The organism is Gluconobacter sp. Gdi (genome assembly GCF_014132155.1).
GTDB lineage: Bacteria > Pseudomonadota > Alphaproteobacteria > Acetobacterales > Acetobacteraceae > Gluconobacter.
Window position 1 is genome coordinate 56768 of the sequence record NZ_BLJQ01000002.1, and the last position, 115343, is coordinate 172110.

The following is a 115343-nucleotide window of genomic DNA, read 5'->3' on the forward strand; positions in this document are numbered from 1 at the left end:
CCCAATGGGCAGAACCTGCGGCTGAGCCAGCAACGCCCGCGCAACAGTCTCCGCATCCGCGGCTGCACAGCCAATTTCGTAACCATCTTCCCCAGTATAACCCGAGCGCGACAGCGTCACCGGAACACCAGCAAGCTCCGTCTCGATCACGTCCATAAAGCGCATCTCTGCCGCTGCCGGGCAAAGAGGAGCCAGAGCGTCCTGAGCTTCAGGTCCCTGCAGCGCCATCAGCGCGCGATCAAACTGCCGCGTCACAATGCAACGGTCAGAAAGAGCCGCTTCAATCAGCGCCGCATCCTGCTCCTTGCAGGACGCATTCACCACGACGAACAGATCATCACCCATATTGGCGACCATCAGATCATCCAGAATGCCTGCAGCGTCATTCGTCAGAAATCCGTAACGCTGCCGCCCCTTCGCCAGCCCCGCATAGTCAGCCGGAATCAGGCTTTCGAGTGCGAGCGCAGCGTCCCGGACATCACCATTTCTGGCAGCAATCCGGATTTGCCCCATATGGGAGACGTCAAAAAGCCCAGCCTTGCTACGCGTGTGCAGATGCTCGGCCATCAGCCCGGCCGGATACTGAAGCGGCATCTCATAACCCGCGAATGGCACCATTTTAGCGCCAAGTTCCAGATTGAGAGCATGGAGAGGAGTACGCTGGAGAGAGTCGGTCATAGGGTAGGTCCGGCCCGGTCAGAACGTGAAGGTGCAGACGCGCCCGGAGTTTCCGGATAACGCCGCCCCTTCTGTCCTTTCGCCTGAGATCGCTATCCCGTCGGCGGGTACGTCAGGCGCACCTCTCTCCAGAATTTACCGACCAACTCGGTCCTTTGGCCTGAGAGTTTCCGGGGCGGTTGCTCCTTCGGCGCCAGCCATGAAGGCCAGTCTCTCCCGTATTGGTCGGACTCGATCCTGCCAGTTTCCTGATCTCTTCGCAATCGTTACGGTTAGTTCTGCGTTACGATTGCCGCATACCTTTGTAACCAGAACGGGAGAACTTTCATGGCTGGCGAACTGACTGTCATTGCAGAATTGTCCATCCCCCCAGAAAATCGGGAAAAATTCCTTGAAATGTGCGCTTATGACAGCAAGCATTCAAACGCGGACGAGCCCGACTGCCATAGCTTTGACGTGATGACATCCAACGAAGATCCGAATCTCATTGTGCTTGTCGAAACCTATCGCGATCAGGCTGCCTTTGATGTGCACCTCAAAACGCCGCACTTCCAGAAATTCGCAGAGGCTGTAAAAACCCTTGGCGCCAAGGAAAACAACGTCCGCTTCTTTACAAGGACGGCACCCTGATATGCGCTTCTCGCTCAAAAACAGCGTCTATGGCGCCACTCTTCTCCTATTGGCTGCATGCAGCGCGGAGCAACCGCAAAAGCCACATCTCATAGGTCTGGCAAACCCGGCCAGTGTCTCCTGCACAAAGCGGGGAGGAACTCTGGAAATTATCAGTCAGCCGGGAGGACAGATTGGGATGTGTCACCTTCCCTCCGGACAGACCTGTGAAGAATGGAGTCTGTATCGCGACCATCAGTGCAAGCCCCTACCACATACCTCTACGCCCTAAGCGGTTCCTCTCGTTTTCCTGATTTCCAAAGAGATCAGGAAAACCGCTTTACGATACGAACAGTCTTTTCAGATTAAATACATAACATGTTATGTATGTTATCCACATTATCCACCTGAAGGCAGTTCCTCATGCAAAATCAGGCCCCTTGCCTCTCCATAGGCTCGCTAACAAGTAAGACCGGGCGCCTTTTCACGCGCCTGATGGAACAGAAACTCAAACCTGCCGGTATGCGCGCAGGCCAAATCCCGGTCTTCCTGGCACTCGGAAAAGGTGAAGTCCTTACTCAAAAGGTGCTCGCCGAACTCGCAGGGATTGAACAGCCCGGCATGGCAACGCTTCTGGCACGCATGGAACGGGACGGCCTGATCGAACGCGAACCCGATCCGGACGACAAACGCGTCAGTCAGATCCGACTTTCAGCAGTCGGCCTCACTAAAAGCCAGCAGGTTATTCCGATTATGGAAGGGGCCAGCGAAGAAGCCTTCAAAGGCTTCACTCCGCTGGAAAGAGGTATTCTCATTACGCTTCTGGAACGCATGAGCAGCAGCCTCGAAAGCTGTCTTTAAGATCCCTCGCTCCTAAAAGAGCGAAGGATCAGGCCTTACTTCTCCGTCTTAGGAAGATGCTCGGCAATATACGGCGGCAGATTAAAAGAGCCGACGTGAATTTCAGGCGTCCAATAGCGTGTCGTGCCAAGAATCTTGGCTGCGTCTGCACGGCCGCGGATCTGCTCCAGCGTCTGCGTGTTCGGAGCCTGGCCTTTGGAAGCCATACCCAGCGTCATGAAACCGCCGACATAAGTCGGGACAGCGGCAACATAAGCTGAAACATGCGGGAAGAATTTCGCACGACGCAGGCTCGTCTCATACAGTTCATCAGACTGCATGAACGGGACACCACACTGGTTCACGATCAGACCTTCATCCGACAGGATACGTGCGCAGTTGCTGTAGAATTCGTCCGTAAACAGAACTTCACCCACGCCGATCGGATCCGTGCTGTCCACGATGATGACGTCAAAAGAGCCGTCAGCAGCCTTGGCAACATAGTCGATACCGTCACCAACAATCACTTCAGCGCGCGGGTCGTTCCAGGCATCGCCCGCAATGTTCGGCAGGTGCTGCTTGGACAGTTCGATCACAGCACCATCGATTTCCACCATGACGGCTTTTTCAACGGTCTTGTGCTCAAGAACGCGACGCAGAACGCCACCATCACCCGCACCAATGATCAGAACGCGCTTCGCACACGGATGGGCCAGCATCGGAACATGCGTCAGCATTTCCTGATAAACGAACTCATCGCGTTCCGTGATCTGGATAACGCCATCCAGAACCAGCACACGGCCATGGCTGGAGCTTTCAAAGACAACAATGTCCTGGAAATCAGATTTTACGCGCGCGAGCTCGCGCGTTACGAGAAAACGCTGTCCCCAGTCCGGGTACAGGGTCTCGTTGATCCATGTTTCAGCCATGGTCATCGGTTCCTTGTCGGGATTGAATAGCAGAGTAAAGACCAGCCGGCTCGGCTGGCCCCTATCCGAGAGTCAGGCCGCGCTAGCGTTCCTGTCCTGCACGCGTCCACGGCGTACGGCATCGACTTCGATGCGGCCAGCCTGGAACAGGCGCTGCATGACCGGAATCGAAAGATTCGGATCACAGGCGCCACACATGAACACATCTACCGCAGCGTAATTACGCTCTGGCCATGTGTGGATCGAGATGTGACTTTCCGCCAGAACCAGAACACCAGACACACCACCATTCGGCGTGAAGTGATGGAAATGGCTGTGCAGAATCGTTGCACCGGCTGCAATAGCACCCTCGCGCAGCGTCTCATCAATCCGTGCTGGATCATCAAGATTCCGGGCATCCCAGAAATCGATCAGCAGATGATTACCGGCATAGCGTTCGCCATCCCGTTCAATAAAGTAGTCTTTGCGCTCCTCTTCAACAGAGTGAGCAGCGCTGTTCTGGATATCTCTCGGGAGTTCCGATACCATCCCCAGTTGAGCAAGTGCGTTCATCACGTACCCCCAAACCAGTAGACAGCCTGTTGGGCGAAATCGCCCCCTTGGGCCAAGAAGCGCGGTAGTTAGAGCCCCCTTCCTGCGGATGCAAGGGTTTTCTGGCCTGATTCGCGAATATGTCACATTCCCTGAAAAAGCAGGGCCGACATTGCCGACCCATCCCCCGTAGCCGGTCGCCCTAAACAAGAACTATCTTTTGGGAATCAGGGGTAAAACCGCTCTCAGAACATCCAAAAAAGCGGCAGGCCTTTGGGATCACCCTTCACTTCAACGTCTTTTTGCCTCAGCAATGGACGCTGACCCTTGGCTAGAAATTCAGCGTCCTCTACTGCACAGCGCATAAAAAAACACGCACTCCAAGGCTGAAATATCTCAGCCTCGCAATGCGTGCTCTTCATACCCCCTAGCCGATAGCGACTAAGGGGATCTAATCCGTAAAGATCAGTTCTTGGCCTTGTCGACCAGCTTGCCCTTGGCAATCCACGGCATCATCGCACGCAGCTTCTCACCGGTCTTCTCGATCTGGTGAGCGTCATTGCGAGCGCGGATAGCCTTGAAGCCAACGCCACCAGACTGATTCTCAAGGATGAAGTTACGAACGAACGTCCCATCCTGAATGTCCGTCAGAACGCGCTTCATCTCAGCCTTCGTTTCCGGCGTGATGATGCGCGGACCCGTCACGTACTCACCATACTCCGCAGTGTTGGAGATGGAGTAGTTCATGTTGGAAATGCCGCCTTCGTAGATCAGATCCACGATCAGCTTCATTTCGTGCAGGCACTCGAAGTAAGCCATTTCCGGGGCATAGCCACCTTCAACCAGCGTCTCGAAACCAGCGCGGATCAGGTCAACGACACCACCACACAGAACAGCCTGCTCACCGAACAGATCGGTTTCGACTTCTTCCTTGAAGCTCGTCTCGATGATGCCTGCACGGCCGCCACCATTTGCGGAAGCGTAGGACAGAGCGATGTCCAGAGCCTTGCCAGAAGCATTCTGAGCCACAGCAACGAGGGACGGAACGCCACCGCCACGCTGGTATTCGGAACGCACCGTGTGGCCCGGGCCCTTCGGGGCGATCAGGAACACGTCCAGATCCGGACGGGCTTCAATGATGCGGAAGTGGATGGAAAGACCATGTGCGAATGCAAGAGCTGCACCCTGCTTCAGGTTCTTCTCAAGGCTGTCCTTGTACAGGGCGCCCTGGCCTTCATCCGGCGTCAGAACCATGACCACATCGGCCCAGGCAGCAGCCTCGTCCGGGGACATGACCTTGAAACCAGCCTCTTCTGCCTTCTTGACGGCAGAGGACGTCGGACGCAGGCCAATGACAATGTCGGTCAGGCCGCTGTCACGCAGGTTGTTGGCATGAGCGTGACCCTGGCTGCCGTAGCCAATGATCGCGACTTTCTTGCTCTTGATCAGATTCAGATCGGCATCGCGATCGTAATACACCCGCATCAGACATGTTCCTCGTTAACGTGAAAGACAGAAGGGCCACGACCAATGGCCGCAATCCCCGTGCGCGAAACCTCAGCCAGGCCAAGGGGGCGCATCAACTCGATAAAAGCGTCGATCTTGGAGGGAGACCCCGTCAGTTCGAACACAAAACTGGTGGCCGTCGTATCAACCGGGCGCGCCCGGAAGGAATCTGCAATCCGCAGACCTTCCGTACGGTTTTCGCCGCGGGAGACGACTTTCACCAGAGCAAGCTCACGGCCCACATACGGGCCTTCTTCCGTCAGATCACAGACCGCATGAACCGGAATCAGACGCTTCAGCTGCGCCTTGATCTGCTCAATAACCTGCGGGGTGCCCGACGTCAGAACCGTAATGCGTGACAGGCTGCGCTCGGCATCCACCAGCGCAACCGTCAGGCTCTCAATGTTGTAGCCCCGGCCTGAAAACAGACCCACCACGCGGGCCAGTGCGCCACTCTCGTCCTCAATAAGAACCGAGATGACCGAATGTTGGATTGTCTCCGTCATCAGACCAGCATCATCCCTTCTTCGGTCAGACCTGCGGCTGCGGAATCCTGATCCGGGCCAAGCAGCATCTGGTTGTGGGCCGCACCCGATGGAATCATCGGGTAGCAGTTTTCATTTTCCGCCACGCAGATATCCGCGATGACAGGACCGTCATGCTCCAGCATCCGGCGGATGACATCGTCCAGCTCACCCACGCAGGTCGCACGCATCCCGGTTGCCTGGAACGCTTCTGCCAGCTTCACAAAATCTGGCAGCGCCTCGCTGTAAGACTGGGAATAGCGTGACCCATGCAGCAGTTCCTGCCACTGGCGCACCATGCCCATATACTGGTTGTTCAGGATGAAGATCTTCACTGGCAGACGATACTGCGCAATCGTCCCCAGTTCCTGAATGTTCATCAGGGTCGAGGCCTCACCCGCGATATCAATCACCAGCGCATCCGGATGCGCAACCTGCGCGCCCACAGCAGCTGGCAAACCGTAGCCCATCGTTCCCAGACCACCAGACGTTAGCCAGCGGTTCGGCTTGGCAAACTGGAAGTGCTGGGCCGCCCACATCTGATGCTGGCCGACCTCGGTGGACACAAACGTGTCACGCCCCGTTTCCATCGCCATTTCGTACAGGCGACGAACGGCATGCTGCGGACGGATCACCGCAGACGGCGTCATGTCCTGCGTGAAGCCGAAGCCATCCACGCTGCGCCAGGACGCAATCTGGTTCCACCATGTGCTCAGATCAGGTGCCAGCGTATCGTCCCATGCGTCCAGCAGCGCCTGAAGCGTATCGCGAACATCACCTTCCAGACGTACATCCACACGGATGATCTTGTTGATCTGGCTCGGATCAATATCCGCATGAACCTTGAACGAATTCGGCGAAAACGCGTCCACACGGCCCGTCACGCGATCATCAAAACGCGCACCCAGAGCGATCAGCAGATCACAGCCATGCGTGGCCATGTTCGCCTCAACAGACCCGTGCATGCCCAGCATACCGAGGAACTGCGGATCAGGAGACGGAAACGCTCCCAGCCCCATCAGCGTGGACGTCACCGGGAAACCCGTCTTGCGCGCCAGACGACGCAGCAGCTCAGACGCTTCGGGACCGGAGTTGATGATACCACCGCCCGTGTAGAACAGCGGGCGCTTGGCCGTCTTCATGGCCTCGACCGTGCGGGCAATCGCCTCTGCATCCGGCCCACCCTGATGGCGGAAACGCTTCAGCCGGGACATGGCAGGCGCCGTCAGCGGAGCCTGACCAACCGTGATGTCCTTGGGCAGATCAACCAGCACAGGCCCCGGACGACCGGAACGCGCCACCTCGAAAGCTTCACGCACAGTCTGGGCCAGAGCGCCCGGCGTCCGCACCAGATAGTTGTGCTTCGTGGCCGGGCGGGTAATGCCCGTTGTGTCCGCTTCCTGGAACGCATCATTGCCAATCAGCTTCGTCGGCACCTGACCGGTCAGGCAGACCAGCGGGATCGAATCCATCAGCGCATCGACAAGACCGGTCACGGCATTGGTTGCGCCAGGACCGGATGTCACCAGAACAACACCAACCTTGCCCGTCGAACGCGCATAGGCCTCAGCCGCATGAACGGCAGCCTGCTCATGACGGACAAGAATGTGGCGGATACGGTCCTGCTTGAAGAGCGCATCGTAGATTGGAAGGACAGCGCCCCCCGGATAGCCAAAGACTACCTCTACGCCCTGTTCATCGAGAACGCGCAGAAGCACCTCCGCGCCATTCAGCGCCTCGTTGCCTGTTGTTGCGTCTCTTTCAGCAGAAGCCGTCACCGTATCCTCCTAAGGGGTATGAGGCGCGGGATTTAGGACAGTTCTGTAGGATTCGTCAACTCGCTCAGATATAAAATTCTCAATTTTTTCGTGTTCTGTTTTCGATTCTTGCGCAAATGGGGTGTATCTACGAAACGAAACCATCGAATTACCCTCTGATCCCAAGGCATGATGCCGAAACCACGTCGCCTGTCGGCGCGTATATCGGCCTGTCGCCAGAACAGCAGCCTGTCGCGCAGCCTCGATCGTCACGTCACCCTGCAACACCGCAGCAAGCTCAGGAACCCCATGCGCGCGCATGGCTGGCAATACAGAATCCAGCCCCCGTGCAACAAGTTGACGCACTTCATCCAGCGCCCCAGCCTCAAGCATCTGGCCGAAGCGGGCATCAAGAGACGCCCGCAATTCCTCCCGTGGCGGATCAAGAAGAACGGAAACAAATCGGCAGGGAGCCGCTGGCAGACCGGGTTGAACCCGCCACCAGACAAGACCATGCCCCGTCCCACGCCAGACTTCCCATGCTCTGGAGATACGCTGCGTATCATTCGGGCGCAGCGTGGAGGCAGTTTCCGGATCTACCTCCAACAGCTTCTCATGCAGAGCTGCCGGGCCAATGTCCTGCGCCAGCGTTCGGGCTTCCTGTCGCGCGCTCTCCCCCGGGTCAGGCACTTCCACGAGACCATCTGTAAGAGCGCGGAGATACATGCCCGTACCTCCACACAGAATTGGCAGACGACCAGCCCTCCAGGCCGCGTCCATTTCGGTCAGAGCCTGCTCGCGCCACCAGGCCACACTTCCCGGCGTCGCCGCATCCAAAACACCATACAAACGGTGCGGAACAGCCGCCTCATCCGCTGCATCAGGGCGCGCTGTGAGAATATGAAGATCGCGGTAAACCTGCATGGAATCAGCATTAATCACTGTTCCATTGAAGGTCCGCGCAAGATCAAGAGCCAGAGCAGACTTGCCGGAGCACGTCGGGCCAGCCACAATGATTGCTGTCTTTGGGGCGTTCATTCCCCTGTTCCTGCCACACGCGCTGGATCGTTACGAGAGCTTATGTCCCTTCCTTCCGTTCTGACACTCATTGCCGACCGCAAGGCTGGCCCCCTCAAACCAGAAGCCATCGACGTCGCCCGCTCTCTGGTGAAAGGCAAAGCCCCTATCGTTCTGTCTGAAGGGGAAGCCGTCGATATTCCATGCCCTACGCCTGGGCCCGGCGCCGCAAGCGCCGCAACAATCCGCGCAACGCTGGCCCCCTATCAGGTCGACACACTGCTGCTGAAAACTCGTGGCCGTCGTAAAGCTGTTCTCGTCGCAGACATGGACAGCACCATCGTGACGGGAGAAACGCTGGATGAAATGGCCGCAGCTCTTGGTGTAGGCGAGCAGGTTGCGGCCATCACCCGAGCCTCCATGAATGGAGAGATCGACTTTGAAACGTCCATTGAACAACGCGTTGCTCTGCTCGCAGGAAAATCAGCGTCTGTTCTGGAAGACGTCTGGAAGACTGTAACCCTGACGGACGGCGCAAAAGAGCTCGTGCAGACCATGCGCAAGCACAACGCGCGCACGGCTCTGGTGTCAGGTGGCTTCACATGGTTCACACAACGTGTGGCAGAGCTGTGTGGCTTCGACGAAAACCACGGAAATATTCTTGATATCGTTGATGGCAAGATGACCGGAAAGCTCGGCGGCCCGGTTCTGGGGCCAGATGCAAAGCTGACTCACCTAGAAGCCCTGACAACTGAGCGGGGCGTTCAACTTCGTGCTGCGCTCACAACCGGTGACGGTGCGAACGATATTCCAATGCTGGCCAGCGCCGGGCTGGGTCTGGCCTTCCACGCAAAACCGAACGTGAAGAAGGTGATTGGTACGCAGATCAATTTTTCAGGTCTGCGCGCACATCTGTTCGCTCAGGGATACCGCGCCGCCGATTTCGTCACTGACTGACGAAAAGGCCGCGCCTTTATACTCCCGCCTCAATACCCCCAAGTATAAGGCGGGGCACCACCGTAGTAGGCTGGCGCTCCATAATATCCCTGCGGAACGGCATACCCGCCAGCAGGAACACCCCCCTGATACCCGCCAGGGTAGTATCCGCCGGGATAGGAATTGGCAGCGCCTTCGATCGCCATACCGGCTGCAACGCCAAGGGCAGCACCAACACCCCAGCCGCCCCAGCCCCAGCCGCCGCCCCAGCCCGGCGTACCCCAGCCGTAACCGAACCAACCCGGTCCGCCCCAGCCATTCCACCCCCCCCAACCGGGCGTGCCCCAACCGACGAAGCGCGGGCCACCCCATCCACCGCCCCAGCCACCATATCCAGGACGAAAGCCCCAACCGGGGCCTCCACGATAGCCGTAGCCACCTCCCGGGCCACCACCGTAACCGCCACCACCACGAAATCCGCCCATCCCGCCACCTCCACCATGGAAGCCACCACCGCCCGGACCACCCCCACGCTGCGCCATTGCCGAAAACGGTGCAGCGCCGATCAACGCAGCAAGAACCAAGGCTCCAGCAGATTTTTTCGTGATGTTCATGGCTTGTCTCCTTGGAAATAGCCGCTTTCAGCTTTCCATATCGTCAGAACTCTGGTCCCTGAAAAGGGCTCTTTCAGGGCATGAAACAAGTCGTTTCACGTGAAACACTTCTGTCACCGACGCCTGCGGCCACCCCGCGCTCCGATATGGCCACCAAGGCGTTGCAGGGCATCCCGCAACTCGTCATCTTCAATCTCAGGAACATCAACCTGAACGGGCTTGGGCCTTGGCGGCTTCGGCCTCTCAAATGCTGTCATGTCCTGAACAATCTTCAACCGAAGAATGAGATGCTCTCCCCGCAGACCACAGGCTGTATTGATCCGTTCAATGATCTGAGGTGCGAGATGCTGCAGTTCCATGGCGATCGGCCCCGAACATGCCAGCGTCAGAGACCCTGCCGACAGTCGGCGCGGCTCAGTCACACGAGACAGACGTGGACCGATAAAATCTTCCCAGTCCATGGAAAGCCGAACCAGAAGCGGAGACTTCTTCTTGAACGCCGGTTTGGTAATTCCCGGCACCAGAGCGCCGATCTGCCGCGCTCCTCCACGCTTGGGAATCCATGCGGGCTTTTGGTCCATGCCCGCTGCCCGACCACGAAGGTTCTTGTCCGGACCGTGATCCTTCGTCATATCCCTCTCCGTGACTCCTGATGCTTCCGACCTGCTCCGCTGGTACGACACTCACCGCCGCACCCTTCCCTGGCGCAGCCTCCCGGGGCAGCGGCCTAACCCCTATGCCGTATGGCTGAGCGAAATCATGCTTCAGCAGACGACCGTAAAGGCTGTCATAGCCTATTACGAACGCTTTCTCACGCATTACCCGACCGTGCAGGAACTGGCCGCAGCCCCACAGGAAGACGTTCTCTATCTTTGGGCCGGGCTCGGCTACTACGCCCGTGCCCGTAATCTCCACGCCTGCGCCAAACGCGTTGCAGAACTCGGGCAATTCCCGGACACAGTCGAAGACCTCCTGAAGCTTCCAGGCATCGGGGCCTATACCGCACGCGCCATCGCCGCAATTGCCTTCGGCCGCCCCGTCGTACCGGTCGATGGAAATGTCGAGCGCGTGACATCACGCCTTTTCGGCATAGAAAACCCTCTCCCCGCCTCGCGCCCGCTTCTGGCCAAACAGGCAGCGCTCCTCAACCAGTCAGCAGAAGCACAGGATCGTCCATCAGACTTTGCCCAAGCCCTGTTCGATCTTGGGGCCACAATCTGCACACCCCGCAACCCATCTTGTCTGACATGCCCCTGGCGTCCATCCTGCCTTGGCCATACCAAAGGAATAGCGTCCACCCTTCCCCGCAAAGCGCCCAAACAGGCACGTCCCACGCGTTACGGCGTGCACTTTGTCCTTCTGGATACAAGTGGGCAGGTTTTGATGAGAACGCGCCCTGAAAAAGGTCTTCTCGGCGGCATGGACGAATTTCCGGGGACGGAGTGGCGCGAGACCCCCTGGACTGAAGCTGATGCCATGAACCATGCCCCAACACTCGGGCCGTGGGCTCTACGGGGAGAGGTCACTCATGTCTTTACCCATTTCACACTTAAGCTCATGGTTTACGCAAAGACCCTCCCTGCGGGACATAATGCAGGGATCGACCCATCCTTTGGCGCGTTTCGGTCAACAACACGCGCAGCATTGCCAGGCGTTATGAAGAAATGCCTCGCCCTTGCAGTTACTGATATGGAGAAAAAATGAGCCAGACTTTTCCCAAAACCCAGGTGTGGTTCATGGACTGGCACAGCCGCGTTCTGGATCATGACCCGATCAGCGACTATTTTTCTCCGACGCCCTTCCAGCCTGGCGTCTATCCCGGCATATCCGCAAAGATTGCCCCTCCCCTAAATCTTCCTTGCGACATCACTTTTGAAAAGCGCGTTTCAATGCCGCGGCCGTTGCCCGTACTTGAAGCTCTGGACGCGGGAAACGGTCTGATTATTTTTCAGGAGAAAGAACTTAAAACTTTCCTGATAAGTGCCCCTGTTCCCGGCAAAGGCAGAATTGGCACAGACTCTACGAACCCTGGGGAATGGGAACGTTTCCTGCCCATGACGGAAGACACCATGCGTGGCCTGTCCACTCTCTTGGTTTCTCAAGCCGCAAGCCTGATCGACGTGGAAACAGGCAAGGTTCTTTCCACCATCAGGCCCGGCGAAGGCTTCCTTTGGATGCTGGGAGACACGTCTATTCCCCTCACAGCCAACATCCAGAATATTGAACAGATCGGGAGGCTGCCAGCACGGCATGAAGCCGAAATCTCGTTTATTCGAAACGATGATCAGCCTCCTCTCCGGGTTCACGTCAGACGACCTGGCTGACACATCAAGACACGGATTTCACGATTGTCGTGAGGTTTTAGGATTTTGCAGACCTTTCAGGGCTGAACCTGCGTTGCTTTTCCTGAACACCCTTCAGGGAAAGCAGCGACAATGCCTCAGACTCCGTCCTCTGACCTCAAACATCTCCTCCCTTCCGAACTGGATACGGGAACAGTCGAAAAGGGCCAGATCACCTTCGGTAACTGGCGCGGAGACGCCGACGTCCCTGAAGCACAGCCCCCTCATGCACTCCCCCCGTCCGAGCGGGTTGGGTTCGCCGTTATGGGACTGGGACGGCTGACTCTTGGAGAAATTCTTCCATCCTTCCTTCAATGCCGCCTCGCCAAACCTGTAGCGCTTATTTCCGGTCGCAAGGAAAAGGCCAGATCCGCGGGACATGATTATGGCATCAGGGAAGAGTCACTTTTCACCTATGATGAAATCCACAAGCTGGCAGACAGGCCCGATATTCAGGCCGTTTATGTCGTCACCCCCAACGCACTCCACGCTGGCCAGGTCGAAGCCCTCGCAACAGCAGGCAAACATGTCCTGTGCGAGAAGCCCATGGCCAACTCAAGCGAGGACGCCAGACGCATGATTGAAGCCTGCCATGCCGCAGGTGTGAAACTCATGATTGCCTATCGCTGCCATTATGAACCCTTCAACCAGCTTGTCAGAAAACTGGTTCAAAGCGGGGAGCTCGGCCGGCCCAAACTCGTCGAAGCCATCAACACACAGATGCAGGGAGACGCCGATCAGTGGCGCCTCAAACCTGAACTGGCTGGCGGAGGAGCCCTTCCGGATATCGGCCTCTATTGCCTCAACGGCACGCGCGCGGTGCTCGGAGAAGAACCTGAGAGTCTGTTCGCACAAATGGTCAGCCCTCCCGATGATCCACGCTACAGAAACCTGGATGAAACATTCTCTTTCATGCTCCGCTTCCCGTCAGGCGTCATTGCCAACTGCGCGACCAGCTATGGCGCACACGAAAGCAAAGACCTTCGTATCCAACTGGAGAAAGGGTGGATCACTCTGGAAAACGCCTTCGCCTATACAGGCCACCGCCTGCGGATCGGACGACGCCAGGGCGACCATAAAGCCGTCAGCGAATGGCACATCCCGGCCGGAAACCAGTTTGCTCTGGAAATCGACCATTTTTCCGAATGCATTCTCAAGAACCAGACACCCCGGACGCCCGGTGAAGAAGGCCTGCGGGACCAGAAACTGATGGAAGCGCTCTACCATTCCGCCAGAACCGGTCAGATGATCCATCTGCCTAAAAACGCGTTGTAAACTCACTCCCAACCACGCTCACCCCTGGCATGAGATGGAACCCCTCGCCGCTCAGGCAGTTAGGATATCTGCTATGTTCAAACTTTCTTCTGCCCTTTCCGTCCCGACAGCCCTGTGCCTTGCAGCATTTGGCCTTGCTGGCTGTGTCTCTGAACCGATGAGTCCGCCGGAACAGCAACTCGCTTCTGCGGGGTTTGTTAGACACCCAGCCAATTCCCCATCACGCCGGGCCGAGCTTCAGCTCATGCCACAGCATGTCTTTCTGACCCGGACTACACCGGAAGGCCTGCGTTACATCTACGCAGACCGGGACATCTGTGACTGCGCTTATATCGGCACGCAGGAAGCCTTCGAGAAATATGCAGCCCAGCAGCCTCATGGCGTTCCCACACTGGGCAAAACTGCCTCAACGGCTGCAGAACAGACGCCCCTCAAGGCGGCCACTCACTGATCATGGCTCCTGAAGCGCGGAAGACATGATTTTCACCGTCGGACATTACCTTGCGGAACGTCTCACCCAGATTGGCCTGAAGCATCATTTCGCCGTAACGGGAGACTGCAATCTCGTCCTGCTGGATCAGCTTCTCGCGCACGGTGGCATGAAGCAGATTTATAGCTGCAATGAGCTGACTTGCAGCCTCTCAGCGGAGGGCTATGCCCGCGTCAACGGTGCAGCAGCCGCAATCATCACCTTTGGCGCTGACGCCATTTCTGCCCTGAATGGCATTCGCGAAGCCTATGCCGAAAATCTGCCGGTCATTCTGATTTCAGGAACACCCAACACGCGTGACCCGAGGTCAGATCTTGCCCCCCTCCGCCAGATCGGGATGGTCCGCCACATTACCGTAGCCGCAGAAATCATCACTTCGGCTGAAACGGCGCCGGCACAGATCGATCACGTTATTCGAACGGCACTGCATGAGAAAAAACCCGCATATCTGGAAATTGCCTGTCATATCGCAGACCAGCCGTGCGTAAGACCCAGTCCGGTTTCCTCACTCTGCTCCCATCCGGCGCCAGATTTGGAAAGCCTGAATGAAGCTGTAGATGAAAGTCTCTGCTTCCTCGAAAAACGGAATAGAATCGTTATTCTTGTCGGCAGCAAGCTTCCGGCAGCTGAGGCACTTGAAAACACAACAGAACTCGCTGACGGCCTTGGGTGCAGCATTACGGTTGTGAGTGCTGCCAAAAGCCTCTTCCCCGAAGAGCATCCGGCTTTCCAGAGCATTTACTGGGACGAAGTCAGCAATCCAAGGACAGAAAAGATCATTCATGAGGCGGATGGAATCATCACGCTCGCCCCAGTCTGGAATGATTATTCCTCCGTAGGCTGGCAGAACCTTATTCACGGCGAGAACGTTCTGGAGATCAACCCAGATCGTGTCACGGTCAATAATCGCACTTTCAACGGCTTCTGCCTTAAGGACTTCGTAAGGGAAATTGCCCATCGCTCTCAGGGCAGGCCGGCCTCTTCAAAGGAGGACTATCAACCCTGGTTTTTTCCTTTAACGACCCCGATGACCAACGATGAAACAACACGTCAGAGCAACATACGTCGCAGATCTTTTCCAAGAGGAACGCAAGCCGAGGACGAAATGCCGTGGCAGCCCCAACGTCTAATGGCCACCACGTCCTCATAGTCGATCCGTACCGGAAGTCCTCTGGGTATAGCGCGCATCATTATTGCTCTCGCAACGCTCTACGTCATCAAAACCGAAATTCACGCGACGGCTTATATAACCAGAGCTACACGCGGACCCTGCCCAAACCTGCAGAAGCCATCAGAACCGTCCGGCCTACTCTGCATTGTTAATTAGCTGAGACAGGCGCGCTGCTTCCACAAATTCACCCCATCACGGGAAAGCTGATCCGCCTTCCCATCCCGAAATCACCACCAACAGACCGCTACAGATTTAGTCCGAGGGTAGAATCTTTATATCTTCGACCCCGCCGATAAAAACCTGCGTCTGATAATAAATGCTACCAACGGTGCCATCTGCCTTGAGCCGTCCGACAGGGACTTTTTTGGCCAGACCTGAGGCCCGAACCCGACGGTGCATGAAATACTGCTCTGCCGTCTGGGACGTCCCCTGTAGCAAGTCGTTTGCCGTGCTTTCGTGAATGGCGATGATGAGCGTCGTTGGATCCCGATAATTATCGGCAGAATCTAGATAGACCATATTGTCTTGTCGGCCGACGCGCTGGACAGTCATCTCAAATGTGCCAACAACACCCGTCGGGTCTGCCGCTGCCGCCGCAATAGCCGTTTTGGGTGTGTACACATCCGGTGAACACGCAGCCAGACTGACACCCAAGACGCCAAGAGCAATGGTCTTTTGAAAACGCGCTATCACTGTCCAGTCCCCATCATCAAGCACAGCCAAAATAACTGTATCTTTTCGTAACAGATACACAGACTAACCGCTTAAGCGACAAGGCCAAGACCTTATCCCGCGAAATTTCCAAGAATTTTAACGCTGCGAAGCCTTCAGAGAAGACGTGCGAATTTCATGAACAAAAACGTCACACTCATAAAAACGAAGCAGACAAAACCGGCCTCAACAGTTCCCCACGCTCCCTGAGCCAGAAACATTCCCCCGGTATTCATTCCGAAAAAACCCGTCACGAACGTAGCGGGAAGCATCAATGTCGTTCCCACGGAAACGATATAGAGCCGTCGGTTGGTTTCTTCCGCCTGATTAGAGCCCAGTTCGTCCTGCAATGACCGGGCACGATCCTGAAGCGCGATAAGATCGTCCAGAGCAGCGTGAACCTGACGTTCCGCACGATCCCGCAGTTCATCTTCCGCCCAGTCTGGGAGATCCAGATCTTCGTCTTTCAGAACGCGATCAATTGGCGTCACAACACGACGCAGCTCCGTCGCCCGACGCCGCACCTTACCAACAATACCGCCCAGATGACCAAGATCAGAACGATGCTCGATCAGTAGAAGAGCATCTTCCGCACGATCCAGATCATCATCAAGCTGGCCAAGCTGGCGCCTGACTGTTCCCGTGAACTCGCGCAGAGCACGGTCAATGATTCCTGCAGGCGTCGGCGGAATATGGTCGGCTTTCAAAGACCGGTAAGCAGCGCCAAGAACCGGGATCGGATTACGCCGGGTTGTAATCAGGAGATCCGGCCGCATCGCAAAGCGCCATGCACAAATCTCCCTGTCATCTTCCGACAAGGCATCATCAAAAGCTGGCAGTGCGCCCCAGATCAGGTCATCCGCTGCTTCAAGCGCAATCCCATATTCCGTTTCTGCCAGCATCCCGCACACGTCTTCAGGCAGATCTGGCAGATGTGCGACGAACGACCGTGCTGAGCTGTGGACCGTATCAAAGTGAAGCCAGAACCAGCCCTGAGACGTCAGCTCATGGCCGGGCGTCAGAAGATCTTCAACTTCTTCCTGCCCCAGAGGTCGCAGGTCTTGTCCAGGCACAGCATGGACAGCCCATACCAGCCCATTCGCAAACGCAGGCTTCCCCGTCTCCTGATATGCAGGATCGATCACCGTGAAAGGAAAATTGTAGGTGGAGTTCTCTGACACGGCATCCTCCTGTTCTTCAGGGGGTATTCTGGACCTTCGTCGGCACTGAGCAACACGACAGAAGGTGATCTGCCGTTCTCTGACATGGCCGCACAGCAGACGCAATATGCTCTTTATGGCAACTGTTACGCTGGCCGGGAGTTAACAGATTATTCCTGGAAGAGCCAGCTCTTCACCATCAAAGGAAATATCATCATGACTTTTCGCCTCAAAGCTTCCCTGCTTGCCACTGCTGTTCTGATGGCCGCTCCTGCCGTGTCCTCAACAGCATTCGCACAGGCCATCAGCAGCCCAAGTAACGACCAGACGCAAACGGCCAACACCGCAGCGCAGAAGGCCCAGAACTCTACCATCGATCAGCCGTCCAATCATCTGCCAACCAATCCCAACACGATTGAAGAGCAACCGGATCAGCCCGCGCCCAAGGCTCCCCATGCCATGTCGGACACCACCAAGCAGGGCAAGACGGAATACAAGCACCACCTGAAGCGGACACATCAGCCGCACCTGACGGTAAAAACCAAGCCTGACACCACACAGCCGAACTGACACAGGTCAGGTGCGACGGAGCCACACTTTGCGTGGCTCCGCCAAATCTCTATACCTGCTGCCATCAAAGACGGGCAGTAAGGGCCAATCATGACCACGCAGGACTACAAGGTACACGACATCTCCCTGGCAGACTGGGGCCGTAAGGAAATTTCCATCGCTGAAGGCGAAATGCCCGGCCTGATGGCACTTCGCGAAGAGTACAAGGACTCCCAGCCGCTTAAGGGCGCCCGCATCGCTGGCTGCCTGCACATGACCATCCAGACCGCCGTTCTGATTGAGACGCTGACGGCCCTTGGTGCCACGGTCCGCTGGTCGTCCTGCAACATCTTCTCCACGCAGGATCACGCCGCAGCGGCCATCGCCGCCGCTGGTATTCCGGTTTTCGCCTGGAAGGGCCTGACGGAAGAAGAATTCAACTGGTGCATTGAACAGACCATCACGGGTCCGGACGGCTGGACGCCGAACATGATCCTCGATGACGGCGGCGACCTCACGGTCATGATGCACGACAAGTTCCCGGAACTCCTGAAGGACGTTCGCGGTCTTTCTGAAGAAACGACGACGGGCGTGCATCGCCTCTGGCAGATGGCCAAGGCTGGCACGCTGAAGGTTCCGGCCATCAACGTGAACGACAGCGTCACCAAGTCCAAGTTCGACAACCTGTATGGCTGCCGTGAGAGCCTCGTGGACGCGATCCGTCGCGGCACAGACGTCATGATGGCTGGCAAGGTTGCCGTAGTTGCCGGTTATGGCGACGTGGGCAAGGGTTCCGCTGCTTCCCTGCGCAACGCAGGCTGCCGCGTTCTCGTGACCGAAGTCGACCCGATCTGCGCCCTGCAGGCCGCCATGGAAGGCTATGAAGTCGTCACCATGGAAAACGCAGCTCCGCGCGGCGACATTTTCGTCACCTGCACGGGCAATGTGGACATCATTACGATCGACCACATGCGCGAAATGAAGGACCGTGCGATCGTCTGCAACATCGGTCACTTCGATAGCGAAATCCAGGTTGAAGCCCTGCGCAACTATCGCTGGAACAACATCAAGCCGCAGGTTGACGAAGTCGAGCTGGCCGAAGGCCGCCGCATCATCCTGCTCTCCGAAGGCCGTCTCGTGAACCTTGGCAACGCCACAGGTCACCCGTCCTTCGTGATGTCCGCTTCCTTCACCAACCAGACGCTGGCCCAGATCGAACTCTGGACCGCCAAGCCGGGCCAGTACGAGGTGAAGGTTTACACTCTGCCAAAGGCTCTGGACGAAAAGGTTGCTGCCCTGCACCTCGCAAAGGTCGGCGCCGAGCTCTCCAAGATGTCCACGAAGCAGGCTGACTACATTGGCGTTCCGGTTGCCGGTCCGTTCAAGCACGAAGAATATCGTTACTGAGCGGAACAGGTGACACGGGGTAGGCGTTGTCTACCCCGACACTGTTTTTCAAACCGTCAGGAGAATTTCCTATGGGTCTTTTCAGCTCGATCATGTCCAAGATTTTCGGACATGCAGAAGCAGCCACGCCGACAACTTCCGGCACGGCTGATGCACAGGCTTCCGCTGGCGCTCCGGCTGCCGCAGCCCCAGCGACACCTGCAACTCCAGCTGCACCAGTAGATGTGGATGCCGTTCTTTCGGATCTGGCATCCAAGGCTGGCCAGCCGCTGAACTACAAGACCTCGATTGTGGATCTTCTGAAGCTGCTCGGCCTCGACAGTTCCCTGGAATCACGCAAGCAGCTTGCAGGCGAACTGCACTACACGGGCAGCACGGATGACTCAGCAACGATGAACGTCTGGCTCATCAAGCAGGTCTATGCCGAGCTGGCCAAGAACGGTGGTAAGGTTCCTGAAGGCTGGGCTCACTAAGCCTTTCCAACAGGATCAGTTACGAAAAAGCCCGGATGTTCTCATCCGGGCTTTTTTTATTTTTCACTGCGTAGAAAAAAAATGGGCCGCGAAGGGGACAGTGTTAAGGCAGACGTCTCGATATCAGGCGCCCTCCCCTGACGCAGCTCTGCCAGAGACTGGTGGAAAACCCTGATCCTGACATCCCGTGAGCCATCTGCGTGACGCCAGCGTTCGAACGCCAGAACGGTATTCGGGGCCGTAGAATCCGGTTGATCGGGAAAAGACCAGTCCAGCCCGAACAGGGCCATCATGGCAGCCAGATTGGTATCGTGGCCGGCCAGAACAAGCACCTTCGTGGAAGGCGATATCCCGGGGATAGACCGAACCGGGCGATCAGACAAAAACGCACGAATACTTTCCGCCATCACCCCGTTTCTGGCGCGGGCATATTCGGGCAGACGCCTCAGAAGATGATTTTCTGCCTCATGCGCGGGCATAACAGCTTCCAGAACGTGCGGCGCATCTTTGTCAGCCACCTCGAAGTCAGCCAGAGACAAACCTTCTGCATAAGTCAGCAACAGACTTTCTGCGGCCATGCCTGCCGTTACGAAGCCACCCTGAAGATTTGGTGCTCCTTTTTTCCACTCATTCTTCGTTGCACCTAAAAAGCATTGCGGCGACGAATTACTCTCCGAGCATGCTTCCGGCGCCATGAGCGACTGAACGGCTTTCAGAGCGTTATGAGAGGCCGGTTCGGGCAATGTCTTCGTGGCGGCTGCAAATTCTTGCTCCAAAACTCCACGATCAATCTTGCCTGCCTGAGTGCCAAGCGCATTAAAAACCGGATCGACACCTGTCGTCGCCCAATGGGCCTTTATGGCGCATCCTGGGGCTATTTCTTTGGCCCAGACGTCCCCCGTCTGTCGCGTCCGATGATCAGCCGTATCAGCCCAGACAACAGTCTCCTGCTCCAGGATCTGACACGTCTCGGCGCCCTGAAACAGAGCGCTTGCGCTATAGTTTCTCTGAACAGCCTGCACCATCGCTGCCAACGCTGCGGCACCGTGCTGTGTCATTTCTCCAGGCGCTACAGACCATGTCTGCCAGGTATGACCCGTCCGATGCTGCATTTCCTGCGGCGAGAGCGTCGGACTGCGGATCCCGTGTCGGCCGAGAAAAACGACTTTTTCGAGAACGTCTGGCTGCGCCTGAGAGGCACAGCCCCCCAAGGCGAACAGAAGAGCAAGCGAAGACAGTCTCCGCATCATGGCATCGTTGCCGTCATGTTGAAGAACACGCTCCGGCCAGCAATACGCCAGAACAGTGGGGCATCTCCATAAGACTGATTACCCGCAAAGTCGCTGATGGCGCGGTTGTCGAACAGATTGGCAATCTTGATGCTTGGGGTCACATTACTGAAAAATGAGCCAATATGATGAATACGCCAGCCCATGGCGAGATCCGCCGTCACAGTGCTTCCAATTTTGTACTGATTTTTGAAGACCGTATTATCTGCATCATCAGTCGTGCTGTCCAAGCCCCAATGCGTTCCGGCATATTTTCCCATAATCGAGAAATAGGGCCCATGTTCACTCTCATAGAGCAGCCCGAAAGACGCCAAAGCGTTTGGACTTTTAGCAACGCGAACATTGCTGTGCTTATATTTTGCGTCATTGACGCTGTAGTTCCCATAAAGGGAAAAACCGTAACCAATGACATATTGCCCTTCGAGTTCAATTCCTTGGTAAACTGCACCACCGCTATTCACATATGTCGATGTCGTACCGATATTGGGAACCTGAATCTGCGCCGAGGCAATATAATTCGAGAAATTGATGTAATATCCATCCAGAGAAAGCATCCAGTTGCGGCCATGATATACCGATCCCACCTGATAATTCATGGTGGTTTCAGGCTTTACATTTCCAACGGAACTAACCTGAAAAACAGACAGTGGTGGCGCGAGAAAGCCCCGTGCAACCTGAGCATAAGCACTCCAGTTTTTCATAATACGTTGATTAATTGCAATGGATGGTTGCCATGATCCATAGCTTTGCGTGTCTTTCAGTGGGAGCTTTGTCCCCTTATTAAGGCCTGCATCATAATCTCTTTTGAAAATGGAATATTTTACACCCGGCTTAATTGTCGCTCCTGCCCACGGATGAAAATTCAGCTCCAGATAAGGTTGAATTGTCGTGTTCAGGTCTGAAATATCATAGCTATATGCTGAACCATTTTTACCAAGAACCGGAACGGAATTCTGGCTCAGCTCAATGGCATACGTGTAGCGACGATCTTTTTGAACGTCAGCCCAAACTCCCAGAAGAATATCGCCGTAAGACGTATGCCCTTTCAGACGAAGGGTATCGCCATATGTCCGATACGCCGCATCTGCGTATTTTCCAGGAATATCGTTTTTATAGGTCGCCACCTTTTTTCCGGCGGCACTATAAAATGTCACACCGTTTGCTGCGGTATCACCCTGACTTGCGTCTGTGCTTTCAGAATAATCATGCTCAAAGCCACTGGTGTAAATCTGATTTTCTAATGTGAGCCAGGACAGAAGCTTTGTTTCAAGGGAGATATAATCAAAATCAGATGTATAAACGCTTGGCTGATACCCGTAATAACACTGCTTCGATGGGTCATTGCATAACCCGTAGTTCTTTCCATATTTTTTATAATCGTCCAGCGTGGCGCCCTAGGTCGTGTACTGCCATTCCTTGTTATACGTCGTTTCAATCGTAAGCGTTGTTTCTGGCGCCAGATCGATAACATCCTTGAACATCAGGTTGCTGCGACGCTCAGAAGAATTGGTCAGATAACCATTGGTTTCCTCGTGCTGCATATCGATAAAAGCACGGCCCATTCTGGTTTTGCCTGTATCGAACTCAATACCACCTGCGCGAGTATTGAAACTACCGCATGTCCCGTAAAGCGTTGTCCCCATCCGCGCCGCTGGATTTTTGGACGTAAATCCCATGGTTCCGCCGAACGTCGCATTTCCAATCGTTGACGCTGTGCCAGGCCCACGATCAATCTGCGCCTCCCCCAAAAAGTGAGAGATAAACAGTGAGGACGTCGTATGGCCCATATCGGAAGCGTTTCCGAAAGGAATGCCGTCGAATGTCATATTATATTGGCCGTCCTGAAAACCACGCAGACTCATGGTTTCAGCTTTTCCCATTCCCGGCCCATTCGGGTTCTGAGAAAATACGCTTGGCTGGAATTGAATAATATCATCAACGCTTGCGAGCGGAATAATATTATTTGCTAAAAAAACCCGACCGAATTTTTGATGTCGGCTGCGTAATGTCCAGTGAAACCGTTGCGGGAGCGATACATTCAGCATACCCAAGAACTGTGAGCTTTTCGACCTTCGGCTTTTCTTTGGAAGCATTCTTTTCGGTGTCAGCCTGCTTGAGCTCTGCCGCGTTGGTCGTTGAACCAAAAAATATCGCCGCAGCCATAACGCCTGCCTGCAGGACGAATTTTTTTCTGGTACTGATCATTGGAATTGTGCGCTCCCGTGGAATAGAGAACGCTCATTACTGTTACTACCCAGCGCTGAGAACAGTAATTACCAACCTGTAATATAAACTTCATACGAAGTACCAAAATCTGTCATAAACATGATGAAACATTTTGGTGTTGGAATGTATCAGGGTAGCGGTCGCTTGTCCGCGATGGGGTCAATCTTCGGCTCCGTCAATGGGCCGGAATCCACTACAACAACCAGATCTCCCGCGATCGGGGTCGCCTCCCGGTCCTTGGGCAGGAGTGCCGCAAAGCGTGGATCATAGCTGGCCGCCTGTTCGTAAAGCGCATCTATCAGACCATAATGATCCATGAAGCGGTTCATCGTCGCTGGAATTCGGATACACCCTTCAGACGCAGAGTGACCAAGTCTCCACTCGAGAAACTGTGGGTCCGTAGCGTGAATTTCCAGCCGGATCTGCCCGGTTTCATGTTTTGGGAGCCAGCCCTTCATTGCCGTCTGCCAGCCCATATCCCAAACACGAGATCCTTTGGCACCAATCCCGCGGATACCATATTTGTTTTTTGTGCCTTCAGCGCGATAGCCCAAGCGGTCGGCTGAATTTTGGAAAACGCCTGTCGGAGTAATGTAATAGTATTTCCGGCCTGTTGTTCCTGTTGAAACAGGAGTGCCTCCTAGGGAAACCCAAGGTTCGTCTGGTAATGCCAGAACAAAATCAAGATGCTGAATTCGCTCATTCCGATCCACAACCATAATCAGTTGAGGACGTGATACAGGCTGATTGGCCTTTGCAACTTCAGCCTGAGCAAGAGAAACAAAAGCGTCCCGACGGTCCTGCTTATACGTGGTGAATCCCTTCACCGTCTTCGCCATCATTTTTACAAGGCGTGCGGCTTCCTTATGAGCTTCCGTATTGCTGACAATAGGAAGAGGCGGAATCTGAACTGAAGGAACCACCGGCGTCGCATCTGTCACTGGATTATCAGCTGGCAGAGGAACAGATACATCTCCGTTTTCCGTCGGCGTAGCGGGGGTTGGGTCGGCATGTGCGCAGGCCGACAACAAAGGACCGCCACCGCATAATGCGGTTGTCACGACAAAAAGTCTGGCAGAGCGATACAATGTGGAAACAGGCCGCATGGACAGGATTACCCTCGGTTCATAATGGTTCAATGAACGCGGGGGATCGGCAGAACCGTCCAGCGTTCAGCGGGAGACGCCACGCCTTAACGCGCCATCTCCCCAAAAAGTCACAGGTCGAGCAAGAGGCGTCTTGGATCTTCAACAAGCTGCTTCACTCTAACAAGAAAACTGACTGCTTCCCGACCATCGACAATTCGATGATCGTAGGAAAGTGCGACATACATCATCGGCCTGACAACAATCTGACCATCCCGCACAACGGGTCGATCCTGAATGGCATGCATCCCCAGAATACCCGATTGCGGAGTATTCAGAATCGGCGTGGACAGAAGTGAGCCGAAAATGCCTCCGTTCGTTATGGAAAACGTTCCAGAAGAAAGCTCATCAAGCTTGAGAGACCCAACTCTCGCACGCTTTCCATAGTCGGCGATCCGACGCTCCAATTCGGCGAAGCTCATCTGATCGGCTTCATGCAGAACCGGGACAACAAGCCCCCGTTCCGTTCCAACGGCAATGCCCAGATTGACGAAATCGCGATAGACAATTTCATCGCCCTCGATCTGGGCATTAAGTGCCGGATAATCCTTCAACGCTCCAACAACAGCCCGGGCGAAAAATGACATAAAGCCCAACCGGGCACCGTCATGCTTTTTTTCAAACTCTTCACGATATTCTGCCCGCAGCGCTTTTGCCGCTGACATATCAATTTCATTGAACGTCGTGAGAATGGCAGCCGTATTCTGAGCCGCTTTCAGATTCCGTGCGATAGTCTGACGAAGGCGCGACATGGGAACACGACGCTCGCGACCATCATCTGCCCTTGGCGCTGAGGGAATTGGTGCTTTGGCCGGTGCAGCAACGGGTTCCGGCTTCGGAGCAGCAGCAGGCAAAGGTTCGGGGACAGGCGGCGTTGAAACCGGCTCAGGCTTTGCCACTTCAACAGGCGCAACGGGAGCGACAGCCGGCGCTTCAGCCGTTTCGTCCACTTCTCCCAGAAGACCCCCTATTTCCACCTCTGTGCCAACCGCGATGCAATTCTCCAGACGCCCGGCAGACGGGGCCGTCACCTCAACGCTGACCTTATCTGTCTCAAGTTCGAGAATGGTTTCATCGTGCTGAACATAGTCGCCAGACTGCTTCAGCCACCGCGCGACGATTGCGGTCGTCAGGCTTTCCCCTAGCGCCGGTACCCGGATTTCGACCGCCATCGTCACTCCTTACTTGCACAAACATCCCGATCAAGGGATGGATCTCTATAAAATTCCCGTTCCGTCGGACATACGACAGGATCACAAAAACAGGATAGTGCATCTTGCGGCCAAACGGGAGCCAGGAACTATCCCTATGCCGGGACTTTGAAAAGAAGAGCAAAGGACACCGTCATGCCCCTTCCCTCGGATTATCCCGAATTTATTGCATCCGATCATCTTTCTGGAAGAACGCGCGACATTCTCGTCACGCGCCTTGAGGACGACCTGTTACAGGCGCCACGCGTCCTTTCCCCAAAAGCCTTTGCGGTTCTTGAGGCCATCCTGCCGGTTCTGCTTCCTCAGGAAGATATTCTGGGAAACAGTCCCCTTAATCTGGCCGTCCGCATAGATACCGCTCTTGCCGGACCACGCGACGGCTGGCGGTTTGCCGAACTTCCTCCAGACGTCACAGCGTGGGAGCAGGCATTACTGACTCTGGATGATCTTGCCCAAGCTCAGCACAGCATGCCGTTTCCGGCGCTTAATGCTTCAGCGATTGGTCAGACGCTCGACGAACTCGCGGAAGGACGCCACGGCATAAGCGCGGCGAACCGCCTGACTCCTGAGCAGATGCAAAAATGGTCATTCGATCTCCGGGCAGACGCGATTGAATGCTTCCTTGCCGATGCTCGTGTTCAGGATGCACTGGGAATTTCCGCCAACCTCAACGGTGGGGATAATGTGTTCCAAGGGTTCCAGACTGTTGAGGCCAATGAGCGGGAATCCTTTGAACCCTCACCCAAAATTCCTTCAGCCAAACCGTGAGACAAGACCCTTCCATGAAGACCTATGCCGAAACAGAGATTCTGGACGTCATTGTCATTGGGAGTGGCGCAGGTGGCGCTCCTCTTGCCGCTCGTCTGGCCCAGGCCGGAAAGAGTGTCCTGGTCCTTGAAGCTGGCCCGAGCTTTTCACCCTCCCGTTATACATCAGACGAGATCGAGGCGCGCGAAATCTACTGGCTGCATGAACGTCTGTCTGGTGGCCGCAATCCTCAACCTTTCGGTGGAAATAACAGTGGCACTGGCGTGGGCGGCTCCCTGCTACATTACGGCGCTTTTCTACCCCGCCCTCATGCTGGCGATTTTCGGCTTCATACTGAAACCGGCCGCAGTGTGGATTGGCCCTTTTCTTATGAAGAGCTCCTCCCTTACATCGAAGAGGTTGAAGCTTTCATTGGTGTCTCGGGGCCATCCAACTATCCGTGGGATCCTGCCCGGCGTTATGCTTATGCCCCCCCACCAGCCAATCCGGCTGCGATGAAGATGCGGGACGCCTGCGATGCCGTTGGCATTCGTCATGCTGATGGGCCAACGGCTCTCATTACGCGCGATTTCAATCAGCCTCATTTTGGAACTCGTAAAGCGTGTGCAAATTGCGGCGCATGTCATCAGGGCTGCCGCAACGGGGCCAAGTCAGGCGCAGACAATACGTGGCTTCCACTTGCTGTCGCGCATGGTGCTGAAATTCGCTCTGGATGCCACGTCCATACAATCGAGACCAATCAGGCTGGGCGCGTCACCGGTGTCGTCTACACTCGAAACGGTGAAAACGTCCGTCAACGCTGTGAGCGCCTTGTTCTGTCTGCTGGTGCTGTCGAAACGGCAAGACTGCTGCTTCACAACGAACTGGCAAACAGCTCCGGACAGGTCGGTGAAAACTACATGACCCATATCTCGACGCAGATCTGGGGAGAAATTGATGAGGAGGTACGCCCGAACCGGGGTTATCCGTCCCTCACAATCACAGAAGACATGATGCGCCCTAAAGATGCCGATTTTGCGGGGGGCTATCTTATTCAGTCTCTCGGAATGATGCCCATCACCTGGGCCTCCAATATTGCACGTGGGTCAAACCGTCGTGGAGCAGATCTCGTAAGAACATTGGCCGGGTACAACCGCAGTATCGGCATGGGGATTCATGGTGACTGCATGCCCAGCCCTGAAAACCGGGTTGTTCTGTCAGACGAAAAGGATGCCCTGGGTCTGCCAAAGCCACTCATTACCCACAGCTACGGCCCAAACGAACTGGCAATGCACGCTCATGCATCGCGTCTGTTAACGCGCATGTGGCAAGCCATCGGAGCCAAGGATCTACGTCTTCTTGATCGGGCAGCCCATATGATGGGAACGGCACGGATGGGGACGGAGTCTGGTTCAGCCGTCGTTACCCCATACGGCCAGAGTTTTGATATCGACAACCTCTGGATCAGCGATCATTCAACCTTTCCCAGTGCGACGGCCGCCAATCCGGCCCTGACCATTATGGCCCTGTCTTTGCGCACCGCAGATGCCATGTTGAAAAACTGATTTATATCAAAGTGACACCCCGAAGCGCACGAGGCTTGACACCCCTTTATGCGCTCCGGTAATTCGAGCGTGACTTCTTGGTGGCTATCAGCTGCCCGGTCTCCTTTCCTAACCGGATGATGCCCGTTTGCGATGCCCGGCCCTTTATGGGTGTCAGACATCCCGAACCACTGCTTCCGATCCAGTTCTTGCATCAAGCAGGCACATCCTCCCCCATTAAGGTCTGCCCAACGGGCACATAAGGCGCGCCTTTCATGCATCTCGCCGAACTCAAGAAAAAATCTCCGGCCGATCTGCTGGCTTATGCAGAGGAACTGGAGATCGAGAACGTCTCGTCCATGCGCAAGCAGGACATCATGTTTGCCATCCTCAAGACCCTTGCCGAGCGCGATCAGGCGATCTACGGCGAAGGGACGCTGGAAATCCTGCCAGACGGTTTTGGATTCCTGCGCAGCCCGGAAGCAAATTACCTTCCCGGCCCTGACGACATCTACATTTCCCCGACCCAGGTTCGTCGCTTCGGCCTCCGCCCCGGCGATACCGTCGAAGGTCAGATCCGTGCACCGCGTGACGGCGAGCGTTACTTCGCTCTGCTCAAGGTCAACACCATCAACTTCGAAGACCCGGACGTTGTCCGGACGCGTATCAACTTTGACAATCTGACGCCGCTCTACCCTGAGCGCCGCCTGAAGATGGAAGTTGAGCAGTCCGAGCCAGCCGCCAGCGAGTCTTCTCCGCGTAGCAAGGGCAAAAAGGACCAGCGCGACTACACCCCGCGTGTAATCGATCTGGTAACGCCAATCGGCATGGGCCAGCGTGCCCTGATCGTTGCTCCGCCCCGCACGGGTAAGACCGTGATGCTCCAGAGCATCGCTGCGTCCATTTCAGCCAACCATCCTGAAGTCTTCCTGATCGTTCTTCTGATTGATGAGCGTCCGGAAGAAGTGACGGACATGGCGCGCTCGGTGCGTGGTGAAGTCGTGTCCTCCACCTTCGACGAACCGGCAACACGCCACGTTCAGGTGACGGAAATGGTTCTCGAAAAGGCCAAGCGCCTCGTCGAGCACAAGCGCGACGTGGTCATCCTGCTGGACTCCATTACGCGTCTTGCCCGCGCCTACAACACCGTCGTTCCTTCATCGGGTAAGGTGCTGACAGGTGGTGTGGACGCAAACGCCCTACAGCGCCCCAAGCGCTTCTTCGGTGCGGCCCGTAACATTGAAGAAGGTGGCTCACTCACCATCATCGCAACGGCCCTGATCGATACGGGCTCGCGCATGGACGAAGTGATCTTTGAAGAGTTCAAGGGCACCGGTAACGCCGAACTCATCCTGGATCGCAAGCTTGCAGACAAGCGTACCTTCCCGGCCATCGACATCACCAAGTCTGGCACACGTAAGGAAGAGCTTCTTGTTGAGCGCGGTGAGCTTTCCAAGATGTGGGTCCTGCGTCGCATCCTTGCCCCGATGGGCACGATGGATGCCATGGACTTCCTGCTGGACAAGCTCAAGTACAGCAAGTCCAATCAGGACTTCTTCGACGCGATGAACAACTGATCCTGTTGTTTGCATCACAAAAAAAGGGGAGCCATGGCTCCCCTTTTTTATTGGGCTTTCTCACTCACCCTTTTCGAGATTGAGGAGAATTCTCTTGTCTACAACACCATTCAGGCCCGAATAGCCTCCAAGCCCGTTTGTTCCCACAACACGATGACACGGGATCAGAACAGGGATCGGATTCGCGCCCATTGCTCCGCCTATGGACCGGGCTGATCCACCAGCCTGAGCCGCAATCTGGGCGTATGTTCGGGTCTCTCCGTAGGGGATTTCAAGGATTGCCTGCCAGACCTTCTGGCGATACGGCGTGCCATATGGAGAGAATGGCAGACTGGAAAAATCTACCTTTTCGCCATCGAAATACTGTTCGAGCAGATCCCGAACTTTTACGAGGAGCGGAGTCTGCTCCTGATCGCGTCCCCATCCCCAGTCGAGGGCGACAATACGCCCTTCGTCTTCACTGATGGTCAGGGCACCCAAGGGGGAATAACAGGATAGCTGTGGCATACAGTTAGGCTGCCCGATGCCTCGGAAAGCGTCAATCATGCTTCCCTAAAAGAGTCCCGGTAAAAAAAACGTATGCATGCCCTGCATATTCCGGGAGGCCGATATTCTCAAAAAACATATGGAACTATTTTCGTATCCTTTCCTGAAATACTCTGCAATCTGTTGGGAAATAGCCATTCGTGTGTCAAAAACGCGACAGGATGCCCCATATGCAGGTCATTAGTTTTTGAGAACAGTTCTCATCTACTTGTTTTCAGATTTTTGCCAGCATAACGATCACGGAAACGTCAGAAGCCCAGTTTTCTATAAACAATAAGATAAGGAGTAGTAAGTTCTCGTGATGCTGGTTTTCCAGGCAACTTGAAAAACTGATGATTCCTTACCTGTAAGGCATCTATCAGGACTTGAGCGGTCCGGAATGTCAGCAATAAGAACAGTCTTTGCAAAAAGGACAGTCGGATCATGGTCTCTGGTCTACTGACGCCGATCAACGTTACGAAGAAGCGCCTTCTAGGCTGCGCAGCCGCACTGGCATTCTGCGCAGCTTCCCCTCTTGCCCTCGCTGAGGACACCGGTACCGCCATCACCAACGCCGACCAGCATCCAGGAGACTGGATGAGCTATGGCCGGACCTATTCCGAGCAGCGCTACAGCCCGCTGGACCAGATCACAAAGGACAATGCCGGCAACCTGAAGCTTGCATGGCATTATGATCTGGATACCAATCGTGGGCAGGAAGGTACGCCGCTGATCGTCGATGGCGTCATGTATGCCACGACCAACTGGAGCAAAATGAAGGCTCTGGATGCAGCAACAGGCAAACTGCTCTGGTCCTACGATCCAAAAGTTCCCGGCAATATCGCTGACCGCGGCTGCTGCGATACGGTCAACCGTGGTGCGGCTTACTGGAACGGCAAGGTCTATTTTGGCACGTTCGACGGTCGTCTGATCGCTCTGGACGCCAAGACCGGCAAGCTGGTCTGGAGCGTTTACACGGTTCCAAAGGAAGCACAGCTCGGTCACCAGCGCTCTTACACGCTTGATGGCGCCCCGCGTATTGCCAAGGGCAAGGTCATCGTCGGCAACGGTGGTGCAGAGTTCGGCGCCCGTGGCTTCGTGACGGCGTATGACGCTGAAACGGGCAAGCTGAACTGGCGCTTCTTTACCGTTCCGAACCCCGACAACAAGCCGGACGGCGCCGCTTCTGACGATGTGCTGATGTCCAAGGCTTACCCGACATGGGGCAAGGGCGGCGCATGGAAGCAGCAGGGCGGCGGCGGTACCGTCTGGGACTCGCTGATCTATGACCCGGTCACAGATCTTGTCTATCTGGGCGTCGGTAACGGCTCGCCATGGAACTACAAGTTCCGTTCTGAAGGAAAAGGGAACAACCTCTTCCTTGGCAGCATCGTGGCCATCAATCCTGATACCGGCAAATACGTCTGGCATTTCCAGGAAACGCCGATGGACCAGTGGGATTATACCTCGGTTCAGCAGATCATGGCGCTCGACATGCCGATCAATGGCGAAATGCGCCATGTGCTTGTTCATGCGCCAAAGAACGGCTTTTTCTATATCCTCGATGCCAAGACCGGTAAGTTCATTTCCGGCAAGCCTTACACCTACGAGAACTGGGCCAATGGTCTGGACCCTGTAACGGGCCGTCCGAACTATAACCCCGACGCTCTGTGGACGCTGAACGGCAAGCCTTGGTATGGTATTCCGGGCGATCTGGGTGGTCATAACTTCGCTGCCATGGCTTACAGCCCGCAGACGAAGCTGGTTTACATCCCGGCCCAGCAGGTTCCGTTCGTCTATGACCCGCAGAAGGGTGGCTTCAAGGCTCACCACGACAGCTGGAATCTTGGTCTGGACATGAACAAGATCGGCCTGCTGGACGACAACGATCCGCAGCATAAGGCTGACAAAGCCCAGTTCCTGAAAGATCTGAAGGGCTGGATCGTGGCTTGGGATCCGCAGAAGCAGCAGGCAGCGTTCACGGTTGACCACAAGGGTCCGTGGAATGGTGGCCTTCTCGCCACGGCTGGCGGCGTTCTGTTCCAGGGTCTCGCGACCGGTGAATTCCATGCCTACGACGCTACGACAGGCAAGGATCTGTTCAAGTTCCCAGCCCAGAGCGCCATCATTGCTCCTCCGGTGACCTATACGGCTCACGGCAAGCAGTATGTTGCGGTTGAAGTGGGTTGGGGCGGTATCTATCCGTTCTTCCTCGGTGGCGTAGCCCGGACCTCCGGCTGGACCGTCAACCACTCACGCATCATCGCCTTTGCTCTTGATGGCAACGATAAGCTGCCTGCCAAGAACGAGCTTGGATTTGTTCCGGTGAAGCCGCCTGAGAAGTGGGACGAAGCCAAGACCAAGGACGGTTACTTCCAGTTCCAGACCTATTGTGCAGCCTGCCACGGCGACAACAGCGTCTCTGGCGGCGTTCTGCCTGACCTGCGTTGGTCCGGTGCGATCCGCGGGCCTGAGAAGTTCTACAAGCTTGTCGGCAAGGGTGCTCTGACGGCCTACGGTATGGATCGTTTCGACACGTCCATGTCTCCGGCTGAAATCGAAGACATCCGCAACTTCATCGTAAAGCGCGCCAACGAGTCCTACGCAGACGAAGTCAAGGCCCGAGAGAATGAGGCAGGCGTCCCGAACGACGAATTCCTCAACGTCCCTCAGGGTTCGGTTGCGCCTGCAACGCCGGACCATCCGTGACGGGAAACCGTCACGCTGAAAGGAATGACGTGACATGCTCAAGGCATTAACTCGGGACAGACTGGTATCTGAGATGAAACAGGGATGGAAATTCGCGGCCGCAGTCGGCCTTATGGCAGTGTCTTTTGGCGCTGCCCAAGCCCAGGACGCTGATGACGCCCTGATTCAGCGCGGTGCCTACGTGGCCCGCCTGTCTGACTGCGTCGCCTGTCATACCGCACTACACGGCCAGCCTTATGCTGGTGGTCTGGAGATCAAGAGCCCGATTGGCACGATCTACTCCACCAACATTACGCCGGACCCAAAATACGGTATCGGCAGCTACACGCTGGAAGACTTCACGAAGGCGATCCGCAAAGGCATCCGTAAGGACGGCGCAACGGTCTATCCGGCCATGCCGTATCCTGAGTTCGCCCGCCTGTCCGATGACGACATCAAGGCCATGTATGCCTTCTTCATGCATGGCGTGAAGCCGGTCGCCCTTCAGAACAAGCAGCCGGACATCTCCTGGCCGATGAACATGCGCTGGCCGCTGGCCATCTGGCGCGCCATGTTCGTGCCAACCGTTACACCGGGTCTGGACAAGAGCATTTCCGATCCGGAAGTGGCTCGCGGCGAATATCTGGTGAACGGCCCGGGCCATTGCGGCGAGTGTCATACACCTCGTGGCATGGCCATGCAGGTCAAGGGTTACACGGCCAAGGACGGCAATGCTTACCTGTCCGGTGGTGCCCCGATCGACAACTGGATTGCACCAAGCCTGCGCAGCAACAGCGACACAGGTCTGGGCCGCTGGTCTGAAGACGATATTGCTGAATTCCTGAAGAGCGGCCGTATCGACCATTCCGCCGTCTTCGGTGGGATGGCTGACGTGGTGGCCTACAGCACGCAGCATTGGACTGATGACGATCTGCACGCCACAGCCAAGTACCTGAAAAGCATGCCTGCCGTGCCTGAAGGTAAAAACCTTGGTCAGGACGATGGCAAGGCAACAGCCCTGCTGGAAGCTGGCGGCAAGGGTGATGCGGGCGCAGAGGTTTATCTGCATAACTGCGCCATCTGCCATATGAATGACGGTACAGGCGTCAACCGTATGTTCCCGCCTCTGGCTGGCAATCCGGTTGTCATCACCGACAATGCAACGTCAATGGCCAACATTGTGACCTTCGGCGGCATTCTGCCTCCGACGAACACAGCACCATCTGCTGTTGCCATGCCGGGCTTCCGCGATCATCTGTCTGACCAGCAGATCGCTGATGCCGTCAACTTCATGCGCAAGAGCTGGGGCAACCAGGCTCCTGGCACGCTGTCTGCCGCAGACATCCGCAAGCTCCGTACAACAGGTGCTCCGGTTTCCACAGCAGGCTGGAACGTGTCATCCAGAGGCTGGATGGCTTACATGCCACAGCCTTACGGCGAAGGCTGGACCTTCTCCCCGCAGACGCATACGGGTGTGGACGAGGCTCAATAAGCCTCTTCTGACCCTATCGGTCTGACAGAAACGGGCGGTCCGGAAACGGACCGCCCGTTTTCTTTTGTGCAGGCCGATTTCACATGACGACGTCCTGCATTACATAAAGGGGCATGAACCCCTTTTCTTCCTCGGACCCTCAGGTCATTTTTGCTCTGGCCACAGGCGCAGGCCGCGCAGCGATCGCCATCGTGCGCGCCAGCGGACCGGGAAGCGCCTCTATTCTCCAAAGCCTGTGCGGGTCCTTGCCCGAACCTCGGCGTGCCAGCCTCCGGAGCCTTCGCCATCAGGACGAGGTGATGGATCATGCTGTGGTGCTCTGGCTGCCAGGGCCAAAATCGTACACCGGAGAAGATGGGTTCGAATTACACCTGCATGCAGGTCCAGCCGTTATTGCGTGTGTCGCTGACGCCCTGACGGATCTGGGCGCCCGTCCTGCAGAGCCGGGAGAATTCACAAAGCGCGCCGTGCAGAAGGGCCGACTGGATCTCCTGCAAGCAGAAGCCATCGCAGACCTTGTCGATTCCGAGACTGAAAGCCAGCGCAAACAGGCCCTGCAACAAGCCGATGGGGCGCTAAGTCGCCTTTATGATGGATGGGCTCAACGGTTAAGGCTTGTTCTGGCCCATCAGGAAGCTCTGATCGACTTTCCTGATGAAGACCTTCCCCCCGAGGTGGAACACACTCTTCTAGCCGAGATGTCCGCTCTACATGACGAGATGTCCGCTCATCTTCAGGACAACCGTGGAGAACTGATGCGACAGGGGCTGACGGTTGTGATCGCAGGTTCGCCAAACGTTGGAAAATCAAGCCTTCTCAATGCGTTATCCGGATATGACGCAGCTATTGTCACTCACCGCGCAGGAACAACACGGGATGCCATTGCGGTAGACTGGGTTCTGGATGGTGTTCGTCTTCGTCTGATCGACACCGCCGGGCTACGGGAAACTGAAGATGAAATTGAGGCGGAAGGTATTCGCCGGGCACTGTTTCACGTGAAACAGGCAGACGTTATTCTACACCTCATTGGGCCGGATGAAGCAGCCGATGCCTTGGCTTCCGATGAAATTGCAGTCCGAACAAAAATCGACATCGCACCAGCGCCCCCGAACATGCTAGGCATCAGCACCCAGACGGGTGAAGGTCTGTCAGAACTGCGAGCCTTCCTGACCCAACGGGTCTCAGCGATGACGGCCAATGCCGGAGCGCCGCCTTTGACCCGTGCGCGCCACCGTGCAGGCATTCAGGAAGCTGTTACACATCTGGATCTCGCCCGAGGTGCCATGTGGCCCGAGTTGCGCGGAGAAGAATTACGCCTGTCCATGCAGGCTCTGGGACGTCTGACAGGACGTGTTGATGTTGAATCCCTGCTCGATGCAATTTTCGGGCAGTTCTGTATCGGGAAGTAAGTTTTGAGCGATTTCGATGTCATCGTGATCGGCGGCGGCCATGCTGGTTGTGAAGCAGCAGCAGCGTCAGCGCGCTTTGGGGCCAAGACGCTCTTGCTGACGCACAAGCTCGAAACCATCGGGGCTATGTCTTGCAACCCAGCCATCGGCGGCATCGGCAAGGGACATCTCGTGCGTGAGATTGATGCACTGGATGGCCTGATGGGCAAAGCCGCTGATCGCGCTGGCATCCATTTCAAGCTGCTCAATCGCTCCAAGGGACCGGCTGTCCATGGCCCGCGCGCGCAGGCAGATCGCTCCCTTTACAGAACGGCCATTCAAACCCTTCTGGCAGAAACACCTAATCTGACGATCATGGCTGGAGCTGTTGGAGATCTGATTGAAGAGAACGGGCATATTCGTGGTGTGATCTGCGAAGATGGTCGGTCTTTCCGCTGTGGCGCCGTGGTGCTCACGACGGGCACGTTCCTACGCGGTGTCATCCATGTCGGCCACGAACAGCAGCTTGCGGGGCGCATCGGTGAAGCGCCCGCTACCAAGCTGGGAGAACGGTTGGAAGCTCTGAAGCTTCGTATGGGCCGCCTCAAGACTGGCACACCACCACGCATCGCCCGCGACAGCATTGACTGGGAGAGCCTGCCTGAAGATCGGGGTGATGAAGTTCCAGAGCCGTTCAGCCCTTTGACGGGCAGCATCACCAACGCCCAGGTCTCATGCCGGATCAGCCAGACCACGCCGGAAACGCACCGGATCATTAACGAGAACCTGCACCGTTCAGCCATGTATGGTGGTGCGATTGCAGGCCGTGGGCCACGCTATTGCCCGTCTATTGAGGACAAGGTTGTCCGTTTCGCAGAGCGGTCTTCCCATCAGGTTTTTCTTGAGCCCGAAGCGCTCTCTGGAAATCCCGGGGGTGATCTTGTTTACCCGAACGGTATCAGCACCAGCCTTCCCGCTGATGTTCAGGCCCTCATGATCGCTTCGATGCCAGGGCTGGAAAAAGCGCGGATCGTCACAGCCGGATACGCTGTGGAGTATGATTACGTCGACCCGCGAGAACTGATGCCCTCACTTCAGTTGCGCAGCCTGCCTGGCCTCTACCTGGCGGGGCAGATCAACGGTACGACAGGCTATGAGGAAGCGGGCGCTCAGGGCCTTCTTGCTGGCCTGAATGCCGCTCGCGCGACCGCCGGAAACGATCCGCTCATTCTGGATCGGAGCGATGCTTATCTGGGTGTCATGATCGACGACCTGACATTGCACGGCATCAGCGAGCCCTACCGCATGTTCACGTCACGGGCCGAGTATCGCTTAAGCCTCCGGGCTGACAATGCAGACCTAAGACTTACGCCAAAAGGCATGGACGCTGGCTGCATTCTATCTGAACGCGCTGAAGCCTTTACCGACATGAAAACCCAGATTGACGCAGCCATGGCACTGGCAGCATCGACGACCTTCCTGCCCCAAGCCCTCAAGGACGTCGGGTTTGAGGTCTCTCTGGATGGGCGACGACGCAGCGTTCTGGATGTTCTGGCCAGCAACGGCGATCATTCGAAGGTATTGGATCTAGCGCCATGGTTTGGTGCCCTGCCTCTCCGTATCCGCCGCCATGTGGAAACGGAAGCTCGCTACGGCGGCTATCTCCAGCGGCAGGATCGCGAGATCAAGCAGCTTGCATCTGAAAGCGCCATCGCTCTTCCGGACAATCTGGATTACAACGCTATCGGCGGCCTGAGCAGTGAGATGCGTGAGCGTTTTACTCAGGCACGACCAACCAGCTTTGCAGCTGCGCAACGTGTGCGAGGTGTAACCCCCGCTGCGCTGGTTGCCCTGCTGGCCCATGTAAGGACCCTGTCATGACCACCGTTTCACGTGAAACGCAGGAGAGACTGGAACGCTTCGCAGACCTGCTCGTGCAATGGAATGCGAAGATCAATCTGGTCAGCCCAAAAGATCTGGGCCAATTGTGGCCACGCCATATTCAGGACAGCCTGCAACTCGCAGACATGATTCCTGCCGGTGCAACCATTACTGATCTGGGCTCAGGCGGAGGCTTTCCTGGCCTTATTCTGGCAATCGCAACAGATAATCCTGTGACGTTAATTGAGTCCGATCAGCGGAAATGTGCCTTCCTCCGGGAAGCTGGTCGCATCTGCGGAGCCAAAGTCACGGTCATTCCGAAGCGCATTGAAGCAGCAACCCCGCCAGAAGCCGACATCATTACAGCCCGTGCGCTGGCCCCGCTGGTCAAACTGCTCGGATGGGCGCGTCCTTTGCTGAAAGAAAACGGATTTTGTCTGTTTCTCAAAGGCATAAAGGCGCAGGATGAGTTGACCGAGGCAAGCCGTGACTGGCACATGACATCTACCATTCTTCCCAGCCGCACCGACCCCGGCGGAGCCATTATCAAGGTCAGTGATTTCAAGCGTGTCGTCTAATTCCGTATCCCCCACCACTCGCATCATTGCCGTCACCAACCAGAAGGGTGGTGTTGGCAAAACCACGACCACAATCAATCTAGCTGCTGCGCTGGCACGGAAACAGCGCGTCCTGCTCGTTGATCTGGACCCTCAAGGCAATGCCTCGACCGGGTTGGGCATTGAGTATGATCAGCGGAATATTGGCACGTATGCCGCCCTGATGCAGGAAGCAGAGCCACACGCTCTCGCACAGCCGACAGAGTTCGAAAATCTTTCGATTATCACCGCCAATAATGAGCTGGCTGGTGCTGAACTTGAGATGATCGCAGATGAGCGTCGTGAATATCGTCTAAGGGATGCTCTGCGCTCCCTTGAAGGCGACTACGATACCATCCTGATCGATTGCCCGCCCAGCCTTGGCCTTCTCACGCTCAATGCCCTCGTCGCTGCAGACAGCGTTCTCGTGCCGCTACAGTGTGAGTTCTTTGCGCTGGAAGGGATCAGTCAGCTTGTGCGCACCATTGACCGTGTGCGTCGTGCCTTCAATGCAGATCTGCATCTCGAAGGCATTGTGCTGACCATGTACGATCGGCGGAACAACCTTTCAGAACTCGTGGCACAGGATGCACGAGGTTTCTTTGGTGAGCAGGTTCTCGAAACGCTAATCCCGAGAAATATTCGTATTTCCGAAGCCCAGAGTCATGGCAGCCCGGTGCTGAACTATGATGCACGCTCCACAGGCGCAGTCGCCTATGTGGCACTGGCGGACGAACTTCTGAAGCGAACCGAGAACAGGACAAAGGCGTAAGCTGTGATGGCCAAAAAGGATACTTCTCCGCGCCTCGGTCGTGGTCTTGCCGCCCTTCTGGGCGATCAGGCTCCCCAGCTGGCCCGTGCTACGCGCGCCAATGCGCCTGTTCAGCAGCATACGTCCCTGCCTGTTGATGTGCTGGAGCCCAGCCCCTTTCAGCCCCGTCAGGACATGAACCCTGAGCGACTGGAAGAACTGGCCAATTCCATTCGGTCCCGCGGCGTTCTGCAGCCCCTCCTCGTCCGACCAGACCCGGCCAACCCTGAGCGATACCAGATCATCGCTGGCGAGCGGCGGTGGCGCGCCTCTCAGCTTGCCGGACTGCATAGTGTCCCCGTGCATGTGCGCCAGCTGGATGACACGGATGCCATGGCAGCCGCGCTTGTGGAAAACCTTCAGCGCGCCGATTTGAACCCGATCGAAGAAGCTGAAGGCCTTCAGCGGCTCATCACAGATTATACCCTGACGCAGGAAGAACTGGCCGGCGCCGTCGGAAAATCCCGACCTCACATCACCAATACCATGCGCTTGCTGAACCTGCCGCCAGAGATCCGGACCCATGTTCGCCGCGGTGAACTCTCAGCCGGACATGCCCGTGCCCTTCTGAGCCATCCAGACCCGATAGCTGCGGCCAAAACTGTTTTGGAAAAAGGACTGAATGTCCGCCAGACAGAAGCTCTTGTCGCTGAGAAATCAGAGAAGAAAGCCGTTCAGAAAAAGCGCCGGGACGCAGAGATTGTCCAGATTGAAGAAGATCTGGCTCTCCGGCTGGGACTTAAAGTCCACATCGCTTACGACGGAAAAAAGGGCGGCTCGCTAAAGATCGATTACCGATCTCTTGAACAGTTTGAGAGCCTCATGCGTCTTCTCAACCGGGAATAAGAGGCGGTTATCAAAGGGAGCCATCATTTTTTTGGATTTTATTCATTATAATCTGAAAAAACCCCTTGCAAGCATTCCCGCTTCCCCTTTATAAGGCGCCTCACCGGAAACGGAGCGACGGGCACATAGCTCAGTTGGTAGAGCAGCTGACTCTTAATCAGCGGGTCCAAGGTTCGAGCCCTTGTGTGCCCACCAAGCTCCGTTTCCGGTCTTACCCTTGAAAATATGCATCTCAAAGTATTTTATCTGGATTTTCAAATCTGGTTACTCTCGCTTTTAGAAAGCATTCGCTCGAACGTTTTCACAAAAATTAAAATAATAGCCCCTTAGAAGAGCTTTCTTTGGTGATAATGAAATATTCCTATCGTCTTTTTTGACGACAAAAAGACGATAGGAAAACGCTTTAAAGAATTTCTGCTCTGCCTTATTCGCAGTTCTGACATACAAGCTTCTGCAAGAATACCATTACGCATCCTATATTTTGGCTGCACTCGGCGGCTGCCTGATGCAATGGATCATGGATGTGACGCGCTCGCTTAAAGAAAAAGAATACCTGACCAAGACCTCCTCAGAGGCATCCCCGGTTTATCCCCGAAAATCTGGCAGTTCGTTAACAGCCACAACACGCCACAACCCATTGATACGCTCGATAATCGAAATCGACAGATTTTGAATAGTGAAGCGCAGAGCAATATCAGGGTGGATGGCAAGAGCGTGTGAAAGTGCCGCCCGGATCGCGCCACCGTGGCTCACAACAACCATATCCTGACCAGCATTTGCGTTGGCAAGATCTTCCAGGCCATGGGAGACGCGCGCACAAACATCCAGCATGCTTTCTCCGCCCGGCGGAAGCTCACTGGCTGACAAAGACCAGAATGGATTGGGCGGCAGCGTCAGCAGAGAGAGAAACTGATCGTGCGGCGTTCCGTGCCACTCTCCGATAGATTGCTCAATAAATCTTGGATCAACCGTGACGTCAGCGTGGGTAAACGCTCCTGCGCAGCGTATCTGTGCGGCAGTGTCACGTGCCCTTTGAAGCGGTGAGGTATACCAGACAGCATCAGACGGCAGACGTCTGGCCAAAGCAGCGTATCCACCCTGCTGGCTCGCCATCGCATCCATGCAAAGCGGAACGTCCATCGCGCCATACATGGTCTTGCGCGCACTCGCCTCTACAACGGCATGTCTGATCAGCCAGAAGCGGGTAATACCGCGTGGCAGTTCAGGCGTATCAAGAAAGTGTCCATGAGGGACGGCTTGGTCTGTCTGTGTCATGAGAGAGGCGCGTAACGGGGAACAGGGTTGGCGTCCAGAAGAACGTCCCAGTTTTCCAAAATGAGCTCAAGTTTGGCAAGCACCCGTTTCGCGTCTGCACACTCCCGCTGCAAGCGCTGCTTTTCATCCAGACCTTCGTGCGATGGCTCGCCTGAGACCAGACGCGCGCCGCCACACAATCTCAAAGCTCCGGCATGACCAGTCACCAAGGGATGTGGAACCGGAACAGGCTGGCCAAGAACACAGAGAAGTGCTGGCTCGCCCTCCCCTACCCATGGTGAAAGATCTGCATTGAGCCACCGATGCAACTTACGCGCATCTTCCAGTCCGAGAGGCGCATCCGGATTTTTGGGATCTTCCACCAGAAATGACAGAATGGTCGGCACAGCGTCCCACCGACCATCATCAGTAGGTTTCCCGACTGGCAGTAACGTGCAGGTAGGACTGGCCTCTACCAGCTTAACAGCCTCGGTCATGAAATCATTGAGTCTCTGGCGGATCAGGGAATCAGGAAGCGAGAAGAGCGCATCCATTTCAGCGAGAGCCGCATGCCAGCGTAGGGCCAGACCAATATTGTGACCATTATTCAACGCGTGCCTGTCAGCCTGCTCAGGCCACTCGTCCCGATTTCCATAAGACTTCAAGCCTTTGGGGAGCGAAAGCGATGACATCTTCTCCAGGATCACATCTGGCACCAGAAGTGCCCCACAGAACGGTGGTCCAGTAAAGAATTTTGACCCCGTGATCATAACCAGCAGACCATCTTTAACCCATTCTGAAACACGCGATGGGCTAAGGCGTGCCTGGCAGGCATCTACAACAACACTGAGATGCTCTCCCAATTCAGTCTGCAACTCTGCAACCGTTTCCATATCAGGTGCAGCAAGACCCGTTTTTGACTGATCCAAACGATGCAGCAGGACGTGTCGGCCAGCCTTCACTTCTCGTCGGGCCAACTCCCTACATTCCGCATTAATGTCTTCAAGCAGACGCGAGGTTCCATCCTCATTCCGAATGGGAACGCCAAACAGTTGTGTGTCTTCGGGGAATCCCTCAATCAGTTCCCCCTTTCCGACTGTCGTAGAGCATGCGCTATCACCCGCGAAGTGACGCCCACGAGCGGCCAAGGGCACCCCACTCCCTGTCTCATCAGGAGCCAGAAGAATGGAACTGACTGGTCGATCTGTTCCGGCCGCCACAAGAGCAAGCACAGCAAGTTCACAATCCGTGCCGGATGCGGACAGAAGAACGGCATCTTCCGGCAAACCATAATGCCGCCCGATACCTGCACGCGCACTTCTGACAATGCTTTCCTGCACGAGATCCGGGTCCTGCTTTGACAGGAGCGCATTCATCATCATGCAGCGCGCAAATTCAGCCCCCCCAAAACCTCGTTCTGACAAAGAGGATGCCGTGGAAGAACCAAACGTCACGGCCCATGGGCGTGGGCGATGAGAACAAGAATACTTGTTCAGGCCAGTTTCGGGGTCAACGGCCAGGCGAGAATCCCCGCCACTACTCATCAGTGTTTCTGCCGGGGCCATAACGTGCCACAGCCGCACAAGAACGGGTCTGAGGCGCTTTGCGTCATCTTCGGTGAATTCCGGAGGATTTGACAGGTGGTGCTTCAGGCTAGTCCAGAGTGCCAGAAGCGTTGTGCTGTCCGGAACGTCTCCCGCACAAAGAGCCAATTCCCGTGGAAGCGGATTGACCGCATTCGTATCGAGCGCATGAAACAGCGCTGCGACACGGGCAGCAGCAAAGCTCGCAAGACGGACATCTGCCCCATTATGCAGAAGTCGAAAGAGTTCAACAGCCTGGCGAAGAAATGTCGGCGCTAAACCGGGCGTCCGCAAACATGGTTCACCTAGTTTCAGACATGCTCGCCCCGTTACTGAACTTGGTTCAGACAGGAGATTCTCACCCAACTGAAAAGACTGCTCCAGCGAAATATCAAGCTCGGGCATAAGCCCTGCAGCCACGACCCGCAGATCCGGACGTTCCAAAACGTCTACAAGCGATCGGGTCAGTATATCAGCCAGCATACCTCTAATCTCCTGCCTAACAGGAATGTCTGGGTAGCTCATTACGGAACTCGGGGCGAGGCCTTAATGGTTACGGCAATTGGTTTCACTAAATATTACCACAAGCAAAATTTGCGCCTCTTGTACAACACTGTAAGATACTTCTTCGTGACGGGGCTGAAGCTCCTACCGTGATGTTAAGAGGTTGAAATGCGGATATTGTTGACAGGCGGTTGCGGCTTCATAGGTTCGGCCGTGGTGCGTCATATTATCAGGAACACTGAACACAGCGTTCTGAATGTGGACTGCATGACATATGCAGCGTCCGAAGACACCGTAGCCGAAGTCGCTTCTGATCCGCGTTATTCCCACGCACGGGCGAACATCGTAAATGGCGTTGAAATGCAACGCCTTTTTGAGGAATATCGCCCGGATGCCGTCATGCATCTGGCTGCTGAAAGCCATGTAGACCGCTCGATTGATGGTCCTGGCGTTTTCATCCAGACAAATATTGTCGGCACTTACTCTCTCCTGGAAGCTGCCCGGAAATACTGGAGCAATCTTGGAAATGATGAGAAAGCGGCTTTCCGCTTCCATCACATTTCAACGGATGAAGTGTTTGGCCATCTAGAGCCAAATGATCCGCCTTTCACCGAGACGACCCCTTACGATCCACGCAGCCCCTACTCCGCATCAAAAGCCTCTTCCGATCATCTGGTTCGTGCCTGGTATCATACCTACGGTCTGCCAACTTTCGTCACCAATACGACCAACAACTACGGCGTCTGGCACTTCCCGGAAAAGCTCATTCCGCTCGTGACCATCAATGCCATCGAAGGTCGTGAATTGCCGGTGTATGGCAAGGGTGAGAACATTCGCGACTGGCTGTTCGTTGAGGACCATGCTGAAGCTCTCGTTCGCGCTGTCGAAATTGGCAAGCCCGGTGAGACCTATGCCATCGGTGCCCGTCAGCCGCGCACGAACCTCGAAGTCGTCAAGAAGATCTGCGCCGTTCTGGATGAACTCCTGCCAGACCCGGAAGGCCCGCGTGAGCGTCTGATCCGTTATGTGACAGACCGTCCCGGCCATGATTTCCGCTATGAAATCGACCCGTCCCATGCCGAAAAGGAGCTGGACTGGAAAGCCAAGAACGATTTCGAAACTGGCATCCGCAAAACGGTTCAGTGGTATCTCGACAACCGTGACTGGTGGGAAGGAATCCGCTCCAAGCGTTATACGGGACAGCGACTGGGAACACGCGCATGAGCACGATCGAGACGAAGCCCATGAAGGGCATTATCCTGGCTGGCGGTTCGGGCACACGCCTGTATCCCATGACGCTTGCTTCCTCAAAGCAGCTCCTGCCGGTCTACGACAAACCGATGATCTATTATCCCCTTTCCACGCTGATGCTGGCGGGAATCCGGGATATCATGATCATCACGACCCCGCATGACATGCCGCAGTTCCAGCGTCTTCTGGGCGATGGATCACAGTTTGGCGTGAAGTTTGAATACCGGGTTCAGCCGTCCCCAGACGGTCTGGCACAGGCGTTTCTGATTGCCGAAGATTGGATCCAGGGCGCTCCTTGCGCACTCGCTCTCGGCGACAATCTGATCTTCTCCGAACATCTGGGTGTGCTGCTGCGCGCAGCATCGAACCGGCCGGAAGGCGCAACCGTCTTCGCCTATCAGGTCCGTGATCCTGAGCGCTATGGCGTGGTCTCGTTTGATGAAAGCGGCCGAGCTCTAAAAGTCGAAGAAAAACCAGCTCAACCGGAATCCCATTGGGCCGTCACAGGTCTGTATTTCTATGATCATCGCGTTGTGGATTTCGCCAAGAAGGTGAAACCCAGTCCCCGCGGCGAACTGGAAATTACCGATCTCAACCGTATGTATCTTGAAGAAGGTACTCTGCAGGTTGACCGCCTTGGTCGTGGCTGTGCCTGGCTTGATGCTGGTATGCCAGATAGCCTGATGCAGGCTGGAACCTTCGTTCAGACCATTCAGTCCCGTCAGGGCATGCTGGTTGGCTCACCTGCTGAAGTCGCGTTCCGCAACAAGTTCATCAACGCTGACCAGCTTCGTGCCCATGCAAAAAAAATGGGCAAAACAGAACTCGGCCGCCTTCTGCTTGAACTGGCAGACCACGCTTCCTGAACTGGATGTCCAAAACGCTGTCTGAATTTCCCAGACAGCGTTTTTTCTGTCCCCTTTCTGTTTTGTCTCCGCTCCCGGACATCGTTTATAAAAAGGAATTCGTCATGAAGGTTGAACGTCTCGCCATTCCAGACGTCATTCTCGTCACGCCGCCACGTTTTAGTGACAATCGGGGTTTCTTTTCGGAGACCTACAATCTCGATCGTATGACAGAAGCGGGTATCAACCTTCCGTTCGTTCAGGACAATCAAAGCCTGTCCTGCGAAAAAGGCGTTGTTCGTGGACTTCACTGCCAGCTTGCCCCCTATGAGCAGGGAAAGCTGGTTCGTGTAACACGTGGCGCGATCTGGGACGTCGCTGTGGATGCTCGCACAGGCTCACCAACATACGGTCAATGGGTGGCCGCTGAGCTTTCTGCTGAAAACTGGTCTCAGCTCTGGGTGCCGCCGGGCTTTCTGCATGGCTTCGTGACTCTCGAAGAGAACACGGAAGTTCAGTATAAGTGCACATCGCTTTACAGCAAGGTTTCCGAGCGGGCCGTCATCTGGAACTGTCTCGACCTGAACATTGATTGGCCCATTTCCGAAGAAGAAGCCGTCCTTTCCGACAAGGATAAGGTCGCTCCACACTTCTCCGCAGCCAAGGGCTGGTTCTCTTACGAAAAGTGAGTCGCATTATGTCCAGCACAGGTCCTATCCTTGTCACGGGCGGCAATGGCCAGCTTGCGACGTCTCTTGCGAACATCGGGGGTGATCAGATCATCCGTGTTGGGCGCCCGGAGTTCGACTTCGACAAACCGGAAACCATTTCCGCAGCGATTGAAAAATACCGCCCTGAAGCTGTCGTAAATGCAGCTGCCTGGACGGCCGTTGATCTGGCAGAAACGGAAACAGCTGGAGCCGAGCGCGCCAACTGCTCAGGCCCCAAGGCGCTCGCGGAAGCCTGCGCAAAGGCCGGCATTCCGTTCATCCATGTTTCAACGGACTATGTTTTTTCTGGTGACAAGGGATCTCCTTACACGGAAGAGGATCCTACAAGCCCTGAAACAGTCTATGGCAGCACCAAAGCTGACGGCGAACAGGCTGTTCTGGCGGCAAACCCGAAGAGCATCATTCTTCGGACCTCCTGGGTTTACTCCGCTCACGGCAAGAATTTCGTCAAGACCATGATCAATGCCGGCGCTAAAAATCCGGCGCTCAAGGTTGTTGGCGATCAAAGCGGCAACCCCACCAGTTCTGACGATCTGGCTGATGCTATTCTCGCTATTCTGGCCCTCATCAAAAAAGATGGCTGGAAGCCGGAATTTGGTGGCATCTATCACGCCAGCGGCACAGGCGAAACGACATGGCACGGTCTGGCTGTTGCCGCGCTCGAAGAAGCAGAAAAGCATGGTCAGACCATGCCAACAGTCAGTGCAATCCGGACGGAAGACTGGCCGACCCCTGCCAAGCGCCCGCAGGATTCCCGACTGGACTGCTCGAAACTGCATCGTATTTTCGGTGTTCGTCTGCCAGAATGGCGTGAGAGCGTGGCGCGGACAGTCCACCGGCTTTTCGCAGCAACCTGAGAATAAGGGGTCATCCCAGCAACCTTGCAGGATGACCCTAGTTTCCTGACCCGTTTCAACCAAGGATATTATGTCTTCTCCCCACTCCGGCATTCGCCGCTGGAATCCACAGATGATACGGGGAGGAGCAAGCCAGACCGCCGACAGGACAGACCGTGTCGCCATTCTACTGTCCTTGCATAACGGCGAAACCTATCTCAACGCTCAGCTCGACAGCATTCTCGCCCAGACCCACACGGATTGGGTCCTTTACTGGCGTGATGACGGATCAACTGATGCCTCCCGTGTGATCATGCTCTCATTTGAAGAGCATCGCGGTCACGGGCGTTGCATCGAAATTACATCCGTCATGGGCAATATGGGCGTAACGGGGTCTTATCTGCATCTTCTGGATTCCATTCCTCCAACGCCATTCGTAGCGTTCGCGGACCAGGATGACGTCTGGCAGCCCAAAAAGCTGGAATGGGCGCTGGAATGGCTCCAGAGACAGCCGCTCGATGTGCCCGCTTTATATTGTGCCCGTCAGTATCTGACAGATTCTTCGCTCAACGTGTTCAGTAAGTCGGCGTCCCTCAGCAGAACCCCTGACTTTGCATCCGCTCTGACGCAAAACATCGCAACCGGGCACACAGTTGTTATCAACGCAGCGACATATGAGCTTTTATATGAGCGACTACCTCCGCCCTTCATCCTGCATGACTGGTGGGCTTATCTCGTTACGATGGCCTCTGGCGGCAAAGTCTTTTTTGATGAGCGGTGTGTCAGCTATTACCGCCAGCACGCGCGCAACACCGTAGGAGCCAAACGCTCGCTTCTCAGCCGAGGCTTAAGTGCTCTCAGACGCGGACCCGGCGTCTTCATGACGATCTTTGAGTCCAATGTTCAGCATCTGCTCCATGAGCCAGATATCCTGACAGAAGACGCACAGACCCTTCTGTCAGAACTGGCCGGAGCCCGGACGTTAAGAGCCAGAATTAAAATCCTCTGGAGGCGAAGAGAACTTCAGCGCCAGACACGTTGTGAGACCGCTATTTTCCGTCTCTGGTTTCTTCTCGCGGGCCGACAGCCGACTCAAGGCTGAATATGTAGCTCGCGCCGCATGGCGTCCATGAAGGCCCCGTCATGCTCAGGACTGAACGGGCGCGCAGACGCATAATCATAAGCGATACTGGCTGCCTTGATGCGCAGGTCTTCAGGTTCTGAGGCATACCGCGGAACAATATGCGTATGAAGAGACGGTGCCAGATTGCACCATGTTTCGTAATTGATGCGGCTTGAAGCGGTAAGAGCCAGAAGAGCATCACCGACGGCAGCAACATCCAGAAGATATTGAATCCGCTCCTCACCTTTCAGGTCATTTAGGGAAGACACGACAGGATCAGCCAAGAGTTGGCAGTATCCTGCAAGCGGCTGCGTCTCACCGATCACCAGCCAACCAGATTTCATACGCCCAATGACAAACGGGTTGCTGCCACTTCGCGCGGCAACAACCCGTTTTGCAATAACATCCAACATGTATGTTTCCCTTCAAAAAGGGAAAGCTATCATGCAGCGGAGCGTGCGTCCTCTTCATCGTCTTCCGGCACAATGCGCTTGTTATCGCGAGTAGGCCGGAAACGGTTTTCCACCAGAGCGTCTTCAATATCTTCGAGAGAGGCACCTGATGTCTCTGGCACAAAGAAGAAGACAAAAATGACAGAAGCCAGATTGACGAAGGCGTAAAACCACATCGTCCATGTCAGACCAATTCCCTCTGCCATCGTAAGCGCTGTGCTGGTGACAAGCAGATCAGCCCCCCACAGAGTAGCTGCATGTAGCGAGGTTGCCTGACCACGCATGGACAGCGGGAACATTTCAGCGCCCAACAGCCAGCCACAGACCTGAATGCCACCAGAGTTGAACATCATGAACAACAGCAGGAACGCCACGATCAGATAAGACCCCGCGCTGCCTGCGGCCGGGTGAAGCATGAACATGATACCCAGACCAACCAGCGAGAGTGCAGCCCCCGGGCCCATGATCAGCATCAGGCGACGCCGACCGATCCGGTCTACGAAAAGACAGCCCAGAATGGTCATGATGCAATAAACGATCGCGACACCAAGCGAGGCCCAAAGCGCCGACGATGCGCCGAAACCAGCATCATTCAAAAATGTTGGGGCATAGTAGATCATCATCTCCAGGCCACCACACTGGGTGAAAAACGCCACGCCCAGTGCTGCGACCAGAGCCGGACGAACCCATGGCTGAAAAAGACCACACCACCCTCGGTTCTCCTGCTTGATACCCTCTGCATTCTCACGAATGGCTTCGACTTCCTTGCGAACAGCCCTTTTTGTGGTGCGGATACGGCTAAGATGAAGAATGGCATTCTTCATGCCTTCATTCTCAGCAGACCAGCGCGGGCTTTTCGGCATGAAGAACATGGATACGAAGACGAGGGCAGCCGGTATGGCGGCAATCCCCACCATAGGGCGCCAACCCCAGTTTGTGCGCTGGGTAAGACCGATAATGTTAGCAATCAGAATACCGAGACCGATGGCCACATTGAACATCGTCACCAGGCTTCCCCGCCGTTCTTGGGGAGCCAGTTCCGAAATATACATCGGCACAACCTGTGTGGAACCACCAACGGCAAGTCCAAGCACAAACCGTGCGGCAATGAGGCTCCATACATCCGGAGAGAAAGCACATGTTGTCGCGCCAAGGACAAAGACACCACTAACCAGACATGTTGTGGTGCGGCGCCCGAATTTCTCTGACAAAGATCCGGCTATAAAGGCTCCGAATACTGCGCCAAGGAGAATAGCCGAAGCTACACTTTCCTTCATTGTGGAGTTCAGATGAAAATCATCACCAATCAAAGGCAATGTGCCTGAGATGATGCCCGTGTCGTAACCGTAGAGACCACCACAGATTGCAGCAACCATAGCTGCAAGCATCAGGATCAATTTCGCGTTTGGTGAGACCTCAACCTGTGAGAGGTCTATCTGTTCACGAGCAGGTCGAGATGTTTTTGTATCATTTGGCATAATGACATTAACATATCGCAATCTATTCAGTTTTTCTGCATTTTTCTATTTTTTTGAAAATTAAGTGACTTTCCACTTATTCTAGCCATGAAAATCAGAACTCTATATGAATTCCAGGATTGCTCCGGAGGCCCTCGATGCTAACGCCTACACCTGATACCACCCGTGATGTCCCATACATCTCTGGCAGAGCCCTGATCATCATGCATATTGGTCTTGTGGCTTTTATCGTGCTTGTGTCCTCGTGTGCAGGAACACTCAACTAGCCTTGAAACGCGTCCAAACGTTCGCCAATCCGTAAAAAACTCCTGCTCCCAACCCAATCCAGAATGGAATAGGAATATCCGTTATCCAGGACAGCATCAGACCGCCCCAGGACAGGACAAGAGCGAGCAATACCGAAACCAGTAGTCCCATCGCCGGGCATAGCCCTAGCCTCAATGCCGTAGCCGCCGGGCCAATCATGAGACTGAAGGCCAGCAATGCGCCGGAGACCTCAGCACAGGCTGAACAGGCCAAAGCTGCTATAGCCATAAACCCCAGGGACGTCAGACGCACAGGAACACCACGCGCACGCGCTACTTCTGGCGTTAGGCTCGAAAACAGAAGCGGCCGCCCAAGAAAAACCAGCCCTGCCAGACAAAGAGCCGTCACTCCAGCCAGAATAAACAGCGTTAGAGTGTCAATTCCGAGCACATCCCCAAATAGCAGTGTCGTCGCCATGCTGGAGGCTCCGTTGGCCTCATGCAGGAACCAGGTGCCCACGCCAAGGCTGGCAGCAAGCACAAGGCCAATCGTGCTGTCTCTCTGAGGGGGAATTTTACCGCGTCCCTCACCTTCGCTTCCTATGGCAAGGCCTGCCAGAAGGCTGAAAGCAATCATCCCGAAGAGAGGCGAAACGCCAAGCCAGACTGCCCCTGCGGCTCCACTGAAGCCAATATGGGACAGAGCATGGGCGGCAAAAGCCTGTCGCCGCAGGCTCAGAAACCATCCCACAGTTCCTGCGAGAACAGAGACGAGCGTGCATCCCAGAAATGCATGCCGCATGAATTCAAATTCGAACATGCAACTCGCCATTTTCCAGAGCCAGAACGCGCGTTACCTTTCCTTCCAGCGCGGCAGTTTCATGAGATGTCATAAGGATTGAAACGCCAAGGGTCTGGGTGAGTGATACCAGCAGGGAAACAATCTGCTGCTGCGCGTCGTGATCCAGGGCGGCAAGGGGTTCGTCCAGAAGAAGCAGACCCGGTTGACCAGCAAGTGCCTGCGCCAGACAGACACGCTGTCGCTCTCCCCCTGACAGATGTCCCAGAGGCCGTTTTGAGAAAGAAAGTGCTCCAGTCAGGGCAAGAAGCCTCTCGGCCTCCCTTTTTCTTTGACCAAAACGAATAGGCACACCCCAGCGCGCACCATCCATGGCAGCCATCACATGACTGATCGCCGGGATCATGAGAGCCGCATCGCTCAAGCCCTGCGGCATGTATCCAATGCGTTCACAGGTCATTCCGGGTGGGAGGCCATCAATCAGGATCTGTCCTTTTTCGGGCCTTACAAGATCCAGACAGGCCCGCAGAACAGTCGATTTTCCTGCACCATTTCGGCCTGACAGAAGCGTAATGCCTTCAAGAGGTACGGTCAGGGAAACCTGATTTAAAACACGTGTCTGGCCTGCACAGAGGGTAACATTCTCAAGAACAAGGTTATCGGGACTGGCCATCAAGTGCCTGCTGAACGGACTGAAGGATCGACGAGACCCAGTCTTGCCATTGCTGGCTGACAGGGAGCGTCTCTCCTATCATAACCAGCGGCAGACCGCTGCCCCTAGCCCGCTCTATCATACGGTCAATCTGTGGAGACCTGACGGCAGGATTGACGATCAGAAATCTGATCTGTCTGCTATCGATTGCAGTTTCCAGTTGAGCCACATCGCGCGGAGACGGTTCGCTATGATGCATGATCGACAGGGCAAACCCGGGGTCAATGATCCTGAGTCCCATCGTCTGGATCAGATCAGCTCCCACCGGTTCCATGACACCGATGATAGTCCCGTCGTGTTTCTGCCTGATGGCCGCTGTCTGGCCAGACAAAGCATCAACCTGTGTCAGAAAGCTTGTGAGGCGACTGCGAATATCCGTCTGATCCAGGCCTCGCGCTATAAACGCGTCCGCCACGGCTGACGCCACCTTACGCACGGCGCTCAGATCGAGGAACAGATGCGGATTATCCCCTGCGCGCCATCCCGCTTCTTCGGCCGCAATAATTCGTGTTGCTGATGAAGGAGAAAAATGGACTGCCCAGTCATCGTAGGTCGCGCCATTCAGAACGATGACGCTGGCATGAGCCATGTTCCGCGCCATGGACGGCGTTGGCGTCAATTCATGTGGATCGATGCCCGGAGTTGAAATTAATGACTGTGTCTGGACGGCTGGTCCACCAATCTGCGCTGCAATATTACACCAAGCTGCCTCAACGCAGACCACAGGCAGCGGAGCAGCATATGCAAAAGGCGCAGTCAGAAGCGAACCAGCCAGAAACAGGGTTCGGACACAGCGCATGAGTTTCCCCGGACGGATGGAAAGGAAAAACGTTATAAGATAACATTCTTCCTTTGGCTATCCTCTGGACGGCGGCCTTACGTAAAGTTCGGTTGCTGCGGCAAGAACCTTACGCTGATACGCCATATTCAATGGCACGGTCCGCGAATGGTAATCTCCAATGGCGCGCATGAGATTCCCGTGTTCATTATCCAGAGCGGTGCGAAGGATCATCGCAGCGGCAGCAACATTGAAACAAGGCTCAAGGGCCAGTCGCGTTGCAATCTGGGCAGGGCTCTGGTGCAGCATGGATGAAATAGGAAGGATCCACCGCGAATTGATCTGCATGAGACCAATATCCACTGATCCATCCTTATTCTGGCTAACCTTGCCCATCACTCCACCCTCAACCCGCTGGATTGCGGGAAGAACACGGGGAGGAATGCGATAATGCAAAGCCGAAGCAAACATACAGGCTAGGAAACCAGCGGCCATGAAACCCTGTCATCTTTATTAAAGAAGCTCATAGTCTAGCATCCTCTGACCCTACCTGCCATCCTGACATGACAAGCCGAGAGAATAAGAGCAACAGGAATGAATACACAGGACACTTCCGCAACCCTGACCTTGGATGCTCTGTCCATACCCTATCAGCGTCGCATTTATGACTATGATCCATCCGCGGGGAAACTGGGTATTGCCGCCGCCAAAGCCCTTGGTCTTTCCCCGGATCATGTTCTCAAAACCCTGATGGTTCAGATTGATGGTCGCCCTGCCTGTGTTGTCCTGCCCGCTGATAGAGAGCTGGATTTTACACGTGTTGCGGCGGCATTCGGAGGACGAAAGGCTAAAATGCTGTCCCGCCCAGAGGCAGAACAGCGGACAGGGTACAAAATTGGTGGTGTCAGTCCGTTCGGCCAGCGCAGTATTGTACCAACAGCTTTTGATCAAAGTGCAATGGATGGACCGCCCATCGTCATCAATGGCGGAGACCGGGGCCTTCTTCTGGAACTTGGACCTCAGGATGCTCTCATAGCGACGAACGGTCTGATTGCAGACCTCGTTCGCCCACTGCCCTGAATTTGGACACAGACCTGATCCTTCATATTGAAAGGGTAAGGTCTGATCCGGCAATACGCACTTCGTGTGTAGAAACACAAAAATCGCAGAGCATAATTTCAGATTTTTTGGGAGAAACTGGTGGAGCCAATCGGGATCGAACCGACGACCTCCTGAATGCCATTCAGGCGCTCTCCCAACTGAGCTATGGCCCCACGTGTTTCATCTACAGCCCCTTTGGGGTGGAGCCGGATGAGCGCGGTATATAAGGATGTTTTCATCGTGACAAGCCATAAAAACACTTTTTCAGGCTAGAATCACGTTCTCCTGACGCAGCTTCTCAAGAAGCGAAAGCCGTGGAAGCCCAAGGATAGCATCCTGATCGCCCGAAATTTTGGAAAAGAGCTGAATACCCAAGCCTTCCAGCCGATAAGCCCCTACGCAGGACAGTATCCTGTCTCCCTCTTCCTTTAGATAGAGCTCCAGAAATTCATCGGAAAAGGCGCGCATCGTCATTTGAGGAGTAGCGAGTGTCTCCCAGATTTTCTGTGTCCCCCGATACAAAACAACAGCCGTCTGAAGAATATGCGTGCGGTTTCGAAGGCATTTAAGATGCGTCTTTGCCTCATTGAGATCCTCCGGTTTCGCAAAGGCTGTTCCGTCCAGATCGAGGATCTGGTCAGCAGCGATAATCAGACTGGTGTCAGACGATACATCGGCCGCAAGCCTCGCTTTGGCATCCGCGAGAGCCAAAGCCGTGTCTCCCAGAGATTTTCCTTCACTTTCACACTGCTGGCGCAAAGCCTCTTCATCCAGATCTACCGGTCGAACCTGAATGATCAGACCACTCTCTTCCAGAAGTACTCGCCGGGCACTCGAGCCACTTGCGAGGATTATGGAATTATTGAGCAAGGTCATAAGATGCGACTCCAAACTATCGACGGCGAGCACGAGTACCAGTACTGCGTATGACCCGGTGAAAAGATTGTGTCAGTACTGGGGTACATGGGGACAGTACTTGAAGTTTGCGGGAAAGTACCGAGTACCGTGGATTGTTGGGTACGCCCCCAAATTTTGGGGGTTGTACACAGGGGGTCTGTGAGCAAATCGGGATAGAATCCTGCACCCCCTTGTCCACTGCGGGTTTTGCAGTTGTACACAGTGTGAGTAAGACGGGGTACATTTTTAGAGAGCCGGGTACCCCGGTATCCACAGGGATCATCCTATCCTCCAGGATTTCTTTCTTATTTCTTTCATGGTTAGTGAGCGGCATGAATTCGGAAAACGCACCCCTCTCCCCATCCTCGAAACCGCTCCTGAGAGCTCTCAAGGGTGAAGCTGTCTGGCCCCCGCCGGTCTGGCTCATGCGGCAAGCAGGGCGTTACCTTCCCGAATTTCGTGCCATGCGTGACAAGGCCGACTTCCTGACGCGCTGCATGACTCCGGACATGGCTGAAGAACTGACCCTGCAGCCGATCCGCAGGTATGGAATGGACGGAGCAATTCTGTTCTCGGACATTCTCATTCTGCCCTGGGCAATGGGTCAGTCTCTTGAATTCATTGATGGTCGGGGCCCGGTTCTTGGCGCCATCCGTTCTCAGGCAGATCTGGAAAAACTTGATCCCAAGCGTGTACAGGAAGCCACGGCGCCTGTGCGGGAGACACTGTCGCGACTGAGTAAATCGCTCCCAGATGTCACGACATTGCTCGGCTTTGCTGGTAGCCCCTTTACGGTCGCCTGTTACATGGTTGAGGGCGGCGGATCGCGGGATTTCGCCAATACCCGCAAAATGATGCAAACTGATCCAGCGCTGTTTGACCGTCTGATTGAAACTCTGACGATCAGCACGGCAGAGATGCTTTGCGGCCAGATTGAAGCCGGGGCCGAAGCTGTCATGCTCTTCGATTCCTGGGCTGGAATTCTTCCTCCCAATGCGTTCCGTCGGTATGTGATCGAACCCACCCGGCAGATCGTGCGTCATATCCGGGAGAAGCATCCGGGAACGCCGATTATCGGTTTTCCGCGCCTCGGAGGGATCATGATACGCGAATACGCAGAAAAGACCGGGATCAATACGCTGGCGCTCGATACAGTGGCTGATCCGGCGCAGATTGCGGAGCTGGTACCAAACGTGACGCTGCAAGGAAACATGGACCCGATGGTCCTGTTTTCTGGCGGTGAGGCCATGGTGCGTGAGGCTCAGGGTATCCGGGATGCGCTTCGCGGACGTTCTCATGTTTTTAATCTGGGACACGGCGTCATGCAGCACACGCCCCCTGAAAATATCGGTGCTCTGGTTGAAGCGGTGCGCGCAATATGACCACGGCTCTGGATGCAGCAGGCCAGCTGAAACTGGTCATCTTCGACTGTGACGGCGTACTCGTGGACAGTGAGCGTGCGTCCTGTCGGGCCACAGCAGAATTCGCTCGGTCGCTTGGTCTCAAGATTTCAGACGATGAGGCTCATGACAGGTTTTCAGGTAAGGCACTCTCTCAGGTCGTGAAAGAATTAGAGCATGAAACGGGACATGCTCTTCCTAAAAATACGGCACTCAAAATGAGGGAAAATCTTGTACGCCTGATGCAAAAAATGGCAGAACCTGTAGAGGGTGCGCCAGAAATGCTGCAGGGAATACGTGGTTTACAACTGCCGTTTCGTGTTGGTTCGAACTCATCTGTCGTAGAGATGGACGCCAAGTTTGAACGGACGCAGATGACCACGTTTTTCGCGAAAAACCGGGTCCATTCAGCAAATGACATGGATGAGCCGAAGCCGTCTCCTGAGGTTTATCTGTACGCTGCAAAAGCAGAAGGTGTTCTGCCAGAAAGCTGTGTTGTGATTGAGGATAGTGACACGGGTGCTGAAGCCGCCCGGCGTGCTGGTATGAGTTGTGTGCTTCTTCGTTCAGAAGACCTCCCTCTGCCGGCATTTTGGCCAACGCCAGGCTTCGTCAGGATCGGTCATCTCTCCGAACTGGTACCGCTGCTTCGCAAGACACTTCAAAGCCAGAAAGAGAACTGATGGACTTTGTTGTTGATCACCTGAGCTGGTTCCTGTCCCTCCATATCATGGCCTTCACAGCCTGGATGGCGGGGACATTCTATCTGCCACGCCTTTACGTGTACCATACCCAGACAACGCCTGGTACTGCGGAGAGCGAACGTTTCAAAATCATGGAGCGCAAGCTTCTCCGTCAGATCATGACGCCTGCGATGATTGTTACCGTGCTCGTGGGGGGCATGATGTCGTCGGTGCCGGGTCTGGTGGACTGGAACAGCGGCTGGTGGTGGACAAAAGTGATCTGCGTTCTCGGCCTCATGGGGTTTCATGGGGCATGCAGCAAATGGCGTCGTCTGTTCGCAGAAGACCGTAATCCGTATTCCGAGAAATATTACCGGATCGCAAATGAGGTACCGACCATTCTCATGGTGATCATTGTCATCATGATCATGGTTCGGCCCTGAGACACGTCGCCTGTACAGATACGGCCTTAGAGAAGGCCGTATTTGACGCCAGTCATTTCTTCAGAAATTGCCCAGAGGCGTTTTGCAAGCGTATGGTCTGACGCAGCCTCTGGCAGCCCGGCGTCACCCGGGAGACCGGTTCTTTCTCCCTTGCCCAGAGGCCCATAATAACCTCCGTCCTGCGCTTCAGGAGATGCCAGAGCATAGAGAAGCGGCCAAGCCCCCTCCTCCACTGTCTGTCCCATCATATGAAACACAGGGCCGGCGAAGCTTCGGGCAATTTTACGACCCCAGCGACCAATCGGTGTACCATTCCGATCAAGCGAGCCGTTATTGGAGACAATATCGCTTGCTGCCCAGCCGGGATGAGCAGCCCGTGAATGAATGGGCCAAGGAGCTTTCTTGGCCCGACGGTCTAGTTCCAGAGCAAAGAGCAGATTTGAAAGTTTACTCTGCCGGTAACGTGCCATCGGATTGTAGCGGTGCCGGGCATTCAGATCACCAAACGGAATTTCACCCTTCAGGGCAGCAAGAGACGCGACAGTCATGATTGTCGCATTGCCCGCGGCTAATAGAGGGAGCAGCCGTCCGGTCAGAGCAAAGTGACCAAGGTGGTTGGTACCAAACTGAAGTTCAAACCCGTCTTTCGTGGTGAGCCGGGATGCAGGGCCCATGATGCCAGCATTATTGGCAAGAAGCTGAATGGGGCGTCCCTGCTCGCGCAAAGCGGTGGCAAAAGCTGCAATAGATGCCAGTGAGGCAAGATCCAGCACTTCAAAGCGGCCCTGCACACTTGGAACACGTTCATACAGGCGGTTAAGAGCCGCCCTGCCCTTCTCCAGGTTACGCCCACTTAGAATGATGGAAGCGCCACGTGCAGCCAGTCCACAGGCAATTTCGAAACCCAGACCGCCTGTAGAGCCCGTAATGAGCGCAGTCTGACCATCCAGACGGTTCAGATTATCAAGAGACCAGCTGGTCTGGGAAAGACGGGTCATTAGTGTTGTCCTTTTTCGTGGGCTCCGGCGGCTGAACGCTTTTCATCTTCTTCAGCCTGTTTGATGGCTTCTTCAGTCAGTCGTTTCTCGTTCTTTTTGAGAAAGAGAAACGCTCCTCCCAGACAGCAGGCTCCTACGACGGCCAGAGCAATTCCAACCGGCCCGGTGATCTTTTCGATCTGCTTACCGAGTTCATAAGTGATGAAGGCATAGCCCCCAGCCCAGAAGAGACCGCCCAGCGCGTTGAAAAAAAGAAACGAATGCCAGGGCATTCGGTTTGCTCCAGCCAGAAGAGCAACGAACACACGCAGAACAGCGACAAAGCGTCCGAGGAAGACAACAATCCCGCCGTGTTTGCGAAAAAGATAGCGGCCGAGCATCAGGCGCTCATCAGTCAAGCCGACTTTCTTGCCGTGTTTCTTCAGGATGCTGTAGCCAAAATGGTGGCCGAGCAGATACCCGAAATTATCGCCCATGATGGCGCCTGTCACAGCGGCAAGGGCAATCCATCGAATCTCTAGATGGTGCGTACTGCCTGCATAGAGGGACGCAGCGATGATGATGCTTTCCGCTGGCAGTGGCAGGCCCATGCTTTCCAGCATGACTGTCACGCCGATAACGCCGTAGCCATATTCCTGGAGCAGGTGATCGAGAAATTGCGTGAGATGAAACAGTGTCGTGATCCTGTGCGAATATGGCGGAAGGCAAAACCGCCAGCTACGATATTAGGACATCAGACACGGGATGAAAAATGACTGAGCTTTGCCCCCCTCACGTAGCCGGAAACTGGCCCTCCTGGGTTGGCCCTGAACTCGTGGCTGGCCGCACTCTTTCTTTCTCTGAACTCAGAACGGTTGAAGACTGGGTATTCTGGCAGGAGACCCGACCAGAAGAGCAAGGCCGCACGGTGATCGTCGGACGACGTCACGATGGAACACTCGTAGACCTGATACCGCCAGAGAGAACTGTCGGAACCCGTGTTCACGAATATGGTGGAGGAGCGTGGGATGTCCGCCTGAAAAACGGATATCCAGAAGTTGTTTTCAGTGATCGAAAGGTTGGCGGTCTGTGGTTCAGTAACAGAGAGGGCATGTTTCAGGCGTTATCTGGCGATCGTGCACCGGAAATGCGTTATGCTGATCTGACATGGGATACAGCCGGAGACGGTGTTTTCTGTGTTCGTGAAACGCATGACGAAGGTCTGCCAACAGCGGCGCTTGTCCATGTATCACAGTCGGGCCAGGAAACGGTTCTGGTAGACGGGGCTGATTTCTATGCAGCCCCTCGCCCCTCGTTGGATGGTGCCTCTCTGGCTTGGTTCTCCTGGCAGAATCCGGAAATGCCATGGACAGTCACCCGACTGTCTGTGGCACCTATTGATCGACCTGGCCTCAAGCTTGGACGAGCCATAGATCTGAGTGGTCAGACACCCTGCAGCATCATTGAACCGCGTTGGGGAGCAGATGGTTACCTCTATGCGACATCAGATGCTCAGGGCTGCTGGACGCCTGTTAAATTCGTGCATGATCAAACGGGATGGAAAGAGCAGTTTTTCCCAGAGGCTGGAGCTGAGATTGGTCTGCCGCATTGGGTCTTCGGACAAAGAACACTCACACCACTGCCTGACGGTCAGCTTCTCGCATTAGGAATTCGGGAAGGCCTCACTGGCGTTCTGCTCTTTGCAGATGGACATTGGAAAACTGTTCAGATGGGAGCGCCCGTCAACGTTCCAGAACGTCTGTCGAATGGACAGTTTGCCTGGATTGATGCCCCCGAAAACGCTCCACCTGCTTTGGCTATTGGTGACATGGATGGGAATTTCGAGCGTTTTCGCTCAAGTGTTGTGCTGCCTGATACGATTACGTCTGACGACATTGCCAAGCCTTCTCTGTTCTCTTTTCCAACAGCCGATGGATCGAAGGCATACGCGCTCTTCTATGAACCAGCGAGCAGCACGTCGCATCTAAAAGAAGGCGAAAAACCGCCTTTGGTTGTTATGGCTCATGGTGGTCCAACAGGGCGTGCCAATTCAGGCTTTGCTTTCAAAGTGCAATGGTGGACCTCCCGCGGTTTCGCTGTTCTTGATGTCAATTACCGCGGTTCAACAGGGTTTGGTCGCAAATACCGGGAAGCTCTAGACGAACAATGGGGTGTTGCAGATGTCGAGGATTGCCTGGCCGGTGTTCAGTCTCTGATTGAACAAGGTCTGGTTGATCCAACACGCTGCGTTATTCGCGGAAGCAGTGCGGGAGGCCTGACGGTTCTGTCAGCACTGGCACAGTCTGATCTTTTTGCGGCAGGCGCCTCTCTTTATGGCGTTACCGATCTAAGGGCCTTGGCAGCAGAGACGCATAAATTCGAAGCACGCTATCTGGATGGTCTGATTGGGCCTTATCCCGAAAAGGAAGCTGTGTATCTGGAACGTTCTCCTCTCACACATGCAGAGAAAATTTCCGTTCCTGTCCTGTTCCTGCATGGTGGTGCTGACAAGGTAGTGCCTCTCGCACAGGCTGAAGCCATGAGAACAAAACTGGCACAGTCTGATCTCCATGTTTATCCGGACGAAGGTCACGGTTTTAGAGCCCGTGAAGTTGTCGAAGATGCTCTTGAGAGAGAGCTGAGATTTTACCGAACTGTTTTTGCCACATCCGCTGATCCGGCCTTATGAATAAAGAAATCAAAATAGAAGACTTTATAAAAATTCGATTTTATTCCGGAATGGTGTGTCTAAATGTTCTGAATAAGAAATATTCAATTGGAAAGAATGAAATTGCTTTGCCGCGGGCGGCGCAAACATCATGCATGCCCTGCCCTTGCGTTTGATCCCGGCACAGGAGAGACTCAGCTTAACCGGTTGCGCATTTATCTGTTGGATGCGCAACCTGACATCCAAGAAATCATCTCATCGGACCTTCTATGAAACATCGCAAACTTGGACGCACCGGTCTTCAGGTCAGTGAAATCTGCCTGGGCACAATGACTTTCGGTCAGCAGAATACGGAAGCCGAAGGGCATGCGCAGCTCGATATGGCGCTCGATCAGGGGATCAATTTTATTGATACTGCTGAACTTTATTCCATTCCCCCACGTGCTGAGACCTATGGCGCGACTGAGACCATTGTTGGAAGTTGGCTAAAAGCTCGCGGCGGCCGTGACAAACTTGTTATTGCGAGCAAAGTTGTTGGACGCAGTTCTTCACCGTGGTTTCGGCCCGGCGGTGAGGAAGCCCGTTTGACGCCAAAGCAAATTCACTATGCTGTTGAAGGCTCTTTGCGACGTCTGCAGACGGACTATCTTGATATTTATCAGCTTCACTGGCCAGACCGTAAAATCGGATTGTTTGGTGAAGGTGGGACGACGTTTCGGGACGTGGCGGCAGCTAATGAAGTTCCGATTGCTGAAACTCTTGGCGCATTGGGTGATCTGGTCGCACAAGGTAAGATCCGTCATGTCGGTGTTTCCAATGAAACAGCGTGGGGTGTCTCACAATTCCTTGCGGCTTCGCAGAATGGTGGTCTTCCGCGGCTGGCATCCATTCAGAACGCCTACAATCTCATTAACCGGACGTTCGAAATTGGTCTGGCAGAGATGTGCCTGCGGGAAGATGTCGGGCTTCTGGCCTACTCTCCGCTGGCTCAGGGATATCTGACGGGGAAATACCTGAACGGAGCACGCCCTGCTGGCGCGCGCACCACGCTCTTTAATCGTGGTCAGCGTTACGAGAAGCCCGGTGTGGATGCTGCCATTGAGGCCTATCACGCATTGGCCCGTGAGGAAGGACTGGATCCGGTTCAGTTGGCTGTGGCTTTTGTGACGTCGCGTCCGTTCGTGACATCCAATATCATTGGGGCCACCAGCACGGATCAGCTTCAAACAATTCTGGACTCAACCCGTCTACAGATCACGCCTGAACTGGAAGCCAAGATCAACGCCATTCACCAGGTGCATTCAAACCCCGCTCCCTGAATTTCAACGATGCGGGCATGAGATCATGCCTGCATCTGTCAGGGGGCTGTGTGCGGCCCGAGCCGTCCAATGACGCGGAAAGCCGTCAGAACTGCAAACGTGCCAAAAATAACGACACCAAGAGACTGCCCAACGAGAATACCAATAGGGCCATAAGCTGAGCCGAACCACACAAACGGGATGGTTCCCAGTGTGGCGCGTCCCCAGTTGAAGCCGGTTGAATAGAAAGGGTGCCCAAGGTTGTTGAACGCCGTATTGGCGACAAAAAGCAGCCCGACGAACATATAGCTCAGGACCAGCCAGCAACAGAACAGGCGTACGATTTCCGCCCCAATACCCTGAACGTTGAAAAGCTGGAGAATGACATTGTGCCCGGCAGCAAGAACAAACCAGGTGGTTCCAACACAGAGCGCTGTCAGCTTCAGTGCGGCCATCAGGGCTTCACGCACCCGATCAAATTGTTGGGCACCAAGGTTCTGCGCCATGATGGGTCCGACAGAACCTGTCAAAGCAAAAACCAATGAAAACGCAACAGGCACAATGCGGTCGATAGTTGCCTGCCCTGAAACAGCATCCAGCCCAAACTGTGCCATGGCATGAGTTACGAACAGTGCGCCTGTTGGTGTGGCGAGATTGGTTGCAATCGCCGGGACGGCAATGCCGCCAATTTTTCGCATGGCAGGCTCAAAGGCTTCTTTCTTTGGCCATTCCAGCATGGCGTGCCCCCGAAGGTTCAGGAAGCCGCTCGCTGTAATGGCACATCGCGCCAGAATGGTGCTGATGGCTGCACCTTCCAGACCGAGATGCAGCACAAAGATCATCAAGGGGTCCAGCAGAGCTGAAACAAGCGCACCTGTCAGGGTAATGCGCATGGACCGTTTGGCATCACCAACTGCGCGCAACAGAGCTGACAGAGCCATTCCCAGACACACTAATGGAAGAGCTGGCGACACTATGTGCAGGAAGGTCGCAGCGTTTTCCAAAGCTGCTCCCTGAGCTCCAAGCAGCCTGAGAAGTGGCGTGGCAAAAACCGCCGTGAGCGTGCCGAGAACGGCCGCGATGCCAACCATGACAGCAATGAAAGCAGATGCGAGACTTCGGGCCTCCGCATGCTGGCGAGCGCCGATCAGACGACCAATGCAGGCGCCAAGTCCAATGGTCATTCCAATGGATACTGAAATCTGAAGAAAGCTTAGAGACGTCGCAAAAGCGATGGCAGCCGTCAGGGCAGAATCATGCAGGTGGGAGATGTAGAAGTAGTTCAGAAGATCGACAGCAAAAACCGCCATGAGGCCAATGGCCCCGGTTCCCGCCATGGTGATGACATGACGCATGATGCTGCCATGTACGAATCTCGCCGGCTTTATGGGAGAATCGTCAGGAATTCTGGGCTTGGATGGGTCATCTGATGGTACTGGCATGTCGGCATATACTGCCTCGTCCCGTGACAAAGAACCAGTGCCTGAAGTGCTTTGTTGGGAAGGTTTTCTGTCTGCCAGAAAGGAAAGGGAGCGTGGGAAGAAGAAGGAGGTTTTCCGCGAGTGTAAGGGTTTCGTTAACGCATGGTGTGGAACTGTCAGGTCAGATAACACCCGGGCGTGAGGCCCGAAGCCCAGTTTCTGCCGGAGTCCGCCATGTCGATCATCAATTCTCTCAACACGGCTGTCAGTGGCCTCAATTCCCAGTCACATGCTTTCAGCGATCTCTCCAACAATATCGCGAATAGTCAAACGACAGGATATAAAGCTGCAACAACAAGCTTTGCCGATTATGTGACGAGCAATGATCTGGCAAGCGACGGGGAGTCACTGAGCGACAGTGTGGCTGCGACAACCAGGCAGCATACTGACAATCAGGGTATGGTTGTTTCTTCCACAAATACGCTGGCGCTCGCAATTTCAGGCAACGGATTCTTCAACGTTGTCCAACCCACAGGAAGCACGACATCCAGCACAGCGCCGACGTTCAGCAGCCAGCAGTTTTATACGCGAAATGGTGACTTCTCACAAAATAACCAGGGATATCTGGTCAACACCTCGGGTTATTATCTGGAAGGGTATCAGGTGGGTTCAGAGGGCGCTTTGAGTAGCACTCTGTCACCTATAAAAATCTCTGATTCCGTTGCATTTCAGCCGACCAAGAGCACAACTGTTTCTCTGTCTGCTGCGATTGGCAGCACCTCTGGGGCAGAAGGAACCAATACATCTACGGCAACAGCCTATGACAGTAAGGGAAATGCTCAGGAGGTGAGCCTGAACTGGAACCAATCCTCCACGGATCCCTTGGTTTGGACTGTCAGTAATTCAGCAGATTCGAGCAATTCAGCCACAGTGAAGTTTAACAGTGATGGTTCTCTGGCGTCTGTAAATGGAGCGTCCCAGTCTACGGGTTCAGCGGCAACCTTTTCATATACGGGGCTGCCGCAGGATATGACTGTCAACCTGGGAACCATCGGGAGCACGTCCGGTGTGAGCCTGGCAACAGACAGCAGTAATTATAGCACCAATCCCACAATGACGACGGACAGCGTCACAAGCGGTACCTTCACGGGTCTGTCTATGCAAAGCGACGGGTCTGTGATGGCGACATTTGATAATGGGCTTTCCCAGCTTCTTGCAAAAATACCGCTCTCGACGTTCGCAGATCCTAATGGACTCTCTGCCCAGAACGGGCAGGCTTATACAGCAACGGCGTCATCTGGTGCACCGACAGTCAATGCAGTGAATACGAATGGGGCAGGGACGCTCAGCACCAGTTCCACTGAAAGCTCGACGACAGACCTGACCAGCGATCTTACCAAACTTATCGTCGCGCAGCAGGCTTATGGAGCGAATACAAAAATCGTGACCACTGCAAATCAGCTTCTGCAGACCACTTTGGCGATGATTCAGTAAGACCGGGTGAGGGGAACTCTATATCATGGGGCTGACTGATTCACTTTCAATCGCCGTCTCTGGCTTGCAGGCCGTCCAGTATGGAATGTCTACGGCTTCCCAGAACGTGGCCAATGCGTCTACTGCAGGTTACATCAAAGAAGTCGCAAACGTTCAGTCTGTCGTAAATGACGGGACGGGCGGCGGCGTACGACGCGCAGCAACCAGTCTGGCTACAAACGCACATATCCAGACTGCTTTATATTCCCAGAATTCAGATGTTTCCCAATATACGACAACAAGCAACGCGCTCTCTGTCGTCACGGCTCTACAAGGTTCAACCTCTGCAGATTCTGGTAGCAGCGGGACACTTTCTGATCAGTTGGGAAATCTTCAGTCAGCTCTTATTTCTTTGACCAGCTCCGCGTCCAGTTCGACCACCCAGAGCACAGTTATTTCTGCGGCCAATAGTTTTACCCAGTCGTTGAACACTCTTGCAGACACTGTGCAGGAGCAACGTCAGAACGCACAGGATAGTGTTGTCTCGTCAGTTTCGGATATCAATACCAACCTGACGACTATTGGCTCTTTGTCTACCAAGATCATGGCTCTTAAAGGGCAAGGGCTCGATACTGCGGATATTGAAAATCAGCGCTTTACGGCCTTGTCATCGCTCTCCAGTGAATTGGGTGTGAATTGGAAGGTTTCCTCCAATGGAGACATGTCCATTACCACGGAAGACGGTGTCACGCTCCCTACACACAATACGTCTTCGGGTTCAGCAGATGCCATTTCGAGCACGTGGCCTTTGACGACAGCCTCAGCGCAAATTTCAACCAGTATGAGCTACCCGGGTAACTCCGACGCTAATGCGATTCCAGCAATTACGCTGAACGGAAAAGATATTACTGGTCATCTGACGGGTGGAAGCCTCGGAGCTGATATAACGCTGCGAGATATCACGCTCCCAACGATGCAAGCGCAATTTGACTCTCTAGCCTATACCGTAGCCAGCCGCTTCGATGCGCAGGGCATGTCTTTATTTACAACATCAAGTGGCAATATTCCCGATGCGTCCCAGACGTCCATTGTGCCGCGGGGAAGCGCTGGTTTTGCTCAGAATATTCAGGTTTCCCAGTCCTATCAGGACGATCCATCGCTTCTTGTATCTGGTGAGACCGCAAGTAGCAGTGTTGTCCAGAACATTCTGTCTTATGCGTTTGGAACCACTCAATCAGATGGCACAGGACAAGTAGCCGCCCCTACCAATAATTTAGGTGTGACGGGGAAATTGTCTACCGGATATAGTGGAAGTCAAAGTCTTGTGGCTCTTGCGACGTCTTTGACAGCCAACCAGGCCGCGACAGCTAATAACGCAAGTAGCAGTCTTTCTTTTGCACAAACAACGCAGACCAATCTCTCTTCAAGCCTGGCAGGAACATCAACTGTCTCTGTCGATACTGAAATGGCAAATATCGTTACACTACAGAACGCCTATTCAGCCAATGCGAAAGTTATTTCTTCCGTACAGTCCATGTTCACCGCCCTTTTAAACGCTGTTGGAAGCTGATTATGACTGGAATTACGGCATCTTTTGGTTATAGCGGATTATCGAATCAACAGACGCTAAACCTGGCTTCGTTATCCCAGATAAAAGATAATCTTCAGGAACAAGCTTCTACGGGCGTGAAATCCAGCAACTACGCCCAGCTTGGAGACACACGTGCGCAGGCGCTGGCGCTTCAGCCTGCAATCACTCAGGTTTCGTCCTGGAACTCCAACGTGACCATGGCACAAAACAGATTAACGGTCACGCAGAGTGCAGTCAGCCAAATTTCGACGATCGCAGATAATTTGAATGAGACACTTTCAACCCTTGTTGGGAATGTTTCCTCAACGTCCATAAGCTCAGCGTCCGAGCAGGCTAAATCAGATTTATTATCCTTGGGCAACCTGCTGAACATGCAGGAAGGCGGAAGTTATATTTTTGCAGGGTTACAGTCTTCTACTGCCCCCGTAAGCACCATTCTAACTAACTCTAATCTCTCGTCTTCTATACAGGAAGCTGTACAAAGCATGGGAAATGGTGGTGCCTCAGATGTTCTGTCTGAGACGCTTTCTCTGGCGGGACAAACTAGCCAAAATCAACCGTTTTCCGCAGCGCTTTCGACTAATCCGGTCACAGCATCCCAGCAAAACCTGAAAATTACTGTTGGGAGTAATCAAACGGTCTCCGCAGGTATCGTTGCGACACAAGGAAGCACTTCTTCGAAAACATCAACAGGCTCACCAATCCGGGATCTCATACGAAACCTGATGGTGGTTGCTGCTCTTGGTTCTGATGATGCAGGGACCGCAGATCATACACAGCTGGTTCAAGGATTACAGACGACGAATGCCGGTGTCATCGAAGGGCTATCCGATATCAGTGGGGGCCTTGGAATACAGCAGAACAGCTTGACCAGTCAGAGTACGATGCTGGCACAGATGAAAGCCGCTCTGACCACCCAGCTTGGAACCGCAAAAGATGCAGATCTGGCGCAGGTTTCCGTCCAATTGAATGATACCAGCAATCAACTCCAGGCATCATATTCCATTATCGCAAATATGAAGGGTATGACGCTTGCAAGTTATCTCTGAACTCTGTTGAAAAATTGACCCTGACGTCGCATATCTTCGTTACTTTCCTAAGAGGAGATTGGTGACGATGAGTGCAACGCAAGGCCAGCCGGAACAGCATGAATTCAGTGCAGAGGTGGGGCGCCTGCTCGATCTTGTCGTGCACGCGCTTTATTCGGATCGAGAGATTTTTCTGCGTGAACTTGTTGCGAACGCAGCAGATGCGACGGACAAACGTCGGTTTGAAGGGCTGACGAATTCTGCTCTCGCTCTTCCAGAAAATGCGTCAATTCGTATTGCTCCGGAAAAAGACAAGAAAGAGTTGGTCATTTCTGACGATGGCGTGGGAATGACACATGATGAACTGGCTCAAAATCTAGGTACGATTGCCCGTTCAGGCACACGCGCTTTCGGTGAAAAACTAAACGCAGCCAAAGCTGAAGATCGCCCAAGTCTGATTGGTCAGTTTGGTGTTGGGTTCTACGCGGCGTTCATGGTTGCCGACAGGGTGGATGTGACGTCCCGCAAGGCTGGGGCAGACGAGGCCTGGACTTGGTCTTCAGACGGGAAGGGCGCTTTTACCCTGACGCCTTCCACCCGCTCTACGCCTGGCACTGACATTGTTCTGCATATGAAAAGTGATGCGGAAGAGTTTCTGGATAGCTGGCGTCTTCGGTCGATTATCCGCAAATGGGCCGACCATATTTCCTGGCCGATCACCCTGCGTGAGGTTAGTGAAGACGGAACAGTCGAAGAAAAAGCTGCCAACGAAGGAACAGCCTTGTGGCGCAAGCCGAAGGCTGAAATTACGCCTGAGCAATATACGGAATTCTACAGGCACATCGCGCGTGCCTTTGATGAGCCTTATGCAACTATGCACTGGCATGCAGAAGGGACGACAGAGTTCACAGCCCTTCTGTTTCTCCCCAGCGCTCGACCATTTGATTTCATGGAACAGTCTAGGGAAAGCAAGATTCACCTGCATGTTCGCCGCATGTTCATCACGGACGATGCAGATCTGCTTCCCAATTGGATGCGCTTTGTCCAAGGCGTAGTCGATACGGAAGATCTTCCGCTCAATGTCTCTCGTGAAATGCTGCAGGCAACCCCAGTTCTTGCTCGTATTCGCAAGGCTGTCACGAAACGGGTTCTGACAGAGATTAAAACTCGGGCCAAAGATGCAGATGCTGGATTTAACGCATTTTGGGAAAACTTTGGAGCTGTTCTGAAAGAAGGTTTGTGGGAAGATAGCGAACACCGTCAGGAAATTGCTGGTTTCGCACGGTTCCATACCACTCATGATGACAATCTAACGACGCTTGATGATTATATCTCGCGCATGAAGGATGGACAGGACGTTATCTACTTCCTGACGGGCGATAACCTTGAGGCTTTGAAGGCATCCGCACAGTTGGAGGGCTTCCGAGCCCGTGGACTGGAGGTTCTTCTCCTCGCGGATCCGGTAGATGCATTCTGGCCAGGGCGACTGCATTCATACAACGACAAAATTTTGCGGTCAGTCGTGTATTCTCATGGAGATCTTGAGAAGTTCCCTACGGACAGTGAGGAAACAGTCGAGGCAGCCAATGTAGACACCCTTGTTCCTGCGTTGAAGGAGGCTTTGGGTGATGCAGTGAAAGATGTTCGTAGTACGGTTCGTCTTACGGATAGCGCGGTCGTCATGACTTCTGAGGGCGGACCAGATCTGGCCATGCAGAGGTTAATGCGCCGGTCAGGCCAGGCTCTTCCAGAAACACTGCCCATTTTGGAAATTAATCCTCGTCACCCTTTGATCAAAGCTTTGGCTCAGCGTGTCGAGAATAAAGAAAACATTCAGGATCTTGCACGCGTGCTGTTGGATTTGGCTCGTGTTCAGGAAGGTGAACCTTTGCCAGACCCGACAGGTTTTGCCCGGCTGCTTGCAAAGCTGCTTGCTGGTACTTCTGCTACTTAATTGAGTGCTAGTAGCGGTCTGGACAGAAAAAAAGGCGGAAGATTACTCTTCCGCCTTTTCTAGGTAATTGGGTGACGAGTAATACTTTATCCTGTCAGTTTCTTCTGACGAAATTCCCTAGGCGAAAGTCCAAACTTTTGACGGAAGCGCCTTGAGAAATGAGCTGCATTTCTGAAGCCATGTTTGGCAGCGATCTCGGCGATGGTCATGGAAACGTAAGTGGAAGACTGAAGGTCTTTGTAAATCCTTTCCAATCTCTGGCTCAAAATCCACCCCGAAACAGCATCTGGTTCTCCATCAAAGAGTTGGTAAAGTGCTCGGGAAGAAATGCCATAGGCATCTGCAATGCTTTTTGGCGTCAGATCGGGTTCTTGCAAACGGCTTTCGATGTAGGATCGAATGTGTTTCTGGCGATGTCTACGTCGGCCTGCAACGCTGAGTTCCAGATCTAGAGAATCCAGAAGGGTTGTGATCAGAAGATCTGTCAGATGTTTGAACAGACGCGTTTGAGTCTGAGAAGGAGAGGCTTCTAAGGCGCCTTCAAGAATTAATTCACAACACGTGAAGAGAAAACGACCAGGTCCCGAGTGGACCTCAAAATGAACAACAGGCAGGCCGGACAACACGGGCAGGTGATTAAGCAGAACGCTTTGTGTCACAGATATAAGAATGTTGTCCGTAATTAAATTTTCATGCTCAGGACGGAACACCTCAGAACTATAAGATCTTCTGAGGTGTTCGCGATCTATATACAGGTTTCCACCGTTTTCTCGCGAGATTACGAAGAGAGCTTGTCCATTTTTGAAGTATGGAAAAAGGCTCTCGGGCATTTCTTGGAGGGAGCGTTGTTGTCTTTGGACAACCGGTTGCAAGCCAGAGGATGGAATGGCAAGCGTCGCAAGAGGAATGATGCGAGCGGGCAGCTCTGGGGAATGCCCTTTTTGGGTCATGGCAGAAACTCTAAGGAGCCTCCAGAGGAACACAGGAGTAGTCTGCTATAACGAAATTACTCATGTAGTGGAATGAAAATATGGAATTTCGTTTCATGTCGGCAGATAACATCTGAAAGATATTTATAAAGTATTCCTCGGATAGGATAAATTAGAGAGTCGTAAGATGGCCGAAATTTTTTGCGATATAGGCAATATGTTCATGGTGTGTAAAGAATAATATTTGAGTTCTTTTTGCTATGGAGAAAAGAAGTTCAAGTCCTGAAAGAGACCTTTTCTCGTCGAATGTTATAAAGAGATCGTCAGCGATAAAGGGAAGCTGAATGCCACGATCTAGAGACTGTTCTACGGACGCAAGGCGGAGTGCCAGATAAAGTTGATCTCGTGTACCTTCGCTCATGGCATGCACCGAGACGAGGGAGGATTCATCGGCAAGGAGACCAGATAGAGTCAGGTTGTCTGTTCCCGTGTCTTCCAGGGCAATCCCTGCATAGCGATGTTGTGTCAGATGTGAAAACATGGCCCCCGCTCTTTTCAACAAGGGGCCATGAGTCTCCTGACGCTGTTTTTCTACGAGACGACGTAACATCAGGCTTTGAAGGCGAAGAGAGACATATCGTGCTGCGCGATCGTTCAGGTCGGCTTCGACTTCCTGTATTTGCTCAGCCGTTTCATGCGATCCACTTTTATCCTCTAGGGTTTTTAAATTCTGACGGGCATCCCATAATTTTTTTTCAATTTCAGAATGCCTTTGTTTCAGAGAAAGATTCTGCTGTTCCAATTCATCCGACTCTTTTTCAAGGGTTTCGGGATCAGCCTGTTTCGCTTCTGATAGAAGAGTTTCCAGAGAGCGCCCGTTACCTGCAGAGAGAATAATCGCTTTCAGTTCTTCACGTCTTTGAAGAAGGTTGGCACGATGTCTGAGTTCGGTAGCGACACTATACAGGCCTTCTCCGAATGGAATTTCAAGCCGCGATAAAATTGGAGAAAGGGTCTGCTTTAGTGAAGTAAGTCGTGCATTGGTCGCGTCAAGTGTTTCCAGAAGTGTTGCCCGCTGCGCCATAAATTCTTCGCGTTTTCGTTCTGTTTCCTGAGCCTGTTTGAGTGAAGCGCACAATTCATCCAATGAGGTCGTATTATTTTTTTCGAGAACAAAATTGAGTGAATTTTTGAACTCTAGGATATCCGTATTATTTTTAAGCTGTTCGCTTTCTTCATTTTCCAAGCGAATTTGAATGGCTCGAGCTTCCTGTACATCCCCAAGGTCAACTTGGCGGGGACCAGCAGGATAGTGACAGGAGGCACAGGCTGTATCCCACTCGACTTGCCATAGGGCCAACTTATCCCGCAGCGCTTCAAGTTGATTTTCTTCAGCAGCAAGAGATGTTTCTAGTCTTTCCTGGGCCTGTTTTTTATCCCTAGCGGCTCTTAAACGATTTTCATACTCATCCTGGATATTTTGTGCATGTTGAAGACAGAGCGCAAAATTATCATTCTGAGTATCAGATATATAAGGTACTAACTCTTTGAGTGCCGAATGCTTTTGTTGCTGCTTTTGCTGCAGAATTTCGTAAACTCGATTCTGATCCTCTGATTTTGAAAGAGCATCGATTCTGGCATCACACCAACCGAGAAATTCTGCAGGCGCAAGTTCGGGCAAGCCGAGATATTTTAATTTCGCATACCAAGATTGCTGCCGAGATATCTGGTCTGATTTAATAAGAGAAACGGTTCTTTCAGCCTGCTCAATTTCTATTTTTATTGTGGTAATTTGCTGGCTAAGATCGTTTAATCGAGCAGACTTCTCAGCATATGCGTGCCGCCGATCCGCAAGTGTATCTGCATTTTCAAGCAAAACCGAGAAAGCGTTTAGAACGGATGATTCGGGATGCTGCTTAGTTTGCAGGAGGCTTTGAATTGATTCCCAAGCCGCATTACGCATCTGCCGCGCGTTTAAGAGCGATTCAGGAGAAACGGCTTCTCCATTTCTTTCCAAGGCATCGTAATCAAAACTTTTCTTCGAGAAGTCTTTTTGGAGCGTTAAAAGAAGATCACGTTCTTTGAAGTGTCTATCCTCAAGCTCACGCCAGACAAGGCACTCAGCGTCAATGATTGTTTTTTGTAGAATAGGCAGACCGTCAAGCGCTCTCCAGCGCGTAGATGGATCGGCGGGAGTCCAGGGAAGGAGACGATCAAAAGCGGCATTAGTGGCATGAATGGCAGCTTTTAGCGCCTTTTGCAGTTCTTGAAGATCATCATCAATGGCTCCAAGGTTGCGCGCGTGGTTCAGGCTGGCTTTTAAGCGTTGAAGATCGATCGTAGAAACACTCTTGGGTCCGTCGGACAGGGACTTTATGGCATCTTGCTCTTGTCTCAATCTCGAGATGCGAAGTTTTATTTCCTGCTCAAGAGTAATGAAATTTTCCCGCTTCTGAAGCTTTTTGTTTAAAGCCTCCAATGCGGCTGCGCTGGGAAGGCGGCAAGGGGAAGCATGATGACGCGCCCAGAATTGCTCCAACCAGATTTTGTCATTTCGAATTCGACTTGTTTTTAAGTTCGTATCGTTTTCGATCTTATAAATAAGATCGTTTCTGTTTTCTAATGAAATGATTTTCTCGCCATCATTCAGAATGGCGGATTTGTCCGGGAGTGATTTGATATATTCCGAAACCGTTTCTAATCTTAACTTTGTTTCGTTATCAATAGAAGTTTGAGTTTTGATTTCAGAGAGGATGGCTTCGAAGTTGTCGCATTCAGGGCTGGAAAATTCTGGGAGTTTGGATCCGGAGAGTTGCGATTGCAGATCTAACAATTGAAGGTAGGGGATGCTGATGTTTCTGGCGCGGCTATTCTCTCGCTGCCGCATCAAGAGACGCTGTTGTTCCGCGTTGCATTCTGAAAGAGCCTGCTCTTCTTTCGCTTGCGCTTCACGGGCAACAATCAGGTCATGAGGAAGGACGGCATTGCTTCTCAAGGCTTTATTGAGTTCCGAAAGGTCGCGCTTCGTCTTGAGAATTTCTGACTTGCTGCTCCCTTTTCTCCATTGGGTACTCGTTTCTTTATCAAGAGAGGTCATTAGACCCCCCAGACCGCCTATTCCCAGACCTGCTGATAGAATTTGGAGGCCGGCGTCGTCTTTGAGGCGTCTCATTTCTTCCCCGCCCTCACGGAGCCGGGTGTGGTTAAGAGCCCATCCAGCTTCGAAGCTTTTTGCGTCCAGGTCTCCCATCCAGCGCTTTAGAAGGTCATCACTTTGTGGGGTGAAATCGTCTGGCTCATAGAAAGTCTGTGTGCGTGCCCTTCGGCGCACGCCCTCCAGAACTTCTCCTTCATGGCTTACTTTTCCACCCACTCGCAGAAGGGGGGCAGCACTCATCCAGTCTGCGCTGATGTGATGCGGAAACTGGAAAAGAAAATCCCTTATAGCTGCAAGCATTGTGGATTTTCCGGCTTCATTATGCCCATGAATGACATGGAAATCCGCTTCCGATTCAGGGAAGGCAATGCTGCGATTTTGAAAGCCGCCATATCGGAAGAGGTCAAGACGATCAAACCGCATCAGGTGGTACTTCCCATAAGTCGTGCTCGTAAGGCAGATCTGGCCTCTTCCAAGGGCCAGTTGCTATCGTCAGCCATTAATGCGCTTTTCTCTACGCAGCTGGGTAATGCAGAAAAAAACATTTCAAACTCTTCGGGGAGCATGGCCAAAAACTCAGGATCGCTGATTAACTCTGCCAAAGCGGCATCTACATCGTGCAGTGTCTTTGCCGATGGTAGAGACGTCGTCTTGTTCCGGAGTTTTTCCAGCGCAATCTGGTTCTGACCTGTGTCCAGAGAGACAGCTATGCTTCGTAAGTCGTCTTGCCAGCATGTAGATGCACAGAGACTGTCATGAAGGGAGGATGCACCCGTTAACGTGACCCGTGCAATAACAGTACGTCCCTCTGCCTGAGTAAGTGCCTTCTCCATGTACCGTCTTGCAGCATGATTAATGTCCTCCATGTCATGCATGTCGGCTATATCTATGACGATATGGGTCCAGCGTACGACGTCACATGCGAGCGGCGTAACAGACTGAACGATGTTATTTTCGACAGTCACAAGTACCGCACCACACGAGCCTGTTTCGCGGATATGCCGGCCTTGCAGTACGCCTGGGAAAACGATCCAGGGATGGCGACAGACAATTTGTTGGGCATGAACATGCCCCAGAGCCCAATAGTCGTAGTGTTTGGATGTAAGTGTCTCTATGGAGCAAGGAGCATAGGTTTCGTGTTCGCCGTAGCCTGAAAGAGACGTATGCAGGACGCCAATATTGAACCAACCTGGGACAGGTGCAGGATATGCTGGCGTCATGTCTTTCCGAACATGTCTGTCCCGAAAGCTTTGACCATGTAGGGCTACCTGGATGTCTTCCAGCCGCACAGTTTCAGGAGCATCGTAACTGAAGTGATCAATGCCCGGGGGACGGGGAAGTTCACGTGCGATGACAGACTGGGCATCGTGATTGCCTGAGAGAGTGATAACTCGAATTCCAGCATTCACGAGACGGCTGAGCGACTTCATCATGTAGAGGCCGGTGCTGACGTCCTGCCAGCTCCCGTCATACAGATCACCTGCGAGGATCAGGAAATTTACCTTCTCTTCAAGTGCGGTATCGATAAGACGATCAAGAGCCCGTCGCGTTGCATTTCGAATTTCTTCCAGTGGAAGGCCCTCATAGCGGCTTAGTCCTTTAAGGGGGCTATCAAGGTGAATGTCGGCAGCGTGCAGGAAGGAGAAGTTGGGCATGCCAACACTCTAACCTGAGAGCAGAGTCGAACGAAGAGTGTTTCAGAAGGAGGCCTTGACGAGGCGAGACGACCCACCCTATGCCGGATTTATGGATAGTTGGACGGCCTACGGTACTGCCCCTCGTGAAGTGATTGCTGGAGGAGGACAACGACTTTCTCCAAAGCATAAATTTTCCTTGGTAACTACAGTCCGTTGGGAAACACCGTATATTTTGGAATGGCTTACCTATCATTTTTCGATAGGGTTTGATCATGTCTATATATATTGCAATGATGATGATCCGGCCGAACTTTACAATGAAATTCTTCCTTTAACTGTTGGACAAAATCCTAAAGTGACATTCGTTCACTATGGGATTGTCGGTGCCCAGTTTCAGATGTTCTTTCATTATTTACGCCACTACTCGACTGAAACCGAGTGGCATATGTTTTTGGATGTCGATGAATTTCTTTGCCTAAAAGATTGCGATGATATCGGGAAATTTCTTGAAAAATTTCCTCCGCTTGATGCTCTTTACTTTAATTGGTCATTTTTTGGTCATAGTGGGTATAAAACCAGACCTAAAGGTGCTGTGCTAACCAATTATATACGTCGCGAAGATGGAGCAACGCCTTTTACAAAAATTCTTGTACGTTCAGCGATGGTTCCGTACGAGGCTATATTTGAGAACCCGCATGAAGCTATTCATCATAACCTTCTTACTGTAGCGCCAGATCTCAGGACAATTAATGTTCTGGGAGATTCCATGAATGGGTACTATGACAATTTTCCTGAAAAAGCCTGGGCATATCTGAAGGAGAACCAGCGTAACCGCGCCATCGTGGATGTGGCCTTTATCGCTCATTACAATATCAAGTCTGAACAGGATTTTGAGATCCGGGCGAAGCGGAGCGTTGTCGGAAATTTCATTGCTCAAAAAACCTGGCAGAGTATGACGCAGGCAGAACGGGCAGTTTTTTTCTCCATGACGAATGCCGTTCAGGACACCTATCTAGCTGATTACTGGAAGAAATTGTCCGATGCTCGGCTAACCTGCGTTTTCCCAATTTCTACTTGGCCGCTGCTGTCAGAAGGTTGTTCCGCAACACAATCTTCAACGTTTTCGGAAATTTCTTCAGAGGATGACGCGGAAGGTCCTCTCTCGGGACAAATTGGAAATTTTCCAGCTCACCATACTGCTGAAGAGAAGAATCCCTGGTGGCAGGTCGATCTTCAGGAAAAAGCCTGTGTTCATGAAGTAAGGCTGTTTAACCGACTTGATTCCGCATTGGAACGCGCAGCTAATCTGACGATTTCCGTCTCAACTGATGGAGAATCCTGGACTGAAGTGCATCGCAAAGAAGATGGACAGATTTTCGGTGGTGCCGACGGCACACCCTATATCTGGACAACCCCGGAAGGGGTTAAGGCAAGGTTTGTAAGGATTACAGTTCTTGGCGAAAAGACATACCTGCATTTCAGCCAGGTCCAGGTTTATGGGAACGTTGACTGAAGCCCAAAAAATATAGTCTCAATGGTTGAGGAGATATTGTGTAACGATATCTGGAAGGTTCTCTTGCAGCGTTTCAGTCGAGGCTACTTCTTCACTACGGAGGCGCTCTAAAAGAGAAAGATCGCTGCTAAAACCCAGTCGATCTGCCAGGATCATAAGTATATTCAAAGATGCGATTTGATGAGCGCGGTAACTCACGTCTGTAAGAACGTTCTTGAGAAGATTACTTTCCTCGCCGGTGACCAGCAGACTGGAGACAGTGCTGAGAATGGAAGAAACCGTCTCATGGGTCGCGGGTGTGTGCCTGCCATGCCGGCTAAGAATCGCCGTAATGTCGCTGACATGCTGTCGGCGCAGGATGAGATCCTGCTTCATCTGGGCACTGACACTTCCATAGCGCTCACAGAATGGCAGTTCTGAAAGAACGGTTTCGATGGCTTTGGTCTCGATCGCCAGATGGTCCTGCAACCGCTCCAGATAAATATCCAGTGCTGTTGTTTCTGTGGACTTGGTTCTGCCAGCCATTGGTTTCCTCTAGCGTCACGATGACGGGATCTGAGCCTATATCTGTTCATGGCGAGTGAACTGTCAACGTCATGATCAAAATTGGAGAGCGGCATAAAAAAAAGTCCTCATGCCAAAGGCTGGCACGAGGACTGAATAACGCGGCGTCTGGTTCTGAATATCAGAAACCGGCGCTTACACTCGCAATAGCGGCGAATGGAGCTGCAATCGCATATGTTGGAGCAGAACCGCTGATAGTCTTGCCGAAGATACCAGTCTGCTGTTTTGCGTTGGTCTGAATGCCCTTGACGAAGCCCAGGTAGGCCTTGTCCGACAGATTGGAGAAGTTAATGCGAACGTTCGGAGCCTGCAAAAAGCCAAGGTTGCCGAAGCGATAGCCGATGTTCGCGTTCATCAGGACATAGCCCGGAATGGACTGGTCGTTCATGAACGTGGAGTACTGGCGGGACACATACTTCAGGTTGTAACCACCGAACAGATGGCCATCGTCATAATCAAGGTTGAAGCCAACCTGGAACTTCGGTGTTTCCGGAGCGAATTTGCCCTTGGTATGGAGATAATCGATGCCAGAGCCGCTACCAGCCTGAAGGTTGCTGCCCAGGCGGGCATCAACATACTCGAAGGACACATATGGGCGGAAGTAACGGAAGATTGGCCGCGTACCAATTTCAGCATCTACGCCGTTTGTTGTCTGACCGCCTGCATTGACGTTGGTGGAGACAAAGTTCTGGCAGAGGCTATCCAAACACTGGCTGGATGACATCAGACGGTTCGTGAAATCATAATGGAAGTACGTGATGGACCCCATAATGGTTTTGCCAGTGTAACGGTATCCAACTTCTTCTGAAATCGAGATTTCCGGGTTCTGGTTTAGGTTTGCCTGAGTTGCGTAGGCATGGCTTCTGGCACTGTAAACGCCAGCATCATACAGGGCGTAATTGGTTGGCATCCGGAAATTAGTGGCACCAGAAACAAAGATCTGGTTTTCAGGGTTGATCTGGTAACGGATGGCTACTGTTGGTAGCGGTTCCTGATACGTATGGCTGCTATTTCGCCCTGTAGAGGTATCCGGCAGCATATTCGTCCCACTTCTCAGAACGATTGCGTATTTGAAGCCAGCATCAATGGTCAGCTTGTTGTTCAGCAGCGACAGTGTGTCACCAATGAACATCGTATGCACGCGTGTCTGTGTCAGGCTATCGCGGAATTGGTAAGTCTGGCCATTGGACAGGATGGCATTTGCATCGCTCCCCCAGACATTCCAAGGGTTACCATCAGCACCAACGCCCGTATAAGGTGCCTGCTGCGCCTGCTTGGAATATTCGAACCAGTAACCGACCATCAGGCGGTTGTTGCCTGTTGTCAGGGTGAGCTTCGTGACAGCACCTGGGCGATACGTCTTGGTCAGGGACGGGTTGTAAAGCATCCGCCGACCTCCCGCGCCGTTCAGGGAGCCTGTTACAGACTGCTCACCATAATTCAGGGAGTCCAGGTTCGTGTAGCGACCACTTCCGCCGCTGCCATCACCATACCAGAAATAAGGCGTTTCAGTCAGAACAAGATGGTCTGTCAGCTTAAAGGTTGACGGTGCGCTGGCATAAATATTGGTGAACGGGTTCTGATGGAGCTTGTAATAAGAAGCGCCATTGTCAGACGCGGAGGGATCGTAGGAGGAGTTCCAGACAGTATTGGAAATCGATTGACCCGCTGCGTTTCGTCCCGGAGCAACGTAGCGATCCTTAACCCCGCGGCCATAGGCATCCCAAGAGGCCTTGTTCACGTTCGGGGTCAAGTAGTTGTATAGTCGGTTCCCCACGATCGCGAGAGAGACGCGGTTTCCATCGCCCCAGTCGTTCACGATCTTGGTTTCTGCGTGCAGCTTGCGGTTTGTCGCATCGCTGTTGTTCACGCCTTCCGTGGCATAGGAGCCTGAGAAGTATGCGCGGAGATTGGTGTTACCGATTTTGCCCGTATCCAGGCGCAGAAAGCCGCGGGTGTAATCATAGGACCCGTAGCTGACTCCAAGACGACCACCACTCTTCATGGTGGGATCAATCATGTACATATCGACCACACCGCCGGTAGAGCTGATATGTGGGCTGTCGAGGTCAGCGGAGCCCTGGGCTACGCGAACGGTACGAAGGTTTTCGGAGTCTACGATTTCCTGAGAGTAAACCGCGAAGTTACCGATGTCGTTGATCGGAAAACCTTCGAGTGTAAAGCCGATTTGGGACTGATCCAGTCCGCGCATGCTCATGGAACTGCCCGTCAGGCCTGCAGGGTCACCAGACGAAACGTTTGCACCTGGAAGCAGAGAGATCAGCTGCATTGGGTCAGCGCCAGGAACCTGCTTCTCGATGAAGTCGCGAGAGACGGCCGAGACAGATTTGGCGCTATCCTGCTTCTCCATCAAACCACCACCCACGGCACGACGCGTTACGCCATCGAAAGAATGACGGCCGCTGACGGAGACATGCTCTTCATGCACATCGGTAGGAGCCGTACTACCCATCATGGATGGAGCAGCTACTTCCGTTTTCGGATGGGATTTTTGAGACTGATGTTTCGTATCTGAAACAGGCGCTGCAAGTGCTGGCAGTGTGCCAAATGCGATCAGCGCAGAGGTCGAGAGGAGGCGTGTAAGGCGCATCGTCTGTGGGGTCTTTCTCGGCCAGGTGGGGTTGGTATGGCTGAGAAAGACCATGGTTTGAAATGATCTTCAATCAGATGATGTCAGTCACACTATGACATTTAGTGTGTATGGTAATTTCGCAACAATGCAGTCGTTCGGAAGCTATTTATAGAGCGATAGCTGTATGCTTTGTGACAGTTTAGAGAAAAGGAGAATATTTCTCTTTTCCTCTATTCTTGGCCTTACGGCCGTAACGCTTCGTCCTGTTGGTACAGCCTGCGGATTCTGCGTTCCTGAAGTGCCGTGACTTCGATTGCGTGCGGGTTCTGGTTTAAGTGAGGGATGATGTGTCCCTTCATGGCTGGAACAAGCTCCGGAAGCTGCGCAATTTGTTTCATAGGAAACAGGCGATCTACTTCCAGCTTTCCGTCTTTTCCGCAAATGTACCAAGCCTGCGGGCGGAAAACATGATCCACATCATATGGGGATGACTGGCTTTCTACATGTGTGATGGCATCATCCAGCGTATCGAAAGAGCGGTAAAGTGCATTGACAGAAGGGTGAATCCTGACCGTTGAAGTGCCGCCTTTTCTTGCAAAGGCCCACGCGGAAACAAATCGTTCTACCGGGTCGCGCCAGATGGCAAAGCTCGGTAGTTCTCTGGAGAGTTCCGGCGTAACATGACGATAGTACCGGAACGTCTGATGCATCATGGAACAGCCGTAAAGCTGGTTGCAGATGGATGTGCCCCCGTTCTTGGGAACATGAATAAACAGTGCGCCAGCACTTCGAATACATTCCAAGCGTTTCAGGCGCTTTTTGCCCAAGGGCAGGCGAAGATGCAGTTCTGCAGCCCGTTCGTGAATATCATTGAATTGCTGAACGCGGAAAAGTCGGCAGAGAAGGGATTGTGGAACGCCGTCTGGTACAGGCCTGAGTACCGACGATTCAGGAATTTTTTCCTGAACCAAGGTCGAGTATGACGGCATAGTCTGTAGCTCCGGTTTTCAAACTGGGGCCACACTGGTCTACGAACCTGAGGGGGTCAAAGACCACCTCGTGACAAAAGGAAACCTCTTTAACAACTCTGACATGAAGCTCAGGAGTGGGGCTTTGAAGGTGCTTCCAAACCGATGCGTTTTCCGTAATGGCGAGCCAGAAGCGTGCAGGTGAAAAGCTGGATCTGGTGATAGATCATGAGAGGCAGAACAATGATGCCTACCGAGGCAGAGGGAAAGATAACGCTCGCCATCGGAACACCAGAGGCCAGCGATTTTTTTGAGCCACAGAACTGAAGCGCGATGCTGTTTTCCGTGGATTGATTCATGCCCTTGCCCATGAAGTGCGAGGCCACCAGCACCAGCGCCAGCATGAGGCTGTCCAGCAATGCCACCTCAAGCAAATGAAGCGGTGAAACGCGGTGCCAGATGCCTTCGACAACGGCTGAACTGAACGCGGTGTAGACGACCACGACGATGGAGCCACGATCTGTGAACGAAATCAGGAATTTGTGGCGTTTGACAATCGGGCCAATCCATTTCTGAAGGATCTGCCCAAGAAGGAACGGAAGAAGCAGTTCCTTGGCAACGTCCAGAACGCTCTCAAGGGGTGAATGACCTGCACCAACGTGACCAAGGACAATGCCTGTCAGAAGAGGGGTCAATGCAATGCCTGCAATATTCGACACAGTGGCTGCGCAGATGGCCGCAGGAACATTGCCGCGTGCAATCGAAGTCAGGGCAATCGAGGACTGAACGGTTGAAGGCAGGCAGCACAGGAAAAGAATGCCAGCCCACAGATCTTCCCCGAACAGCGCATTCGGGAACAAATTGCGGAAGAGCAGATGCAGCCCAATGCCCAGAAGCGGGAAGAGAGCAAATGTGCAGAGCAGAACCGTTCCCTGAAGGCGCCAGTCGCGCACGCTTTCGATAATGGCGTGGCGCTCAAGTTTGGCTCCCTGGAAGAAGAACATCAGGGTAATGAGAACCGTGACGACCTGCTGCAGGATATGTTGCATTTCCCCGCGGCAGGGCAGGACGGAGGCCAGGATGATCGCGCAGATCAGGGCCATCAGGAAAGGGTCAAAGCGCTTCATGACGCTCTTATGTGCGTATTCGCAACGGACATGCAATGTCCTTCCTCTTTTTGAAGACGGGTACTTTCCTGAAAGGCTTCCGGGTTAAGCATCCTTCTGTATGGTGGAGGTATGACAGATCGAAACGACAGGCCCGAACTCGGGCGCCGCACGGCTCTGGCCAGCATTTTAGCCGCAGGAGCTGCTGTCGGCAGTAGCCGGATTGCCAGAGCCGCCGAGGAAACGCCGATGTCTGCAATGACCCCTCATCACGATGAACCCAGCAATTCCCATCAGGAGCCAGGCAATCATCCGGGGATAGCAAGCCAGCCCGTTGTCAGAACGCAGAGTGACTATCTCTATCGCCCAACGGTTCATTTCTCGCCGCAGACCGGGTTCATGAATGATCCCAACGGACTGATTTTCGATGGCCAGACGTATCATCTCTATTACCAGTACGACCCTTTCGCACCCTATGCGGGTCAGGTTCACTGGGGTCATGCAACCAGTACGGACTTATACACGTGGCAAGATCAACCTGTCGCGATTGATCAGACAGCCGCTGGCGAAGCGTATTCAGGGTGTGTGGTTCTGGACCGGAATAATGCTTCTGGTCTTTTCCCCCCGAAGGCAAGCTCCCCTACGCAAGGGGACACTCCACCTGCTCCCAAGACGGCAACGCAGGCGGCAGTTGAGGCCTTGGCTCCCGGCTTGACCAAGGCCACGTCGGATGTGCCATTTTCGCCGGAAAACATGGATGTTCTTGGTCCGGGGACTAGTGCTCCTTTCGGGCATGTTTTTGATCCACCAACAACCGCTGAACTTCCGCCAGCGGCTCCTTCGGTTCCGCCGTTACCATCCATGCCGGGTGGTCTGGTTGCTCTTTACACGCGCGCTACACCCCAGAAGCAGACGCAGTATCTGGCATGGAGTCCGGATGGCGGTAAGCGCTTTATCGATTACGAGCACAACCCTGTTCTGGATATCGGGCTGAACTCTTTCCGAGATCCGAAAGTGTTCTGGCACGAACCTAGTGGAAAGTGGGTCATGGTCGTCGTGAAGGCGCGGGCTCACAGGGTGGCCTTCTACGGATCAATTGATTTGAAACACTGGATGCATCTCAGTGATTTCGGGCCAGCAGGTCTGTTCGGCGTGGATTATGAATGCCCCAATCTTATTGAATTGCAGGTTGAGGATGAGGGGAAGGCATCCCGGTGGGTTCTGTTCGTTTCAGTCAATCCCGGTGGACCTCAGGGCGGAAGTGTCACGCAGTATTTTGTAGGGGACTTCGACGGTGAGCGCTTTATCCCCGAGAACACGGTCATAGGTCTGACGGACTTCGCCAAAGACAGCTATGCTATGCAGGTTTATGAAAACATGCCGGGCAACGAGGCCGTCTATTTCGCTTGGTTTGGGAACTGGCAGTATTGCGAAGAGGTTCCGAACAGAAGCTGGCGCGGTCTTATGACCCTTCCGCGAACCTTGTCGCTCAGGCGGGACGATATGAACTGGCTACGGTTGGTGCAGCGTCCTCGAGGACTGGAAACGCTGAGAGGCGAGCAGATTCCCTTTCGGGTTGAGCGTATTGCTGCTCAGAGCGGCGTTCAGGTCTCCATCCCCACAGGGCAGGCTATTGAACTCTCTCTGACGGTAACTGTGGATGAGCGTAGAAACCCGCAACCTGATGGCAACAAGGGGCGAGCGGGTCGTTTCCTGATTGTCTTCTCCAACGGTCAGGGAGAGTCTCTGTCTATCGGGTTTGACGCATTTTCAGCTCAGCTCTGGCTGGATCGCGGAGATCTGCATGGCTTTTCGCAGCCATTTTTCACGGAGAGGTTCTCCACGCCACTGACGGCAAACAGCCGACGTTTTTCGTTGAAACTGGTTCTGGATGCGTGTGCGCTCGAACTCTTCATCAATGATGGCTTGTCGGTTGGGACAGCTCTGGTGTTTCCTGCAAGTCCCTTGGATACACTCAGTCTGCAGGCAACAAATGCGGGTGCGACCATCGAAAATCTCAGTCTGTATCCTCTGCGGAAAACCATGGATCGTCCGACCGCCGTATGATCGCAAACAGCCAATGCTTCTGAACCGCGATACACGGCAGGCAGCGAAAGAGTAACAATGCATTTTACCCAGACCTTTGATGCGCACTCCTTTCTGGATACGTTCGGAAGCTATCTGGCTGCTTTTGTATTTGGGACGCTGATCGGGGCGGAACGTCAGTTCCGCCAACGGACCGCCGGGTTACGCACCAATGCGCTGGTCGCGATTGGTGCGTCTGCTTTCGTAGATCTCGCAGAGCGTATTGGCGGAGATGTCTCGGCCATTCGCGTGATTGCCTACGTGGTATCAGGCGTTGGATTTCTTGGCGCCGGCGTCATCATGAAAGATGGCCCCAATGTGCGGGGCCTGAACACTGCGGCAACACTCTGGTGCTCAGCCGCCATCGGTGCGTGCACAGGGTGCGACATGATTGCGGAAGCAGCTCTGCTGACCGTCTTTATTCTTGGTGCCAATACGGTGTTGAGAGTTCTGGTGAAATGGATCGATCGCCGCCTGCCGCCACAGATTGATGCAGTGGATCAGGAATGACGGCTCTGTTCATGAGTCTCGGCGCAGCTAAGACGAGCTAGGCTTTAAGGCTTAGCACAAACATATTTTTTGTTTTCTGGAAAAAATGGTGCCCAAGACCGGGATCGAACCAGTGACACTGCGATTTTCAGTCGCATGCTCTACCAACTGAGCTACTTGGGCACCGGGCTTAAGGTGAGACACCCGCTGCGGAAACGGGGTTTAGCTGATGATTCGCTCGGGATCAACCCTCAGTATGAGGATATTCTTCAGAGTCTTCTTCATTATCCTGCCTGAAGGACGGAACGCGGTAGTTACCGTTGAACCAGCGCCCCAGATCAATGTTTGCACAGTGCTGTGAGCAGAAGGGCCGAAAAGCCGGTTCCGTTGGACGATTGCAGATAGGGCAGGTGGCACTCATGACAGGCTCCAGCTTGCAGGGGATGCGTTTGGATCCATGACCAGCTCCAAGGGAGCGGCCCGGCGGGAAATGAAGTCGCTCATGGCTTCCGGATCGTTCTCCAGAGCCCTGACGAGAGAAATGGATGCTGTCAGAGTGCGACCCTTGCGGTCTTCTCGCAAAATGGTGCGGAGCACTGACAGCGCCCTCCCATGTGGGGAGGACAAAAGCTCATGCAAGGGAGGTCTGCGCCGCGGGCGAGTGATTTCCAGAAGGCCGGAAGGCGTGGCTCCGAGCACTTGCGACTTCAAAGGATCATCCAACAGGGCATTGCGCAGGAAGCTGACGAGGGCAGGTCTCTTGCGGGTTTTAACGCCTGCGGGATCAACCAGCAGCGTCCCTGACAGATTGCGGAGGCGGATCTGGCGCGCCAAGGCCGGAAAGCTTGCAACGTTTCCCTTGAAGTCAGGAGCGCTGGCGCTGTCCAGGTCTATGGCGATCAGGGCGGGGGTGGGAAAGATACTGGCTGTCAGTTGGCCAAGATCTGCAAATTCGGAGCCAAGTTCGTCAAAGTCGCTTTCCAGCGTGTCGTCAAAAGCCTGCTGGCATCGCTGAAACCGGGGGCGCAGTCGGGCCGGAAGGCGAGCGGCAACACCTGGCGCATCAACGTACAGAGGGGTGTCAGGATAGCGGTCTGCCAGCTCTTCCAGCGGTGAAGGACCGCATGCCAGAAGCGTCGGTGCAACAGGCATATCCGGCACAGACTCTGCTTTACGCAGGCGCAGGCCCTTGCCATTCTGTGCGGAGCGGCTGACGCGGACGGAGATCAGTTCTCCTTGAACCAGCGCGTCCCTGCAGGACAGAAAGCCATTGTCTCCGTTGTGGAGTGTGACAAAGGCCCCGCCCAGTGCGGGAGCGACCGTTTGGATGCGCGCAATATGCCAGTCATCAAACCCATCCGGAAGGCCGGGACGCCAAATGGCAGCATCCAGAAGGGTTTCATGGTCCGTAACCGCAATCCGCACATCGCCCGGAGAGCAGGCGGCGCGGATCTCGATCACGCGATCCACCCACCCTGACGACGGTGCTGCCCGCGCAGAAGCTGTGCAGTTTCGAACAACGGGAGACCCACAACAGCAGAGTAACTGCCGCCAATTTGCCGGATATGAGCTGCGGCAGCCCCTTGGATCGCGTAGCCGCCAGCCTTGCCCTGCCAGTCTCCGTTGGCGATCAGTGCGTCGATCTGCCTGTCAGTAAGGCGGTGGAACGTAACGGCCGTTTCCACAAGGCGCTCATTGGCCACACCGTCCGTCCAAGCAGAGGTGGGACGCAGAGCCACTGCGGTCAGCACTTTGTGGTTTCGGCCTGAAAGCAGCCGCAGACACGCGCGTGCAGTCTGTTCATCCTCCGCTTTGGGGAGAATGCGTCGGCCGACCGCAACGACAGTATCCGCACCGATGACCAGAGCTGCATCCTGACGCTGTGCTGCTGCATGGTCAGCTTTTGTTCGGGCCAGACGTTGTACCAGCGCGCGGGGAAGTTCTCCGGGGCGCGGTTCCTCATCCACATCTGTGCTGATGACGGCATCAGGCACGATTCCAATCTGCTTCAGAAGAGCCAGACGTCGGGGGGAGGCAGACGCCAGAACAAGCGCCGGGCGATCTGTCATGCCGTTTTCAGGCACAGGAGACTGGGAAATGGGCATACGCCGCAGTCTCTTACTTGAAGCGGAACGTGATCCGGCCCTTGGACAGGTCGTATGGGGTCATTTCAACGTTCACGCGGTCACCAGCGAGAACGCGGATACGGTTCTTGCGCATCTTGCCGCTCGTATGAGCGAGAATGGTGTGCTCGTTGTCGAGCGTGACACGGAACATGGCGTTGGGCAGCAGTTCCATGACGGTGCCGGTGAACTCGATAAGGTCTTCTTTGGACATGGGAATCCTTGCTTCAGGGACAGGGTAAAGGTCTGCGGATGGCAGTGGCCCCGATCGGAGCCTGAAAATCCAGTTCCGCTATGTGCGGACTGTCCGGCAAAAGGTCAAGCTTAACGCGGTTTTTCTGATGTTTTTGGCTGAAATGATTGTGGGCTTCCCACAGGACATGCGGATTGTCCATGCACCCGGTACGAAAAAGGTAGTGGAGGGATGGCACCTTGGTAAGGTGGATCATGTGAGCCTGTTCATGACCGTTTTCGTCGCAGGGGAGAGATATCGTAGCTTCAGCTACAGAGGTTTCTCTTTTTAAGGTCACAGAGAGCTATGTGCGAAGAGGAACATTTGCCCACCCCAATGAGAGGTGGGCAAAGACTTAGTGTGTGAGCTGGCCCAGACGAAGGGAAAGACTCAGAGCATGGGCATCCAGCCCCTCTGCCTGTGCGAGAGCAACCCCAGCGGGGCCGATCTTTTCAAGCCCGGCTTCATCCGCCTCAATGGTCGTTGTGCGTTTGATGAAGTCGAACACAGAAAGCCCTGAGGCGAAACGGGCCGTGCGGCTTGTGGGCAGAACGTGGTTGGGGCCACCAACGTAATCGCCCACAGCTTCCGGGCAGTAGCGGCCCATAAAGATGGCCCCCGCGTGGCGGATTTTTGCACTGAAGGCACGCGGTTCGTCGAGCAGCACTTCAAGATGTTCAGGAGCAAGCTGGTTCACAATCCGGGCGGCTTCATCCAGATTCCGAACGACAATGACTGCACCATGGTCTTCCCAGCTTTTGGCCGCGATAACGGTACGGGGAAGGGTTTCCAGCTCTGTCTGGACAGCCACCGTTACTGCGTCTGCAAACGCGGCATCCGTGGTGATGAGAATGGCCTGTGCCTGTTCATCATGTTCAGCCTGCGCCAGAAGATCGACTGCTGCCAGACGGGGATCATTATTCCCATCTGCCACAACGACAACTTCCGAAGGCCCGGCGATGCTGTCGATGCCAACATGGCCAAAGACCTGTCGCTTGGCCTCCGCCACGAACGCATTGCCTGGACCGACGATCCGGTCCACCGGAGCAATCAGTTCTGTTCCGTACGCCATGGCGCCCACAGCCTGTGCACCGCCGATCCGATAAATTTCTTCCACGCCACAAAGGCGGGCCGCGGCCAGAACAAGTGGGTTCAGCACACCATCAGGAGACGGAACACACATGGCCACGCGTTGCACCCCAGCGACGCGCGCGGGAAGGGCATTCATCAGCACCGAGGAAGGATAAGCGGCTTTTCCGCCGGGCACATAAAGACCCACGGCATCCAGAGCCGTCCAGCGCATGCCAAGGCGGATTCCTTCGTCGTCCGTGAAATCCAGATCCTTCGGCATCTGTGCAGCATGGAACGCTTCAATGCGCCGGGCAGCGGTTTTGAGAGCATCCATCAGGTCTGAAGGGACAAGATCTGCCTGCGTGGCAATTTCTTCCGCGCTGATGCGTAGTTTTTCAGCAGGCAGAGTCAGGCGGTCAAAGCGGGCCGTATAGTCACAGAGCGCCTCGTCTCCGCGCTGACGAACGTCAGCTAAGATGGCTCGGACCGGCTCCGCAACGCTGCGCTCGTCGCTGCTGCGATCTGCCAGAAGGCTCGCAAGATCCTGTTCAAAACTGGCGCTCAGGGTGTCGAGACGTTTCATTTTGACGCTCCCTCAGTGTTGAGGGCTGCCCGGAATCGCTCGATCAATGCGCCAATCTCTTCAGGGCGCGTCTTGAGCGCAACGCGATTGACGATCAGGCGGCTTGTGACGTGCGCAATGGTTTCGGTTTCCATGAGGCCGTTGGCGCGGAGAGTGGAGCCCGTATCAACCAAATCTACAATCACACTCGCCAAATCAAGCGTAGGCGCAAGCTCCATGGCACCATTCAGGTGTACTATTTCTGCATTCACGGCGCGGGACGCAAAGTGACGGCGTGCAATGGTCGGATACTTCGTGGCGACACGCAGGCGTGACTGAGAGGCTGCCGGATCTTCAGTGACGGATTTGGGGCGTGCTACGGAAATTCGGCAGCCACCAATCCCGAGATCAAGCGGTGCGTAAATGTCCGGATAGTCGAATTCCATCAGGACATCTGCGCCACAGACACCGATATGCGCTCCACCATACGCTACGAAAGTTGCGACGTCGAAAGAACGGACGCGCACAACATCCAGATTTGGATAGGAGGTGCCAAATCGCAGCCGACGGCTGCTTTCCTGAAGGCAGTCCGCATCGGGTTCGATGCCTGTTCGTGTCAGAACGGGGGCTAACGCCTTGAGAATCCGCCCTTTTGGAAGGGCAAGGATCAGCGGAGAACCGCTTCGGTCAGAAGTGTCCGTTCCGGTCTGAGGCGCTGTCATGGGGCGTCTGTCCTTGCTGTCCGCAGCCAATGAAAAGAGAACAGCAGCGCATATCACGAAGCGGCGGTCTTCCAAAATTTCTTGACAGGGAGGGTGCACATCGATGCATCTTGTATGCATGTCTGCAAACATAGAGACATTGCTGTTTCCAACCCCTCTTTCTGCTGCGAGTGGCCTGCCCCTGCGCGCACAGATGCGGGAGCGTATCCTGACAGCGATAGGGTCTGGTCTGCTCTCTCCGGGAGACCAGCTTCCCACGATGCGGGCGTTGTCAGTTCATCTTCGGGTTGATCTCAACACTGTGCAGCGTGCTTACGCGGAACTGGAACGGCTGGGTGCCATCGAGACGTATCGGGCGCGAGGCAGCTTTGTGAGCCAGCATCCTCCATCGGCCGATATTGATCGAAAGAAGGGAGAGCTCATGGATCTCGCTGCGGCAACAATCGCCCGGAGCCATGCCTTGGGGCTCGATCCAGACGCGCTCCTCCGGGTCATGCAGCACCTTCTTGAAGCGTCTTCGCCCACAATCGCGCCAGATACCAGCGCCGGAAAGGCATAGTCATGATTTCGTATCCAACACTTCCATCGTCCATGTCGCGGCGCAGCAATGGCCTTCCTGTCAATTCGGTGTCTATTGCACTGGCTCTCGGGTGTATTCTGGCCGGCGGGGGCTTACAGGCTCTGACCTTTAACCTCGCCTTCTCGATCATCGGCGTGGTGCTGGGCGTTCTCGTCCTTCTGTCTCTGAAGATGTGTAATTCCTGGCAGCGTGCTCTGGTCTTGCGCGCTGGTAAAATTCAGGGTTTGCGGGGACCTGGGCTGTTTCTCATCATCCCTTTTGTAGATCAGGTCACCGAAGTGGTTGATCAGCGGATCAGGACGGTTCCGGTGCATACGCGGCAAACCCTGACGCGTGATACGACGCCGGTGGATGTGGATGCTGTTGTTTTCTGGATGGTTCATGATCCACTCCGCGCCATCACGGAGCTGGATGACTACGAGGGGTCCGTGTCCATGGTGGCACTGACGACCCTGCGTGAGGTGGTCAGCAGCTCTGATCTTGCCGTGTTACTGGAGGATCGTCGCAGAATTGATGACCAGCTTCGGGACCTGATTGAGGTCAAGACGCGCGAATGGGGAGTCACGGTGCAGGCCGTTGAGATCCGTGATGTTCAGCTGCCAGATAATTTGCAGGATGCGATGAGCCGTCAGGCGCAGGCAGAGCGTGAACGTGCAGCGCGTGTTACGCTCGCCAGTGCCGAACGTGCTGTTGCTGTGGAACTGGCGGCTGCAGCCAAAACATATGAAGCTTCCCCGATTGCCCTGCAGATTCTTCAGATCAACCGCGTTTTTGAGATGAACAAAAACCGTGGAACGACCATCCTGATGCCGACCACCATGGCCGACGCGATGGGCAGTGCGACCGCCTTTGCCGCGGCCGTGCAGGCTGCAACGCAAACGGATTCTGAAGCACCATCAGCCTGAATCACGTCAGAACATGGCTTTTGATGAGAGGCTCCAGCCAGTCCACGAATGTTGTCACACGATCACCAGCGGAGTGCCTGTGTGGATATAGAATGGTCATGGGCAGAGCCTCTGCGCACCATTCAGGCATCACGCTGACGAGCTCTCCAGCCTGAATATGCTGCTGCACGTCATAGGCCGGAATCTGGATCAGACCCAGCCCGGCCAGGCAGCAGGCAATGAGGGCTTCAGCATTATCAACCGTCACACGACTGGGTGGCGAAGCGGTTCTGGTCTCTCCGCCCTCCTGCCATTCCCATTCTTCCGGTCGGCCAGTAACGGGGGATGCATATCGCACCACATAATGATCGTTCAGGGCATCTGGGTGGGCAGGGCAGCCAAACTGGTCAAGGTAGGCCGCACTCGCGACGTTGATCAGATTGAGTTCTCCGATCCTGCGGCTGATGAGACCGGAGTCTTGCAACGGCCCTACGCGCAGAACGCAATCTGCTCTGTCTTCCACCAGATTGATGGCTCTGTCCGTGACGCCAAGATCGACGGACAAACCAGGGTGACGGGATAAAAAATCGGGTAAAGCCGGAGCAACAATGAGGCGCCCGATCCTGCCCGGCATATTGACCCTTACGACACCACTGAGGCCGTCACGGTCTTTCCGGAACAGCGTTTCAATGTCCTCCACCTCTCCGATGACGCGCAGGCACCGCTTGTAAAAAGCCAGTCCGTCCTGAGTGGGAGAGACCGCGCGCGTGGTTCTGGCGAGCAAGCGTGTTCCTGCTCGCGTTTCCAGATCACGAATGGCTGTGGAGATGGTCGAACGTGGCATGTTCAGCATGTCAGCCGTGCGTGTGAAACTGGAGGTTTCAACGACTCTGGTGAAAATGCGGAAGAGGTCGATCCGGTCCAAAAAAATCTCCGCAGAGCAGGGCCCTGAGTTTGTTCGTGATTCCTGACAGGTGTCGTCAGGAATACAGCCTTTGTTGTGTTCCGTCAGACGGTAGCCTGCGCGTTCCATTTCAAAAACGCGGAGACCGGATCATGACAGATCACAGTATCAAAGGAAAAACGGTTCTTATTGCTGGGGGCGCCAAGAACCTTGGCGGCCTGATCGCTCGGGATCTTGCGGCTCATGGGGCTCGGGCCATCGCCATTCACTACAACGGTGCAGCCACAAAACCCGATGCGGACGAAACGGTCGCGGCTCTCAAAGCCCAGGGTGTGGAGGCCGTCGCCTTTCAGCAGGACCTGAGAGCCGCGGGTGGGAACACCAAGCTGTTTGCTGACACTGTGGCTGCGATTGGTCGGCCGGATATTGCGATCAATACGGTTGGCAAGGTGCTCAAGAAGCCGATGGCAGAGACGTCTGAGCAGGAGTTCGACGAGATGTTCGACGTGAACACGAAGTCGGCTTTTTTCTTCATCAAGGAAGCTGGAGAACATCTTAACGATAACGGCAAGATTCTAACGCTCGTTACGTCACTTCTGGGAGCTTACACACCGTTCTACTCCACCTATGCGGGAAGCAAAGCGGCTGTTGAGCATTTCACCCGGGCTGCTTCCAAAGAGTACGGTGCACGAGGCATTTCCGTGAATGCGATCGGTCCCGGGCCAATGGATACGCCCTTCTTCTACGGGCAGGAAGGTGCGGATGCCGTCGCATATCATAAGACGGCTGCTGCCCTGTCAGCTCTGAGCAAGACCGGCCTGACCGATATTGAGGATGTTGTCCCCTTTGTCCGGACGCTTGTGTCTGATGGCTGGTGGATGACGGGTCAGACCATTCTTGTGAATGGTGGATACACGACCAAGTAAGAAAAAAGGGCTGCCAGGGGTTTTCTCCCTGGCAGCCCTTTGCAGGCTCAGAATGTCGCGTTGATACGGCCGTAATAGTAGCCGCCGTTGATCGGCACCTGTGCAGAGTTGGAGTCATAGACAGCGGCACCGTAGGAGCTCAGCTCTTCTGGCAGTCTGCGGGGACGAATGTTGAAGACGTTGTTGCCGCCAACAGCCACATGCCAGTGCTCGTTGAAGCGATAGCCGACTTCAAGATCGGTCAGCCAGCGCGGTGTGTTCTTGAACTGACCAAAGCAGGTGTTGGAGTAACGAAGGGCAGCTCCTCCCGCAGCAGCACAGGTGGCAGAAGCTGGCGTCCAGTCCTGATAGGTCATCATGCTGGTGGTTTCGCCGTAACGCGTCTGACGCACGTTGATGTCCCACTTGCCGACTGTGTAGTAGGCGTTGAGGATGATCTTGCTACGCGGGTAGCCCGTCGTGAGATAACCAATTGTCTGCGCATTGAGCAGCGGGTTGCCGTTTGTATCGCTGGCAACATGATGCATGCGGGTACGGTTCAGATCCAGCGCCATGCTGAGGGCGAGATTACCGTAACGATGCAGGTGGAACGTGTAGTCAGCCTTGATGTCCAGGCCCTGTGTCCGCGTGCTGGCAACGTTGGCAAAGTAATAGGCCGAGACGTTGCTGATATCAAAAGAGTTGACGGGCAGCGCGTAACCCATGGCCTGAATGGCGTCGACAGCCGCCTGACCCTTCGTGGTTCCACCTTGCGAAATGCGGTTGCGCAGATTGATCTGATAGACGTCTGCCTCCACATGGAAGCCCTTGACCGGTTCCACGACGACGCCGCCACTGGAGCTTACGGAATATTCGGGCTTGAGCGGGCTGGCACCCAAGATCTGTGCTGCTGCGGAGCTGACAGGCAGAAGGCCACTGGCGCTGGTCGGGCTCACACTCATCGTGCTGTAGTGCTGCTCGGCGAGGGTCGGGGCACGGAAGCCTGTGCTGATCGTTCCGCGGAAGGCCAGCCAGGGCGTTGCGTCGTAGCGTGTGGAGACCTTGCCGTTCTGGGCATTGCCAACGTCTGTGTAATGCTCGAAGCGGCCTGCGAAATCCAGATCCCAGTGCTTCAGAGGGTGGAAATCGCCGTCGATATATGCGGCCCAGATGTTTCGGCTCCAGGAGCCCGCATTCTGTGGTCGCAGACCAGCATAACCCTGCGTACCACCAACTTCGTAAGAAGCGGGTTCACCAGCGACGATGTCATACATCTCGAGGCGATGTTCACCCCCAAAGGCAAGAACCATCGGGACGGTGTTGAAGATGTTGATCTTCCGGCGGAAATCCAGATTGTTGGTCCACTGGGCATTACGGTAGTTCAGCGCGCGCACAGTCGTGGGAGACCAGCCACACCCGGTGGAGGAATAATTGGCGACGTTGCCGTTGTTGCAGGTAGAGCCCAGCATACCGGTGTTGGCCGTGTTCTTGTTGCTGATCTTATCCTGATCTGCACCGTAAACCGTGCTCAGATCCCAGTCGAAGCCATAGAAATCATGCCCTTTGAGGCCGAGTTCACCGGCGTAGTCGTCTTCATCAATGACTTCGAGCGGAGAAAAGCCGGAAGGATACAGCGTTGGAGCAATGCTGGGGACACGGTAATTCTGAATGGCTTCGGCATGCCGATGGGCGTAGGTCACCTGTCCATACAGATCGATTTTTTCAGTAATCGGCTTCCCGAAATCAATCCCCAGATTTTCACGGGTTTCTTCGGGGGTGCTCATGATTTTGTTAGAATTTTTCGGCACGTTCACGGCATTGGCCACAACGCCTGTATAGTAGCCATTGGTGTTGGCGCCTGCCGGCCAGCTTCCCAGAAGGCGATGGTCATTCGCGCCAGCAACAAAGTGATCCGTGTGATAAACCTGCCCGCTGATGTGCATGAAACCATCATGGCCAAGTTTGAAGCCACCATCAGCATTGAGCTGATACTGCCATCCGTCTCCGTTATAGGCGTTCGCGCCAGTTTGAGCGGACATGTTCAGGCCGTGATTCTGCTTCTTGGTGATGATGTTCACCACGCCTGCAATCGCATCGGAGCCGTACATGGCTGCTGCGCCATCTTCCAGAACTTCGATGTGGTCGATCATGTTTGCCGGGATCATATTCAGATCGACTGGCGTGGAGCCAAATTGGGGCCCGGCGTTCTGTACGATGTTGGCTGTGACGTGGCGGCGCTTGCCATCAATCAGGATCAGCACCTGGTTTGGGTTAAGGCCACGCATCCGGATTGAGGACGTGAGAGCGGCGGTATCACTTCCCTTCGCAGAGACGTTGATCGAAGCATAGGTGCGGGTCAGGGCATCAGCCAGATTCATCTGGCCGGACCGTCGCAGCGTTGCGGCGGACACGACTGTTACCGGGCTCGAGCTGTCTCGAGCCCTTTTGTTACTGGCATGTGTCCCCGTAACGATCATGCTCTCATTGCCGCCTTCAGCAGCGTGATGCTGCACAGCCTGTCGCTTCACTGCCGTGGGCGTTGTTGCTGCCTGAGGCGTGGCATGACGATGGATGGTTTTGGGATGAGTATTCGCCGTTGCCGTACGTGTTGCGGCAAAAGCATGGGTTCCGACGGTGGACGCCAGGAGAGACGTTGTTGCGAAGAAAAAGAGACGCCTTGATGACATACCGTCGACTCCCAATAAGCTACGGTCTTCTGCAGCACCAACGCTGCTGTCATTATTCATAACGAACTCGTTACGTCTGGCTATGCAAATTCTGATACCGAAATGTTTTGTCATTCTGAAAAAGAAACAAAGGCCGCAATCAGTAAATTGCGGCCTTCTGGAACATTCAGATTTTGAAGATGTCAGGCGGTCTTGTTGAAGGCCGCTACAATATTGGAGAGGTTTCTCTGCCTTCGTGTCGCAAGCCGTGCAGCAGTCAGAACAGATCTGGCTTGAGAGATAGCTGTATCGAGGTCAGAATTAATGATCGTGTGGTCAAACTCTGCCCAGTGAGAAATTTCATCCAGCGCGGCTTTCATGCGCTTTGCAATTTCTGCCGGGTCGTCAGAGGCCCGTTTGTGAAGCCTGCGTTCCAGTTCTTCAAGCGACGGTGGCAGAACAAACAGGCTCACTACGTCTGCGGGGAGGGCGGCTCTCAGCTGGCGATGGCCTTGCCAGTCAATGTCAAAGACCATGTCATGACCGGCCTCTAATGCCTCCTCAACGGGCGCGCGTGGCGTGCCATAGCCACGGCCGAAAACTTCTGCCCATTCCAGAAGCTCTCCGGCGTCTGCCATTGTGCGAAAGGCTTCGATATCCCGGAAGTGGTAATGAACCCCTTCGACTTCCCCGGGGCGCGGCCCACGGGTCGTCACGGAAACAGAGTGCTTCAATGATGGCTCTGACGCACGAAGGGCGTTTGCAATCGTGGATTTACCCGCACCGGAGGGGGCTGAAATCACCAGGCAGACACCGCGTCGGGGCTGTTGGATCATGAGGGTCTCCTTGATGTTTCCTGAGGCAGGACAATGTCGCTGCCTCTAGCCTGAAAACCCCTTGTCTGACCAGATGTTCCTCAGGTTTCGGACTGAAGCTGGGCTGTTATTGCGCTGCTGAGAGACCGTCTGCGGGATCCGCCAAGGATGTGGCCGAGGGGGGCCAGAACCTCGATATGGTCACAGATGATCTTGAAAACGGCGAGCATCGGGACGGACAGGAAGGCGCCGGAAATGCCCCACATCCAGTCCCAGAACAGAAGAGACCCCATGACGAAAACCGGGTTCAGCGTGAAACGCCGGGCCAGAAGCATAGGGGTGATGGTTTCTCCTTCCAGCACATGAATCAGCAGGTAGATGGAAGGGGGAACCAGTGCATAAAGCAGGGACGGGAAGGTAAAGAGCCCTACAACGAAATAAACCACCATTCCGGTCAGGGGGCCGATGATCGGGATGTAGTTGAGCAAAAAAGCCAGAACCCCCCAGAGCAGGGGATTGGGCATGCCCGTTGCCCAGCACTGGATCATGTTCGCAAGCCCCACCAACAGGTTCATCATCGTGATGGTTGCAAGGTAAAGCGAGACATTCCGTTCGATCTGGGTCGTAATCTGAACGAGCCGACGCTTCTTCCGGAATGTGGGCATGATTTCCACAATCCGGCGTAGCAGTGTGTCCCCTTCCGTCATGAGGAAGAAGAGCATCAGCAGCATGGAAAAGAAGCCGCCTGCAATTTCCCTGGTGCCCGCGAGAACCGACGTTCCAAGGCGGCTGAGGGCATTCTCTCCACCAATCGGAGCCGCTACGGCATGAGAACCAGAGGGTCTGTAGCCGCCGAACATCCCGGAAAGCCGCATGTAATCCCGCTGCATGACTTCAATCGGCCCTCGCATGACGGCCAGTTTGCTCTGAAGAGCAGGGAGGGTCTGTGGTGCGCGGGAAATCCATCCCGCCGCGGGGACGGAAATCGTGGTCGCAATCCCTCCAACCACGCCAAACATGGCAACGATCAACAGAAGGGCAGCCAGATGTTTGGGAAGATGAAGCCTCTGCCGAAGGAAGCGCATAGGGGCGATCATCATCAGATTGACGACTAGTGCGAACACGAACGGCAGAAGAATGGGGGCTGTGAAGTATAGAGAGTAGAATACGGCCAGAATCGTCAGAATCAGAACGCAGATGTCCCGGACGTTCAGGTGCTGACGTAATATGTTACGGTCGAGCGTCGGATCTGGCAGCTCATCGTTATCCCGCGGAGGGGGCCAACTTGGGCCGGATGCATCCTCTTCCGGCGGAAGAGAGCCTTTCTGGCTGGAAACTGCGGAAGGCTCTGTCGGACGGCCGGACATGTTTGATGCCTGAAGCGGAGAAGGGTGACGTCAGGGTAAAAGCCCTGACAGAGGACACAGTTGCGTGTTCTGCCCAAAAACCCTCTTGAACTCCAGTGGGAAGAGGTAACTAAATAATGATCAGAGCTGGTGGGGGTCTGCCCTGCTGGCGAACCTGGAGCTAGGAGAACAGCCATGGCTTGGAACACGCCGAAAGTTACCGAAATTCCGCTAGGCGCAGAAATCAACTCGTACGTCTGCGGCGAGAAGAAGTAATTATCTTTTTCCTTTCGGGGAAAATGGCGGCCGCCTCCCACAGGGGCGGCCGTTTTCTGTTCATGCTTCCCAGACGGTTTTCTGAAAAATGATTGATGTCATCGTGCTCGGCTCCGCGGCCGGCGGTGGTTTCCCCCAATGGAACTCCGCAGCGCCGGGTTGTGTAGCCGCCCGCACGCGACAGGGCGCACGCCCTCGCACTCAGGCCTCCATTGCCGTGAGTGCTGATGGAGAGCACTGGTTTGTTCTCAACGCCTCCCCTGATCTCCGGCAGCAGATTATCGAGACTCCGGCCCTTCACCATCAGGGCAGTCTGCGCGGGACCCCGATCCAGAGCGTCATTCTCACCTGTGGTGAAATTGACGCCATTACGGGTCTGCTGACCCTGCGGGAACGTGAGCCTTTCACGCTCATGGGGAGTGACTCCACACTGGAGCAACTGGCGGCCAATCCGATCTTCGGTGCGCTCGATCCTGCAATTGTCCCGCGCGTTCCTCTGACGCTTGATGCGCCTACCGCTTTAAAGCTGAAGGATGGCAGCCTGTCAGGTCTGACGCTCACAGCCTTTGCTGTGCCGGGGAAAGCTCCGCTTTATGCAGAAGCCGAAGGTTCCCGACCTGATGAGACACTGGGTGTGTCCATCACGGATGGAAAGCAAACGGTTCTGTTCATCCCCGGCTGCGCTCACATCACACCAGAAATCATCGAACGTGCCGCTCAAGCGGATCTGCTGTTTTTTGACGGCACCCTATGGCGCGATGATGAAATGATCCGCGCAGGGCTGAGTCCCAAGACAGGTCAGCGTATGGGGCACGTTTCTGTCCGGGATAGTGGTGGCCCGGTGAAGTGCTTCGCGTCCTGCTCAAAACCGCGTAAAGTCTTGATTCACATCAACAACTCGAACCCGGTTCTGATGGAAGACAGTCCGGAACGCAAAGACGTCGAGAACGCGGGGTGGACCGTGTCCGAAGACGGCATGACTTTCAGACTGGAAACACCATGACACTCCTGACCCCTGATCAGCTCGAAGCTCGTCTCCGCCAGATTGGTGCTGAGCGCTATCACAACCGTCATCCGTTCCACCGCAAGCTGCATGACGGGCTTCTGACGAAGCAGCAGGTGCAGGCCTGGGCCCTGAACCGCTACTATTATCAGGCGAAGATCCCGGCCAAGGACGCCACGCTCCTTGCTCGCCTCCCGACCGCCGAGCTGCGCCGCGAATGGCGTCGCCGCATCGAGGATCATGACGGTACAGAGCCGGGAACAGGTGGTGTCGCCCGGTGGCTCGTACTCACGGATGGTCTGGGTCTTGATCGGGACTATGTGGAGAGCACGGACGGCCTGTTGCCCGCGACGCGCTTTGCTGTGGATGCGTATGTGAATTTCGTGCGTGATCAGTCCATTCTGGCCGCTATCGCATCCTCCCTGACCGAGCTGTTCTCCCCCACGATCATCAGCGAACGTGTCTCGGGGATGCTGCGGCACTACGACTTCATTTCTGAAGAAACGCTGGCCTATTTCACCCCACGCCTTACGCAGGCTCCTCGGGATTCCGATTTCGCGCTGGCCTACGTGCGGGAGAATGCTCGAACGCCAGAACAGCAGCGCGAAGTTTTGGGTGCTCTGGAGTTCAAGTGCTCCGTTCTGTGGTCCATGCTGGATGCGCTGGATTACGCGTATGTGGAAGGGCACATCCCGCCGGGCGCTTTCGTCCCATGAGCGTGACGGAAGAGACCGTCCTGTCCTTTGCGCGTGGTCATCGGTTGCAACATGACCGTGTTCGGGATGTCTGGCTTGTTCAGGCTCCCGAAAAGGCTTTCATTATCGAAGGCGCCGCCCCACATATCCTGGGTCTTGTGGACGGGGAGCTGCCTGTTGGCTCTATTATAGAGAAGCTGACGGAACAGTTCTCCGCCCCGCGCGAAGTCATCTCCACAGATGTTCTCGCGCTTCTTTCTGATCTGACGGAAAAGGGCGTTCTGCGCGCATGACCTTGCCCCAGCCACCGATGAGCCTTCTGGCTGAACTGACCCATCGTTGTCCGCTTGCCTGCCCATACTGCTCCAATCCGTTGGATCTGGAACGCAAGGCGGCAGAGCTGGATACGGCTGGATGGAGGCGGGTGCTTGAACAGGCGGCGGAGATGGGCGTCCTGCAGGTTCACTTCTCGGGCGGTGAGCCTATGGCCCGGCCAGATCTGGTCGAATTGGTGACGCTGGCACGAAAGCTGAATCTTTATACAAACCTTATCACCTCCGGCGTCCTGCTGGATGAAGCCAAACTTGATGCGCTGGATAAGGCCGGGCTGGATCATATCCAGCTTTCTTTCCAAGATGTGACGGAAGAGGGCGCCGAACGCATTGGCGGCCTGAAAGGCGCGCAGCCTCGCAAGCTTAAAGCCGCCCGGTTGATTCAGGCGTCCGGGATTCCCATGACGTTGAACTTTGTTGTTCACCGGGAAAATGTCGCGCGCATTCCACAAATGTTTGAGCTGGCACGTCAGCTTGGGGCTGGCCGCGTCGAAATTGCTCATACCCAGTATTATGGCTGGGGCCTCAAAAACCGCGATGCGCTGCTTCCCAGCAGAGAACAGCTCGAAGAGTCCACGCGTGCTGTAGAAGCCGAGCGTGAGAAGGGAGGTCTTGCCATTGATTACGTCACGCCAGATTATCATGCAGACCGTCCCAAGCCCTGTATGGGCGGCTGGGGGCAGCGGTTCGTGAACATCTCCCCGTCTGGTCGTGTTCTTCCCTGTCATGCTGCGGAAATCATTCCGAATGTGACCTTCCCGAACGTCCGGGATGAATCGCTTGCCGATATCTGGAATAATTCCCACCTGTTCAACATGTTCCGCGGAACGGAGTGGATGCCGGAAGCCTGCAGGGCCTGTGACCGCAAGGAGATCGACTGGGGAGGCTGTCGTTGTCAGGCGCTGGCTCTGACAGGGAATGCCGCCAACATGGACCCGGTTTGCAGCCGCTCACCATTTCATGACATCGTCGAGAAGGCGGTGGAGCAGGCAGAAACGCCTGAACTGGTTTACCGTCGCTTCTGAAGTTTTGTACCGAGTTTCCCATGCCCGTTCCGGACATTGACCAGTTTCACGCTATCTCCATTAGTGCGCTTGCTCACAAGCTTGCGGCGGAGGGGCGCAGCATCATTCATATGGAGTTTGGTCAGCCCTCCACTGGTGCGCCGAAGGAAGCCATTGAACGGGCACAGCATATTCTGGCGACAGATCCCATGGGATATTGGGAAAGCCAGCCCCTCAAGGAGCGTATTGCCCGGCATTACCAGGAGACCTACGGCGTCGCCGTTCAGCCAGAGCAGGTAATCCTGACCTGCGGCGCCTCTCCGGCGCTTGTCTTGGCTTTGACGAGTTGTTTTGTGCCTAGGCAGCGTATTGCGCTCGCACGACCGGGTTATGTTGCTTACCGGAATACGCTCCGCACACTTCATATGGTGCCGGTGGAAATTCCTTGCGGAGAAGCTGAACGCTTCCAGTTGACGGCCAAAGCCGTGGCCGAGCTGGAACCTGCACCAGACGGTCTTATTATTGCCAGCCCTGCCAATCCAACGGGGACAATTCTGCCAAACAGTGAATTGCAGGCTATCATTGATGTCTGCAAGGCCCGTGGAATCCGGATTGTATCAGACGAGATTTATCATGGTCTGAGCTACGGGGAGCCCGCCCATAGTGTTCTGGAACATGACTCAGACGCGCTTGTGATCAACAGCTTTTCAAAATACTTCAGTATGGCTCCGTGGCGGCTGGGATGGCTGATTGTGCCATCGGACAAGATAGATGCTGCCCGGGCGCGCATGGGAAATCTTTTCCTCACACCATCGGCGCTGAGTCAACATGCAGGACTGGTCGCTTTTGACTGTCGGCAAGAGCTCGATGGCCATATTGAGACCTATCGTCGAAACCGCGATCTGCTTCTTGAAGCTCTGCCCTCGCTTGGCCTGACGCATATCGCACCACCGGATGGTGCATTCTATATTTACGCGGATATTGGACATCTCACAGAGGATAGTCTGTCGTTCTGTCGTAAGCTTCTTCTGGAAACGGGGGTCACGACGGCGCCTGGTGTAGACTTCGACCCAGTCAATGGTAATCGCTTCATGCGGTTCAGTTTTGCCGTTTCCACTGATCGGATTGAAGAGGCTGTGCGTCGCATGACGCCTTGGTTTCGGCAGCAGGCCAACGAGAGGGCTTTAAGCCAAGACGACTGAGACCGTCTTGGCTTATTCGAGTTAGGCTACCGGCACGTTCCGAAGGAAAGCTACGCTTTCCACGCAGGCCGCGGCAGCTTCACGGCCTTTGTTCTCAGCGTCTTCGCGTGAACGGGCAACAGCCTGTGCTTCGGTGTAAGTTGTCAGGATACCGAACGCGACTGGTACTTCCGTTGCGAGCTGAGCCTGCATGATACCGATGGTTGCACCCAAGGAGATAAACTCAAAGTGCGCGGTGTCTCCCTTGATGACGCAGCCGAGGCAGATCACGCCTTCATATTTGCCCGATTTAGCCAGTCGCTGAGCAAGAAGCGGCAGCTCAAACGCCCCCGGAGCATCATAGACGTCCACATCCGTGATGCCGCGCTCTTCCATCCATTCGAGCGCCCCATTCTTCAGGCCACCTGTAATGCCAGTGTTAAAACGGCTGACGATGATCGCCATTTTGGGGGCTGGAGAAAGGCGCAGGTCAGGGGCGACGGGGATATGCTTGCTCATGCGGGCTGTTCCTGAAGGAAATGGCCCATCCGCGTCCGCTTGGTGGCGAGATAGGCCCGGTTAAAAGGGTTGGCTTCAATTTCCAGTCGCTCGCGGGACTGCACATCAAAACCGAAGCGAACAAGATTGGATTCCTTGTCCGGATTGTTCGTCAGAAGGCGAAGGGACGTGACGCCCAGATGCCGGAGCAGGTCAGCGGCTGCATCCCATTCACGGGCATCCGCGGGCAGGCCCAGAGCCTCGTTTGCCTCCACTGTGTCCATGCCACCATCCTGAAGCTCATAGGCCCGGATCTTGTTGGCAAGGCCAATGCCCCGGCCCTCATGACCGCGCATATAAATCAGCACGCCACATTCAGACGCCGAGATCCGCTCAAGAGCCTCCCGAAGCTGAGCGCCGCAATCGCACCGCAAAGACCCCAATGCGTCACCCGTGACACATTCTGAGTGCAGTCGAACCAGCGGGGTTCCCTGAGACGGATCTCCCTTCACGAGGGCCACGTGTTCGACACCGTCTACGGCCCGGAAGGCATGAATCTTCAGATCATGGCCACCGAAAATGCTGGGAAGAGCAGACACAGCCACCATTTCACCGGCAGCAGGGACTGGTGTGCTGATCAGTTGAGCATCATCCACGGAGCCACGCCCGTGCTCGCGGCACCACTCCTGCAAGTCCGCAATACTGACGACTGGCATTCCATGCTTTGCGGCGAAGCGGCGTAATTCGGGCAGGCGCATCATGCTCCCGTCGTCCGCCATGATTTCGCAGATCACACCAGCAGGCTCGAGGCCAGCGAGGCGCGCAATATCGATCGACCCTTCGGTGTGGCCGTTACGGGCGATTACACCCTCTGGGTGCGCGCGCAGAGGAAAGATGTGGCCCGGCGAAATGACATCGGCTGCTGTTGCGTCAGGGCTGGCAGCAACAACGATTGTCCGGGCACGGTCTGCGGCCGAAATGCCAGTGGTTACGCCTGTGGCCGCCTCAATGGAGACCGTGAAGGCCGTGCCGCGCGGGTCACGGTTGCGGCTAACCATGGGGGGTAGACCAAGACGGTCCACCTGCTCAGCTTCCAAAGGAAGGCAGACCAGACCCCGCGCTTCACGCACCATGAAATTGATGGCTTCCGGAGTAGCGAACTGTGCCGCCATGACCAGATCGCCTTCATTTTCACGGTTCTCGTCATCAACCATGACGACCATGCCACCTGCGCGAATGGCTTCGATGGCAGCTTTCAGGGATGGCTTCATGACGCAACCTTTCCAAGTGTAGGCGAGAAGCGCAGCAGGTTTTCGACGTACTTGGAGAGTACATCGACCTCCACGTTCATGCGTGTTCCGACTGTGAGGGACGAGAGGTTGGTATGGTCCCAGGTATGTGGGATGATTGTCAGACCAACCTCAAATCCGGACTGGTTTCCCCGAACAACATCATCATGCAGTTCGTTAACCGTCAGGCTGATCCCATCGAACGTGATGGAGCCTTTTTCCACGACATACTGGCGCAGGGCCTGTGGGACGAAAATGCGGAGGGCGTAAGAATCTCCGGATTTTTCGACACTGGCAAACGTCGCAACATTATCGACATGTCCCTGCACGATATGCCCGGACAATCGGGTATTGGCTGCGACCGCACGTTCCAGATTAACGCGGGAACCGGCTTTGAGCTGCTCGAGAGGCGTCCGGGAGAGAGTTTCGCCGCTCAGATGAAATGTTGCCACCCCAGCCGCATCGAACGTTTCAACCGTCAGACAGACGCCATTCACTGCGACGCTTTCGCCTAGCTCAAGATCAGGAAAGCCTGTCTCGACAGTCAGGTCCATGGCCTTGTCACGGAGGGAGACGGCTTTGACAGTACCCAGACGCTCTATGATTCCAGAGAACATGCGCTTTCCCTCAGCAGTCGTAGCGGGCTCTCGTCCCGCGATTGAAGTTCGATGTGATCAGTGTCGCCGTCTTTGCGGATGGTCAGCCAGTCGTCCCATAGACCAGCGTCGGACACTGTTTTCAGAAGGGATGGACCGGCTTCCACCATGGCCCAGTTCACGCCGCGCTCGGCCAGCATGGCAGGGACGGAGAGAAGGTCAGGAGTGACCAGAACCGTGAACCCGGCCTGTTCCATCCCGTTTTTCCAGTCTGCGGGCAGGCGCCCTTTCCGGTCACACACCACAAGAAGGCGTGGGCCTCGATCCGCGTGATCCGCTACCCGACGCACTGTAAAGCGCGGCTTGTCAGCCAGAACCGTACCAATGCCCGTGATGATGGCATCGGTAGCGCGGCGAAGACGATGAGCCAGCGTCAGTGAGGCTTCGGACGTGAACGTCGTCTGTCCCATCGGCGGAATCATCGTACCATTTGAATCCAGAGCCTGCTTGACGCTGATCCACGGACGATGACGAACGACGCGGCTCAGGAAAGGCGCCAGAAGGGCACGGCAATCGCGCTCAAGATCAGCCATTTCCGGGACATCCGAAAGGAATGTCACGCTGCGCCCGTTTGGCATCTCCCGCAGCCGCTCTGCGCCGCCCGCAGCCTGCGGATTAGGATCAGCAACGCCGATCCAGACATGCTCGACGGGACTATTGCGGAGCGCTTCACTGCAGGGAGGTGTACGCCCCGTGTGATTGCAGGGCTCAAGCGTCACAATCGCGGTGCGCACATCGCCCAGAACGCCGGCATCGCGAGCCTGTGCAAGAGCCATTGCTTCTGCATGAGGCTGCCCGACCCTCGGATGAACGCCGATGGTGAGAACACGACCTTCTGCATCGAGCAGTGCGCATCCGACAGACGGATTGGGAGATGTTGCTCCCAATGTGTCGGCCGCACGGTCAATAGCCATCCGAAATCCTGCTCGGATCTGGCTGGCACTGACGGCACTGGAAAAGGCGGTTTGTTTCAACAAGGCTGCGGTCACGGTCCCATTATTCGGGACGTTCGCAGGGCGCACGCCACCCTTAACCGATGTTCGCAGTGGGAGAGTGCGAAAATGCACGGTCCTCCCACCCGAGCAATCGGGCAAGTGCTGCGTTCTCTCTCATCCGGACTATGACCGTCGGCTCCGGAGTCTCACCGGATCTGCTTGACCCTTCCTATCCGTGGATAAGAAGGCGCTCGCGGGCTTAGGAGGGACCGAAATCCCTTCAATACCGCCGGTGGGGAGTTTCACCCCGCCCCGAGAACGTCTGTTCAGTCAGGAATATGAGACCGGGAAATCACAGATTACAAGTGGAATCGCACACAAAGAGACGTGAAAACCGCTTATGTGTCATATTTCGTAATCTTGTAGGTTTCCTTAAGCACCATAGAAAAAGCCGCCAGAGAAGACTCTGGCGGCTTTTTCTGACTGTTCTCCCTGAAGAGAGACAGCAATCAGTGCGTGGAGGCATCCGTGTGACGCTGAATGGCATCCTGCGTTGCGTTCGCACCGCGAGACACATTGTGGCCCACGGAACTGACGTCCTGACCAGCACCCCGAACAGTGTTGCAGGCCGAGAGAGAGACGGCGGCACCAGACAGTAGCGTCAGGGAAAGTGCAACACGGGCGACGGACTTGATGGACATTGGGTATAACTCCTTGAAGAAGCGTTCGTTATCGAAACGCTATTCGCGGAGGAAAGTTCATCCGCGACAAGACGTTTGTGTGGCCCGATTGTTTCAAAATGAAACAGAAATCGAACATGCCTTCGAGGGGTTGATCCGGTTAACCCAAGGTAAAGTCCGCCAGTTCATCTGCAAGTTTCTCGGGGTCAGGAATCCGGTAGTTCATATGAAAGCCACTTCCTGCGCCAACTGGCTCCAGGCCGGCACTGTCGTACAGATAGCGGGCGTGATTGTTGTTCGCCTTATCGACCAGGCACTGGTTGACCCACATATCCGGACCATGTGCCAGTGTGACAACCCTTCGTTGAGGGAAGAAGAGGCTCGTATGCAGATAGGCGTCATTATACCCGATCACGAGGGGATTTGACGCCCAGAGCTTGAGCTGATCCCGGAAAGTCATTTCACTTGGATAAACGGTTCCAATTCCCTTCGCTCTCAACGCGGACGTCAAAAGGCTTTCATTTTCCACCCTGACATTGCCCTCGGGCAGCTTCTCTTGCGAGAGAAAGAGCACGCGCCCCGGGTGATTCTGTTCGCCTTCGGGCAAAATTTTTCGCCCAATGCTGTGCGCCAGATCTGCAAAGACATCATAAATGAAGGAAAGCTCTTCAAATGCCGCCGCTGCAACTGTGATCCTTGGAAAGCGGACTGGGGATAAAACCTGCAGGAAATGATCTGCCGTCAGATCAAGGGCCGTCGTGATCGTCCTAAAGTAGCTCTGCGCCATCAACTGAGCCACAGATTGCGGACTGCTAAACACCAGCTTCAGGCGTGATCGTGCGTAAGGAGGAAGACCCCACAGGCGAGAGAAGACGTTGGCGAAGAAATAAGGATATGACGGATTCAGGTTTCCAAGGAAAAAATAATCAAACTCATCACTCAGAACCGGGCATGCCGGAATATCCGCACAATCTCTGGAACAGAGTGGTGTGTGAAGCGCACCTGCGCCGGTATAGAGCATTCCCTCAGGAACACTTCGGCCCGAGGGTTCGAAAAGTCCCCACTGCGGGGCAGTTCCAGGCGGGATAAAGACAGCATTTCTGACGTCCCGCTGGTTTGGGAGGTCCTGAATCAGAAGTCTCCGACCAACGAAACCCGTACAGTCTTTCAGGGCCATATCCCGACCTTTCCTGAAGCTTGAAGCAGCCTCCAGCAGGCCGCGCAGACAGTTCTTGAATGTGTTTCGCTTGCATCGGTCAGCACATCAAGCCCAACTTCCGTGCAAAGAATGGCTCAGAACTGATGACAGCAGGGGGGTGCGCTGTTAGAAAGCGCGCAATTCTCCCCCTGACGGATACCAGACGAGGCCGTTTCATGAAGATCGTTGCCTGCAACAGTAATCTGCCGCTGGCTCGTGCGGTGGCGAGTGAACTACGGCTGCCCGTGTGCAAAACCGTGGTCAAACGCTTCGCGGATGGCGAAGTCTTTGTCGAAATTCAGGAGAACGTCCGCGGTGAGGACGTTTTCGTGGTGCAGAGCACCTGCATGCCGACAAACGATCACCTCATGGAACTGCTGGTGATGCTCGACGCGCTGCGTCGTGGGTCTGCCCGCCGGGTAACGGCTGTCATGCCGTATTTTGGATATGCCCGACAGGATCGCAAGTCCGGCCCCCGTACGCCCATTAGTGCAAAGCTGGTTGCCAATCTGCTGACAGAAGCAGGTGCCAACCGTATCCTGACAATGGATCTGCACGCCATGCAGATTCAGGGATTCTTCGATATTCCGACGGACAACCTGTACGCGGCTCCGCTTTTCGTGCGTGATCTTAAAACGCGCCTTCCAGACCGGGAACTCATGATCGTGTCTCCTGATGTTGGTGGTGTTGTTCGTGCCCGTCAGCTTGCACAGCGTCTGAACGTTGATCTGGCCATCATCGACAAGCGCCGTGAACGCGCCGGCGTGTCGGAAGTCATGAACGTGATTGGCGATGTCTCAGGACGTTATTGCGTGCTGGTAGACGACATTGTGGACAGTGGTGGATCACTCTGTAACGCGGCCAATGCTCTCATGAGCCGGGGCGCGGAAGGCGTGGAGGCTTATGTCACTCACGGCGTTCTGACTGGTAATGCCTGCGAGCGCGTGAAAAACAGTCCATTGAACATGCTGACCCTGACGGACAGCATCCCAGCCACCCAGGCGCTGCTCGATACGCCAAACATTCGCCAGATTACGACTGCTAATCTTCTGGCTCGCGCCATGAGCGCCGTTGCAGACGAAAGCTCGGTTTCCTCACTCTTCGACTAAGCTTTCCCATCTCTGGAGGTTTCATCCATGCCGAAGATCCTGACCAAGCCTTACTGGTATCTCCGGCACGGTGAAACAGACTGGAACCTCAGAGGTCTCTCCCAAGGGCGGACGGACATTCCTTTGAATGCCACGGGGCTGACACAGGCGATCCGTGCAGGTCAGATTTTTGCGGACCTGTTCCGGAAGGGAGAAACACCTTTCGACCGGATTATTGCCTCCCCCCTCTGCCGCGCCCTTGTCACCGCAGAACACACTCGTGATGCCATTCGTGACAGCGGGGGGCCTGATCTTCCTCTGATCATTGATCCCGAACTCAAGGAAGTCTGCTTCGGGGTGCAGGAGGGGCAACCCATGGGAGAATGGTATGACCCATGGATTGAAGGTGGCTATACGCCCGAAGGTGCTGAAAGCTTTGCAACCCTTCAGGCACGTGCTGTTGGAGCGGTTAACCGCTCCCTGCAAACTGACGGAACACCCCTCTTTGTCGCACATGGCGCCTTGTTCAGAAGCCTGCGGGCGGGAATGAGTCTACCCGTCAATGTTCGTTTGCCAAATGCAACCCCGCTTTATCTGTCACCCTCAGAGGCGGGATGGTCCATTCTCCCTTACATTCCAGAAGACGCGTAATCTTCCTCTACCGCTTGGGTTCTTCATGGAATGGACCCCTGTTTCAACAAATGTTATGGTCTAGCTGAACCATAACTGTGCTACAGGCCATGAAGAACTTTACAATCAGAGTATCTCTGTACGGAAATACCGGGAACATCATGATGATGTATCTTTCGGCTCTGAAGCTTCAGTCGGATCTTGGTTATGGGACCATCTGCAATGTAAGAATTCCGCTTTTCGATATTTCAATTCCAGACATCGACACCAGAAATCAATTTGGCTTGCATGACACAGAGGTTATCAACTCTCGGGTTCATGGACGTGTCTCAACAGATGGTTACTGCCATATTGTCCCCCGCTCCAATGCGGCGTTTATCAGTCTGGAAGGGTATAGCCAGCATATCGACAATTTTCCTGATCGCAGAATTACGGACTATGATAAAATTTTCCCATACTGCTCCGATAATGAGCAGTATGGGGGGCCTGATGATCTTGTCATTAATATCCGTGGCGGAGAGGTTCTTTCGGGTCTGCATCCGGATTATACAATGCTCCCTCCGGAATTCTATGAACACCTCATCCAGAAAACCGGCAAGAAACCAATTTTCTATGGTCAACTGACGCCATCACCTTATCTGGACGAACTGAAACAGCGCTTTCCAGATGCACGTTTTATTTCCTCCCGCGGGGAGGCGCTTGATTTTGATTATATTCGTCGATCACACTACATCGTTCCAGCATTGAGTACGTTCTCTTGGCTCGCTGCGTGGCTTTCAGATGCCAGAAAAATCTTTTTTCCGGTCGCAGGCGTGATGTCACCCCAGCAGCATCCTTCATCAATGCTGCTGCCTTTGGATGACCCCCGATACGAATTTTATGTCTTTCCTATTTATCACTCGCGAGACATCGCGAACTATCGGGACTATCTCGATCCCGTACGAAGAACATGGCAATATGTTCCAGCAGCATCCATATTACAGAAACGCCAGAGCAACCGCCCCACACTGAATGACGCGCTCAGTGTTTTCAGTGTGGCAGATTATCTTGGAATGTACGGAGATATAGGGCTGTTTGGAACTTATGGAGCTGTAGGGTCAATCAATCATTTCTGTAGCGCTGGGTTCTGGGAAGGGAAACATCCCGTTCACCTGGACAACAAATACTATGCTACCGCTTACCCCGCTGCTGCCATGGATGTCGCAATGGGGCGTTACGATACGCTTCTGGATCACTATATTCTTGTAGGATCTAAGATGGGTTACACGCCACGAGCCTGAAAACCCGTTCGACACTATTACCCCTTGTGCATGCCTGCGAGGGCAATTAGGGCAGGAAGGACTTTGATTTACAAATCGGAACCTTCCTTATGATGCGTATGCGCTTTCTGGTGGCATTGACTGCGTTCAGCAGCCTGGTTGCCCCAGCCTTTGCCCAGCCTCAGCCAGAGCCGCTCCCTCTGCCTGCCGCCATCCCAGACCCGCAGGACAAGCCCTTTCCCGGCGCTCTGACGGTTGCTGTTGATGCGACAGACACGGCCCATCACGTCATGTCCATCCATGAAACGGTTCCCGTTCCGAAAGAGGCTGTAGAGAAAGGCGAACTGATCCTTCTGTATCCCATGTGGATTCCGGGCGATCATTCCCCAACAGGCGTCATTGAGCAGCTTGCCAGCCTGAAAATCCAATCAGGTGGCAAGACGATTCCCTGGAAGCGCGACACGGTCAATATCGCTGCGTTTCATATTCCCGTTTCCGCCACGACCCCTACACTCGACGTTCATTTCCAGCTTCTGTCTCCGGTTACGCCGGGTCAGGGCCGTGTCGTCATGACGCCATCCATTGTCAATGTTCAGTGGGATCAGGTTTCTCTATACCCGGCTGGGTATTTCACGCGGGATATTACGGTCAAGCCAAGCGTTCTGGTGCCGCATGGATGGCAGATTGGCTCTGCTTTGCGCGCCTCTGCCTATGGCGATGAAACCCACTTCAATGCAACGACCTATAATACGCTGGTCGACTCCCCGATTTATGCGGGCCGGTATTTCCGTAAGTTTGATCTGACCGGGCCGGATCATGTCCCTGTCGCGCTCAATGTTGTTGCAGACGATGCAGAATCCCTGAATGCAACGCCGCAGCAGATTGAAGCCCATAAGAACCTCGTCAAACAGGCTACGGCTCTGTTCGGCTCCCATCATTATGACCATTACGACTTCCTGCTCGCTCTGACGGAAGAGTTGGGCATGATCGGGCTGGAGCATCATCAATCCAGCGAGAACGCCGCTGCTCCGGGATATTTCACGGAATGGGACAAAACGTTCCCTGAGCGTGATCTGCTCGCGCATGAGTATACGCATTCCTGGAACGGCAAGTATCGTCGCCCGGCTGATATGTGGGCTCCGAACTTCAATGTGCCACAACGCGGGTCTCTACTCTGGGTGTATGAAGGTCAGACCCAGTATTGGGGAAATGTCCTTGCAGCCCGTTCAGGGCTTGTAACGAAGGATCAGGGCTTCGAAGCGCTGGCCTATATGGCAGCAACCTACGAAAACCAGACAGGCCGTCTGTGGCGCCCGCTGGAAGACACCACCAATGATCCCGTTATTGCTCAGCGTGCTCCTCTGTCATGGCGCGACTGGCAGCGTTCGGAGGACTATTATGTGGAAGGTCAGCTTGTCTGGCTCGACGCAGATACGCTGATCCGCAAGCTTTCCAACGGGCAGAAATCTCTGAACGATTTCGCGAAGGCCTTTTTCGGCACGAATAATGGAAGCTTTATCGTCAGCCCCTATCAGTTCGATGAGGTGGCTTCGACCCTGAACAGCATCCAGCCATATGACTGGGCCAAATTCCTGCATGACCGTCTGGACACTATCCGACCGCACGCTCCGCTGGATGGCCTGACAAACGGTGGGTACAAGCTTGTTTACACAGACAAGCCAACATCATTCATCAAAGCATCGGAAGCTGTTCGTCACAGCGTGGATTTGACGTTCTCGCTCGGTATGAGTGTCACACGTGATGGCAAAACAGCACGTGTTCACTGGATGAGCCCTGCATACAAGGCGGGTCTGGCGTCAGGAGAGACAATCCTGGCTGTTAATGACATGGCCTACACAGGGGATCGTTTGCGTCATGCCATCGCGGACGCACAAAAAGACCCGAAACAGCCGATCAGGCTTGTCGTGAAATCTGGCGAGCACATCAGCACGATTTCTATCCCATATCATGATGGCCTGCGTTACCCGCGTCTGGATCGCGTGAGTGGCACTCCCGATTATCTGGGAGCAATTTATGCACCACTGTAATGCAAACTGTTGAACAGCCCCGTATTCCTCTAGCGGGGCTGCCAGTTTGTTAGATATGTGTTTAAATGCGTTGGAAAGTTTAATTGATTCAGAACGCGCAATATGGTAGAAGAAAAGAAGATAGCCGACATATGTAACGGCTGTTTCAAGTAAAAATAGCAATAAATTCACGGTGATGGCCTTTTCCTCTTCTGGGGAAAGGGCTTTTTTTGTGTCTCGTCGTTACAGAAAATCTAATTAACAGAGAATTCGATGACGAAAAAAAATCTCTTAATAATTTCATCATTATTAATTCCTCTGCATTCTTTTGCTGCGTCTCCTGCGGCTTACAAAGGAACTGATGGCAGCTACCAGCCGCTTAAAGTGGTGTCAGCCGTTGGAAACAACGAGAAACCTGTCGTTCCGGCATATAAAGGAACAGATAATCAATGGCATGCCACAACAGTGGTCATGATGACATGCGGGTTGGATGATGCAGGTCATCCTGTTCCGTGCCAGGCTCCTACGGGCGTAGAATCCAATGCCGTGGTACTGGACAGTTCAGGGTACATCACGGCACCGGTCAGTGGTTCTATCGACAAGGGTACTGTCGGAGGCACACAGCTTTCAGGTCTTCTGAATACGCTTTCCACAACAATGGATGCCTTTCAGGCGAGCAACCAGAAAGACGTTCCTAACGGGGTGGTCGGGCGCGACGCCGTTGGGAATATTCTTTTTGCACAGCAGCAAAATAATAGCGGACAGACGGAGGCAATTCACTTCCACCCGGGTAATCCCTATATCGCAAATAATGATGTCTTTATCTGGTGTGACACTGCCACTGGCAGCGACGGCCAGGGGCATTGTCATTTCGATAATTTATCATATGGAAATACCTGGGAGTTTAATAACAGAATTTCCACCGGGACGGGAATTTTTGGTGCAGACGTCACGGTTAATGGGCAAAGCGTTGCTGACGCACTTGCAAAGCTGGATCGAACTCTGGAAGTTGGATACGAAGGACAGTCTGTTTATCAGAGTGCGACTACTACTCCTTTTATTACCATGTCCCGCAATCACTGGGATGCAGTAAACCAAAACCCTAATACACTGATGTTGGGTGGATCTACGGCAAATTCTCTTGTGCATCTGAAAGCCTCGTGTGCAAACACCAGTGGTGGAGATGAAGGCGGGTCCTGCTATCAGTTCACGGATATGGGGGGGCCAGAAATCAATAACCGTTCCGGCGCGGGTATTACGGACGGAATTAATATTGATGCCCGGTCCAGCGATGTTTCCCCACTGGATGCTTTGGGAGGAAATACTCTGGCTACAGAAAGTGACGGATCCTATCGTGTTGTAGGAACCTCATACAGCATCGGGACAGATGCTGCTGCCGGGGCCTCAAGCTTTACGCTGGTCGGTGCTCTAGGGTGTGGAGTTCAGGCGGCAAACAGTTTGGCAGGCTGCCAGATTTCAGGCCTCTCGCTGGCAGGAGCGTCCGGCACTGTGTCTTCTGAAACTGCAAAAATCACGCAGGCGGCTTATAACCCTTCGACCAACCTTACAACAGTCACTCTGCCATCCGGGTACACGTTGGCCTCCGCAGTGGCAGCCAGCACAGGTGTAACGGTCCAGTATCTGGCATCTGACGGAATTGCTCATGCCATAAGGTTCCTTGGGGCGAACGAAGTGTCTGTGTATCCAGCGCTTAATACGCTTGAAATGAATTTGTTTCAAAATCGTATGGCTATTTGGACAAATTACGCAAAAGGAATGAATAGCACGGAAGGGGGGTACAATCCTGATGCTACGAATGTGGATCTCCCGAACTACTATCTTGCCTATTTTTCTGGTTGGGATGCGGCCAACACTGATAGTGCGCACAGCACATTTTTTGTAGAGAGCGGATACTACCCAGGGACATCGTCCGCCCAACCGGGATGGTGCACTGTTGGTGCATGGGGTGCCGCTGCTACCGCAGCTCCAGGGCAAAATAGTGGAGACCAGATAGACAATCAGATTACTTATACCCACCCTGCTACCGGACAGGAAACCCACACTAGCCAGTATCATAATTATAGCCAGCCCACGCTTTTTCTGGGCATGAACAACAAGAATTTCAACAACTACAACCTTCAGTATCGCGTCGGAAAAACCGATAGCGTTACCCGTTCCTTCGATAATGAGTGGGACTTCTGGGCGAATCAGGATCATCCTGGCGAAGTGTCCATGAAGGGGCTCACCCTTGCCTATAATGGCACCTCAGGACCCTTGGCTAATGACAGCTATATGCTGAGGCTGTCAGGGGCTAATACTCTTGGTATCGGTCTTTGGGTAGGTGGCGTTATTCCAGGAGGCGAAACGATCAAGTCAGATAGTGGGTTCTTTGACGTCCGTAATCAGGCCAACATGTCTGCAGACGTTAATGCAACACAGCCAATCTCTATGATGGGTAATGGTGTTGTAAATGGGAAATACACAGAACTTTCGTTCTATGGTTCGCAGGATGGATCATCAGGAAACGGCTCCTTGCATCTTGGTGCGCTGGAAAGCAGTAACCCCAGTCTCCAGTACAACGCTGCTCCTCTTTGCGATGGAACGGCTTATATGCTGGATTCTGGAATCAGTGCCTCACAATGTGTGCAGGCTGGCCAGATCGTATTTGATCCTAGTGGGTATACCGGCGGTGTCGCTCTTGCTGTTGGCCAGGGCAGCAATACCAAGCTGGGACTTGTGACGGAATCTGATGGTACTGCGCGTGCCCCGGCCGGGCTTAGAGTTGGTGCAGGGAACGCTCCCAGCTTTTCTCAGGTAGACTCTCAGACGATCAGTCTGACCAATCAGGCAGGAGATACCAATGGGTTTCTGCGCCTTGCTGGTATCGTAACAACCGGGGTCAGCACGTTTGGTGGAGATACTGTTACGGCGACCACGGCAACAGCCAAGGCCTTCAGGGAAACGCTTTCAACACCATCATCCTCAACGGCGGATTGCACGCCTGGCGACTTCACAGATGACGCAAACTATCATTATGTCTGTGTTGCTTCGAATAGCTGGAAGCGTGTTGAACTTCAGAGCTGGTAACTGATTAACACTCCCTTTGCAGGGGATAAGGAAAATTGGGCTGTATTGTCATGCCCAATTTTTTATCGGCCAGTCATTGTGTGTGAGCAGATAGTCCCTGTCTGCCACACACAATGCTGAGCCCCCGTCGTTTAAACGGAAGCAATTCCAAAAGCGAGTTCCATGGAAATGGATGTTCTGAGGAATGCAGGAATTCCGATCCAGATTTCGCCCTTATGGTTCTGCGGACGCAAGAAATAGAAGTGGCGCATATTGCCTTCATCTTCCTGCATGATCAGCGGCCATGAAAAATTGGACCGCCCATCAGACCGCCTGACATTGTGCATGAGTTGTTCATGGGCGTGTTCAAAAGGCCGGCGCAACGAAAGACGGAACACCTGAGCTTTTTCTCCTGCCAAGGGAGAAAGAAACAGAATAGCCCGTGTATCTCCCCACTCGTGCCGTCCAAAAGCTTCGCCTTCTCGGCTCACCTGAAGAGAAAGGGTCGTATTGGAAGGCTCTTCTGCAACGACGGCTTCATATTGCAGACCATCGTGCATAGGGTCTGCGGAGAGAACCCACGCAGATGAAATTCCATCCTCCTGCATAGGGGTGCCCGGAAATGCGGGAGATACCTTCGTTTTTTCGCCCTGTGGAAGCAGAGA

Annotated in this window: 107 protein-coding genes, 3 tRNA genes, 1 pseudogene and 2 riboswitches (2 of these 113 running past the window's edge); of the genes and pseudogenes, 55 read left to right on the top strand and 56 right to left on the bottom strand. The window is 54.4% G+C overall.

Annotated elements, in window-relative coordinates; genetic code table 11:
- Positions 1-678, bottom strand: partial view of a glycine cleavage system aminomethyltransferase GcvT gene (gcvT, locus tag JN414_RS04165; protein ID WP_202206844.1) — the 5' portion only. Its footprint begins 456 nt before the window's first position; 678 of the gene's 1134 nt are visible here — the first part of the coding sequence; its start codon is at positions 676-678; the stop codon falls past the left edge of the window.
- Between the two features lie 138 nt (positions 679-816).
- Positions 817-907, bottom strand: a riboswitch (glycine riboswitch).
- 98 nt (positions 908-1005) lie between these two features.
- Between gcvT and JN414_RS04170 the strand changes: the two genes are divergently transcribed.
- The 3 genes from JN414_RS04170 (at position 1006) to JN414_RS04180 (ending at position 2148) form a co-directional block, all read left to right on the top strand.
- Positions 1006-1308 carry a putative quinol monooxygenase gene (locus tag JN414_RS04170; RefSeq protein WP_086634734.1) on the top strand — a complete coding sequence of 101 codons (303 nt, stop codon included), beginning with the start codon at positions 1006-1008 and terminating at the stop codon, positions 1306-1308.
- Position 1309: 1 nt separating this feature from the next.
- Positions 1310-1579 (top strand): DUF333 domain-containing protein, encoded by a 270-nt coding sequence (locus tag JN414_RS04175; RefSeq protein ID WP_202206845.1) that lies wholly within the window; start codon positions 1310-1312, stop codon positions 1577-1579.
- Between the two features lie 131 nt (positions 1580-1710).
- Entirely contained in the window at positions 1711-2148 is a 438-nt protein-coding gene (locus JN414_RS04180) for a MarR family winged helix-turn-helix transcriptional regulator (RefSeq protein ID WP_202206846.1), read from the top strand.
- A 35-nt stretch (positions 2149-2183) separates the two neighbouring features.
- On the opposite strand, the gene speE is transcribed toward JN414_RS04180, so the two are convergent.
- From speE to miaA, 6 genes are all read right to left on the bottom strand, one after another.
- Entirely contained in the window at positions 2184-3056 is an 873-nt protein-coding gene (gene speE, locus JN414_RS04185) for a polyamine aminopropyltransferase (RefSeq protein WP_046900377.1), read from the bottom strand.
- Positions 3057-3128: 72 nt separating this feature from the next.
- Positions 3129-3608, bottom strand: coding sequence for an adenosylmethionine decarboxylase (gene speD, locus JN414_RS04190; protein ID WP_046900378.1), 480 nt, complete (start codon positions 3606-3608; stop codon positions 3129-3131).
- Positions 3609-4052: 444 nt separating this feature from the next.
- Positions 4053-5072 (bottom strand): ketol-acid reductoisomerase, encoded by a 1020-nt coding sequence (gene ilvC, locus JN414_RS04195; protein ID WP_046900379.1) that lies wholly within the window; start codon positions 5070-5072, stop codon positions 4053-4055.
- Positions 5072-5599: an acetolactate synthase small subunit gene (gene ilvN / locus JN414_RS04200; RefSeq protein WP_064275493.1), complete on the bottom strand. Its 528-nt coding sequence runs from the start codon at positions 5597-5599 to the stop codon at positions 5072-5074. Before ilvN ends, ilvC begins: the two co-directional genes overlap by 1 nt.
- A complete protein-coding gene (gene ilvB, locus JN414_RS04205; protein WP_202206847.1) occupies positions 5599-7395 on the bottom strand; it encodes a biosynthetic-type acetolactate synthase large subunit in 1797 nt (598 codons plus the stop codon). The genes ilvN and ilvB overlap by 1 nt, the downstream gene beginning before the upstream one ends.
- 9 nt (positions 7396-7404) lie before the next feature.
- Positions 7405-8412, bottom strand: a complete 1008-nt coding sequence (gene miaA, locus JN414_RS04210) for a tRNA (adenosine(37)-N6)-dimethylallyltransferase MiaA (protein ID WP_202206848.1) — start codon at positions 8410-8412, stop codon at positions 7405-7407.
- Positions 8413-8454: 42 nt separating this feature from the next.
- On the opposite strand from miaA, the gene serB reads away from it, so the two are divergent.
- Complete coding sequence (serB, locus tag JN414_RS04215) at positions 8455-9348, top strand: phosphoserine phosphatase SerB (RefSeq protein ID WP_202206849.1); 894 nt, start codon at positions 8455-8457, stop codon at positions 9346-9348.
- 29 nt (positions 9349-9377) lie between these two features.
- On the opposite strand, the gene JN414_RS04220 is transcribed toward serB, so the two are convergent.
- Together JN414_RS04220 and JN414_RS04225 are read right to left on the bottom strand one after the other, a co-directional pair.
- Entirely contained in the window at positions 9378-9941 is a 564-nt protein-coding gene (locus JN414_RS04220; protein ID WP_202206850.1) for a hypothetical protein, read from the bottom strand.
- A gap of 113 nt (positions 9942-10054) precedes the next feature.
- Entirely contained in the window at positions 10055-10573 is a 519-nt protein-coding gene (locus JN414_RS04225; RefSeq protein WP_064275159.1) for a DciA family protein, read from the bottom strand.
- A gap of 10 nt (positions 10574-10583) precedes the next feature.
- On the opposite strand from JN414_RS04225, the gene mutY reads away from it, so the two are divergent.
- The 5 genes from mutY to JN414_RS04250 all read left to right on the top strand — a co-directional run bounded on the left by mutY (position 10584) and on the right by JN414_RS04250 (position 15198).
- On the top strand, positions 10584-11645 hold the full coding sequence (gene mutY / locus JN414_RS04230; protein WP_202206851.1) for an A/G-specific adenine glycosylase: 1062 nt from the start codon (positions 10584-10586) through the stop codon (positions 11643-11645).
- Positions 11642-12265: a hypothetical protein gene (locus JN414_RS04235; RefSeq protein ID WP_202206852.1), complete on the top strand. Its 624-nt coding sequence runs from the start codon at positions 11642-11644 to the stop codon at positions 12263-12265. The genes mutY and JN414_RS04235 overlap by 4 nt, the downstream gene beginning before the upstream one ends.
- A gap of 111 nt (positions 12266-12376) precedes the next feature.
- Positions 12377-13558, top strand: a complete 1182-nt coding sequence (locus JN414_RS04240; protein ID WP_202206853.1) for a Gfo/Idh/MocA family protein — start codon at positions 12377-12379, stop codon at positions 13556-13558.
- Between the two features lie 73 nt (positions 13559-13631).
- Positions 13632-14009, top strand: a complete 378-nt coding sequence (locus JN414_RS04245) for a hypothetical protein (RefSeq protein ID WP_202206854.1) — start codon at positions 13632-13634, stop codon at positions 14007-14009.
- Between the two features lie 25 nt (positions 14010-14034).
- On the top strand, positions 14035-15198 hold the full coding sequence (locus tag JN414_RS04250) for a thiamine pyrophosphate-binding protein (RefSeq protein ID WP_202206855.1): 1164 nt from the start codon (positions 14035-14037) through the stop codon (positions 15196-15198).
- Positions 15199-15471: 273 nt separating this feature from the next.
- On the opposite strand, the gene JN414_RS04255 is transcribed toward JN414_RS04250, so the two are convergent.
- On the bottom strand, positions 15472-15942 hold the full coding sequence (locus JN414_RS04255) for a hypothetical protein (protein WP_202207286.1): 471 nt from the start codon (positions 15940-15942) through the stop codon (positions 15472-15474).
- 104 nt (positions 15943-16046) lie between these two features.
- Positions 16047-17111, bottom strand: a complete 1065-nt coding sequence (locus tag JN414_RS04260) for a transporter (protein ID WP_046900389.1) — start codon at positions 17109-17111, stop codon at positions 16047-16049.
- 195 nt (positions 17112-17306) lie between these two features.
- Between JN414_RS04260 and JN414_RS04265 the strand changes: the two genes are divergently transcribed.
- The 3 genes from JN414_RS04265 to JN414_RS04275 all read left to right on the top strand — a co-directional run bounded on the left by JN414_RS04265 (position 17307) and on the right by JN414_RS04275 (position 19519).
- A complete protein-coding gene (locus tag JN414_RS04265) occupies positions 17307-17660 on the top strand; it encodes a hypothetical protein (RefSeq protein ID WP_202206856.1) in 354 nt (117 codons plus the stop codon).
- 90 nt (positions 17661-17750) lie between these two features.
- Positions 17751-19046, top strand: a complete 1296-nt coding sequence (gene ahcY, locus JN414_RS04270) for an adenosylhomocysteinase (RefSeq protein WP_202206857.1) — start codon at positions 17751-17753, stop codon at positions 19044-19046.
- A gap of 71 nt (positions 19047-19117) precedes the next feature.
- Positions 19118-19519, top strand: a complete 402-nt coding sequence (locus JN414_RS04275) for a DUF3597 domain-containing protein (protein ID WP_086634721.1) — start codon at positions 19118-19120, stop codon at positions 19517-19519.
- A gap of 56 nt (positions 19520-19575) precedes the next feature.
- Here the strand turns inward: JN414_RS04275 and JN414_RS04280 are convergent, their stop codons facing one another.
- The 6 genes from JN414_RS04280 to sucB form a co-directional block, all read right to left on the bottom strand.
- Complete coding sequence (locus JN414_RS04280) at positions 19576-20769, bottom strand: histidine-type phosphatase (RefSeq protein WP_202206858.1); 1194 nt, start codon at positions 20767-20769, stop codon at positions 19576-19578.
- Positions 20766-22193: a TonB-dependent receptor gene (locus JN414_RS16780; protein WP_308469039.1), complete on the bottom strand. Its 1428-nt coding sequence runs from the start codon at positions 22191-22193 to the stop codon at positions 20766-20768. The genes JN414_RS04280 and JN414_RS16780 overlap by 4 nt, the downstream gene beginning before the upstream one ends.
- A 9-nt stretch (positions 22194-22202) precedes the next feature.
- A complete protein-coding gene (locus JN414_RS16785; RefSeq protein ID WP_237389925.1) occupies positions 22203-22853 on the bottom strand; it encodes a TonB-dependent receptor plug domain-containing protein in 651 nt (216 codons plus the stop codon).
- Entirely contained in the window at positions 22768-23013 is a 246-nt protein-coding gene (locus tag JN414_RS16790) for a hypothetical protein (protein WP_237389933.1), read from the bottom strand. Before JN414_RS16790 ends, JN414_RS16785 begins: the two co-directional genes overlap by 86 nt.
- A 149-nt stretch (positions 23014-23162) precedes the next feature.
- Positions 23163-24140: a L,D-transpeptidase gene (locus JN414_RS04290; protein ID WP_202206859.1), complete on the bottom strand. Its 978-nt coding sequence runs from the start codon at positions 24138-24140 to the stop codon at positions 23163-23165.
- Positions 24141-24250: 110 nt separating this feature from the next.
- Positions 24251-25351 carry a dihydrolipoyllysine-residue succinyltransferase gene (gene sucB / locus JN414_RS04295; protein WP_202206860.1) on the bottom strand — a complete coding sequence of 367 codons (1101 nt, stop codon included), beginning with the start codon at positions 25349-25351 and terminating at the stop codon, positions 24251-24253.
- 174 nt (positions 25352-25525) lie between these two features.
- Here sucB and JN414_RS04300 point away from each other — a divergent pair, with 174 nt between their 5' ends.
- The 3 genes from JN414_RS04300 to rho all read left to right on the top strand — a co-directional run bounded on the left by JN414_RS04300 (position 25526) and on the right by rho (position 29258).
- Positions 25526-26158 (top strand): gluconate 2-dehydrogenase subunit 3 family protein, encoded by a 633-nt coding sequence (locus JN414_RS04300; protein WP_237389867.1) that lies wholly within the window; start codon positions 25526-25528, stop codon positions 26156-26158.
- A gap of 14 nt (positions 26159-26172) precedes the next feature.
- Entirely contained in the window at positions 26173-27702 is a 1530-nt protein-coding gene (locus JN414_RS04305) for a GMC family oxidoreductase (protein ID WP_202206862.1), read from the top strand.
- Between the two features lie 254 nt (positions 27703-27956).
- Complete coding sequence (rho, locus tag JN414_RS04310; RefSeq protein WP_046900397.1) at positions 27957-29258, top strand: transcription termination factor Rho; 1302 nt, start codon at positions 27957-27959, stop codon at positions 29256-29258.
- 60 nt (positions 29259-29318) lie between these two features.
- Here the strand turns inward: rho and JN414_RS04315 are convergent, their stop codons facing one another.
- Positions 29319-29804, bottom strand: a complete 486-nt coding sequence (locus JN414_RS04315; protein ID WP_202206863.1) for a methylated-DNA--[protein]-cysteine S-methyltransferase — start codon at positions 29802-29804, stop codon at positions 29319-29321.
- A gap of 423 nt (positions 29805-30227) precedes the next feature.
- Here JN414_RS04315 and JN414_RS04320 point away from each other — a divergent pair, with 423 nt between their 5' ends.
- From JN414_RS04320 to JN414_RS04355, 8 genes are all read left to right on the top strand, one after another.
- A complete protein-coding gene (locus JN414_RS04320; protein ID WP_202206864.1) occupies positions 30228-32492 on the top strand; it encodes a PQQ-dependent dehydrogenase, methanol/ethanol family in 2265 nt (754 codons plus the stop codon).
- 34 nt (positions 32493-32526) lie between these two features.
- Complete coding sequence (locus tag JN414_RS04325) at positions 32527-33963, top strand: c-type cytochrome (protein WP_202206865.1); 1437 nt, start codon at positions 32527-32529, stop codon at positions 33961-33963.
- 113 nt (positions 33964-34076) lie between these two features.
- Positions 34077-35372, top strand: coding sequence for a tRNA uridine-5-carboxymethylaminomethyl(34) synthesis GTPase MnmE (gene mnmE, locus JN414_RS04330; RefSeq protein WP_202206866.1), 1296 nt, complete (start codon positions 34077-34079; stop codon positions 35370-35372).
- A gap of 3 nt (positions 35373-35375) precedes the next feature.
- Entirely contained in the window at positions 35376-37232 is a 1857-nt protein-coding gene (gene mnmG, locus JN414_RS04335; protein WP_202206867.1) for a tRNA uridine-5-carboxymethylaminomethyl(34) synthesis enzyme MnmG, read from the top strand.
- Positions 37229-37810, top strand: coding sequence for a 16S rRNA (guanine(527)-N(7))-methyltransferase RsmG (gene rsmG, locus JN414_RS04340; RefSeq protein WP_046900403.1), 582 nt, complete (start codon positions 37229-37231; stop codon positions 37808-37810). The genes mnmG and rsmG overlap by 4 nt, the downstream gene beginning before the upstream one ends.
- Positions 37800-38600, top strand: a complete 801-nt coding sequence (locus JN414_RS04345; RefSeq protein ID WP_046900404.1) for a ParA family protein — start codon at positions 37800-37802, stop codon at positions 38598-38600. The genes rsmG and JN414_RS04345 overlap by 11 nt, the downstream gene beginning before the upstream one ends.
- Before the next feature lie 6 nt (positions 38601-38606).
- Positions 38607-39485, top strand: a complete 879-nt coding sequence (locus JN414_RS04350) for a ParB/RepB/Spo0J family partition protein (RefSeq protein ID WP_202206868.1) — start codon at positions 38607-38609, stop codon at positions 39483-39485.
- A gap of 119 nt (positions 39486-39604) precedes the next feature.
- Positions 39605-39680 (top strand) — tRNA-Lys (locus JN414_RS04355).
- Positions 39681-40070: 390 nt separating this feature from the next.
- Here the strand turns inward: JN414_RS04355 and JN414_RS04360 are convergent.
- The gene (locus JN414_RS04360) at positions 40071-40760 is read right to left on the bottom strand and encodes a histidine phosphatase family protein (protein WP_202206869.1); all 690 of its coding nucleotides are present in this window, start codon (positions 40758-40760) and stop codon (positions 40071-40073) included.
- A complete protein-coding gene (locus JN414_RS04365) occupies positions 40757-42805 on the bottom strand; it encodes a hypothetical protein (protein WP_202206870.1) in 2049 nt (682 codons plus the stop codon). The genes JN414_RS04360 and JN414_RS04365 overlap by 4 nt, the downstream gene beginning before the upstream one ends.
- Before the next feature lie 189 nt (positions 42806-42994).
- Between JN414_RS04365 and rfbB the strand changes: the two genes are divergently transcribed.
- From rfbB to JN414_RS04390, 5 genes are all read left to right on the top strand, one after another.
- Entirely contained in the window at positions 42995-44050 is a 1056-nt protein-coding gene (gene rfbB, locus JN414_RS04370; protein ID WP_202206871.1) for a dTDP-glucose 4,6-dehydratase, read from the top strand.
- A gap of 20 nt (positions 44051-44070) precedes the next feature.
- A complete protein-coding gene (gene rfbA / locus JN414_RS04375; RefSeq protein ID WP_202207245.1) occupies positions 44071-44943 on the top strand; it encodes a glucose-1-phosphate thymidylyltransferase RfbA in 873 nt (290 codons plus the stop codon).
- 104 nt (positions 44944-45047) lie between these two features.
- Positions 45048-45611, top strand: coding sequence for a dTDP-4-dehydrorhamnose 3,5-epimerase (rfbC, locus tag JN414_RS04380; RefSeq protein ID WP_202206872.1), 564 nt, complete (start codon positions 45048-45050; stop codon positions 45609-45611).
- 8 nt (positions 45612-45619) lie between these two features.
- On the top strand, positions 45620-46510 hold the full coding sequence (gene rfbD, locus JN414_RS04385) for a dTDP-4-dehydrorhamnose reductase (RefSeq protein WP_237389868.1): 891 nt from the start codon (positions 45620-45622) through the stop codon (positions 46508-46510).
- Positions 46511-46580: 70 nt separating this feature from the next.
- Positions 46581-47591 carry a glycosyltransferase family 2 protein gene (locus JN414_RS04390; protein WP_237389869.1) on the top strand — a complete coding sequence of 337 codons (1011 nt, stop codon included), beginning with the start codon at positions 46581-46583 and terminating at the stop codon, positions 47589-47591.
- Here the strand turns inward: JN414_RS04390 and JN414_RS04395 are convergent.
- The 6 genes from JN414_RS04395 to JN414_RS04420 form a co-directional block, all read right to left on the bottom strand.
- Positions 47582-48025 (bottom strand): HIT family protein, encoded by a 444-nt coding sequence (locus tag JN414_RS04395; RefSeq protein ID WP_202206874.1) that lies wholly within the window; start codon positions 48023-48025, stop codon positions 47582-47584. The genes JN414_RS04390 and JN414_RS04395 overlap by 10 nt on opposite strands.
- 29 nt (positions 48026-48054) lie before the next feature.
- A complete protein-coding gene (locus JN414_RS04400; protein WP_202206875.1) occupies positions 48055-49542 on the bottom strand; it encodes a sugar porter family MFS transporter in 1488 nt (495 codons plus the stop codon).
- A gap of 258 nt (positions 49543-49800) precedes the next feature.
- Positions 49801-50607 carry a metal ABC transporter permease gene (locus JN414_RS04405; RefSeq protein ID WP_202206876.1) on the bottom strand — a complete coding sequence of 269 codons (807 nt, stop codon included), beginning with the start codon at positions 50605-50607 and terminating at the stop codon, positions 49801-49803.
- Positions 50594-51259 carry a metal ABC transporter ATP-binding protein gene (locus JN414_RS04410; protein ID WP_202206877.1) on the bottom strand — a complete coding sequence of 222 codons (666 nt, stop codon included), beginning with the start codon at positions 51257-51259 and terminating at the stop codon, positions 50594-50596. The genes JN414_RS04405 and JN414_RS04410 overlap by 14 nt, the downstream gene beginning before the upstream one ends.
- A complete protein-coding gene (locus JN414_RS04415) occupies positions 51243-52097 on the bottom strand; it encodes a metal ABC transporter solute-binding protein, Zn/Mn family (RefSeq protein ID WP_202206878.1) in 855 nt (284 codons plus the stop codon). Before JN414_RS04415 ends, JN414_RS04410 begins: the two co-directional genes overlap by 17 nt.
- 57 nt (positions 52098-52154) lie before the next feature.
- A complete protein-coding gene (locus JN414_RS04420) occupies positions 52155-52571 on the bottom strand; it encodes a lytic transglycosylase domain-containing protein (RefSeq protein ID WP_202206879.1) in 417 nt (138 codons plus the stop codon).
- Between the two features lie 99 nt (positions 52572-52670).
- Here JN414_RS04420 and JN414_RS04425 point away from each other — a divergent pair, with 99 nt between their 5' ends.
- Positions 52671-53156 carry an aminoacyl-tRNA deacylase gene (locus JN414_RS04425; protein WP_202206880.1) on the top strand — a complete coding sequence of 162 codons (486 nt, stop codon included), beginning with the start codon at positions 52671-52673 and terminating at the stop codon, positions 53154-53156.
- A 118-nt stretch (positions 53157-53274) separates the two neighbouring features.
- Here JN414_RS04425 and JN414_RS04430 read toward each other — a convergent pair.
- Together JN414_RS04430 and JN414_RS04435 are read right to left on the bottom strand one after the other, a co-directional pair.
- A tRNA-Ala gene (locus JN414_RS04430) sits at positions 53275-53350 on the bottom strand.
- Positions 53351-53441: 91 nt separating this feature from the next.
- A complete protein-coding gene (locus JN414_RS04435) occupies positions 53442-54053 on the bottom strand; it encodes a Maf family protein (RefSeq protein WP_202206881.1) in 612 nt (203 codons plus the stop codon).
- A gap of 353 nt (positions 54054-54406) precedes the next feature.
- On the opposite strand from JN414_RS04435, the gene hemE reads away from it, so the two are divergent.
- Genes hemE through hemJ form a run of 3 tightly spaced genes read left to right on the top strand, consistent with a single transcriptional unit; the run spans position 54407 to position 56600 of the window.
- On the top strand, positions 54407-55456 hold the full coding sequence (gene hemE / locus JN414_RS04440; RefSeq protein WP_202206882.1) for a uroporphyrinogen decarboxylase: 1050 nt from the start codon (positions 54407-54409) through the stop codon (positions 55454-55456).
- Positions 55453-56157: an HAD family phosphatase gene (locus JN414_RS04445; RefSeq protein ID WP_202206883.1), complete on the top strand. Its 705-nt coding sequence runs from the start codon at positions 55453-55455 to the stop codon at positions 56155-56157. Before hemE ends, JN414_RS04445 begins: the two co-directional genes overlap by 4 nt.
- On the top strand, positions 56157-56600 hold the full coding sequence (gene hemJ / locus JN414_RS04450) for a protoporphyrinogen oxidase HemJ (RefSeq protein ID WP_373687830.1): 444 nt from the start codon (positions 56157-56159) through the stop codon (positions 56598-56600). The genes JN414_RS04445 and hemJ overlap by 1 nt, the downstream gene beginning before the upstream one ends.
- Positions 56601-56626: 26 nt before the next feature.
- On the opposite strand, the gene JN414_RS04455 is transcribed toward hemJ, so the two are convergent.
- Positions 56627-57598 carry an SDR family oxidoreductase gene (locus JN414_RS04455; protein ID WP_202206884.1) on the bottom strand — a complete coding sequence of 324 codons (972 nt, stop codon included), beginning with the start codon at positions 57596-57598 and terminating at the stop codon, positions 56627-56629.
- Positions 57598-58200, bottom strand: a complete 603-nt coding sequence (locus JN414_RS04460; RefSeq protein WP_202207248.1) for a DedA family protein — start codon at positions 58198-58200, stop codon at positions 57598-57600. The genes JN414_RS04455 and JN414_RS04460 overlap by 1 nt, the downstream gene beginning before the upstream one ends.
- 149 nt (positions 58201-58349) lie before the next feature.
- On the opposite strand from JN414_RS04460, the gene JN414_RS04465 reads away from it, so the two are divergent.
- Together JN414_RS04465 and JN414_RS04470 are read left to right on the top strand one after the other, a co-directional pair.
- Positions 58350-60266 (top strand): S9 family peptidase, encoded by a 1917-nt coding sequence (locus tag JN414_RS04465; RefSeq protein ID WP_202206885.1) that lies wholly within the window; start codon positions 58350-58352, stop codon positions 60264-60266.
- 248 nt (positions 60267-60514) lie between these two features.
- The gene (locus JN414_RS04470; protein WP_202206886.1) at positions 60515-61564 is read left to right on the top strand and encodes an aldo/keto reductase; all 1050 of its coding nucleotides are present in this window, start codon (positions 60515-60517) and stop codon (positions 61562-61564) included.
- A gap of 38 nt (positions 61565-61602) precedes the next feature.
- Here JN414_RS04470 and JN414_RS04475 read toward each other — a convergent pair whose 3' ends face one another.
- Positions 61603-62898 (bottom strand): MATE family efflux transporter, encoded by a 1296-nt coding sequence (locus JN414_RS04475; RefSeq protein ID WP_202206887.1) that lies wholly within the window; start codon positions 62896-62898, stop codon positions 61603-61605.
- 300 nt (positions 62899-63198) lie between these two features.
- On the opposite strand from JN414_RS04475, the gene flgE reads away from it, so the two are divergent.
- The 4 genes from flgE to htpG all read left to right on the top strand — a co-directional run bounded on the left by flgE (position 63199) and on the right by htpG (position 69010).
- Positions 63199-64458 (top strand): flagellar hook protein FlgE, encoded by a 1260-nt coding sequence (flgE, locus tag JN414_RS04480; protein WP_202206888.1) that lies wholly within the window; start codon positions 63199-63201, stop codon positions 64456-64458.
- A gap of 25 nt (positions 64459-64483) precedes the next feature.
- Positions 64484-66007, top strand: a complete 1524-nt coding sequence (flgK, locus tag JN414_RS04485; protein WP_202206889.1) for a flagellar hook-associated protein FlgK — start codon at positions 64484-64486, stop codon at positions 66005-66007.
- 2 nt (positions 66008-66009) lie between these two features.
- A complete protein-coding gene (locus tag JN414_RS04490) occupies positions 66010-67077 on the top strand; it encodes a flagellin (protein WP_202206890.1) in 1068 nt (355 codons plus the stop codon).
- A gap of 67 nt (positions 67078-67144) precedes the next feature.
- Positions 67145-69010 (top strand): molecular chaperone HtpG, encoded by a 1866-nt coding sequence (htpG, locus tag JN414_RS04495; RefSeq protein ID WP_202206891.1) that lies wholly within the window; start codon positions 67145-67147, stop codon positions 69008-69010.
- An 86-nt stretch (positions 69011-69096) separates the two neighbouring features.
- On the opposite strand, the gene JN414_RS04500 is transcribed toward htpG, so the two are convergent.
- The 3 genes from JN414_RS04500 to JN414_RS04510 all read right to left on the bottom strand — a co-directional run bounded on the left by JN414_RS04500 (position 69097) and on the right by JN414_RS04510 (position 74751).
- Complete coding sequence (locus JN414_RS04500; RefSeq protein WP_202206892.1) at positions 69097-69960, bottom strand: helix-turn-helix domain-containing protein; 864 nt, start codon at positions 69958-69960, stop codon at positions 69097-69099.
- A 151-nt stretch (positions 69961-70111) separates the two neighbouring features.
- A complete protein-coding gene (locus JN414_RS04505) occupies positions 70112-73519 on the bottom strand; it encodes an AAA family ATPase (RefSeq protein WP_202206893.1) in 3408 nt (1135 codons plus the stop codon).
- A complete protein-coding gene (locus JN414_RS04510) occupies positions 73519-74751 on the bottom strand; it encodes a DNA repair exonuclease (protein ID WP_202206894.1) in 1233 nt (410 codons plus the stop codon). The genes JN414_RS04505 and JN414_RS04510 overlap by 1 nt, the downstream gene beginning before the upstream one ends.
- A 91-nt stretch (positions 74752-74842) precedes the next feature.
- Here JN414_RS04510 and JN414_RS04515 point away from each other — a divergent pair, with 91 nt between their 5' ends.
- The gene (locus tag JN414_RS04515; RefSeq protein WP_202206895.1) at positions 74843-76246 is read left to right on the top strand and encodes a discoidin domain-containing protein; all 1404 of its coding nucleotides are present in this window, start codon (positions 74843-74845) and stop codon (positions 76244-76246) included.
- Positions 76247-76264: 18 nt separating this feature from the next.
- Here JN414_RS04515 and JN414_RS04520 read toward each other — a convergent pair whose 3' ends face one another.
- From JN414_RS04520 to JN414_RS04535, 4 genes are all read right to left on the bottom strand, one after another.
- The gene (locus JN414_RS04520; RefSeq protein WP_202206896.1) at positions 76265-76771 is read right to left on the bottom strand and encodes a DUF892 family protein; all 507 of its coding nucleotides are present in this window, start codon (positions 76769-76771) and stop codon (positions 76265-76267) included.
- Positions 76772-76931: 160 nt separating this feature from the next.
- Positions 76932-79421 (bottom strand): TonB-dependent receptor, encoded by a 2490-nt coding sequence (locus tag JN414_RS04525; RefSeq protein WP_202206897.1) that lies wholly within the window; start codon positions 79419-79421, stop codon positions 76932-76934.
- A 224-nt stretch (positions 79422-79645) separates the two neighbouring features.
- The gene (locus JN414_RS04530) at positions 79646-80392 is read right to left on the bottom strand and encodes a sulfotransferase family 2 domain-containing protein (RefSeq protein ID WP_202206898.1); all 747 of its coding nucleotides are present in this window, start codon (positions 80390-80392) and stop codon (positions 79646-79648) included.
- 110 nt (positions 80393-80502) lie between these two features.
- Positions 80503-81498 carry a bile acid:sodium symporter family protein gene (locus tag JN414_RS04535; RefSeq protein WP_202206899.1) on the bottom strand — a complete coding sequence of 332 codons (996 nt, stop codon included), beginning with the start codon at positions 81496-81498 and terminating at the stop codon, positions 80503-80505.
- 111 nt (positions 81499-81609) lie between these two features.
- Between JN414_RS04535 and JN414_RS04540 the strand changes: the two genes are divergently transcribed.
- A complete protein-coding gene (locus JN414_RS04540; RefSeq protein WP_202206900.1) occupies positions 81610-83544 on the top strand; it encodes a glycoside hydrolase family 32 protein in 1935 nt (644 codons plus the stop codon).
- Between the two features lie 57 nt (positions 83545-83601).
- Positions 83602-84033: pseudogene (locus JN414_RS04545) on the top strand (MgtC/SapB family protein); the annotation flags it as partial.
- Positions 84034-84158: 125 nt separating this feature from the next.
- Here JN414_RS04545 and JN414_RS04550 read toward each other — a convergent pair.
- The 7 genes from JN414_RS04550 to hisG all read right to left on the bottom strand — a co-directional run bounded on the left by JN414_RS04550 (position 84159) and on the right by hisG (position 88761).
- A tRNA-Phe gene (locus JN414_RS04550) sits at positions 84159-84234 on the bottom strand.
- A 61-nt stretch (positions 84235-84295) separates the two neighbouring features.
- Positions 84296-84472 carry a DNA gyrase inhibitor YacG gene (locus JN414_RS04555; RefSeq protein WP_202206901.1) on the bottom strand — a complete coding sequence of 59 codons (177 nt, stop codon included), beginning with the start codon at positions 84470-84472 and terminating at the stop codon, positions 84296-84298.
- A complete protein-coding gene (locus JN414_RS04560; protein ID WP_202206902.1) occupies positions 84469-85512 on the bottom strand; it encodes a ribonuclease E/G in 1044 nt (347 codons plus the stop codon). The genes JN414_RS04555 and JN414_RS04560 overlap by 4 nt, the downstream gene beginning before the upstream one ends.
- Entirely contained in the window at positions 85509-86156 is a 648-nt protein-coding gene (locus JN414_RS04565; RefSeq protein ID WP_202206903.1) for a nucleoside triphosphate pyrophosphatase, read from the bottom strand. The genes JN414_RS04560 and JN414_RS04565 overlap by 4 nt, the downstream gene beginning before the upstream one ends.
- Before the next feature lie 13 nt (positions 86157-86169).
- Entirely contained in the window at positions 86170-86388 is a 219-nt protein-coding gene (gene infA, locus JN414_RS04570) for a translation initiation factor IF-1 (protein WP_007282896.1), read from the bottom strand.
- Between the two features lie 373 nt (positions 86389-86761).
- A complete protein-coding gene (gene hisD, locus JN414_RS04575; RefSeq protein ID WP_202206904.1) occupies positions 86762-88060 on the bottom strand; it encodes a histidinol dehydrogenase in 1299 nt (432 codons plus the stop codon).
- On the bottom strand, positions 88057-88761 hold the full coding sequence (gene hisG / locus JN414_RS04580) for an ATP phosphoribosyltransferase (protein WP_233126082.1): 705 nt from the start codon (positions 88759-88761) through the stop codon (positions 88057-88059). Before hisG ends, hisD begins: the two co-directional genes overlap by 4 nt.
- Positions 88762-88879: 118 nt before the next feature.
- Here hisG and JN414_RS04585 point away from each other — a divergent pair, with 118 nt between their 5' ends.
- Positions 88880-89320: a GntR family transcriptional regulator gene (locus JN414_RS04585; RefSeq protein ID WP_202206905.1), complete on the top strand. Its 441-nt coding sequence runs from the start codon at positions 88880-88882 to the stop codon at positions 89318-89320.
- A 2-nt stretch (positions 89321-89322) separates the two neighbouring features.
- Positions 89323-90246: a slipin family protein gene (locus JN414_RS04590; protein ID WP_064275205.1), complete on the top strand. Its 924-nt coding sequence runs from the start codon at positions 89323-89325 to the stop codon at positions 90244-90246.
- A gap of 1 nt (position 90247) precedes the next feature.
- Here the strand turns inward: JN414_RS04590 and JN414_RS04595 are convergent, their stop codons facing one another.
- On the bottom strand, positions 90248-91150 hold the full coding sequence (locus JN414_RS04595; protein ID WP_202206906.1) for a LysR family transcriptional regulator: 903 nt from the start codon (positions 91148-91150) through the stop codon (positions 90248-90250).
- A gap of 131 nt (positions 91151-91281) precedes the next feature.
- Here JN414_RS04595 and JN414_RS04600 point away from each other — a divergent pair, with 131 nt between their 5' ends.
- Positions 91282-92055, top strand: a complete 774-nt coding sequence (locus JN414_RS04600; protein ID WP_202206907.1) for an SDR family oxidoreductase — start codon at positions 91282-91284, stop codon at positions 92053-92055.
- Between the two features lie 47 nt (positions 92056-92102).
- Here the strand turns inward: JN414_RS04600 and JN414_RS04605 are convergent, their stop codons facing one another.
- The 3 genes from JN414_RS04605 to JN414_RS04615 form a co-directional block, all read right to left on the bottom strand.
- Positions 92103-94721, bottom strand: coding sequence for a TonB-dependent siderophore receptor (locus tag JN414_RS04605; RefSeq protein ID WP_202206908.1), 2619 nt, complete (start codon positions 94719-94721; stop codon positions 92103-92105).
- 182 nt (positions 94722-94903) lie between these two features.
- Positions 94904-95536: a guanylate kinase gene (gene gmk / locus JN414_RS04610; protein ID WP_202206909.1), complete on the bottom strand. Its 633-nt coding sequence runs from the start codon at positions 95534-95536 to the stop codon at positions 94904-94906.
- Between the two features lie 80 nt (positions 95537-95616).
- Complete coding sequence (locus tag JN414_RS04615; protein ID WP_202206910.1) at positions 95617-96882, bottom strand: AI-2E family transporter; 1266 nt, start codon at positions 96880-96882, stop codon at positions 95617-95619.
- 174 nt (positions 96883-97056) lie between these two features.
- On the opposite strand from JN414_RS04615, the gene pqqA reads away from it, so the two are divergent.
- The 6 genes from pqqA (at position 97057) to JN414_RS04645 (ending at position 101373) form a co-directional block, all read left to right on the top strand.
- Positions 97057-97137, top strand: a complete 81-nt coding sequence (gene pqqA / locus JN414_RS04620; RefSeq protein WP_010502998.1) for a pyrroloquinoline quinone precursor peptide PqqA — start codon at positions 97057-97059, stop codon at positions 97135-97137.
- Positions 97138-97225: 88 nt separating this feature from the next.
- Positions 97226-98140 (top strand): pyrroloquinoline quinone biosynthesis protein PqqB, encoded by a 915-nt coding sequence (gene pqqB, locus JN414_RS04625; protein ID WP_202206911.1) that lies wholly within the window; start codon positions 97226-97228, stop codon positions 98138-98140.
- A complete protein-coding gene (pqqC, locus tag JN414_RS04630; RefSeq protein WP_064275209.1) occupies positions 98137-98856 on the top strand; it encodes a pyrroloquinoline-quinone synthase PqqC in 720 nt (239 codons plus the stop codon). The genes pqqB and pqqC overlap by 4 nt, the downstream gene beginning before the upstream one ends.
- Positions 98853-99128: a pyrroloquinoline quinone biosynthesis peptide chaperone PqqD gene (gene pqqD, locus JN414_RS04635; RefSeq protein WP_064275210.1), complete on the top strand. Its 276-nt coding sequence runs from the start codon at positions 98853-98855 to the stop codon at positions 99126-99128. Before pqqC ends, pqqD begins: the two co-directional genes overlap by 4 nt.
- Positions 99125-100192: a pyrroloquinoline quinone biosynthesis protein PqqE gene (gene pqqE, locus JN414_RS04640; protein ID WP_202206912.1), complete on the top strand. Its 1068-nt coding sequence runs from the start codon at positions 99125-99127 to the stop codon at positions 100190-100192. The genes pqqD and pqqE overlap by 4 nt, the downstream gene beginning before the upstream one ends.
- A gap of 20 nt (positions 100193-100212) precedes the next feature.
- Entirely contained in the window at positions 100213-101373 is a 1161-nt protein-coding gene (locus tag JN414_RS04645) for a pyridoxal phosphate-dependent aminotransferase (RefSeq protein ID WP_202206913.1), read from the top strand.
- A gap of 21 nt (positions 101374-101394) precedes the next feature.
- On the opposite strand, the gene ribH is transcribed toward JN414_RS04645, so the two are convergent.
- From ribH to JN414_RS04675, 6 genes are all read right to left on the bottom strand, one after another.
- Positions 101395-101871 (bottom strand): 6,7-dimethyl-8-ribityllumazine synthase, encoded by a 477-nt coding sequence (gene ribH / locus JN414_RS04650; RefSeq protein WP_202206914.1) that lies wholly within the window; start codon positions 101869-101871, stop codon positions 101395-101397.
- Positions 101868-103121: a 3,4-dihydroxy-2-butanone-4-phosphate synthase gene (ribB, locus tag JN414_RS04655; RefSeq protein WP_202206915.1), complete on the bottom strand. Its 1254-nt coding sequence runs from the start codon at positions 103119-103121 to the stop codon at positions 101868-101870. The genes ribH and ribB overlap by 4 nt, the downstream gene beginning before the upstream one ends.
- Positions 103118-103756: a riboflavin synthase gene (locus tag JN414_RS04660; protein ID WP_064275216.1), complete on the bottom strand. Its 639-nt coding sequence runs from the start codon at positions 103754-103756 to the stop codon at positions 103118-103120. The genes ribB and JN414_RS04660 overlap by 4 nt, the downstream gene beginning before the upstream one ends.
- The gene (ribD, locus tag JN414_RS04665) at positions 103738-104709 is read right to left on the bottom strand and encodes a bifunctional diaminohydroxyphosphoribosylaminopyrimidine deaminase/5-amino-6-(5-phosphoribosylamino)uracil reductase RibD (RefSeq protein ID WP_252348572.1); all 972 of its coding nucleotides are present in this window, start codon (positions 104707-104709) and stop codon (positions 103738-103740) included. Before ribD ends, JN414_RS04660 begins: the two co-directional genes overlap by 19 nt.
- Positions 104710-104892: 183 nt before the next feature.
- Positions 104893-105054: riboswitch (FMN riboswitch) on the bottom strand.
- A 185-nt stretch (positions 105055-105239) separates the two neighbouring features.
- Entirely contained in the window at positions 105240-105431 is a 192-nt protein-coding gene (locus tag JN414_RS04670; protein ID WP_046900458.1) for an entericidin A/B family lipoprotein, read from the bottom strand.
- Positions 105432-105570: 139 nt separating this feature from the next.
- On the bottom strand, positions 105571-106587 hold the full coding sequence (locus tag JN414_RS04675) for a DUF563 domain-containing protein (protein ID WP_202206916.1): 1017 nt from the start codon (positions 106585-106587) through the stop codon (positions 105571-105573).
- Positions 106588-106784: 197 nt separating this feature from the next.
- Here JN414_RS04675 and JN414_RS04680 point away from each other — a divergent pair, with 197 nt between their 5' ends.
- From JN414_RS04680 to JN414_RS04700, 5 genes are all read left to right on the top strand, one after another.
- Positions 106785-107717 (top strand): ribose-phosphate pyrophosphokinase, encoded by a 933-nt coding sequence (locus tag JN414_RS04680; RefSeq protein ID WP_046900960.1) that lies wholly within the window; start codon positions 106785-106787, stop codon positions 107715-107717.
- Positions 107718-107744: 27 nt separating this feature from the next.
- On the top strand, positions 107745-108347 hold the full coding sequence (locus tag JN414_RS04685; protein WP_202206917.1) for a histidine phosphatase family protein: 603 nt from the start codon (positions 107745-107747) through the stop codon (positions 108345-108347).
- 140 nt (positions 108348-108487) lie between these two features.
- Entirely contained in the window at positions 108488-109606 is a 1119-nt protein-coding gene (locus JN414_RS04690) for a hypothetical protein (RefSeq protein ID WP_237389871.1), read from the top strand.
- Between the two features lie 89 nt (positions 109607-109695).
- On the top strand, positions 109696-111633 hold the full coding sequence (locus JN414_RS04695; protein WP_202206919.1) for a M61 family metallopeptidase: 1938 nt from the start codon (positions 109696-109698) through the stop codon (positions 111631-111633).
- A 465-nt stretch (positions 111634-112098) separates the two neighbouring features.
- Positions 112099-114699: a hypothetical protein gene (locus JN414_RS04700; protein WP_237389872.1), complete on the top strand. Its 2601-nt coding sequence runs from the start codon at positions 112099-112101 to the stop codon at positions 114697-114699.
- Between the two features lie 131 nt (positions 114700-114830).
- Here JN414_RS04700 and JN414_RS04705 read toward each other — a convergent pair whose 3' ends face one another.
- On the bottom strand, positions 114831-115343 hold the end of the coding sequence (locus JN414_RS04705) for a discoidin domain-containing protein (RefSeq protein WP_202206921.1). 1497 nt of this gene lie beyond the right edge of the window; 513 of the gene's 2010 nt are visible here — the last part of the coding sequence; the start codon falls outside the window, past its right edge; its stop codon occupies positions 114831-114833.

What these genes read in the sequence shown, in the direction of transcription:
- JN414_RS04170 (WP_086634734.1), top strand. Translation starts at nt 1,006, where the DNA reads ATGGCTGGCGAACTGACTGTCATTGCAGAATTGTCCATCCCCCCAGAA.
- JN414_RS04175 (WP_202206845.1), top strand. Translation starts at nt 1,310, where the DNA reads ATGCGCTTCTCGCTCAAAAACAGCGTCTATGGCGCCACTCTTCTCCTA.
- JN414_RS04180 (WP_202206846.1), top strand. Translation starts at nt 1,711, where the DNA reads ATGCAAAATCAGGCCCCTTGCCTCTCCATAGGCTCGCTAACAAGTAAG.
- speE (WP_046900377.1), bottom strand. Translation starts at nt 3,056, where the DNA reads ATGGCTGAAACATGGATCAACGAGACCCTGTACCCGGACTGGGGACAG.
- speD (WP_046900378.1), bottom strand. Translation starts at nt 3,608, where the DNA reads ATGAACGCACTTGCTCAACTGGGGATGGTATCGGAACTCCCGAGAGAT.
- ilvC (WP_046900379.1), bottom strand. Translation starts at nt 5,072, where the DNA reads ATGCGGGTGTATTACGATCGCGATGCCGATCTGAATCTGATCAAGAGC.
- ilvN (WP_064275493.1), bottom strand. Translation starts at nt 5,599, where the DNA reads ATGACGGAGACAATCCAACATTCGGTCATCTCGGTTCTTATTGAGGAC.
- miaA (WP_202206848.1), bottom strand. Translation starts at nt 8,412, where the DNA reads ATGAACGCCCCAAAGACAGCAATCATTGTGGCTGGCCCGACGTGCTCC.
- serB (WP_202206849.1), top strand. Translation starts at nt 8,455, where the DNA reads ATGTCCCTTCCTTCCGTTCTGACACTCATTGCCGACCGCAAGGCTGGC.
- JN414_RS04220 (WP_202206850.1), bottom strand. Translation starts at nt 9,941, where the DNA reads ATGAACATCACGAAAAAATCTGCTGGAGCCTTGGTTCTTGCTGCGTTG.
- JN414_RS04225 (WP_064275159.1), bottom strand. Translation starts at nt 10,573, where the DNA reads ATGACGAAGGATCACGGTCCGGACAAGAACCTTCGTGGTCGGGCAGCG.
- JN414_RS04235 (WP_202206852.1), top strand. Translation starts at nt 11,642, where the DNA reads ATGAGCCAGACTTTTCCCAAAACCCAGGTGTGGTTCATGGACTGGCAC.
- JN414_RS04240 (WP_202206853.1), top strand. Translation starts at nt 12,377, where the DNA reads ATGCCTCAGACTCCGTCCTCTGACCTCAAACATCTCCTCCCTTCCGAA.
- JN414_RS04245 (WP_202206854.1), top strand. Translation starts at nt 13,632, where the DNA reads ATGTTCAAACTTTCTTCTGCCCTTTCCGTCCCGACAGCCCTGTGCCTT.
- JN414_RS04250 (WP_202206855.1), top strand. Translation starts at nt 14,035, where the DNA reads ATGATTTTCACCGTCGGACATTACCTTGCGGAACGTCTCACCCAGATT.
- JN414_RS04265 (WP_202206856.1), top strand. Translation starts at nt 17,307, where the DNA reads ATGACTTTTCGCCTCAAAGCTTCCCTGCTTGCCACTGCTGTTCTGATG.
- ahcY (WP_202206857.1), top strand. Translation starts at nt 17,751, where the DNA reads ATGACCACGCAGGACTACAAGGTACACGACATCTCCCTGGCAGACTGG.
- JN414_RS04275 (WP_086634721.1), top strand. Translation starts at nt 19,118, where the DNA reads ATGGGTCTTTTCAGCTCGATCATGTCCAAGATTTTCGGACATGCAGAA.
- JN414_RS04280 (WP_202206858.1), bottom strand. Translation starts at nt 20,769, where the DNA reads ATGATGCGGAGACTGTCTTCGCTTGCTCTTCTGTTCGCCTTGGGGGGC.
- JN414_RS16785 (WP_237389925.1), bottom strand. Translation starts at nt 22,853, where the DNA reads ATGCTGAATGTATCGCTCCCGCAACGGTTTCACTGGACATTACGCAGC.
- JN414_RS16790 (WP_237389933.1), bottom strand. Translation starts at nt 23,013, where the DNA reads ATGATCAGTACCAGAAAAAAATTCGTCCTGCAGGCAGGCGTTATGGCT.
- JN414_RS04290 (WP_202206859.1), bottom strand. Translation starts at nt 24,140, where the DNA reads ATGCGGCCTGTTTCCACATTGTATCGCTCTGCCAGACTTTTTGTCGTG.
- sucB (WP_202206860.1), bottom strand. Translation starts at nt 25,351, where the DNA reads ATGGCGGTCGAAATCCGGGTACCGGCGCTAGGGGAAAGCCTGACGACC.
- JN414_RS04300 (WP_237389867.1), top strand. Translation starts at nt 25,526, where the DNA reads ATGCCCCTTCCCTCGGATTATCCCGAATTTATTGCATCCGATCATCTT.
- JN414_RS04305 (WP_202206862.1), top strand. Translation starts at nt 26,173, where the DNA reads ATGAAGACCTATGCCGAAACAGAGATTCTGGACGTCATTGTCATTGGG.
- rho (WP_046900397.1), top strand. Translation starts at nt 27,957, where the DNA reads ATGCATCTCGCCGAACTCAAGAAAAAATCTCCGGCCGATCTGCTGGCT.
- JN414_RS04315 (WP_202206863.1), bottom strand. Translation starts at nt 29,804, where the DNA reads ATGATTGACGCTTTCCGAGGCATCGGGCAGCCTAACTGTATGCCACAG.
- JN414_RS04320 (WP_202206864.1), top strand. Translation starts at nt 30,228, where the DNA reads ATGGTCTCTGGTCTACTGACGCCGATCAACGTTACGAAGAAGCGCCTT.
- JN414_RS04325 (WP_202206865.1), top strand. Translation starts at nt 32,527, where the DNA reads ATGCTCAAGGCATTAACTCGGGACAGACTGGTATCTGAGATGAAACAG.
- mnmE (WP_202206866.1), top strand. Translation starts at nt 34,077, where the DNA reads ATGAACCCCTTTTCTTCCTCGGACCCTCAGGTCATTTTTGCTCTGGCC.
- rsmG (WP_046900403.1), top strand. Translation starts at nt 37,229, where the DNA reads ATGACCACCGTTTCACGTGAAACGCAGGAGAGACTGGAACGCTTCGCA.
- JN414_RS04350 (WP_202206868.1), top strand. Translation starts at nt 38,607, where the DNA reads ATGGCCAAAAAGGATACTTCTCCGCGCCTCGGTCGTGGTCTTGCCGCC.
- JN414_RS04360 (WP_202206869.1), bottom strand. Translation starts at nt 40,760, where the DNA reads ATGACACAGACAGACCAAGCCGTCCCTCATGGACACTTTCTTGATACG.
- JN414_RS04365 (WP_202206870.1), bottom strand. Translation starts at nt 42,805, where the DNA reads ATGCTGGCTGATATACTGACCCGATCGCTTGTAGACGTTTTGGAACGT.
- rfbB (WP_202206871.1), top strand. Translation starts at nt 42,995, where the DNA reads ATGCGGATATTGTTGACAGGCGGTTGCGGCTTCATAGGTTCGGCCGTG.
- rfbA (WP_202207245.1), top strand. Translation starts at nt 44,071, where the DNA reads ATGAAGGGCATTATCCTGGCTGGCGGTTCGGGCACACGCCTGTATCCC.
- rfbC (WP_202206872.1), top strand. Translation starts at nt 45,048, where the DNA reads ATGAAGGTTGAACGTCTCGCCATTCCAGACGTCATTCTCGTCACGCCG.
- rfbD (WP_237389868.1), top strand. Translation starts at nt 45,620, where the DNA reads ATGTCCAGCACAGGTCCTATCCTTGTCACGGGCGGCAATGGCCAGCTT.
- JN414_RS04390 (WP_237389869.1), top strand. Translation starts at nt 46,581, where the DNA reads ATGTCTTCTCCCCACTCCGGCATTCGCCGCTGGAATCCACAGATGATA.
- JN414_RS04395 (WP_202206874.1), bottom strand. Translation starts at nt 48,025, where the DNA reads ATGTTGGATGTTATTGCAAAACGGGTTGTTGCCGCGCGAAGTGGCAGC.
- JN414_RS04400 (WP_202206875.1), bottom strand. Translation starts at nt 49,542, where the DNA reads ATGCCAAATGATACAAAAACATCTCGACCTGCTCGTGAACAGATAGAC.
- JN414_RS04405 (WP_202206876.1), bottom strand. Translation starts at nt 50,607, where the DNA reads ATGTTCGAATTTGAATTCATGCGGCATGCATTTCTGGGATGCACGCTC.
- JN414_RS04410 (WP_202206877.1), bottom strand. Translation starts at nt 51,259, where the DNA reads ATGGCCAGTCCCGATAACCTTGTTCTTGAGAATGTTACCCTCTGTGCA.
- JN414_RS04415 (WP_202206878.1), bottom strand. Translation starts at nt 52,097, where the DNA reads ATGCGCTGTGTCCGAACCCTGTTTCTGGCTGGTTCGCTTCTGACTGCG.
- JN414_RS04420 (WP_202206879.1), bottom strand. Translation starts at nt 52,571, where the DNA reads ATGGCCGCTGGTTTCCTAGCCTGTATGTTTGCTTCGGCTTTGCATTAT.
- JN414_RS04425 (WP_202206880.1), top strand. Translation starts at nt 52,671, where the DNA reads ATGAATACACAGGACACTTCCGCAACCCTGACCTTGGATGCTCTGTCC.
- JN414_RS04435 (WP_202206881.1), bottom strand. Translation starts at nt 54,053, where the DNA reads ATGACCTTGCTCAATAATTCCATAATCCTCGCAAGTGGCTCGAGTGCC.
- hemE (WP_202206882.1), top strand. Translation starts at nt 54,407, where the DNA reads ATGAATTCGGAAAACGCACCCCTCTCCCCATCCTCGAAACCGCTCCTG.
- JN414_RS04445 (WP_202206883.1), top strand. Translation starts at nt 55,453, where the DNA reads ATGACCACGGCTCTGGATGCAGCAGGCCAGCTGAAACTGGTCATCTTC.
- hemJ (WP_373687830.1), top strand. Translation starts at nt 56,157, where the DNA reads ATGGACTTTGTTGTTGATCACCTGAGCTGGTTCCTGTCCCTCCATATC.
- JN414_RS04455 (WP_202206884.1), bottom strand. Translation starts at nt 57,598, where the DNA reads ATGACCCGTCTTTCCCAGACCAGCTGGTCTCTTGATAATCTGAACCGT.
- JN414_RS04460 (WP_202207248.1), bottom strand. Translation starts at nt 58,200, where the DNA reads ATGCTGGAAAGCATGGGCCTGCCACTGCCAGCGGAAAGCATCATCATC.
- JN414_RS04465 (WP_202206885.1), top strand. Translation starts at nt 58,350, where the DNA reads ATGACTGAGCTTTGCCCCCCTCACGTAGCCGGAAACTGGCCCTCCTGG.
- JN414_RS04470 (WP_202206886.1), top strand. Translation starts at nt 60,515, where the DNA reads ATGAAACATCGCAAACTTGGACGCACCGGTCTTCAGGTCAGTGAAATC.
- JN414_RS04475 (WP_202206887.1), bottom strand. Translation starts at nt 62,898, where the DNA reads ATGCGTCATGTCATCACCATGGCGGGAACCGGGGCCATTGGCCTCATG.
- flgE (WP_202206888.1), top strand. Translation starts at nt 63,199, where the DNA reads ATGTCGATCATCAATTCTCTCAACACGGCTGTCAGTGGCCTCAATTCC.
- flgK (WP_202206889.1), top strand. Translation starts at nt 64,484, where the DNA reads ATGGGGCTGACTGATTCACTTTCAATCGCCGTCTCTGGCTTGCAGGCC.
- JN414_RS04490 (WP_202206890.1), top strand. Translation starts at nt 66,010, where the DNA reads ATGACTGGAATTACGGCATCTTTTGGTTATAGCGGATTATCGAATCAA.
- htpG (WP_202206891.1), top strand. Translation starts at nt 67,145, where the DNA reads ATGAGTGCAACGCAAGGCCAGCCGGAACAGCATGAATTCAGTGCAGAG.
- JN414_RS04500 (WP_202206892.1), bottom strand. Translation starts at nt 69,960, where the DNA reads ATGACCCAAAAAGGGCATTCCCCAGAGCTGCCCGCTCGCATCATTCCT.
- JN414_RS04505 (WP_202206893.1), bottom strand. Translation starts at nt 73,519, where the DNA reads ATGCGGTTTGATCGTCTTGACCTCTTCCGATATGGCGGCTTTCAAAAT.
- JN414_RS04510 (WP_202206894.1), bottom strand. Translation starts at nt 74,751, where the DNA reads ATGCCCAACTTCTCCTTCCTGCACGCTGCCGACATTCACCTTGATAGC.
- JN414_RS04515 (WP_202206895.1), top strand. Translation starts at nt 74,843, where the DNA reads ATGGATAGTTGGACGGCCTACGGTACTGCCCCTCGTGAAGTGATTGCT.
- JN414_RS04520 (WP_202206896.1), bottom strand. Translation starts at nt 76,771, where the DNA reads ATGGCTGGCAGAACCAAGTCCACAGAAACAACAGCACTGGATATTTAT.
- JN414_RS04525 (WP_202206897.1), bottom strand. Translation starts at nt 79,421, where the DNA reads ATGCGCCTTACACGCCTCCTCTCGACCTCTGCGCTGATCGCATTTGGC.
- JN414_RS04530 (WP_202206898.1), bottom strand. Translation starts at nt 80,392, where the DNA reads ATGCCGTCATACTCGACCTTGGTTCAGGAAAAAATTCCTGAATCGTCG.
- JN414_RS04535 (WP_202206899.1), bottom strand. Translation starts at nt 81,498, where the DNA reads ATGAAGCGCTTTGACCCTTTCCTGATGGCCCTGATCTGCGCGATCATC.
- JN414_RS04540 (WP_202206900.1), top strand. Translation starts at nt 81,610, where the DNA reads ATGACAGATCGAAACGACAGGCCCGAACTCGGGCGCCGCACGGCTCTG.
- JN414_RS04555 (WP_202206901.1), bottom strand. Translation starts at nt 84,472, where the DNA reads ATGAGTGCCACCTGCCCTATCTGCAATCGTCCAACGGAACCGGCTTTT.
- JN414_RS04565 (WP_202206903.1), bottom strand. Translation starts at nt 86,156, where the DNA reads ATGCCCATTTCCCAGTCTCCTGTGCCTGAAAACGGCATGACAGATCGC.
- infA (WP_007282896.1), bottom strand. Translation starts at nt 86,388, where the DNA reads ATGTCCAAAGAAGACCTTATCGAGTTCACCGGCACCGTCATGGAACTG.
- hisD (WP_202206904.1), bottom strand. Translation starts at nt 88,060, where the DNA reads ATGAAACGTCTCGACACCCTGAGCGCCAGTTTTGAACAGGATCTTGCG.
- hisG (WP_233126082.1), bottom strand. Translation starts at nt 88,761, where the DNA reads ATGACAGCGCCTCAGACCGGAACGGACACTTCTGACCGAAGCGGTTCT.
- JN414_RS04585 (WP_202206905.1), top strand. Translation starts at nt 88,880, where the DNA reads ATGTCTGCAAACATAGAGACATTGCTGTTTCCAACCCCTCTTTCTGCT.
- JN414_RS04590 (WP_064275205.1), top strand. Translation starts at nt 89,323, where the DNA reads ATGATTTCGTATCCAACACTTCCATCGTCCATGTCGCGGCGCAGCAAT.
- JN414_RS04600 (WP_202206907.1), top strand. Translation starts at nt 91,282, where the DNA reads ATGACAGATCACAGTATCAAAGGAAAAACGGTTCTTATTGCTGGGGGC.
- JN414_RS04605 (WP_202206908.1), bottom strand. Translation starts at nt 94,721, where the DNA reads ATGTCATCAAGGCGTCTCTTTTTCTTCGCAACAACGTCTCTCCTGGCG.
- gmk (WP_202206909.1), bottom strand. Translation starts at nt 95,536, where the DNA reads ATGATCCAACAGCCCCGACGCGGTGTCTGCCTGGTGATTTCAGCCCCC.
- JN414_RS04615 (WP_202206910.1), bottom strand. Translation starts at nt 96,882, where the DNA reads ATGTCCGGCCGTCCGACAGAGCCTTCCGCAGTTTCCAGCCAGAAAGGC.
- pqqA (WP_010502998.1), top strand. Translation starts at nt 97,057, where the DNA reads ATGGCTTGGAACACGCCGAAAGTTACCGAAATTCCGCTAGGCGCAGAA.
- pqqB (WP_202206911.1), top strand. Translation starts at nt 97,226, where the DNA reads ATGATTGATGTCATCGTGCTCGGCTCCGCGGCCGGCGGTGGTTTCCCC.
- pqqC (WP_064275209.1), top strand. Translation starts at nt 98,137, where the DNA reads ATGACACTCCTGACCCCTGATCAGCTCGAAGCTCGTCTCCGCCAGATT.
- pqqD (WP_064275210.1), top strand. Translation starts at nt 98,853, where the DNA reads ATGAGCGTGACGGAAGAGACCGTCCTGTCCTTTGCGCGTGGTCATCGG.
- pqqE (WP_202206912.1), top strand. Translation starts at nt 99,125, where the DNA reads ATGACCTTGCCCCAGCCACCGATGAGCCTTCTGGCTGAACTGACCCAT.
- JN414_RS04645 (WP_202206913.1), top strand. Translation starts at nt 100,213, where the DNA reads ATGCCCGTTCCGGACATTGACCAGTTTCACGCTATCTCCATTAGTGCG.
- ribH (WP_202206914.1), bottom strand. Translation starts at nt 101,871, where the DNA reads ATGAGCAAGCATATCCCCGTCGCCCCTGACCTGCGCCTTTCTCCAGCC.
- ribB (WP_202206915.1), bottom strand. Translation starts at nt 103,121, where the DNA reads ATGAAGCCATCCCTGAAAGCTGCCATCGAAGCCATTCGCGCAGGTGGC.
- JN414_RS04660 (WP_064275216.1), bottom strand. Translation starts at nt 103,756, where the DNA reads ATGTTCTCTGGAATCATAGAGCGTCTGGGTACTGTCAAAGCCGTCTCC.
- ribD (WP_252348572.1), bottom strand. Translation starts at nt 104,709, where the DNA reads ATGGCTATTGACCGTGCGGCCGACACATTGGGAGCAACATCTCCCAAT.
- JN414_RS04670 (WP_046900458.1), bottom strand. Translation starts at nt 105,431, where the DNA reads ATGTCCATCAAGTCCGTCGCCCGTGTTGCACTTTCCCTGACGCTACTG.
- JN414_RS04675 (WP_202206916.1), bottom strand. Translation starts at nt 106,587, where the DNA reads ATGGCCCTGAAAGACTGTACGGGTTTCGTTGGTCGGAGACTTCTGATT.
- JN414_RS04680 (WP_046900960.1), top strand. Translation starts at nt 106,785, where the DNA reads ATGAAGATCGTTGCCTGCAACAGTAATCTGCCGCTGGCTCGTGCGGTG.
- JN414_RS04685 (WP_202206917.1), top strand. Translation starts at nt 107,745, where the DNA reads ATGCCGAAGATCCTGACCAAGCCTTACTGGTATCTCCGGCACGGTGAA.
- JN414_RS04690 (WP_237389871.1), top strand. Translation starts at nt 108,488, where the DNA reads ATGATGATGTATCTTTCGGCTCTGAAGCTTCAGTCGGATCTTGGTTAT.
- JN414_RS04695 (WP_202206919.1), top strand. Translation starts at nt 109,696, where the DNA reads ATGATGCGTATGCGCTTTCTGGTGGCATTGACTGCGTTCAGCAGCCTG.